The organism is Erwinia sp. L03-1 (genome assembly GCF_058686115.1).
In genome coordinates this window covers 3,215,773-3,329,435 of sequence record NZ_CM178762.1, presented here as the reverse complement: position 1 = coordinate 3,329,435, position 113,663 = coordinate 3,215,773, and the positions used below count along the sequence as shown (strand labels likewise).

Below are 113,663 nucleotides of genomic sequence, written 5' to 3'. Positions count from 1 at the left end.
TGAAAGGGCGTGACGTTGAAAAATATCTGGCGGTGGTGGCGAATATCAAACCGGATTCAGGCGGCTACGCGCAGTTTGCCAACGTTAGCCTGGTTGCCGACGGCACGGGCGTCAGCCAGATCACAATCAAAGGCCAGCCGCTGGAAGCCGACAAAACTTACCGTATGACCACCCTGAGTTTTAACGCGTCGGGCGGGGATGGCTACCCGGCCATAGACAAGTTACCGGGCTACGTGAATACCGGTTTTGTCGATGCCGAAGTGTTAAAAGAGTATATCCAGAGCCATTCACCGCTTGACGCCGCAGCGTATGAACCAAAAGGCGAGATTGTCCACAAGGCAGAAAATGCGCCCCCTGCACAGCCGTCAGATAAGCCGAAAAAGTGGCGACTGCCGACCTTTCTGACGGCGATGCTGGAGTAGGCCCGGTTTTAATAGCAGGCTCTGCGCCCGACCCAGCGCTTACGCAGCGTATCGTATAGCCAGTTATAGAAGAGGGTATAGGGCAGATAAAACAGGAAAAAGGCGATCTCAATCATAAAGGCCTGCTTCAGGCTTGTCTCCAGCATAAAGGCGGCAACCGGCAGGCCAATGGCGATAAACCCGCCTTCAAAGCCCACGGCCTGCACGATGCGCAGCGGCAGGCCCCTTTTAACGCTCTCTCGCGGGAACAGCCTGTCGAAAACGGCGTTATAAACCATGTTCCAGACCATCGCCAGGGTCGAAAGCACAATTGCCAGCGCGCCCATCTGAAACAGGGGTTTGTCCAGCGCCCACGCCGCCACCGGGGCGACCAGCATAAGTGCCAGACCTTCATAACCTACGGCATGGAAAAAACGTTCTTTCAACGTCCAGTGACGCATAGTTGCTCCTTATTTGATATGAGCGCCATTTTCCGTCGTCCATCTGATAAGATGAAATTAGAAAGCATCGATAAAAGCGATACATTAATGCGTTATTCACCGGAATCATTGGAAGCTTTTGTGCAGACCGTCGAGAGCGGCTCCTTTTCGGCCGCCGCGCGCGCCCTGCGTAAAAGCCAGTCAACCATTAGCACCGCCGTGGCGAATCTTGAGGCCGACTTAGGTTTTGCGTTATTCAGTCGGGAGGGACGTTCGCCGGTGCTTACCGACAACGGTAAGCGGGCGCTGGCACAGGTCCGGGAAATCCTCTCTGCCAGCGGGAAGCTGGATGAGCTGGCCGTCAGGCTGGCAGGAGAGGTAGAGCCCTGCCTCAGTATGGCTATTTCTGATTTCTGGCAGGCGGATTATCATGAGTCACTGCTAAAGCGCTTTGCCGCTCGCTACCCCAATATCGAATTTGAATGCATGATCGCTGAAGATGACGATGTGATAGATCTGCTGCAAACGGGCAGGGCACATATTGGCGTGATCCGCGTGCAGCCAGAGTACCCACCGGAGATCGCCACCTCCCGCCTGCAGGTAGAGGCAGAAATGGGCATCTTTCTGCATCAGGACAATCCGCTGGCACAACAGTCGTTGGTCAATGAAGAGGAATTGAGGGAGATGCGTCAGCTCAGCCTGAATACCTGGATTGAAAAGGAACATTATCAGCCTGGTAAAGTCTGGACCGCGCCATCTTACCTGCTGCTGCTGGAGATGGCCGAGCAGGGGTTTGGCTGGAGCGTTTTGCCGCGCTGGATGGTAGAGCAATTTGGTCATCAGCTCTTACTTGAGCTGCCGGTTAAAGGTTGGCCAAGGAAGATTTCGGTGGATGCCTGCTGGTCCCGACGAACGCCACCGGGACCGGCAGGACGCTGGATGCTCGACCAGCTCATGGCCCAGCAGGCGGGCTAAATATCTGCGCATAATACCCTGACATTTTGCCTGTCCCGGTTGTGCCCTGCATAACGCAGATGCCGCGGGGTTCCCTCCCTGGCACCTGGCTACTCATCGCGTCGGGAAATATCGGCGAAGCTGGCGTTCAGCTGCCCAGCCAGATCCGCCGGGGCAAGCTCAATGTCTAATCCGCGCTTGCCGCCGGACACAAAAATGGTGGCAAACTGCCGTGCGGGCGCATCAATAACGGTAGGCAGGCGCTTCTTCTGACCCAGCGGGCTGATCCCCCCGAGCAGATAACCGGTAGTGCGCTGCGCGATCTGAGGATCGGCCATCTCCACTTTTTTTGCACCTAATGCCCGGGCGACCAGCTTCAAGTCCAGCTTTCCCGCCACCGGCGTAACCGCTACCGCCAGCGTTTTGTTATCGCCATTCAGCGCAACCAGCAGCGTTTTATAAACCCGGTTAGCATCAAGATTGAGTTTACGTACCGCTTCATCACCAAAGTTCGATTCACCCGCATCATGCTCGTAAGCGTGCAGAGAAAAGGTGACCTTTTGTTTTTCGAGAAGTTTTATTGCAGGCGTCATTGATCCCGTCCTTAATGCGTGCCAGTCGCTACAGGTTGCGGCTAATTAATTAATTAACAATAATGGTGGCGAAAAACCAGGCTTTAAGCGACAATTCGCCCCTCACCGACAACCTGATTGTCAGTGAATAACTAAAATCATAAAAACTTCCTTATTGACGGGCCGATAATAATATTGGCCCTTTTTTTTATCTCTGATTCAATAAATCGGGCAGATTTCCCTCACCATAAAGATGCAGGGCCCCCACCGCAACGACATATTTCCCAGCAGGCAGCGCCCTGAGCGCGTCATTCCAGCGCTGATTACGCTGTAGCATCAGAACGTCATTCAGGGCGCTGTTAAACGTCCCGGGAAGCTGGGACTGACCGGTACGCGGCGGCGATTCAAGCCACCAGCCGATCATCGTCTGCAACAGACGTGCGTTAGTCTGCCAGTGTGTTAGCGTGTCCTGTAACAGGGACAGGCCATTATCGGGCAGCGCGCGCAGCAGGGCCAGCTGAGTTTCCGGACCTTCCAGCTCAATGACCCGCTTTTCCTGCTTTTTCGCCGCATTAAGTAGTTGAAAATCAATGCCGTAGTCGGCCCGCAGGCCGAGAATCTGCGCCTGCTGGGCCTGTAACATCAGCGCGACCTGCCAGGCAGGCAGAATATCCGCGGCCTCCGGGGAGATGGCGACCTCGTCACACAGGCGACAGAACCGGGCGTATTCCTCGCGGGTCAATCGTTCGCTCAGGGGTGAACAACGCTCACTTTCCGTAAACGGAGAGGCTCCGGCGGTAATATCGGCTTCCACGATTAACGCGTCTGCCTGCGCAAGCCGCGACTGCAACACGGCAGGCAGCGGCAGCATACCCTGCGTTCCCATATGGATACTGCCCACCAGGTGAAGCTGCCTGTCACCCAGAGTGATGTCCTGTGCCGGATAGGCATAGTGGCGCGGCGACAGCACCTGCCAGAATGCGCTTATCAGGTGCAATAATTTTCCCATGCTCTCTGTCTCCTGCCCGTTATCATTCTATGCTAACGGTTTAGCGTATCGGGCGACAGAGAAAAGGGTCACTTCCAGACTGGACTGAGGGAGATTACGCGGAGGGCAGACGATAGCGGATCAGGCGATTTGCGTTGCTGACTACGGTGATGGACGAGAGCGCCATGGCCACGCTGGCAACCACCGGGCTGAGCAGGGTGCCGGTTAGCGGATACAGGACGCCCGCCGCGATGGGAATACCAATAGCGTTGTAAACAAAGGCGCCCAGCAGATTCTGCTTCATATTTCTCAGCGTGGCTTTAGCGATCGCCAGCGCATCCGTTACGGCATTCAAATCCTGGCGCATCAGCGTGATGGCCGCTGTTTCAATCGCCACATCGCTGCCGCTGCCCATGGCAATCCCTACGTCAGCCTGGGCCAGCGCCGGGGCATCATTAATCCCATCGCCAATCATCGCCACCCGATGCCCCTGCTGCTGCAGGTGCTGAATAGCCTCCGCTTTTCCCTCGGGCAGTACGCCCGCTATCGCCCGATCGATACCCGCTTCACGCGCGACCGCCCGTGCGGTTTTCTCATTATCACCGGTCAGCATGACTAACTGATAGCCCTCCTGACGCAGGCGTTTCAGCACCGCGCTCGTCTCAGCACGCAGCGGATCGCGGATTGACAGCATTGCGGTCAGCCTGCCCTCTGCGGCCAGCAGTATCGGCGTGATGCCCTGGGCGGCCTGCGTGGAGATCAGATCGTCGACAGCCGAAATATCAATCTCCTGCTGCGCCATCAGTGCGCCATTGCCCAGCAGCATCGGCACGCCGTCGAGATTGCCGCTCACGCCGAAACCGGGCAGCGTACGGAACTGGGTGATGTCGGGCAGACGAATATCACCCGCGCGATCGAGGACCGCCCTCGCCAGGGGATGCTGCGATCCCTGTTCCAGCGCGGCCGCCCAGCTTAACGCCTGCTGCTGCGAAGCGCCGTTAAACAGCTGGATATCGACCACGCGCGGTGCGCCTTCGGTCAGCGTACCGGTTTTATCAAATACCAGCGTCGTTAGCGTACTGGCTCGCTGTAGCGCATCGGCGTCGCGTACCAGCACGCCAGACTCAGCAGCCCGGCCCACGCCCGCAATCACCGACATTGGCGTGGCCAGGCCCAGCGCGCAGGGGCAGGCGATAATCAGGACGGTGGTGGCAATCACCAGCGTATACACCAGCTGCGGCGCCGGTCCAACCGCGTACCACACCGCCGCGCTCAGCAGGGCGATAGCGACAACCACTGGCACAAAAATGGCGGAAATTTTATCGGCCATCTGACCAATTTCCGGCTTGCTGCTCTGGGCCTGGCGAACGCGATTAATGATGCGCGACAGGGTGGTATTTTTCCCGACCGCTTCGGCGGTAAAAAGCACGCTACCATCCTGCACCACCGTACCGGCATGCACGGCATCACCGCTGGCTTTCTGCTGCGGGATGGCTTCACCGGTCAGCATTGCCTCGTCCAGCCAGGCCTCGCCACGGGTAATGGTACCGTCGACCGGAACCCGATCGCCGGTGGTCAGGCGCAGGATCATTCCCGGCATGACATCACTGAGTGCAAGGGTCTGTTCGCCCTCATCGGTGACCACGCGGGCGGTGGGCGGGGTAAGGTCAAGCAGGCGTTCCAGCGCCTGGGAGGCACGCTGGCGTGCGCGCTGCTCCAGCATATGGCCGAGATTAATCAGACCAATAATGGTGGCGCTGGCTTCGTAGTAAAGATGTCTGGCCTGCGGGGGGAAAACGTCGGGCCAGAGGTTAACGCTGACGGAATAGAGCCAGGCGGCACCCGTACCCAGCGCCACCAGCGTATCCATGGTGGCAGTGCCCTTTAGCAGGCTTTTTACCGCGCTGCGGTAGAAGTGGCCGCCCGCCACGATCATCACCAGCAGCGTCAGTATACCGACCACCAGCCAGCCGCTGCGGTTGCTGGCGGTCAGCATCATATTATTGCCGATCATCCCCCAGATCATTAGCGGAATGCCCAGCGTCAGGGCCAGTATGGCCTGCCAGCGAAAGCGTCGCGTCGCCTGCTCCGCTTTCTGCTGCTGTTTTTCACGTCGCGCGCCGTCATCTTCGATGATTTCTGCGGCATAGCCCGCGTTTTTAACCGCGTCGATTAGCGTCTGTGGCGGCACGGAGCCCATCACCAGCGCACTGCGTTCGGCAAGGTTAACGCGGGCCTGACTGACGCCCTGTACCTGCGTCAGCGCGTTCTGCACGCGGCTGACGCAGCTGGCGCAGCTCATGCCATCAATCAGCAGATGAAAGCTGTCGATGTCCTGTGCCGGAAGCTTTGCAGGGGCCGCTGTCAGCGCTTCCGGCTGGGTCTCTGTTACTGTCAGCGGTTCAGGCTTTGGGCGCGCGTTGCCCTGGTTAAGGCTGGCGTGATAACCCGCCTGCTCAACGGTAGCGATCAGATCGTCGGCACGGGCGCTGCCGCTGATGCGGGCTTCGGTAATTGACACATCAGCCTGTTCAACATCATCGCGCTTTTCGAGCGACTCTTTCACGCGCTTCACGCAGTGGCCACAGGTCAGGCCGTCCAGCGTTAGCAGAGTGGTTTGTGACATAGTAAAGCCTCCTGATAGTTCGGTTTGACCGGAAAACGAATTTCCAGTAGATAAGAAGGGTAAACCTTCCATCAAGGGGAAGGTCAAGGAGCACACCATGAATATCAGCGATGTGGCTAAAAAGACCGGATTAACCAGCAAAACGATCCGTTTTTATGAAGAGAAGGGGCTGGTAACACCTCCGCTGCGTAGTGAAAATGGCTATCGCAGCTACAGCAGTAAGCACATTGAGGAGCTCACGCTGCTGCGACAGGCACGGCAGGTTGGATTTAATCTTGAGGAGTGTCGTGAAATGATCGGCCTGTTCAATAATCCTCAGCGGCACAGTGCGGATGTGAAAGCCCGTACGCTGGATAAAGTGGCGGAAATTGAGTCGCATATCCATGAGCTTAACCTGATGCGTACGCGCCTGCTGGCCCTGGCAGAGAGTTGTCCCGGCGATGATAGCGCCGATTGCCCGATTATTAACAACCTTGCGGGCTGCTGCCACCGTTAAGCCGCATCGGCCAAATCCAGCAGCACCGGCAGCATCGCAGCAAGGGTAGCATTATCAGTATTGGCAGCACTGTTAGCTTCAGCCGCATCGCCGTATCGCAGCAATGTAGCATTGGCAGCATCGCATCCCGGCAGGCCAGTTTAGCGTATAACCCGGGTGTCCGACCCTCCAGCATTGGCTGGGCGTCTGATTATGCGCAGGGTAATACCTTCTACGGCAACCACGGTAACGGGCGTACCGGCAGGAAAGTCTTCCCCAGCCTGAACGCGCCAGCTACTGTCCCCAATCCGCACGTGCCCAAAACCATCTGACAGCGCTTCGTCGAGCGTCAGCTGTCGGCCAATTAGCTGACTACCGCGCTGGTTGAGGGTGGAAATGGGCTTTTTGCGGTCCTGACCTTTCAGCCAGTGGTTCCACCACAGCGCCGACAGGATTGTTAGCAGAGCAAAACTGATCCCCTGCCACTCCCAGGGCAGTGGTACCAGCCACACCAGCAGGCTGACCAGCACGGCGGCAACGCCGCTCCACAGCAGGTAACCGCTGGCACCAAGCATTTCGGCCGCCAGCAGGACACCGCCCAGCGTCAGCCACATCACCCAGGGTGTTGCTAACAGATCGCTTATCATCAGATTTTCCGATCCTTCTTGCTCTCATTGAGTAGCTCAGAAATACCGGCGATGGAGCCCATCAGGCTGGTGGCTTCCAGCGGCATCAGCACCATCTTGCTGTTACTGGACGTGCCAATTTTTTGCAGCGCATCAGTGTATTTTTGCGCGACGAAATAGTTGATGGCCTGAATATCACCCGCGGCGATAGCCTCCGACACCATTTTAGTCGCCTGCGCCTCCGCTTCGGCGCTTCTTTCACGCGCTTCCGCCTGTAGAAATGCCGACTGCCTTTCGCCTTCAGCCTTCAGGATTTGCGACTGCTTTTCCCCTTCGGCGCGCAGGATCGCTGCCTGCCGAACCCCCTCAGCTTCCAGGATATCCGCGCGTTTGGTTCGTTCGGCTTTCATCTGGGCATTCATTGAGGCGATCAGCTCGGCAGGGGGACGAACATCGCGGATCTCAATACGGGTGATTTTGATGCCCCAGGGGTTGGTGGCCTCGTCGAGAATGCGTAACAGGCGGGTATTAATGTTGTCACGCTGTGACAGCATTTCATCCAGCTCCATTGAACCGAGCACGGTACGCATATTGGTCATGGTCAGATTGATGATTGCCAGTTCCAGATTACTCACTTCATAGGCGGCGCGAGGAGAATCGACCACCTGAATAAAGCACACCGCATCAATGGTGACGCTGGCGTTATCGCGGGAGATAATTTCCTGCGAAGGAATATCGAGGACCTGCTCCATCATATTGATTTTACGGCCTACTCTGTCCATAAAGGGCACAATCAGGTTAAGGCCGGGCTGGAGCGTATTGGTATAGCGGCCAAACCGCTCTACCGTCCACTGATAGCCCTGTGGAACGATTTTGATGCCTGACCAGACGACGATCAACGCCAGGATGATAATGACAGGAATAACAGTAAGCATAAATTAACCTCCGGATTGTTGCTGCCAGGGCCGAATCATTCGGCCCGTACCCGTCATTCTACAGCATGTCGGGCGGTTAGCTGCTTCTTAATGGTACAGAAGCAATCAGTAAAGCAGGGAGTAAAGCTGGCGGCGATACCTGGCTGCCAGCGCGTCGCCGGTGCCCAACGCCGCAAGGATGTCCTGCAATATTTTACGTACCTGGCCGTTAGCCGCGCCGAGATCTTTTTTCAGATGACCAAACAGCAGCTCAAGCGCTTCTTCATTGCGTCCTACCTGATGCAGCTGCAAAGCCAGCTGCGTTGCCAGCTCAGCGTTGTCCGGCTGGGAAGCAATCTGCTGCTGGAGCTGCTGAATTTCCGGCGTATCGGCGGCCTGTTTTAACAGATCGATTTGCGCAATAAGCCCCTGATAGCGCGTGTCCTTATCCTGGAGCGGCACGACTTTGAGCACCTCTTCCGCCTCTTCGCTGCGGTTGAGGGCTATTAGCGCTTCGGCCAGCAAAAAGCCCATTTCGCTGTTCTGATTACTCAGCTGCCAGGCTTCCTTAAGCAGGGGAAGGGCATCCAGCACTTTGCCTTCATCCATCAGGCGCATACCTTCCTGCGCTTTCAGCTCCTCTTCCTTAGGCAGCACCTTGTGCAACAGCGCGCGGATAGCTTCTTCCGGCTGTGGGCCCTGGAATCCATCCACCGGCTGACCATTCTGGAACAGATAAACGGTCGGGATGGAACGCAGGCCAAACTGCTGCGCAACGGCGGGTTGTGCATCGCAATCCAGCTCTGCCAGGACAAACTGCCCGGCATACTCCTGCGCGAGGCGCTCCAGCACCGGCGTTAATTCCTGACAGTGCTGACTGCGTGCAGACCAGAAATAGAACAGTACGGGTACCTGCATAGACTGCTCAAGCGTCTGCTGCAGGTTAGTTTCGTCAATCGTAATAATGCTAGCTTGTGGTGACATGAATTCGTCTCTTTTCAGTGTTTCTCATTGTATTGGGGCGACCGCGTGCGCTTCAAGGCCTGATATCACCGTAAGGCTACTTCCCGCGCAAAATGCGATCCAGTATCCAGCCCGGAAGTAAGCGCCGTAATACCGTCATGGCGTGCGCGACCAGCGTCACGGGATAGCGCAGCCGTGGATGTTTGCTCTCCAAAGCATGGCGCAACCTGGGTAATATTGCTTCCGGCGGCAGGGTAAAGCGTGCGGCAATACCGGGATTTTTTACCGGCTTATCGCGCTCGGCCTGGCTAACGTTGTCGGTAAAGCGGGTGCTGATTGGCCCGGGTTCAATCAGGCTGACGCGAATGCCGCTGCCGTGCAGCTCCATGCGCAGCGCATCAGTCCATGCCTCCAGCGCATACTTGCTGGCCGCATAGGCACCGCGTCCGGGCGTGGAAATCAGCCCCAGTACCGAGCTGGTATTAATGATGCGCGCATCGCCGCTGGCGCGCAGCGCGGGCAGCAGAAGCGTAGTGAGCTGATGTGTACCAAACAGATTGGTGGCAAACTGCTGCTCCAGCTGCTGGCGAGAGATGGAGGCCAGCGGCCCGTACACGCCATAGCCGCCGTTATTAAAGAGCCCATCCAGGCGGTTATCGCACAGCGCGATAATTTCCGCGGCAGCCCGCTCCACGCTGATACTGTCGTTGAGATCGAGCTGGATGCCGGTAAAACCCAGCGCGTTCATACGCTGTACATCCTCGGGTTTACGACAGGCCGCCAGAATTCGGTAGCCACGACGTAGCAGGTCGTTGGCAGCGATAAAGCCTATTCCACTGGAACAGCCGGTAATAACGATATTTTTTTGCATAGAGTTACCTGTGAGCGGTCATCACAACCGGTCATTATTGCTTAATCAGCGGAGCCAGCTCGCTGGCCATCAGCCCGGTAATAAAGGGCTGGGCATCAGGGTTAGGATGAATACCATCCTGCTGCATCCATTCCGGCTTCAGGTAGACCTGCTCCATAAAAAAAGGTACCAGCGGAATGGCGTTCGCTTTCGCCAGCCGGGGGTAAATGGCACCGAAGGATTCGGTATAGCGTCGGCCATAGTTGGCAGGCAGGCGAATTTGCATCAGCAGAGGCTGAGCATTGGCCGCTTTGACCTGGCTGATAATCGCGCTAAGATCCTTCTCGATAGCCTGTGGCGGGAAGCCGCGCAGTCCATCATTTCCACCCAGCTCAATCAATACCCACCGCGGCTGATGCTGTTTAAGCAGGGCTGGCAGGCGAGCCAGCCCCTGCGCCACGGTGTCGCCGCTTATGCTACCGTTAACGATAGCAGGCGAACTATGCCACTTATCATTGAGTTGCGCGGGCCATGCGGCGCTGGCGGACATGCGATAACCGGCGCTCAGGCTGTCACCGAGCACCAGCAGCGTATCTGCCGCCGCCGCGCGTAGCGATATCAAAGCCAGTAATAAAAGGACAGGGTAATGCCAGCGGAAAACATTCTTGAAGTTCATCGTCTTAGTAAGTCCGTCGGTCAGGGTGAGCATCAGCTCTCCATCCTTACCGGAGTTGAGCTGGTTGTCAAACCAGCTGAAACCCTCGCACTGATTGGCGAGTCAGGCTCCGGCAAGTCAACCCTGCTGGGTATTTTAGCCGGGCTTGATGATGGGACCGAGGGAGAGGTTACGCTGCTGGGTTCGCCGCTTCACCAGATGGATGAAGAGCAGCGAGCTGCGCTGCGGGCGAAGAGTATTGGCTTTGTTTTTCAGTCTTTTATGTTGGTTCCCACGCTCAACGCACTGGAGAACGTTCAGCTTCCGGCGCTGCTGCGCGGCGATAGCGACAGGCAGAGTCGTGCTCAGGCGCAGGAATTGCTAACCCAGCTTGGCCTGGCCGCGCGCATGACGCACCTGCCCGCACAGCTTTCAGGCGGTGAGCAACAGCGCGTAGCGCTGGCCCGCGCGTTCAGCGGACGTCCGGCGCTGCTGTTTGCCGACGAGCCTACCGGTAACCTCGATCGTAAAACCGGCGATCGCATTGCCGACCTGCTATTCGGACTCAACCGCGACTTTGCGACCACGCTGATTCTGGTCACGCATGATGAACAGCTGGCCGCCCGCTGCGATCGGCGGCTACGCGTGCGTGACGGTAAACTGTGGGAGGAGGCATGATCTGGCGCTGGTTTTGGCGAGAGTGGAAGTCCCCCTCGCTGCTGATTGTCTGGCTGGCGCTCACGCTGGCGGTGGCCTGCGTACTGGCGCTCGGATCGCTAAGCGACCGGATGGAAAAAGGGCTGACTCAGCAGAGTCGCGACTACATGGCAGGCGATCGCACGCTGCAAAGCGCCCGCGAGGTACCTCAGGCATGGCTTGATAACGCGCACCAGCTGGGGCTGAGGGTGGGGCGGCAGCTCACCTTTATGACCATGACCTTTGCCGGTGATACGCCCCAGCTGGCTTCGGTGAAGGCCGTAGACGACGGCTACCCGCTGGCAGGACAGCTGGCTACCGAACCTGCGGCACTTAAACCCACTGTGGGGACGGTGCTGGTGGCACCGCGCCTGCAGGCGCTGCTTAACCTGCCCGCAGGCGGTCATCTGGACGTCGGGGATGCGACGCTGCGCGTCGCGGGCGTGGTCGTTCAGGAGCCGGATGCGGGTTTCAATCCGTTCCAGACTGCGCCACGGCTGTTAATGAACCTGGCCGACGTGGAGAAGACCGGCGCAATTCAGCCTGGCAGCCGGGTGACCTGGCGCTATAAGTTCGCCGGTACGCCCGCCCAGCTCAGCCGGTATGACAGCTTCATTGCCGCGCATCTCCAACCCGACCAGCGCTGGATAAGCGTTGAAAACTCAGAGGATGCCCTGGGCAAATCGATGCAGCGTGCGCAGCAGTTCCTGCTGCTATCGGCGCTGTTAACGCTGATGCTGGCCATTGCGGCAGTCGCCGTTGCGATGAGCCACTACTGCCGCAACCGCTACGATCTGGTGGCGGTGCTTAAGACGCTGGGAGCGGGCCGCACCGCCCTCAGAAAGCTGATTGTCGGCCAGTGGCTGGCGGTACTGCTGCTGGCGGCAGCAGGCGGCAGCGCGCTGGGGCTGGCCTTTGAGGGCATTCTGCTGCATATGCTCGGGCCGGTTCTTCCGGCGCAGCTGCCGCCTGCGAGCGGCTGGCCGTGGCTCTGGGCGCTGGGTTCGCTGTTTATTATTTCACTGCTGGTGGGGCTGCGCCCCTATCGTCTGCTGCTGGCTACGCAGCCGCTGCGGGTTCTCCGGCAGGATGCTGTCGCCAACGTCTGGCCCCTGAAGTTCTATCTGCCCGTCATGGGGCTGGTGGTGGTGGCACTGCTGGCCATACTGGTTGGCGGCAGCGGCCTGCTCTGGGCGCTGGTTGCGGGTATTGCGCTGCTTTCACTACTGCTGGGTGCAGTCGGCTGGGCCGGGCTGATGGTTTTGCGTCGACTGACCGGACGGAGTCTGCCATTTCGTCTGGCGATAAACCGATTGCTGCGCCAGCCGTGGACGACCTTCAGCCAGCTGGCGGCCTTCTCACTTTCATTTATGCTGCTGGCGCTGCTGCTGATTATGCGCGGAGATCTGCTGGATCGCTGGCAACAGCAGATGCCGCCCGGCAGCCCTAACTATTTTCTGCTGAACCTGACGCAGGATCAGATCCCGCAGGTCAGGACATTCCTGGAACAGCATCAGGTCCAGCCACAGACCTTTTATCCTATCGCCCGGGTCAGGCTGACGGGGATCAACAACCAGCCTGCCGATCCGACGCGCGATAATGCTCTTAACCGCGAGCTTAACTTAACCTGGCAAACGCAGCTCCCCGATCACAACCCACTGGTCGCGGGTAGCTGGCCACCAAAAACGGGAGAGGTGTCAATGGAGGAGGCGCTTGCCGGTCGGCTGGGGATAGGGCTGGGTGACACGCTGACCTTCACCGGTGACACTCAGGCTTTCTCAGCCAAAATTACCAGCCTGCGCAAGGTGGACTGGGAGAGCCTGAAACCTAACTTTTTCTTTATTTTCCCGCCAGGCGCGCTGGATACCCAGCCGCAAACCTGGCTAACCAGTTTTCGGCTTGAGGGCAACACGGCGATGCTGGCCCAGTTAAACCGCGCGTTTCCTACTCTCAGCCTGCTGGATATCGGTACGCTATTGCGCCAGATTGGGCAGGTTCTTGCCCAGGTCAGCAGGGCGCTGGAAGTGATGGTTATTCTGGTGACCGCCTGTGGCATCCTGCTTCTACTGGCGCAGATTCAGGTTGGAATGCGCCAGCGCAGACAGGAGCTGGTGGTCTGTCGTACGCTGGGAGCCGGCAAAAAACTCCTGCGGCATACGCTGTGGTGTGAGTTTGCGCTACTGGGTGCCGTATCAGGACTGGCCGCCGCATCCGGTGCCGAAGCGGCCCTGTGGGGCCTGCAACGCTACGTATTTGACTTCCCGTGGCAGCCTGACCTGCTGATTTGGCTTGTACTGCCGCTTGCAGGGGCGCTACTGCTGTCATTGTGCGGAGGATGGCTGGGCGTGCGGCTGCTGAAAGGGAAAGCGCTGTTCAGAGGGTATAACGCAGCGTAGGTAATCAGGCTGGCTGGCGGGGGTCCGCTCGGTAGCCAGCCTGGTGGTTAAATGGCGTAGTGGGGTCGGATGATATCTAATTCTACACCCAGCCTGATGGCGTGTTTGGCGTTGCTCACCCCTAACTTTCTGACTACATTACCGATATGAAATTTCACTGTTGTCACTTTGATCCCGAGGATTAATGCTATTTCCTGATAAGACTTTCCAACACTTGCCCAGTAAAAAATTTCGTTCTCTCGTCTTGATAGAAGCTGACCCGTCGTCATCTTTTTAGCTGGCGCTTTACTTTGTTCCTGATAAAGCGTTATTAACTGCTCATGTGCTGTAACCAGGAGCATTTGAACCCGGTCTTTATTGCAGTGCAAAGCATTCTTAAGTTGACTGTCACTGTAGGGATTAAGGAAAAGAGACAGCACTACCAGGTTATTGTGCTGGTCATGGACAACGAAGGTACAGCCACTGGTGATATTATGATGACATGCCATATCAAACAGACGTGGTATCTGGACCCCTCGCTGCATAAGGCTTTTTTCATCCCAAAAAAAGGGGGTGAGCCTTTGCTGGGCACGACTCAGGACAGGATCGATATGGTGAAAGCTATTATCGATATAGACCTCGAACCATTCGCGCCTGTTTGAGATAATTGAAAAGTCGGCTGGATTATTTTTATTTCGGATTGCGTATGCGTAGTTAATATTTTTAAGCGTCTTCAGTTCCACTTCCAGATAGTCCTGGATGACGGTATTTATAGCTTCCTTATTGAACAAAGGCTGAATCATATCATTTCCTCGCAAAACCCTGCCTGATTTTATAAGAAAACCGACCGGGAACACCGTTACCTGTCTTTAACGCAGGTTTAAATTAATTCAGAAGACACCATCATTAAGTGAGTGGGTTTTATAACGTTATAAAAAAATATCCCTGTGTGTTGGCAATTAAAAATATCGGATCACTGATTTTGTTTGGCTCTAAGATAAATTTTCTTTAGCAAAAATGATAGCTCTACTTAAGTACAGTTAGTGGCGTTTTTTTAACCCTGTCACTCGTACGGTAAGATGCAGTCTGCGGATCAGCCCGCAGGCTGCATCTGATTCTTCTTGCCTGAACTTAACCCTCTAACCTCTCAATCGCCCAGGCTATCCCACTGGCGTACTCTTCCGGCAGCAGCGGCACCAGGTTATGCAGTGCCACCTGTAGCGATTTCACGCTGACATCGTTCAGATTGAGATGTCCAACCTTCCGGCCCGCGCGAACCTCTTTTTCGTACCAGTGCAGATGCACCAGCGGCAGATCTAACCACTGCACATTAACCCCGGTGCCGATCAAATTGATCATTACTGACGGCGTGCTGACCACCGGCTTCGGCAGAGGGAGGTTCAGGATTGCGCGCAGATGCAGCTCGAACTGGCTGATGGAGGCGCCGTTTTGCGTCCAGTGCCCGCTGTTATGCACGCGCGGGGCCAGTTCATTGATCAGCAGACCTTCCGGCACCACAAAGCACTCCATCGCCATCACGCCGACATAGTTCAGCTCATGCATAATGGCCGACAGCATCGTTTCTGCCTGCTGCTGCCGGGCCTTATCCGGCTCCGGCAACGCCACGCTGGTGCGCAGAATGCCGTCCTGATGAAGGTTATGCGTCAGCGGATAAAAAACCGTACTGCCATCAGATGCCCGGGCACCAACCAGCGACACTTCGCCGGAGAAGTTAATGCCCTGTTCCACAATGCATTCACCGTAGCCGTCAGCGGGCAGCGCATCGGTTTCGCCCTGGCGTAAACGCCACTGGCCCCGGCCATCGTAGCCGCCGGTGCGGCGCTTAACGATCGCCAGCTCGCCCAGAGTCGCAAAAATTTGCGGCCACTCGCTGGCTTCGGCCAGCAGCTGCCAGGGCGCAGTGGCCAGGCCCAGCCGATCGAGGAGCTGTTTTTGCGTCAGCCGATCTGCCAGCAGCGGAAAGATATCGCGGTTAACAAAAGCAGTATGGCTGGCCAGCTCGCGCGTCAGCGCCGTTTCCGGCCAGCGTTCAATCTCAGCGGTGATCACGCTCTGCTGAATGGGCAGCGCTTCTGGCTCGGCGTCAAGGCCAACAGGATAGACAGCAATGCCCAGCGGCTCCCCGGCCTGACGCAGCATGCGCCCCAGCTGTCCATTACCCAGTACGCAGACCGGCTTCATGGGTTCACCTGTGGGTCTGGATTATTTAGCACCTCGTCGGTCTGGCTTTTGCGCCAGTCGGCGAGGCGTGTAGCCAGGCCTGCATCATGCAGCGCCAGGATCTGCGCAGCCAGCAGCGCTGCGTTTGCCGCGCCCGCCTTGCCGATGGCCAGCGTACCGACCGGGATACCGCGCGGCATCTGCACAATGGAGTAAAGGCTGTCGACGCCGCTCAGGGCTGCACTTTGTACCGGAACGCCGAGGACCGGCACCAGCGTCTTCGCGGCCAGCATACCCGGAAGATGGGCCGCCCCGCCCGCACCGGCAATAATCACCTGAAAGCCATTTTCCTGCGCCTGTTCGGCAAAGCTAAAGAGCTTGTCCGGCGTGCGGTGGGCCGAAACGACTTCGCAGTGAAAAGGGACGGCCAGGCTGGTGAGAATTTCCGCAGCAAGCTGCATGGTTGCCCAGTCACTTTTGGAACCCATAACAATAGCAATGCGGGCCGATGCGGCGTTGGAAGACATGCGGGTCTGACTCCTGTGATTGTACATACGTCATCGGAAGGCCTGCACCTGCTTGAGCGGGCCGCCGGATGGGAAGGGCTGAGAGAATAACATGACTGGAGGGCAAGGAAAACGGTTGCGTATGCCCTTCATCCGCAAAAAAACTGCATTTAACCGCCTAAAAGGGGAAAGCGATCAATGCCGTTTCATCGGGGCTGACGCGGATCATCGAGCCTTCGGTGTGCCATGCGCCCAGCACCAGACGCTCGGCGGGCTGGCCGTTAACCTCGAGCTGATGAACGGCGGGTCGGTGGGTATGGCCATGTATCAGGCACTGCACCTGATGATGCGACATTGACTCGCTGACCGCAGCGGAATTGACGTCCATAATCGCGACATCTTTACTGCTGTTAGCCTGTTTACTGCCGGATCGCATACGCGCGGCAATCCGCTGGCGCAGAGAGAGGGGGAGGGCAAGGAACAGTTTTTGCAGCCAGCGCTGATGAACCCGGCGGCGAAACTGCTGGTAGCCTGCATCGTCAGTGCAGAGCGTGTCACCATGCATAATCAGAATGCGTTTACCGTACAGTTCCAGCACCGTCTCCTGGGGCAGGAGCGTCATGCCGCAGGCGGCGGCAAAGCGCTTACCCAGCAGGAAATCACGGTTGCCATGAATAAAGTAGCTGGGAATGTCACGCTGCTTTAGCGCGTTAAGGGCAAGGGCGATTTCTGCATGCAGCGGCTGAGGGTCGTCGTCGCCGATCCAGGCTTCAAACAGATCGCCGAGAATATATAACGCATCGGCGTGGAAAGCTTCACGGCGCAAAAAAGCAAGAAAACCGGCAGTGATTGCCGGTTCTTCAGTGCAGAGATGCAAATCTGCGATAAACAGCGTGCAGGACATTATTCGCTAACGATCACGTTCTGAATGATAACGTCTTCTTTTGGCACGTCCTGATGCATACCGCTGCGACCGGTGGCAACGGCTTTGATCTTCTCAACCACATCCATACCTTCAACCACTTCTGCAAATACGCAGTAACCCCAGCCCTGCAGGCTTTCGTCGCGGAAGTTCAGGAAGTCGTTATCCGCCACGTTGATAAAAAACTGCGCGGTCGCGGAGTGAGGAGCCTGAGTACGGGCCATGGCCAGCGTACCTTTGGTGTTCTTCAGACCGTTGCTGGCTTCGTTGCGGATCTCTTCTTTGGTATCTTTCTGCTTCATGCCCGGTTCGAAACCGCCGCCCTGAACCATAAAGCCGTTGATAACGCGGTGAAAGATGGTGTTGTTATAAAAACCTTCACGGCAGTATTCCAGGAAGTTTTTAACGGTAGCTGGCGCTTTGTCATCAAAGGTTTTGATAACGATATCGCCATGATTAGTCTGGAAAGTAACCATATTATCATCCTGTAGAAATTGAAGTATTTATCGGTAAGCAAGTGCCGGTGCCCTCAGGGCATTCGCACGCTTTTGGCAGACCGCTTTTATATCACAAATTGTCATGTCGAGTCAGCCCTGCTGCATAACGGGACCGCGCTAGCGCCTTGCTTTGCGTGGCGGTTACGTTAACAATACGGCAGAATACCAAACTGGTTTATCCCGCACACGTTAAAAACGGAATGTCTCAATGCTAAAGATTTACAACACCCTGAGTCGTCAAAAAGAGGAATTTAAACCCATTCATGCTGGTGCTGTTGGCATGTACGTGTGCGGCATTACCGTTTATGACCTCTGTCACATTGGACACGGACGCACGTTTGTTGCTTTTGACGTGGTGGCACGCTACCTGCGCTATCTGGGTTACTCGCTGAAATACGTGCGTAACATCACCGATGTTGACGACAAGATCATCAAACGTGCCAACGAGAACGGCGAGTCGATAGAAGTGCTGACCAACCGGATGATTAGCGAGATGCATGCAGATTTTGCTGCTCTCAACATCCTGCCGCCGGATTGTGAGCCACGCGCCACGCGCCATATCGTCGAAATTATTGAAATTGTCGAAAAGCTGCTCGCGCGCGATCACGCTTATGTTGCCAGCAACGGTGACGTGATGTTCTCGGTGGATAGCGATCCGAATTATGGCCAGCTCTCCCGTCAGGATCTGGATCAGCTCCAGGCCGGTGCCCGTGTGGACGTGGCGGAAGACGTCAAGCGCAATCCGATGGACTTTGTGCTGTGGAAGATGTCGAAAGCCAACGAGCCGGGCTGGGATTCACCCTGGGGCGAAGGCCGTCCGGGCTGGCACATTGAGTGCTCGGCGATGAACTGCAAGCAGCTGGGCGACCATTTTGATATCCACGGCGGCGGATCAGACCTGATGTTCCCACATCACGAGAACGAGATCGCCCAGTCCAGCTGTGCGCACGACGGTCCCTATGTGAACTACTGGATGCACTCCGGCATGGTGATGGTAGACCGTGAGAAAATGTCGAAGTCGCTGGGTAACTTCTTCACTATGCGCGACGTGCTGGCACATTATGATGCGGAAACGGTGCGTTACTTCCTGATGTCGGGCCACTATCGCAGCCAGCTAAACTACGGCGAAGATAACCTGAAACAGGCGCGATCGGCGCTGGAACGCCTCTATATTGCCCTGCGTAATACGGATGCGTCGGCGTTACCCGCGGGTGGTGAGGCATTCGAGGCCCGCTTCCGCGAGGCGATGGACGATGACTTCAACACGCCGGAAGCCTACTCGGTGCTGTTCGATCTGGCGCGCGAAGTGAACCGCATGAAGGCTGAGAATGTTGCCGCCGTTGACGGTCTGGCCGCAACGCTACGTTCGCTTGCTGGCGTACTGGGCCTGCTGGCGCAGGATCCGGAGCTATTTTTGCAGAGCGGAGCACAGGACGCGAATGATAACTCGGCGGAAATTGATGCGCTGGTGCAGATGCGAATTAACGCGCGTAAAGAGAAAAACTGGGCGCAGGCGGATGTTGCGCGCGACAAGCTGAATGAACTGGGCATTGTGCTGGAAGATGGCCCGCAGGGCACCAGCTGGCGTCGGAAGTAGTAAACAGCGTCAGGGGCGCTCGCTCCTGACGCTTCTCCCGGTGCTCAGCCCGCGGGCGGGGCACCGGGAAGAGGTAATCTTATTCGGTCACCGTAATGCTGTTACCGTCGAACTCCACCTTCTGGCCGGAGACGATTTTGCAGCGCTTACGGATTTCAACCTTGCCATCAACGGTGACATAGCCTTCGGCTATCAGCGATTTCGCCACCGCGCCGCTTTCTACCCAGCCTTCCAGCTTCAGCAGATCGCAGAGATCGACGTGCGGATGCTTACCTAAAGAGAACGTTGCCATTACTGTGCTGCTCCATCATTAAATTCTTCACATGCCTGAAGGGTATTCTGGATAAGCGTGGCGACCGTCATCGGGCCAACGCCGCCAGGAACCGGCGTAATATACGACGCGCGCGCGGAAGCGGCTTCAAAATCCACATCGCCCACGACCTTGCCACTCTCCAGGCGGTTAATGCCCACATCTATCACAATCGCACCGGGCTTAATCCAGTCGCCGGGGATAAAGCCGGGCTTGCCGACGGCAACGACCAGCAGATCCGCATGCTCGACGTGACGACGCAAATCTTTGGTAAAACGGTGAGTTACGGTTGTGGTGCAGCCCGCCAGCAGCAGCTCCATACTCATCGGACGGCCCACGATATTGGATGCACCAATCACCACCGCATTAAGCCCGAAAGTATCAATATTATAGCGCTCAAGCAGGGTAACGATGCCGCGAGGCGTACAGGGGCGAAGCTTAGGCGCACGCTGGCACAGGCGGCCAACGTTATAAGGGTGGAAGCCATCCACGTCCTTGGTTGGCGAAATATGCTCCAGCACCTTAACGTTATCAATGCCTGCCGGCAGCGGCAGCTGCACCAGGATGCCGTCGATTTCACCGTCGTTATTCAACTGCTCAATCAGCTCCAGCAGCTCTGCTTCGCTGGTGGTCGCGGGCAGGTCGTAAGAGCGGGAGATAAAGCCCACCTCTTCGCAGGCGCGACGCTTGCTGCTTACGTAAATCTGCGAAGCCGGGTTCTCACCCACCAGAACCACGGCCAGCCCAGGCGCCCGTTTTCCAGCGGCCAGACGCTGCTGCACTTTCTCAGCAACCTCCTGTCGTACCTGCTGCGCAATCGTTTTACCGTCAATAATCTTTGCTACCATCAGAGAGGGGATCCATCTGTGTTGAGTTAAAACGGGGAATGGCGCCTATTTTGTCAGAAGCGGCGGCCGCTGTCAGGCACAGTTTTGCCGGCTACTGTGCAATAGTGCAGCAACAGCGCGCCGCATCAGGTAAAATCGTTGACTCAGCAGCCCTGCTCCGTATAATTCGACGCAGTTCACTATGCGCCCTTAGCTCAGTTGGATAGAGCACCGGCCTTCTAAGCCGTAGGTCACAGGTTCGAATCCTGTAGGGCGTACCATTTTGAAGTAAATAGACGTCAACCGACGTCTTTTTTTATGCCTGAAATTCAGTGAGTTGGTTGATTTCAGCGCGTCGAAACTCTCTCAGTATCTACCTACATCTACCAGCATCAAGTAATATCTGTTGGTATATGTGATGGTACATCCCCGTTCAATGAAATCTTGTACCAACAGCCAGCAACGGAGAGCCCCAAATGGCATTAACCGATGTGAAGGTAAGAAGTGCAAAGCCTACCGACAAGCCTTATAAGCTTACCGATGGTGAAGGCATGCATTTAATGGTTCATCCCAATGGATCTAAATACTGGCGCTTACAGTACCGCTTTGACGGTAAGCAAAAGATGTTGGCACTGGGTATCTACCCTGAGATTTCGCTATCTGAAGCCAGGCAGCGGAGAGATGAAGCTAAGCGGCAAGTCGCTAACGCTATTGATCCCAGCGAACAGAAAAAGGTTGAGAAACAAGCTCGCAAAGCGACAGTGGAAAATACCTTCAAAGCTATCGCATTGGAATGGCATGAGTACAAACGCCCTAACTGGTCAAAGGGTTACGCTGAAGACATTATGGAAGCGTTTGAAAACGATATCTTCCCGGATATTGGTAAACGCCCGATTGCAGAAATCAAGCCTCTGGAGATCCTCAGCTCACTTCGTAAACTCGAAAAACGTGGTGTTCTCGACAAGCTGCGTAAAATCCGGCAGGCCTGCAACCAGGTGTTTCGTTACGCCATTGTTACGGGTCGCGCTGAATCTAACCCAGCATCCGAGCTGGCAAGTGCACTAACTCCGCCAAAATCTGTGCACTATCCGCACCTGTTAGCGGATGAACTTCCTGCTTTCTTAGAGGCTCTCGCCGCTTATTCCGGTAGCCCAATAACTCGACTGGCGACAAAGATTCTAATGTTAACAGGAGTTCGTACTGTTGAACTCCGTATGGCCGAATGGCAAGAGTTCGATTTTGATAAGCGAGTTTGGGAAGTTCCGGTAGAAAGGATGAAGATGCGCCGCCCACATCTGGTGCCATTGTCCGATCAGGTTGTGGCAGCACTACGTGAAATCCAGGATATAACAGGCCGTTATAATCTGGTATTTCCTGGGCGTAACGACATCACCAAGCCAATGAGCGAAGCGAGTATCAATCAGGTACTAAAAAGGATTGGGTATCACGGGAAGGCGACAGGTCATGGCTTCAGGCACACCATGAGTACTATCTTGCATGAACAAGGCTATAACACGGCTTGGATCGAGTTGCAGCTGGCTCATGTGGATAAGAATACCATTAGTGGCACGTATAACCATGCGCAGTATCTGGAGCAGCGTAGGGAGATGTTGCAGTGGTATGGGGATTATGTTTGTGAGTTGGATGGCCAGGGAACAGGGAGTGTGGTTGGGTTTCGTACGAAATAATGTTATAAAAAAGTAAAGTTAATACGAGCTTCAGTAATAATATTACGAAAATTAACGTTCACAGATGGAATGATGACGGTGTGTACAATGCACCGTTACCCAAACTCATTTGCCACAAGGTAATTTTTCCAAATCGGCTCGAGACCAGCAAGTATGTAAAAAATTGCAAGCTTGGCAGCAAATTCGTTCGTCTATTTCTAATAAATAGCATTTTGTTTTTTTTCTATCAAATACAGCTTGATGAGCGCAGTGATGATTTTCAGAGTCTATAAATATTATTCGTGGGTTAGTTGAGCGAGTATTAATAGCAGATATCCCATTAGCCTGATTTTCCGTTAGACACTCTGCCCATGCGTGAAAACGGCATGGTTCAATTAGTGGCTTATCGGAAAGATAATGTTTTTCTTTTCCTGTGACAACAAACCATTCATTATAAGAATTTTTTATTTGCTTAATAATCGCCGTGGAATTTAGAGGGTCGAATGATTTCGTTGGAAAACCCGGAAATTTATTTAGAGGGGATATTTCCAAGGTGAAACTTAATTCACCTCCACACCTTTGATAAAGTTCATCCAAACAAGAAGATACAGAGTCTAAATGTTCACTGAGATCATTTGTATTTCCGTTGCTATTTTTAATATAGTCCACTGGAAAGTTTTCGCCCGAGTTACTTACTATCGCAAATATCCCATCACTCCGTTGGAAAATTAGAATTGGATAAATTAGAATTTGTGGTTTTGGCCCATGAAATCGACTTCCTGTCACTTCATAATGTACGTGAACGCCATAATAAACTGAGTCAATTGAGTCAGCGCTAATATATTCATTTAGTTGGGTTGAGCGTAAAGGATATGGGATTTCTTTTGCAAGCCGTGAGCGATGTAGTAAATCAAATAATGAATCAGCATTAGTCTGGTATGTTTCTAGATCGAAAATGTGAATATCTCTAGAGCTTACTTTACCACTAGTAAATGTTAGAGTTGGGTTTGTAAACACAACAGTCCATTCGCCATTGGATAGAACTGCGCATGGAGTATCATGCGTATTCTTCTCTTTCATCGTTTGTACGTAGCCAATTATTTGCCTTATATAGTCATGCCATAAATTTATAACAGGAGAACTATCCTCTGTATTCCCATCGAGCACATGGCATACTGCCGCAGCAATTAGTTCCTCATTTATTCTTCTGTCGTCTGGTTTCCGTGCTGTAACAAAGGGTTTACCCCAAGCTTTAGCTTCAAAAATCATCAACGGCGCATTTGTATCTTCATTTAAACCAACATAATCCATGAAGCGTGTGGTTTCTGCTTTTATTCTGGCTTCTTCTGTAACATTTCCTTTAGGGCCAAGACTCCAACCTAGGATTGTTAATAGCCGATCGAGAAAAAACACTCGCGTATTGTGTTCATGCAGCACATCAGCACATTTTCGTGCATAAGGATTGGGATTTCCCTGCGTAATAACATATTCGATATCTATTAATAGTTCAGATAGCCCCTCTTTAAATCGATTTCGCAGCTGGTAGTCGTTCACTGAATAAACTCCGGCAAACGATAGAGTAGGCGCCTAGCTGCGGGCCAACCTGCTGCCATAAATATATCCAGACTGTCAATCAAGCGTTCACGCCTGCATTCCTTTTCAAAAATTATTTTATAATCAGCAAGGAAAATTCCCATCATTTTTACCAGTTGATCCATTCCCATTGATTCGTTTTGGAAACCGGTTTTAGTTCCATGACGCAATGCATGAGCCATAAGGTCAAAACATTTCTCAGGATTTACAGGAATGAGTGTTTCAAGTAATTCTAAAAGATAGTAGATGGTGTGTGGTGTACCACAATCGCCTATACGTCTCAGGTGTCTTTCTGTTTCATTTAGGAATATTTTTAATCCGCTATGATTTAATGACGATATACTCGCATTGAGTTTGCCTTCACATGCAAAACGAAGCTGAGAGCAAGCTGTGTCTATAATTTGAGCACATAACTTTGCATTTTCTTGATCCGTATCTGACATCTTACTAAGAGAATAATATTTTTCTAGATTTATTCCAGCTGAATCAATAATTTCAAATGCCATATCAGATATTCGTTGTCTAATAGCCGAGTCTTTAGGTGCTGCTTGGTCAGAGAGCCCAAGAACGAATCCTTCTCTTGAAGCTACTAATATGCTATTTAGCTCATTTTTATATATCGTTGGGTTGACAATCCAGTGTTGCAATATTTCATAGGCTTCATTGATATTATGTACACACCAGAGGATGGCCAGATCACTGCTGACTATATTTCGAATGCGTTTCTGATGTTCAGGGTTATCATCAAAACGATTCAGTAAATTACTGATCATCTCGAAAACACGTTGAGGGTTCGTATGCAATAGTCTTCCGATACCGTCTCTAACCATGTGTTCAATAATACCTGTGTTACTTTCTTGCTCTAGGCGTTTGCTCAGGTATTCCCATGCCGTTTCCTGATCAAACTCCCATAGGTGTAATAGGCGAGCTGATATCTGAAAACGCACTGCGGGGTGAGGATCATTTAGCATCTTTTTAATGTCAGGTTTAAGTCGAGCATAAAGATCTGGTCGCAGAGGCATTACATCGATAAGGATTTGTGCTGCATCAATTCTTGGTGCTGGAGAACGCCAACCAACACTTTGAGCAAAATTTTCCTCAGTATCCTCATCTACAGTAGGGTCTGTAGAGTTATAAATGATTTGTAGTAATTCTAAAAAATGCCAAGTTCGTTCCTCAGCCCTATCACTATGTTCAAGTGGCAGCATTTTTTTGGAAATAATCGCGGAGCACCCTTTGGCAATAACGTCTTCTGCTAATGTTCTGACATATGAATGAATATTTTCTAAGCTAAGTTTATCCCGCACGGTTTCGAGAGCACTAAAGATTTCATCTATTGATAAATTAGACGAAAGTTCCCTGTTAGAGTCTAAACCGAGCGTTGATTTGGCTGTTTCTATAGTTTTGATAAGATCTTTATTATCTGGCTCATCTATGTTCAAGCCATCAATATAGTGATATGGCATATCGCTACTAATAGTTGTATGTAATCTAAAAATCCTGTCATTGTGTAACGATTCGTTATCAGTAATGGTATTTTTTAGTAAAATTCTAGCTGCATCAGTACATAAATTATCTGAACCAATTGTATTGAATAGGCGACATAGTAGCCTATTCTTTGCTTCTTCTTGATAAGGATGTTCGGAAAAGTCATACATAAAAGCTGTTTTTTCCAAATTATATCGTTCAGATTTCGAACGACGTTCAATCCCTTTGCTTACTAGATCGATAGCATCTTTACGAGTATCACTGTTGCGGATGAAAATTTCTTGAGAAGCAATAGGCCAAATAATATCAATAAGACTATCATCTCTTTCATTTGCTGCAAGGAATAGCCTAGCCCAGAATATAGCCAGCGATGCTTTTTCACCGATAAGTTGCGCGAGAATAATAGCATCTGGCTCAGGGGCTTCTCTCAGGCACTGAAGTAGCTTTTTAATCAGTACTTCACCATCATGGCCGTAGTTACTATCAGGATCGTGTGCCCATATGTGGCTACGATCAGTTTGAAGATTAATATCATAACCAGAAACTGATAAATGTTCTCCAAGAGTATCCAGAGGGTGCTTTCTTGCTACGAAGCCATGCATTGCCCTAACTACAGCTTCAATTGCTTGCGTCGGATGTTGTTTGAGAAAATTGGGAAAATACTCACCGAGTGAATAACGAGCTGATTCATAATCCTGTCGTGTATTTGACCTCAGCGGTAGAATTCTGCTACTTCCCAGATTAGTTTCTCTTTCCTCCACGTCATCATGGCTATAAACAAAATCAAAAACCTTAATAACAAAATTTGGAGCTTTCTTCCCGATTTTCTCGATATTGTAACAAAGAGCAGGAATCTCCTCTGACCCAAAATGCTGTAACCTTTCAGGGTCGAGGATACTTTCGAGTAAACGAGAAGAATTAGAAATGTCGGTATCGATAGTGTCAGCAACGAAGGGAATTGAGCTTCTGACTAAGTACCCTGGTTCATCCAGTGTGAGGCTGTATGAAAGCAATACACGGCTCGATACACCAAGCATCTCACGTAGGGAATTGTTATCGGCAACTCTTTTAATCAGTTGGTACAATAAAAAACGTAAAGTCTCCGGTATATACTTTACTTCTGGCGTCAGGGCTGCTGCCAAATGTACCCATGGAAGAAGAGGAATCTTCGTCTCATCTTCAAAACGTATTGCTAATGCACCACAAATATGGCCTAGACTATCGATGGCTATCTTGTCATTAATAGCAACTCGTTTTGCGAGCCAAAGTAGGTCATTTTTTTCTGTTGGATACTCTGCCGCGATACGACCAGCATAGCTACGCATGATTGGATCACATTCTTTATTATTTAGCAGGTGACCTATAGCACGCCAAAAGTGATGGTGATCATCGCTGTACTCCCAAATTTCCTTAAGAATGAAGCCTAGGGCAGGAGACAAGATTAACCCCTGAGCTTGTTGTTTAGGAAAATGTTGCGTTCCATTAATTAGTGAGTCTGGATCAAATGCAGTTTGTGCAGCCGCGTAGTCAAATAAAAGATGGTGGCGAAACTGTACCCAACGATCATTGCCTTCTCGTGTTAATACCCCTTCTCGACACAGTATGTCGATCATTTCTGCATTAGTCTGAGAAAGAAGTGACGGTGCCTTGAGAGATCGAGAGGTGATCATTGCATCTACAAGTGCTTTAAGACACTGAATTGCGTTAAGGCCATGTGCTTCAACACGGTATTGCCAATATATTTTTAACAATTCAGTCTGGGATGAAACATTAAGCAAGCTAATGTGTGAGTTCTGAGAGATTAACTCTGCAAGAAGCCTCGTATTAAAAGGCACTTTAGCTAGATCGTACAGCCTTTCAGAGACACCGTTCAGTGATGTAGCTAACGCAGGAGACTGTTTTAATAGCTGCTTGAACTCGTTATCTGACCAACGAGGGATGACTATATGACGAACAGCTGAAAACATAGAGTCAGATAGTTCAGCAATGGGAGAGTGCCCTTTAAATAACTCACGAAGTTTAACACCCATCCTTAGATCAAAACTGCGGATTGAAGCAATCACACGCCATCGACCAGCACGTTCCATTATTTTTTCAATTAGAGGACGAAAAACTGCTTCACCTTTTCCTCCCCTAGTAGCATCTAGCGCATCAATAATCAGCCAACCTTGTGATGGGCCATCCCATGCTTCGATAACTTCAGTTAGACTATGTTCAAGCCTGAGCTCGCGGCTAAGTCCCTCTAATGATTCCACTGAGTATCGATCAACCGCTAGCTCCAACACATCATCGCCTCTTTGACGAAGATTGCGGGCGAGAGTATTAAGCACACCACTTTTACCGGCTCCAGGTTCACCGATAATCAGCAGAGAACCAGTTTGTACTGCCTCTTCAACGGCATTTTGGCACTCTCTGGTTATGCTTACCGGATGTCCAGACTCGCTTTCGATGATTTCGTATCGCTTAAGTGAGTTACCAATTTCCAAGGAGTGCTGACGAAGCCGGGCAATATCATTGAGGTATAGTGGGGGAGCTGCCAGTTTTATGCCTTTCCCCATAAGTTCATTACGCAGTAGTGCGCTATCTCCACCGCCACGGCGAGACATCATTTTGCCACAGATTTCTGCAAGCACACTTAGAGCTGTCGCTGGATCTGTATCCTGTTCAAGGCTCCGCGTAAGCTTGGAGGTGATCACCGAGTCCATGCTTTCAAAATCGACAACCAACACAGCTACGAGCCGAGAAAGTTGGGTTAGTAAATGAGGTGGTTGAGGGGCCGATGTTGAGCGTTTCCATGCGTTAAAAACGCAGCGTTCAAAAATATCGAATGCCTGTTGCTGACTCTTATTCATGGCTCCGCTACCATGATGAGAAAAAAGTTGCAGGGTAGTTGGAAGAGTTGTGCGAACAGTTACGGGGGCTTTAGCGCTAACAGCTAAAACGAGGCGATCTTTATCTGGGTCTAGAGGCCTATTCCATTCCAAAGAACCATTACCATTCTCGGATGTCAGCCAGTATCGAACAAATTGCTCCACCGTTCGGTAAAATGGGCTGTTTTCATCATCTGAAAGAGAAACTGTCGTTTTGGCTTGAATGGCTACAAAACCATCAGCGGAAGTTGCCACCAGTATATCGTCTACAGGCGCTTCAGTTTCAAAACGTAACCAGATAGGAACTGCACTCCCTAATCCAAGATGTGCATCCAGTCTGTCGCCATTGAGAATTTGTGCAGCAAAATAAGCGCCTAGCTTTTGCTCGAATAAAATACCGCTACTGGTTGCCGCACCACCACCGTTCGCTGGGCCATTCAGATTCGTATCAGACAAATTCCACCTTCACATTTCTTTTGGAGTGCCGGATGCACATTTGACCTTATTATAAGCATTATTATGTTAATAAAAGTCTTTTATAACAATGGATAATGTAGGCTCATTTATTGATTTCATACAAGGCATTTTCTCATCACTAGGTCGGGTTTGAGTCAAAGGTCACATAAGCCTGTTTTTCATAATTGGTACTAAACGTCATGTAGTTCTTGATGTGATAATTACTACTTTGTAGTGGTTTGGCATTGCTGACCTGCTCCCCTCTGGTTAATCCATCGCCAGGCTAGTAATGTTTATCATTGAACGATGAGGACATTACCCATGAAAAAGCGTTTCTCTGAAGAACAGATCATTGGCATCCTGCGCGAAGCTGAGGCCGGCATGACAGCTAAGCAGTTGTGCCGTAAGCATAATATTTCCGATGCGACATTTTATACGTGGCGAAAAAAATTTGGCGGTCTGGAAGTCTCCGAAGTCAAGCGTCTCAAAGCGCTTGAAGATGAAAACGCACGTTTGAAAAAATTGTTGGCTGAAACCATGCTGGACAAGGAGGCCCTGCAGGCAGCGCTTGGGGTAAAGTATTAACACTGTCTCACAAGCGCAATGCGGTTGCTCAGATGTGCCAGCAATCAGGTATTTCAGAACGTCGTGCCTGCCATCTTGCCGGGCTTTCCAGAGCAACTTGTCGTTATCGCTCTCTTCGGGCACAACGAGATGAAGCGCTGTCGGAACAGATAAAAGCGCTGGCGCATGAGCGCCGACGCTTTGGTTACCGTCGTATCTGGCAACTGCTGCGACGCGATGGCGTCGACGTAAACCATAAAAAAGTCTACCGTATTTATCATGAAAATGGATTGGCTGTTCACCGGAGAAAGCGTCGTAAAGGGCTGTCCGTGGAGCGTCAACCTCTTGTTCGGCCCAGTGCTCCAAACATGACCTGGTCGATGGATTTTGTCATGGACGCTCTCGCCGGTGGCAGAAGGATAAAATGCCTGACGTGCGTGGATGATTTCACCAAAGAGAGCCTCGATATCGCTGTTGCGCACGGGATCTCTGGCGAACAGGTGACGCGGATACTCGATAATGTGGCGTTATTCAGGGGTATCCCAAAGCGATACGCACCGATCAGGGGCCAGAATTTACCGGCCATGCGCTGGACCAATGGGCTCATTATCATGGCATTGAGTTAAAACTTATCCAGCCGGGAAAACCGACACAAAATGGTTTTATCGAAAGTTTTAACGGGCGGTTTAGGGATGAATGCCTGAATGAACACTGGTTCAAGGATCTTGATCAGGCACGCGAGATCATCAGCGACTGGCGACAGGACTATAACGAGCGAAGACCACATTTTGCGCTTAATTACCTGACGCCGTTGGAATTCGCTGCAAACTATCGCAGTGGCAAAAATGATACGGCTCAAAACGATGTTACTAGTTAAGTGTCGGCTTAATTATTGGGGGCAGGTCATGTGCTGATTCGTTCGTATCCATTCGGCTTCGTTTGACATCGCTGCATTTATAGTTATGATTGGGTCATAACATAAACGGATGACTCTATGGAAAGAGATGACGGTTTAGACTATTTACTTTCACTACATGGCTCGACAGTGTACCGGGATGATGGGTATTGGTGGAAAGTCGAGGTATGGGAAGTTAAGCCAACATCTTTCATTCCGCATGGTATACGTTACACCTTAACGCTACATGACAAATACAACACTCGTGTCTTTGGCATAGACAATGCTCACGGGATAAAATCGCCTAAAAAAGGCTGTTACTCAGGCAGGTTGGTTTATGACCATATGCATCGTACCCCCTATGATAAAGGGTACCCGTACGAGTTTGTGTCAGCAGCGCAGCTTATTGAAGATTTTTTCATAAAATCAGACGAAGTCATCGCGCAACGAGAAAACCGAGGTTAACAATATGAAAGCTCTCATTGGTATTATGCCTGAAGAGCACATCCGTCAAAGGATGCTTGCGATCGTTAAAGGCGAGTACAACCCTGAGCCGGGGGAACCAAGAGTCTGGTTTACATCAGTAAATGCACTGGCTCAGGTCCTTAGTAACGAGAACATTGAACTTCTAAGACTAATGGAAGAGCAAAAGCCAGAAACTATTACCGAACTGGCTGAGATGTCTTGCCGTCAGAAAAGCAATCTTTCCGTTACTTTAAAGACCCTTAGCTCTCGCGGTTTTGTTCGGCTTGAGAAGCAAGGGAGAGGCATTAAGCCTGTGGCGCTTTTTACTGAATTTGACATTCAGGTCAAACAAGGATTCATTACTAAGTTTGGGCCAAAGGCTGCTTGATTGTGATCGACTTAAAGCAACAATAAACTCACCACCCGGCAGGTTTTGCTATCTGTAATCAGCCCACTCAGGTGGGCCTTTTGTGTTCCAACAAAATCAATATGTCGATGACGCGATGAAGACATCACTTACATCGCGATGTATTAATCAACGGGTAGCAGGTCAGCCGGGCATTCTCACGCTGCCCTTTCTTTCTAAGTTTGTGAACCCCCTCACGTCCCCTGGATCTATATCTAAGAAATTCTATTGTGAAATGGAACTAATATAAACATAGTATTCCTGCGGATGAAGCCGCACTGGGAACACTATGGCATCGTAACAGAGCCAACTTAAAAAGGATAAACTGCTATGCCCAAGTCCGATCGTAAGTTTGTCAACACTGGCAAAGAGCAGCAGTATGAATTAAGGGACTGGCTGTACCGCAATAGTTTCTCAACGAAGCAAAGTAATATTGATGCGCTGAGAATCATCATTAACGTTGAGGTAAAGAAAGGCATCACGGCGGATAATATTACCTGGAGTGAGCTTGATGCCGCGCTAAGGGATAACCCGGCGTGGTTTAGTTCGCTGGATCCAGTCGGCAAGTAATATTACAGGGTTAACTTACCGCCACTGCCTGCGTGGCAGTGAAAATCGGTAAGGCTGGGGCTGCTTTGAAGCCCCAGTGTGACTGCTATTGACGGGGCAGGGTGAAGCTCACAAAACCTCTGTTTGCTGGCGCGACCGGGGTGTCCGTCTGGTAATAACCTAACGAGAGCGGTATAGCCTGAATAACTGTGTAATCCCGCTCCACACTGTCAGGTATCACGGTATCCAGTCCACTGCCGAAATGGCCCGTGAAAACACACGGCAGACATCAGCTCTCTGATAAAAGTGGTTCATTCTCTCTTGGTGCCCAGTCTTTCTCGGAAAAATCATCCGTTGGGCAGGTTCGTGCGCTCAGGCCACACTTTAAAATAAAATCGTTCGCGCCGGCTGGCAGGTTCTCTTCCCTGAAAAGTTCGGCCAGTACAAACAGGCTGTCGTTAAACGATAGCGATCTGATCTCGACGGGCAGCCAGCCGGTGCGTTTGAAAATCAGATGGTGCAGGGCATCCTCGCCTGAAAGGGGGAGATAGCGGGTTGAATAGGTTTTGCGGTGTTTGGCCAGCAGCACCTCAAGGATAAAAATCTGCGCAATACGCTGTTTTGCCGCGTTTCCCGCTGCACTGTTGCTGTCGCTGATCTCCGCAGGCGTTATACCGCTATTCTGGCAAACTCTGGCAGCGATAACGTCCCACAGAACATTGTAATGACTCATTGGATGGCCTTATCTGATATTCCTGTACGAATGAACATATCAGACCTCTGTCGGACCTGCCAGAGGCCTTCGGGCAATAATTTCTACCCTTGCCCGTCAGCGCGTACGGGGATTAATGGCGACTGGCGCAGCCGCATTTTGTCATTGTCCCATGGACCTCTTTTCCCAGATGTGAATGCCTGATTTGCAGCTCGCTTTTACGGCGTGCATCGCTCTGTATGGCACTGCCGCCCAGCAGCTGATCCAGTGCTTCGGCAATCTGCTGGTCGCAGGGCGGTGCCCAGCTGGTCAGGTGCCAGGTAGACGCGCGCGCTTCATCCACGTCGGCAAATCCCACCACGCCAATGTGCACTCCCTGGCCGAAATCACGAATCGCCTGCATGGCACCAAATGCCAGCAGATCGTTTTCACAAAACAGGGCATTAATGCGTTCGGATGCTCGCGTCTTTTTCAGGTAACCGAGCATCGCCTGATACGCCAGCTCACGGTCAGCGCCGCCTGCCGTCAGCACCTTGTTCAGCGTTTTATCCTGCTGGATTAAGGCATCGGCAAAGCCTGTCATTTTCTGGGCAGACGCGGGATTGCTCTCCCGTTCCTGCAGGTAGCCAAAGCGCTGGAATCCCTGCGACAGCAGCAGGCGTGCCGTCTCCGCACCTGCCGCAGCGTAGTCAGCGCCCGTCCAGGTTGTGCTGGCTTCGCTGATGCTGCCCGGGCAGACGACGGGAATATCCGACAGCGCTTTGAGGGTGCTGATTAGCGCGTCGCGGTGATCCGTCCCGATGATAATCAGCCCGTCGGGCAGTGAACGCTGTGCCGCCTTCAGCACCGATTGCCAGTGATTATCAGATTCAACGTTCAGCAACAGCGTCAAAGCGCCGCGGTTATTAAGTTGCCTGGTAACTTCACCCAGCATGTTCAGGGTACAGGGATGGGTCAGCCCGTTAATGACCACGCCGACAGTTCGGGTGTCAGGGGACTTCACCTGATGCTCATTTATGGCGTTATTCATTATGGTTTATCCGATTTCACGTTGGACAGAACGACATATCAACAGGTTACAAAGTAAAGGAATCAGTCCGCTTACGACAGTCTGGCGTCTGAAATTTGCGGTACATCTCGATTTTTAAATCCCGCTGCGGCCTAAACCAGGCTGTAGCCGCGAGAGCACATCGACTTTTTTGCAGAATTAAATGGCCGCTTTTAAGATTTTATAGCATTGTGACTGAGGCATTACTGAGTAGAATCCCCTTCACTGAAAGAGGGTAATTTATGAAAAATGTCATACTGAGCATGCTGGCAAAGATATCCCGACTGGATGCGGAAACCAAACGGCTAACCGCCAGAGTGGAAGCACAGTCTCTGCTTATCAGCGCGCTGGTGTTAGCCGTCGGAAAGAAGGGCGGGGTGACACGCATGATTGAGAGCGCGAATAAGGCCATAAATACGGTGATTGAAACGTCTCAGGCTGATGAACTCCTGCGCTCCGACGCGGCACTGCTGCTTGCAGAATTTCAGGATTTACTGTTGATCGCTAAACTGATCGAAACGGCTGATGCTGAAATTAACCACGACGATCTCTCTAAGCTCATCAACTCGCCCGGCGGCCAGCTGGATAATAAAGGCGAATCTGATAGTAAAATATAATGTTCAAATAACGTTGTTGTTGATTCAAACAGCCGTGGTCAATAAACGTCATGTCTGATTATTCACAGACCCGCCCGTAATCTCCCGCTAAAGGGCGGTGCGCTTGCCCCTTGCTACCTTCCCTCTGCCCATACGGTAATAATGGTATCAATCAGCCGGTCTGAGATGCCCATACAAAAAACAATCAGGTGCCCGAAGGGGCCACCGCACGCTGTCGCGACGGCTCTTACAGTTTTAGTCGCCATCATCGGGGAACCTGTTCGCACCATGGCGGCGTAGCGGAGTGGCTGGACCAGGAGTAAAGATGACATCACCCTTGTCGCTGGTATGATGATAGTTTGATACCGAACTCTGCGGCACTTTATGCACTCACTTGACGATCTCTTTCATCGGCTTTCGCACTCCCCCTTTCGCCGGCGCTTTAAGCTCGGTAGCGCAGAGTACCAATACTGCCTCAGTAAAGGGGAAGAGGCGATCGGACAGCATGCGACGGACTTTATCAGCGCGCGGCTGGCACCGGCAGAGCCGCCAAATGATGGCCGTCAGACACCGATGCGTGGCCACCCGGTATTTATTGCTCAGCATGCGACAGCAACCTGCTGTCGCAGCTGTCTGCATAAATGGCACGGGGTTAATCAGCACCAGGAGATGACCGCTGAACAGCAGGCCAGGGCAATAGCGGCTATTTTGCGCTGGATCGGGCAGGAAATGCAGCGTCCCGCTCCCCTGACCAAACCCCGAAAGTCTCAAAAATCCCGCCCGAAAAAAGAGGGATCCCTTCAGTCGCAACAGCTCGATCTGCTCTGAGTGATTATTAATGCTAAAGATTTCCAGTTTACAGCGGGTATAAAGCCCCGACATTTTTCCTGCAGGAAGGCCTGAATTCAACTTATTTGCCCACCTGTAAAGATTTAACCACCACGACAGCAGGTTTTTTTTGGTAAAAATTCTGAATGTAATAGGAAAGTGTATGTTTCGTTATATCCTCCCTATTTGAAAGTGTATTATCCCGTCGTTGTATAACGTGACAGCTATAGGATCATGATGGGCGATTATTACTATCTGGAGCAAAAACCGCACCAGCAGACTCTTAATGTAGTTCACCGCAACGGATGCCAGAAGCTAGGGATCCTCAGACGGCAGAGAGAGTTTTTAGGTACTTTCTACACCTCAGCAGATGCGTTGTTAATAGCGAAAAAGCGTTATGGTCGCAGTGGGCTTTGTCCTCTCTGCTGCCAGGAAAAGCGCTAAATTGCGGCCGCAGGCAGCGCGTTCTCCTTATTGCCTGCCTGCGGTACCGCTGATACTCTGTCGCCGAAAGTCTTACCCTCTACAGGACAATGAATGATCTGGCTGATGCTTGTAACGCTGGTGGTGGTGTTTATTATTGGATTTCGCGTCCTTAACTCAAAGGTGCGCCGTGCCACTAAGGCATTAAACCGACGGCTGAATCTCGATCCTGTCTATGTGGAATCACTGATAAGTCAGATGGGTAAAACCGCAGGGGGGGAGTTTGTCGACTACCTTTCCGCTGACGATGAGGTCCATAGCGTCAACGCAGCCAGCGTGCTGCTTATCTATCAGGTATTTATTCTTGATGAATCGGATGAAAGCCTCACTTTCTGGCACGGTGTGCTGCGTAAAGCAAACATTCCGGTTGAAATAACGCATGAGCAGGTCAGGCTTGCGCTCGAATATCTTCGTGAGACAGAGCCTGATGCGCAGGAAATGCAGGCCTTTCGTCTGCGGTATAACGCCCGATTCGCGCCGGAAGCGATAGTCATAGAGGGTGAGTACAATAATGTCTACTTTCTCAATAGTCGCTCAGGACGCCACTGATCGGCCCCCCCCCCCGTTGAAAAAAAGGGTATTTTTTAGACGAATTTTTCCCATTTATTTACTGGGGGTATGATTTCATTTCCATATTAATTTCCGGTACTGTCTGCCGTAATTTTGGGGTTTTGGGCACAAATAACGCAGGAAGCGGAGCTTTTCCACATATTTGATGCGGAATACCTGTTACTGCCTCCTGCAATAACATGAGCAACGCTTAACAAATATATATTTCCTCTTCAAATATTACATTCTGTAACTCTTGTTTCCATAACATTACGAATAGATCCGTCGATAACTATTTTAATTAACTCAAATTACATTTCATTAGCATGTGAGAGTCGTAATGTTATGCTTCTTCAAAAAGAAACTACCCGTCGTAAGTTTTTACTAGGGTCGCTATTGGCCTTGCCATTAAGTGACATGGTATTTAAAGGATTAACCGCAGCGCAGGCTGCAGAAATGGCCGCACCCGAGCTGGTCGACTATAAGCCGATTTTCTTTTCCGCAGATGAGTGGCAGTTCATTATGGCCGCCTGCGATCGTCTGATCCCGGCGGGCGGCCAGGGTAAAGCCCCAGGCGCGCTGGAAACCAATGTGCCGATTTTCATCGATCAACAGATGCATGGCGATATCGGCGACGAAATCTATATGCAGGGGCCATTCGATGTTCACGCACCCGCAACAATGGGCTATCAGATCCCTTTCCGTCCCCAGCAGATCTATAAAACGGGCATCCGGCTGATTGACGGCTGGTGTCAGCAGCATCATCAGCAGCCTTTCCATGCGCTGTCGACGGCCGATAAAGACGCGGTCCTGACCCAGGTGCAGAAAAACGATATTAACTTCGCCGAACTGGGCGAAGACTCACTGAAGGGATCGCAGTTCTTTAGCGAACTGCTTTCGGATACCAAACACGGCTACCTTTCCGACCCGATGTACGGCGGCAATAAGGGGATGAAGGCGTGGATCGCCATCGGCTTCCCCGGCGCGCGCGCCAGTTACACCGAGTGGGTCAAGCAGCATAACGTGCCCTATCCGCTGGGCCCGGTCAGTCTTCTTGGCCAGCGTGCCTGAATTCACTGAGTACTTTCCCGTTTTCTGATACTGGCAGGATTTAAGATGGCATTGGTAAATAAAGAAGAAGTCGACGTCGTTGTCGTCGGCCTGGGCTGGGCTGGCTCGCTGATGAGTATTGAACTGGCGATGGCCGGGCTGAAGGTGCGTGCGCTGGAACGCGGCGGCGATCGCGATTATGCTGATTTCGCCTACCCGAAACCGGCAGACGAATACGCCTATGCGGTGCGTAATAAGGTGTTTGCCACACCTGCAGAGGCGGCAGTAACCGTACGCTATAATATGAGTCAGACAGCACTTCCGACCCGCAAATGGGGCGCATTCTGCCCGGGTAATGGCGTCGGGGGATCGGGTCTGCACTGGACGGCGGTATTGATCCGTCCAACGCCAACCGATCTGAAGCTGAAAACCTATGCGGACCAGGCTTATAAGCCGGGTATTCTGCAGGACGATATGACTATCGGCGACTTCCCGTTCACCTGGGAAGAGATTGAGCCGTACTATGAGAAATTTGAACATATCTGCGGGCAGTCTGGCCTGACGGGTAACCTTCGCGGCCAGATTATGCCCGGCGGCGATCCTTTTGAAGGCCCGCGCGCGAATCCTTATCCGCTGCCCCCGCTGGAGGATACGCTCAACAACACGATGTTTGTTGATGCGGCAAAAAAGCTGGGATACCACCCGTTCCCGAACCCATCCGCCTGTGTGTCTCGCGCATGGACCAACCCTTACGGCAACCAGATTGCACCCTGCAACTACTGTGGCTACTGCAGTAAATATCCCTGCCTGAACTACTCCAAGGCGTCGCCGCAAACCGCCGTCATGGACTCGCTAAAACGTATGGATAACTTCTCATATGAAGTTCATGCCAACGTGATGAAAGTTGTGCTGCACGACGATAAGAAAACCGCCAAAGGCGTTATCTATATTGATGCCCAGGGCAATGAGTGCTTCCAGCCGGCAAAAATCGTGGTGCTGAGCAGCTTCCAGTTCTGCAACGTGCGCCTGATGCTGCTATCCGGTATTGGCCAGCCGTATAACCCGATTACCAACGAAGGGGTGATCGGGCGCAACTATGCGTTCCTGAGCAACGGCGGTGCCACGCTGTTCTTTAAGGATAAAAACTTCAACCCGTTTGCTACCGCAGGCGCCACCGGCCAGATGTTTAATGATATCTCCCCGGGCAACTTCGACGGTCCTTCACTGGGCTTTATCGGCGGGGCAAAAATTCACAGCTCGCAGGCGACCGGTACGCCAATCAGCACCGCGCTGCCAAAAGGCACGCCGACCTGGGGTGCGGGCTGGAAAGAGGGGATGGAGGAGTGGTACGGCCACTCAATGAAAATCAGCATCACCACCACCTGTATGTCATATCGCGATATCTATCTTGACCTTGATCCAAACTATAAGGATGAGCACGGCTACCCGCTGCTGCGCATGACCTTTAACTGGAAAGAGAACGAACTGAAGCTGCAACAGCACCTGAAAGGGATCGTGGGTAACATTACCAAAGAGCTGAACCCTGATAGCTACAGTGAAAGTTTCCTGCCAATGGATGCCAACTTCGACCTGACCAAATATGTCTCCACCCACAACGTGGGCGGCGCAATCATGGGCGACAACCCGAAAACGTCTGCGCTGAACCGCTACCTGCAAAGCTGGGATGTCCACAACGTCTTTGTGCCGGGCGGCAATGCTTTCCCACAGAATTTCCAGGCGAACCCGACCGATACTATCGGCGCGCTGACGCTGATGGCTGCGCAGGCCATTAAGGATATGTATCTGAAGAACCCCGGCCCACTGGTACAGGCATAGGCGATATGAAAAAAATGACACTGAAGGGATTGTTACTCGCTAATGCTTTGCTGATAAGCGGGGGATATGCGCAGCTGGCGCAGGCCGATGATGCCGCCCTGATCAAGCAGGGGGAGTATATCTCCCGCCTGGGTGACTGCGGCGCCTGCCACTCACTGCCTGGCAAACCGGCGTTTTCGGGAGGGCTGGCGATTGAATCCAATCTGGGCACCATCTATTCAACCAATATCACCCCGGACAAAGAGCACGGAATCGGGCGCTATAGCGAGCAGCAGTTCTCTGATGCGGTACGTAAAGGCGTGTTACCCGACGGTAAGCGTCTTTACCCGGCTATGCCTTACCCGGATTATGCGAAGATCAGCGATGCTGATATGCATGCCCTTTACGCCTACTTTATGCAGGGCGTGAAGCCCAGCGCTGAGCAGCCGCCAGAAACCGATCTGAGCTTCCCGTTCAGCCAGCGCTGGGGAATGCGCTTCTGGAACTGGGCGTTTACCTCTGATAAGCCCTTCAAGCCATTAGACGGGGCGTCTGACGAGGTTAACCGTGGGGCTTATCTGGTTGAAAGCCTGGGCCACTGCGGCAGCTGCCACACGCCGCGCGGGCTGGGAATGAACGAGAAAGCCATGGACAGCAGCGATGCGAAATTCCTTTCTGGCGGTAGCCTCAACGGATGGGAGGTGCCTTCGCTGCGCGGATTGCCACGCTGGACCGCGCAGGAAACCGTGGATTACCTCCAGACCGGGCGTAATGATAAAGCGGCTACTGGCGGGGAGATGACCTCCGTGGTGGAGCACAGCACCTCATGGATGACGCCAGCGGATCTGCAGGCGATTAGCGCTTATCTTAAATTCCTCGGCGGTAATCCTGCCGTCCCGGCTACGGACGACAAAGCCGCCAGCGCGACGGAAGCGAAGCTGACCACAGCGAAAAACCTGTCGGAAGGCGAACGTCTTTATCTGGATAACTGTGGTGCCTGCCACTTTGTCACCGGTAAAGGCGCGCCGGGCGTTTTTCCACAGCTTGATGGTGCCACCATTGTTAACGCGTCGGATCCAACGGGTTTGATCCACACGATTCTGGCTGGCGCACAGCAGCCCTCAACGGCGAAAGCGCCTTCTACGCTGGCGATGCCGGGTTTTGCTCACCGTCTTAGCGATGATGAGGTCGCCCAGCTCGCGACCTTTATTCGTCAGGGCTGGAGCAACAAGGCCGATGCCGTCACGGCCAGCCAGGTGGAGAAGGTAAGAAAAACCCTCCAACACTAAGAGGACACAGAAAGGGGGGGAAACCCCCTTTCTGACCTTTCCAGCCGTTATGACTCTCCTCATCCCTTTCATCCTCTCTGTCGCGTCCGCTGTACCGGCGGACCCACCGGCTTACCCTAAATTATTGTTCTTAATCGATGGCGGGGAAATAAATCCCCCCTGGCTGGGAACATCGACGGATCCAGGACCACGTAATAACTAAGCTTTGATGTGAACCTTTTTAGGAGAAAAGCCCATGTCTTCGGTAACCCAAAAACTTGCCTCGGCTTTCAGCCTGCACAACACCCAGCGATCGGCAGCCGTACAACGTCCTCAGCAGAGTCGTCCTGCCCTGGCTCAGCGTCCGGCAGCAGCCAGAATTACCGGCAGCGATACGCTTCAGAGCGTCGCGCAGGAGCAGGGGGAACCGACGCTGGACCTGGTCCAGGGAGAAGCCCGGCCAACGTCATCGAACAGTCGCTTCAGGGCATTCAGCGGGTTGCCGTTATTTAGCCGCAATGCTGCATCTTCCCGTAAATCGCCGGGGCAGGGTGCAGCGTCCTCCCGTATATTGCCGGGGCCGGGAGCAGCGTCCTCCCGCATATCGCCGGGGCAGGCGGCAGAGTCAATCGAAATGGTCGGGTTAAGCGGCCAGCGCAATGCACCGCAGATCGTGCTGGAGCACGAGATCCCGCATACCTCACCCGGCTCTCTGGAGCAGGACATTAATCAGGCGCTTGCGGCCGGGCAGGCTCACCCACCGCGCGCGGAAGCGGAAAGAGAAAAGGTCAGCGGGGCGGTGGTGCACAGGCTACGGGAGAGCCAGGGGGAAGCCGGCGTTACGCTAAGTCTGGACGCGCACGGGAAGCCGCAAATCACGGCACCCGCGCTGCGCCACACGCTGCTGAAACTAACGCTCGGACAGGCTACACAGCACTATCAGAGCGCGGTGTCCAGTGCCAGCGGAGAGCAGCATGCCCTGCTGGAAGAGAGCGGTCGCCTGCTGGCGCTGCACTCGTCGCCTGAAAGCCTGGTGGGCGTGTCGGGCAGCGCCGCTAAGCCTGAGTGGAAACACACTCAAGCCGTGAAGGAGAGTCGCTGGTCAGGCACCAGTGGTAAGGCGGCTCTCCCGCACAGGCTTACGCTGGATGCGGCAGAAAATGAAGTCAGCGTCAGTCGAACCGACACCCCGGCAATGGCAGTGGGCAGAATGAAATTACCCGATGCAACCCTACTCGGGCAGATTTCGGGCATATACCCTGAACAGACCGACGCGGGTAAGCAGTCATGGCGAGTACATGAAGGTAAACTCTATCGGCTGAACGATCATCAGACCGGCTGGCAGCCAGCCTTGCTGCCCGGTAGCAGGCAACATGCAGCACAGCAGGGCGAATCCAACGAGGAGAAGTCGTACGGGCAGCTCTCCAGACAGGGTGATAATCAGCTTTACTGTGTTTATGACGACAGGCAGCTGCACAATGTGTCCACGTCGGGTCATAGCGAGCCGCTGGAGGATAAAATCAGTAAGGTCTCGGTCGCCGAAGAGGGGCAGACGCTGCTGTTGCTTAAAAATGAAAAAACGCACCAGCAAAGCATCAAACTCCTGCCGCAGCCCGATGCAGCCGTCGACAGCCACAGAACCCTCAGCGTTTCCCCTCCTGACATCCGGCTGGCTGCCCTGGCGCAAACGGCGCAGCACGTTATTGCCGCCGATTATCAGGGGGAAATTCGGGTTGCCAGCCGCCCTGGCCCTGAGCAGAGCGATCTGGATTTTGCTGCGGTAGAGAATCGCAGCCTGCAACAGCATCTGCACGACCAGATAAAAGCGGTAGTGGGCGATCGCTTTCACCTGGAGGATATTCTGAATGGTGAAAATGGCCAGCTGCACGCGGTGGTAAAAGACGGGGCGGACCGCCAGCATGCCATTGCGCTTAATACCTCGGGCAGCGCCCGGCAGGCTCCTTCGCACTGGAACCTGAGTGACAGCATGGTAATGAACTATCAGAAAGGATTGCCGGTGGTGACGCCCTCGCGCCACGAAATTGTCGATCTGGGTACGGGCGGTCATCTGGCGCTGAAAGAGGGAAAGGTTCACTTTTTCAACGGGACGACGCAGAGCTGGGAGGCCTCTGACGTTAAGGCCGACCAGCTCCGGCTCGGGCAGGACCGGCAGGCCTGGGTATTAAAGGATAATGAACTCAAGCGATTGAAGATAAACGTCTCCAGCAACAAGATTAACGCCGATCGCAATGTCTTCGCCCTGCCGCAGGTTAAGAAAAGCGTCAGCGACGACCTGGCCCTGCCGGGGATCAACAAAGACAACACGCTCACCTCGGCCGCCGTGCTCGATAACGGTCGATTTATCACCCTGGATGAAGGGGGCGATCTGCGTCTTCACCATGTCAACGGCGAAACCCGGCGCGATATCAGGCTGCCTGTCACGCTCAGTCGCGCGTCGCTTAACCAGGCTATCCAGCAGGCTATCAGGTCACATTCTCCCGCAGTTGGCACATCGGAGGAGCAAAAAGTCATGGACGTGGCCATTGGGCCGGGGCGCAATCTCTTTTTACTGACCGACCGGGGCGAAATGTACCGCGTACCGGAGCAGAGCTGGATGAAGGGAAACATGGCTCAGATGCGCCAGGTCCAGCTGTCCGCAAAACCCGCAAAGCTGTATAACGACCGTAATAATCATCTGATGCTGGAACTGGATAACGGCAAGCTTTTGTCGCTCAGGGATGATCTCTGGCACCCGGTGGCGGCGGTGCCAACTTCGCCTGCAAACGAGGTCACCCCGCCCGGCGGCAAAGAGAAGAAAAATATGGCCGATAAGCACTACGGTCGGCTGATGAGCGCCACCCGAGACTCCCGCCTTGGCCGCACCGGCATGACCTATAAGCGGGAGGTGAACACGTTCGGGCAAACGGGCCACGACGGTCACAAAGTGCATACGCCGTTTCGCACCCGCCTGAGCACCTTTGTCTTTCGCCCCACGCTGCAAACGCCAAGGCCATTGAAAAACCTTAGCTACCTCGTTCAGCATGGTCATCGCGGGCGAAACGGGCTGGCGCATATTTATGAACTTCAGAGCGATCAGCTCACTCAGCTCAATCAACATCTGGAGAAGCCCGCTGCCGGTCAGGGCCCGGCCGAGCCACTTAGCCTTAAGCTAAAAACCCTTGCCGGTCAGGGGGACCTGCCTGCCTGGTTTGAGGATATGCAGAAATTTAGCGTTCGCCTGGCCGACAGTAGCGGACACAAAGCGGATCAGCTTAACCAGCACTATTCACAGCAGGGAGAAGTAAAAAAACAGCTTAATAATCTGACCGGAAGCCTCAACCCGGCCATGACGCGCGACGGCGATTTGACGGCGAAGCTGAAACAGATTTTTTCACGCTACCCCACCGGTAAGGGAAATACCGCGCTGCTGGCGCTTGCGTCGCTGGAAGAAAACGGCGTGAAGCTCTCGCATCAGAAGGCGAGTGAAGCGATCCCGCTGGGTAACCGCCGTGATAAACACGATGAGATGGGGCTGGCGAAATCACGTCTTATTATTGATGGCTTAGCCCACGTAAAAATGCATGACCTTATCGATCGGTTAACCGCAGCGACGGCACTCCCGGAGGATGAAAAGCGCCAGGCGCTGGCAGCCATTGAAACCGACTTTCATACGCTTTATCAGGATTGGGATGACAACCCGCTTCGCCAGGTGACCAGTTTTGGCTACAACAGCATTAGTGCCCTTGAGGCGTCCTATGATGCGGTGAAATCGCTAACAAAAGCCTTCGCTAAGGAAAACCACAGTATCAACGTCACGGCGCGGACGGTGATGCATGCGAAGGATCGGTCGGTACTGGCGCAAAAGCTGGAGGACACGGTCAGGTCGATGGAGAAGGGGGAAAGTCTCTCTTTCAGCCGCTCTTATGGTGCGGCAACCACGGTGTCAGGCATTCCGGGAACCCAGGTGATTGCGGGCGTCGGGGGACGAGGCAGTCTGGATCGCACCTATAATCTGAGTTTCACCCGGGGAGAGGGCGGCGTTAACGTTAGCTTTGGCCGCGACGGGGGCGGAACCTTCACACCCTTTGTGGGGATGGGTTATAACCTGCTTACCGACTATTTAGAAACGCATAAAACTCATCTGGACGATCGGCGCGATCTTGCGCCTGCCGCGCGCCTCGGCGCGGTGGTTTCCGTCACCCCGCTCGATATTAAAAAACAAAACGGCGTCAGCTTTGATATTACCGATGCCGAACTGCCGCACTTTATTGCCGGGCTGACCGAGGGGACACTTGACCCGCTGGCGCTGATTAACCGCGGGAATCAACACAGCGTCAAACAGGGCAACGTGATGAACGTGAGCCTGGACGTCAACGCTGCCGCGCTGGCCTCGGTGGGGTTTCCGCTCACCGACAAAAATGCCGGACAGGCGTCAGCCAGTTCGCGGATAGGCGGTGGCGCTTACGTGGGGGTTAACCTGATATCTGGTACCCGCGAGCGCGGCAGGGCTACCACCGAAGAGAGCACGACCCTCAGCCAGAGTAACAACCGCCTGCGAGGGCTAAATAAAGCCTCCGTCGGCGCAAACCTGGCGCTACCGATAGGGACGATAACCAAAAGCGATGAGGGGCGTTTTGCGCTATTCGCCGGCCCTGCGGCCACTTTCCAGCTCTCGATTGATGATCGAACTCGCCAGAGCCTGTCGCTGCAAACCAAAAGGGCACAGCTGCTGGAACCCGCGCATATGGCAAAGCTGATGGAGTCACTGGGCAAGAGCTTCAGCGATCCTGAAACCAGCGCGCTGCTGGCGTCGCTGAAAAACGAAGAAGAGAGCGAGCCTCAGCAGGCGTCAGCCGCTGAAGAGGGGCAGAGCACAGCCCGCCCGGCCCGTCAGAAACTCAATGCGCTTGACGCGCATTTTGAAAGTCGACGGGGGGAAGAGGGGACTAACGGGCAGAAGGCCGCTCTGCGCGAGCTGGATAAGCATCTGCGCCAGCAATATGCCGCTGAGCGGGGGCTAACGCTGCTGCAAAATGGTGAATATCAGACGACCTATGCGAATACCTCTAAAGTGGATAACAACGGGCTCTGGCATCAGTTTTCTCACTGGTTAGATGGTGAACTCAACGCCAGTAATGCCACCCGAATTCGCCAGCTGATGACGGACGATCACCGGCTGCAAACGCTGATTGCCCGGTTGAAAGATAATGTCAGCACCGATGCTACGGTTACGCTCGAGCTAAAAAATGATGTTCGTGAACGGCTGGAGCAGCGCTGGCTGAAAGAGGGGATCGGGGCTGATGAATTAACGGCTGAGCTAACGGATCGTAATAATCTCAGGCTTAAAGCGATTGGTTTTAGCAAGGGCCAGTCAAAAAGCGATGGTTTTTCAACCCCGGCGTTCCTTCTGGGCGGCGGAAACAGCGCAGCGGTGGCGATGAAGCGAAATCTGGGGAAAATCAATTTTAGCTACGGTGAAGATGAGGACAAACCGACCGGATATACCCTGGATGGCCGCATCGCGAAGATAAACGATGAGCTGGCTGCTGCGCTTTTGCATGGGCAGCAGGCACACTATCAGTTGAAAAGTTAAGGGGTCACGATGTCAGCAACCGAACAGCTTAATCACCTGCTTGAGCACTATGGCCGGCAGCATAATAGTACACTCACGCTTAAAGATGGCGTATGCGCCCTGGTTGACCGCGATAACCGCGAGGCGGCAGTTATCGAGCTGCCGCCGGGCAGCGACAGCCTGATCTTTCACTGCAAAATAGAGGATCTTCACGAGCCGTGCAGCGAGCGTTACCTGCGAACACTGCTGTCCCTGAACTTTGAAATGAACGCCATGCGCGGTTGCTGGCTGGCACTGGACAACGAGGAGAGCCTGAGACTCTGTAGTCAGCTCTCCGTCAGCGGGCTGGATGCTGCGGGATTTCGGATGGCGCTGAGCGGCTTTATGACCCAGGCGCGGGAGGTCAATGAATTTATCACCTCACTGCGCGAAGCGGCCTGAGGCACAGCGGGATGCTCTTTAACACAAATTTTGCGCAGGCGGAAGATGCTTAATTCCTTCACACTGTTAAGAAAGCGAAAGTCTTGGTTAAGCTACCGCAAAATAAGGGGTTTTAGGATAGTTAGAGATTTGTTTACCGTCGGGTTTCGTCGATAGTGTCCTTTAGCGGCGGATGATAAGCCGTGCGCAAATGAGAGGATGTACCGATGAAAAAAACGACTCTGGCACTTTTAATGACCGTCTTCACAGCAAGCACCCTGTTTTCCACCGTCTCGCAGGCAGATGGCCCGCCGGATCAGCAGTGGCACCAGCAGGGTGGGCATGGCGACCACGGTGATGGGCCGGGGCGTGGTCCGGATCGTGGGCCTGGCGACCACGGTGATGGGCCGGGGCGTGGTCCGAATCGTGGGCCTGGCGATCGCGGCCCTGGCCATCAGGATTTTCACGATCGTGGCGATTATCACGACGGTCATGGTCCCGATCGCCACTTTGAAGAGCGCGATCGCTTTGCCTGGCAGGGGCACGACTTCCGCAGGGGACGCCCGTTGCCGCCGGATTTCCGCGGTGACGACTACCGGGTTAACGACTGGAATGACCGCGGCCTGCGCGAGCCACCGCGTGGTCAACACTGGGCTTATATTGACGGTAACTATGTGCTGATTGCAGCCGCTACTGGCGTCATCACCTCAATCCTGTTGAACAACGCTTTCCACTAATCCCTGTTCTGCTGCGGGTCCGTCAGGGCCCGCATCTTTTCCAGCAATTATCTCTGTTAGCTCCGATTAGACCGGGCACAACCCCGATACAGGGCCAAACCTAATCTGACAGATTGGTATGTGCCAGTTGCAGGTGTGGCTAACATTAGTTCGTGCTGAACAATGGGTAGCACATCAACACAATGCCTTTGCGAAACAGACTGCCTCTTCTCTGCCTATGTATGGGCCATAATTCTCAATACGGGCATACCCATTTTTCTCGTAAAAATATACGGCCCGATTGTTGATATATCGGGTTTCTAACCTCAGCTCGAGATATCCCATTTCTTTGGCGGAGTTTTCCAGAAAAGTGAGTAAAGCGCGTCCAACTCCGGGCACACTTCGGTCTGAATACATTCTTTTAAGCTCGGCTACATTTTGCGTTAATGGCCGAATAGCGCCGCATCCTATCGGATCACCATGGGCATTTTTGCCAATACCCATAACGCTTTATCACTATTCAATGCATCAACAGTGAAATTGCTTTTGCCGTCATCACCAGTAACAGCGGCAAGTTCTACTGACAGCATTTCGATTAAGCGATGGGATTCTAAAGAAAATGGATCTGATTTCTCTACTGTTATCATGGTCATATTCTACAAAGAGATTATGGCCAGTATAAAGTATACTGCCTGTAAAAGCTCAATACTGTAACGGGTGATGGGACACCTCTGATTCCTGTCTGTCCTGAGGATGTGATGTTCGCTGTTCGCTCACTGCGGCCCGCTGGATCTGTCTGATGTCCGCCGTGCCAAAAGCGGTGTCTATCCATATTGATAATGTCACCCTGACTTTTTGTCCCATTCGGCGTGGGTCAGTGTAAACAGCATGCTGGCGGGCGCATTTTTCACATCATGAATGTCCCGTATATATCTGAGTCCGGCATTCGTCAGGACTTTCTGTGATGCCTGGTGATTTGCTCTTACTACTGCAGATATCTCAGGCAATTTGAGCTCACCAAATCCATAGCTGACCGCATGTTTAGCAAACTCTGTCGCCAGGCCTTTTCCCCATGACTCAGCAGAGAAGCGATATCCCAGGTTATTGATGGAGGCATCGGCATAACTGCGGATACTTAGCCCACCAAAACCGATGATCCTTTCGGGATTATCACTCAATGAGATAGCCCAGTTTCCAAAACTGTAATCTTCCCAGTGTTTAAGCCAGCGAGCCAAAACATCGCGGGCATAATCAGTATCAGGATACGGGCCTGCAGGATTAAACGTATTCGTGGCAGGATCGCCATAAATTCTGAAATGGTCATCTGCTTCTGAGTTGATTACAGGCCGAAGATGCAGTCGAGAGGTAATTAGCTGCAAAGTGTCTCCTGAGTTTTTGATTCATTCTATGAGTTATCTTTCTGTTTTATAGCCAAAAACCTCCAGGTTTACAACAGCACTTTTATGTAAAAAGCGTGATGACTAAATAACTGCGCTTAATAGTAGATCACTGAAGGGAACTCAATCCGGTTTGAGCGATCTGATCAATCGCCAAACATCACAAATCATCACAACCGGACTGAGTTATGCCGATCATAGCACCGATACCCAATAATGAAAGACGCCAGATGGAAAAAATTGTCCATAAAACAACAGATAAAAACCATTCCAGACGCCTTATGGCCATGCTGATGTTGCATCGTGGTGAATCGCTCAGTTATGTCGCTAAAACCCTGTGTGCAGCGCGTTCCTCTGTCGGTCGCTGGATTAACTGGTTCACATTATTTGGTATCGAAGGTCTAAAAAGTCTTCCGGCCGGACGTCAAAAAAAGTGGCCAGTGGAAGCGATGTTGCGCATGCTTGATTTACTGATTCAGCGCTCTCCTCAGGACTTCGGGTATCTGCGGTCACGGTGGAGCACCGAGATGTTAACGATTGAACTTAATAAGTTATTTAACTCAACGTTGCATCCTGGCTCAGTTCGCCGTTGGTTACCCGGGGCGGGAATTGTCTGGCGAAGAGCGGCTCCGACACTGCATATTCGCGATCCTCACAAAGAGGAAAAACTGGCAGCGATTGATGAAGCATTAGAAAAAAACTGCGCTGACCATCCGGTCTTTTACGAGGATGAAGTGGATATCGATTTGAATCCCAAAATCGGCGCTGACTGGCAGAAAAAAGGGCAGCAAAAACGTATACCTACGCCGGGAAAAAATGAAAAGCATTACCTTGCAGGAGCCCTTCATGCGGGAACAGGCCGGGTGGACTACGTCAGCGGGACAAGTAAGAACTCAGGTTTATTTATCAATATGTTACGTAAGTTGAAAAGCACATACCGCAGTGCAAAAACAATTACGCTAATCGTTGATAATTACATCATTCACAAGAGCAAAAAAACGTTGAAATGGTTGAAGGATAATCCGAAATTTATTGTTATTTATCAGCCAATTTACTCTCCGTGGATAAACAAAATAGAGCTCTTATGGTTGGCCTTGCACGAAACCGTCACGCGCAATCATCGCTGCAAAACAATGTGGCAATTATTGAATAATGTCAGACAATTTATGGAAGTCGCTTCACCTTTCCCTGGCAACAAACACGGGCTAACGAAAGTGAAGCGGTATTAAGCGCAGTTATTTAGCTCACAACTAAAAAAACCCTGATGGGGACGTCTGGTATAGCGTATTACATCCAATTCTTGTTGCTGAATCAGATAGTCAGCCACTTTTTTGCCAATAAAACCGGTGGCGCCTACGATCAGGATCTTTTTCATTTTTCCCAAATCTCCGCAGTAAAACAGCCCTGTTTAAACCTGTCTTTGACGTGGTAGCGATTTTTTTTCAAATGCTTTTTCAGGTAGTGCAATAGATAACTGTGTGAAACAATTGCCACATCGTCATGCTGTTCAAGAAAAGGAAGCAGTGCTTCAGAGCGTTGTAACGCATGCCCTATTTTTTCCTGTGCATGGTTCATTCTAAACAGCCAGGCTAATCGAGACAGTAAAAACCACGTCCTGATTTTCATTTTTAATAGCGGTAGTGGAGTGATTTCAAGCCCAACTTCCCGCAGTTCAGAATGAATTGTATAGCCATCAATGTGTCCAAAAACCAATTGAGAGGTACGCTCTGCTCTACCCACTGGTGAACTGTAAACCACCGGACGTCTTACCTTGATCTGTTGGAAAAGTGCAGATGAAAGAAACGTTTCTATTTCCTGCTCTTCCACATCTTGTGTTTGATTATATTCCCTCAGCCGTTGCTGAGCAGTTTGGTAATTACATGATGAATAATCAATTTTAGGTGTTGCATGCCGGATTAATACAATCATATTAAATACGCATAAGTAATAATTAAATTGCCGACAAAGAACAGGAATGGCGTATCCCAAGTGTGTGGGGATTTCGCTTCTGTCAACGTCATCGCAAGTGGAAAAAGGAGCACCATTAACGCCGTCCCGATACTGTGAAAATTGTGCAAAAATATCAGCGATAAAATTAGTGCAGTCAAAAAAACGACCAGGCTACCTTCATAGCTACGATAGAATGTTTTATCTATAAATAAACCTTTAACCGCATATTTATGTTTACCAAAGCGTACGCCCACCGGCTCCGCCAAGCCATCACCCAGCGTAGTGGTTAAAATGGTCATATACATCAGTTCCTGAGGAATATGCCATTGGTTCCATACCAGGCTGTATCCAGCAAGGATCAGGAAACCGACAAAGGTTTGTGAAAATATCCATAGTAGCGTATAAGGGCGATCCTCTGGACGGTCAATGGCATGAAAAGATAATGATAAATATCTTAATTTATTCCGAAAAAAACCCAGCAAGCTTAAGAAAAAGAACACGCTGGATACGGATGCAATAACGATTTTCTCGGTTGGGTTACTGATGTTAAATAAAAGATAAATTATCCCAGGAAATATAAACATTGAGAAATGGCCAATTTTCCGGGTGTAATTTATTTTTACATTATAAATGCTTGCCAGCATACCCAGTCCGGAGCAAAGAAACCAATAACTACAGACCAATACTATAATGGGTAAAACGACATCCATAGACATTTTAAATCACGCTCTCAGATAATATTGGTGATTGCTTTCTCTAATGCCTCAACAAGTAAATCAATATCTTCACAGGTATTATTACTGGTGAGCGTAATGCGCAGTCTGGATTTGTTTTTTTCAACATAAGGCGGAACAAAAAACGAGGCCATAATGTTTTTTTGCCGAAGGTAATCGTTGACTGCTGCGGCCTGTTCTGCTTTTTCAAAAATTACTGGGATAACCGCCGATACTGAGTACTGTTTATTGACTTTTGTTTGTTCAAGACGACGATGAGCGTAGTTAATCAGTTCGGCCAGCAGTGCCCGACGCGCTTTACCTTCTTGCTTATTGATCTCCAGAGCCATGCAGGAAGCGGCTGCTACGCCTGGAGAAACAGCGCGTGATGCATTATAGGTGGCACTCTTGAATTTCACTTTTTGCGCCAATGTGTCATCTTTTATGATGCAGAAACCGCCCGTAGAGCCAAAAGATTTGCTCATCGTACCGATAATTACATCCACTTTTCCCAGACAACCGCTAGCTTCAACTAGGCCACAGCCCGTCTCGCCCAGAGCGCCTACGCCGTGCGCATCGTCAATATATAAAATAATGCCTGGCCAACGTGCTTTCAGATCGCACAGTGCAGCCACATCACAAAAGTCGCCATCGGCAGAAAAAACGCCGTCGGAAACAATCAGAATTCTTTTTCCCAGATTATTTTTTACAATATCCGCAAGTTTTAAAATGTTATTATGCTGATAAACCCGGAATGGCTTTCCACTTAATTTAACTGCATCATAAAGTGAAATATGACAAAGTTTATCCATCACGATCAGATCAACCTCTTCGCCGATAACCGGTAGCGTACCAATATTGGCTTGATAGGAGGTCGTATACATCAAGGCATGATTAACACTATACATTTCAGAATAGCGTCTTTCGAGTTCTTCATGATGTTCAGTATAACCACAAAATATCATCGGACCACTTATGTTAGTGCCGTATTTTTTGATAGCCTCAATAGCCGCGTCTTTCATTCGCGAATTATCGGCCATGCCTAAATAATCACAAGAGGAGAAGTTGATATTTTTATCGCCATTGGCCAGATCTAAATGCCGTCCACAGGCAGAACGTACACGTGGGAAGTAGTGCAAGTTGACGTTGTCATTTTCGGCATTGACCAGTTCATACAAACTCATTGCATTTTCCTTAGATAATTTTCTGAATAGAAAAAATTCTATAGCGCCTGAGCTGGCTTTCACCATGGCGAGTGAGTTTTTGCATTGTTCTGACAATCATTTTATTATCTTCAAGCATCCAGGATATACTAAAATTACTAATATCTTGTTGGATTGCTATCGAAGAAAGCTTTGAGGTCAGTACCACGGAAAGTCCGCGTTGACGATATTCTGGCAGTACACCAGAAAAAAAAGCGCGTCCTACTTTATTTTCCGAAAATTGCATCATGGTGAAACCAATAATCCGACCATCTTTACGTGCAATCATCCCCATGATGTTTTTTACATTCTCAGTTGCAATTGCTATCTCTTCGGAAGTGGTCGGACTAAAACCCCAGTTATCCTGCCAGGCGATATTATAAACCTCTGCAATCTCCTGCTGGTTTGCCGCTATCTCATCTTTTTTTACGTAGTCGAAATCAATACCAGATAGACGATTCAGTAAACGCTCGTCCGTGTGTGTTAATAATATATCTTGTGGGTCGTATTGATAAACGATCTCCAGAAGGTCTTTTTCTTTCACACATCCTGCCTCCATTAACCAATCGCAAAGCACGGGATCGTTATCCGGCATTTGCCAAGTGAAAGGTGCACCTGAAAATGTTCGGTAGCCCCGGTTAACCAAGATGGAATTATGCACGGGGCCATAAATCACCGGATCGTTTGATTGCAGGTAGTCACGTTTCTTAGCCTCGATAATAATGGCGGAAAAAATATTTTTAAGTGCTAACACATCACCGTTTGAAATTAGTATTGAAAAGATGAGAGTTCCAATAAACCGTATTTTTTCCTGTCTGAAAAAATGAACCAGACAAAGGCTGCTATCTCATCATACCGATAAACGACCAGCGGAAAACTGATGTCTGCATTTGAAAAATCAATAGCATTATTAATCTGTTCATTCAGGCGGAGTGGATCCATCACAACATTATGTTGCGAATTATAAATATTTAACAATGCATCTTTCTGACTTTCCTGAAGGGTACAGCTGTAGCGATACATTTCCTTTCTCTCGCCCAAAAGTAGATAATATAAATTTATCTTTCCACGCATTGCAATCTTTTGTCAATAGTAAAAGATCGATAATCCAATGAGTTGATATGTTAATTTTTAATGAAAAAAACACAACACTATTATTTTGATGATTTTTTTTACATTGTTTGTTTCAATGTTGGGGGGCTCTCTAAATGATAAATGAAGTGTATCTTTCGGTGAGATTGATTGATTTGGGTTTCTAATTGTTTCCTGTGGGGTTGGGGCGGTGCAATTCAAAATGGTAATTATCGGCTTATTAATAGATAGCTATCTAGTTACTGCGATATTTTCTCGTTATATTTTTTAATTTATGGCTCGTCATGCTATTCGAGCGCACCTTCCCCCCAAGCTTTATCTGTTTTTTTTGAGCACAGCTTAATTCTCTTTGGTAATTAATAACTATAGCTGCCATTTTCGTAAGGAGGAGTGCACTAACACACACCGCCTGTTGTTGCCTGTTGTCACCATTGTCGCGAGCAGCTGCTCCTGCGCAGCCGCCAGCTGCTCGCGGTCGATAAACTCCGTCGTCTGCTGCGAATGCAGGCCGATGCCGCCGAAGGCGGGGGTGAGAAAATCCGGCTGTCTGCCGCGTTCGCCGCTGAATACCCCGTCGGCGGCAATGGCGATATACACCGGCTTGTCCTGAGTGAGGATGAATGATGCAAGAAACTATTCCATTGAATATTACGTCGGCAAGTCCTATTACTAAGGCACTGCCTTATTTTTCTCGGTATGTAGTGACACACTGAATTTGGCCACCTGAACAGAGGTGATATGCTCACCTCAGAACAACACAGGTGTTCCAATGAAAAGAAGAAATTTTAGTCCTGAATTCAAACGCGAATCTGCTCAGCTGGTTGTCGACCAAAATTACACCGTTTCTGACGCCGCTAAGGCTATGGATGTGGGTCTTTCCACGATGACTATTATCCTGTGGCCACACTCTGCCATGTGTTCGGGGTTCATCGCAGCAGCTACAAATACTGGAAAAACCGTCCTGAAAAGCCTGACGCCAGACGGGCTGTATTACGCAGTCAGGTTCGGCCGGAGCAAGAAGCATCGCCACAATGGCAACCGAGAGGGAGCCTGTAATTTAAATTGTGTATCTGCCTGTTTTTGATATCTTCACTCCAACAACGGAGACAGGCAAATTATGGACGAAAAGAAACTCAGGGCCCTTGCGACTGAACTGGCTAAAGGCCTTAAAACCGAAGCCGATCTCAATCAGTTTTCCCGTCTGCTGACAAAGCTTACCGTTGAAACAGCGCTCAATGCTGAGCTGACTGATCACATCGGCCACGAGAAGAACGCCCCCAAAACAGGCTCCAATACCCGTAATGGCTACTCGTCAAAAACCTTGCTTTGTGATGATGGTGAGATTGAAATCAGTACGCCACGCGATCGTGAAAGCACCTTCGAACCGCAACTGATAAAAAAAACCAGACGCGTATCACCCGGATGGACAGCCAGATTTTGTCCCTGTACGCCAAAGGCATGACCACGCGAGAAATCGTCGCCACCTTCAAAGAGATGTACGACGCGGATGTTTCACCCACGCTGATTTCTAAAGTCACCGATGCGGTTAAAGAGCAGGTCACAGAGTGGCAGAATCGCCCCCTGGATGCACTTTATCCCATTGTTTATCTTGACTGTATTGTTGTAAAAGTTCGCCACGGTGGTAGCGTGATTAATAAAGCCGTCTTCCCCGCACTGGGCATTAATACCGAAGGCCAGAAAGAGCTCCTGGGCATGTGGCTGGCAGAAAACGAAGACGCAAAGTTCTGGCTCAGCGTGCTGACAGAGCTTAAAAACCGGGGCCTTCAGGATATCCTGATTGCCTGCGTGGACGGTCTGAAGGGCTTCCCGGATGTGATAAACAGCGTTTATCCCCAAACGCATATCCAGCTGTGCATTATTCACATGGTGCGTAACAGCCTGAAATACGTGTCGTGGAAGGACTACAAAGCCGTGACTGGCGGGCTGAAAGCGGTATATCAGGCTCCAACAGAAGAGGCGGCGTTAATGGCTCTGGAGCAGTTCGCAGGGGGCTGGGACGATAAATACCCGCAAATCAGTAAAAGCTGGTATGCACACTGGGAAAATCTCAATACGTTTTACAATTACCCACCGGATATCCGTAAAGCTATTTACACTACGAACGCCATCGAATCGATGAACAGCGTGATCCGTCAGGCAATAAAGAAACGCAGGGTGTTCCCGACGGATGACCCGGTGCGGAAAGTCATTTATCTGGCGATCAGGGATGCTTCAAAAAAATGGAATATGCCGATCCGAAACTGGCGGCTGGCGATGAGTCGCTTTATTATCGAGTTCGGTGACCGCCTGAGCGATCACCTTTAATGTGGTGGCAGTTACACAGAATTATTTACAGGGTCTCTTAAGGCTTCTCACGGCGACCTCTCAATTCCTGTGTTGTATGACGTCGATATTGGTCACATTCCACCACAGATTTCAATTGTTAACGGCGCTAAAGCGACAATAACCTTTACTGAGGGTTCAGGATCTATCACTCAGCAACTGTAGTCATATCGTATTACTCCCCCCGGATGCGCCATGCATAATTCATTATCAGACCAGGTTGCATATTTTTCATGCAATTTCTGGAGGTGGCCTCGCAGGAAATCGTCGCCTTTTAGCTGACTCGTATTTGTTGATCGGGTATCGTTTAGTTGAGAATTTGAACATGTCGTTAAAAGGAGAAAACGATGATTGAACGCGTTACGCTGCTGGAAAGTAAGGTGGAAAAGCTGTTGATTGACGTTGCCGTTATCAAGGCCAACTACGCCACCCGGGAAGATGTCGAAAGCGTCAGAATAGCGCTCCACTCTTCGCTCTCTACGCTGACTAAATGGCTGGTAGGGGTATTACTGGTTGTACCGGGTGTCTGGCTGGGTCTGGCCCGGTGGCTGAACTGAGGGTACCCGTGGCTGAATAATGTCAGTGGGTACATTGTCGTATGAAGCACCTGGCGAAAAGAGGCTTTCACCAGGTGAGTGACTTTAGTGGTGGGTGATTACGGAGGTGATAACGCCCGTTGCGACGGCTATCAGCACGTAGTTACCGTCAATATTCTGCCAGCGGTGACCGGCAGGAGGTGCCTTCAGACCGCGCTGATGCCAGTCATTGACCTGGTAGCCTTCACCCCGGTATTTTTCCGGTAGCGGTCGACCCTGACGGAAGTCGGGCTGTGCATGACGGGGTTGCTGGTGGTGACGCTGCCCCGGTGCGCGGTCTGCCTGAGCCATATGCTGCGGCTGCTGGCGTTCGCCACGCTGAGGCTGAGAGTGCTGTGCCTGCCCACTGCGCACGGGCTGTGAGTTCTGCTGTACCCGATCACCCTGTCCGGGCTGTGAGTTCTGCTGTGCCCGATCACCGCGCCCGGGCTGTGAATTTTGCTGCGCCTGCCCGCCGTGCTGCGCCTGTGCATTGTGTTCACCGCCACCCTGCTGGCGTGCGTTGCCATTCTGTTCGCCCTGAGGCGGACGCTTTAGCGGTGACTGCTGCGTGTTACCCTGTCCCGGCTGGGGGCCATCGGCAAATGCGCCGGTACTGGCTGTCGCAAACAGCAGTGCGCTGAGGGCAATAATGCCTGATTTTTTCATCATGGTTCCCTTCTGGTGTGATTCATTTGCTGACGGACAGGCACAATCTGCGGGCGAAGCTGGCGTATAACAATGTCAATAATCCTAAGCCGGGCGACCTTAACGTAAAATTTACGCTTCGCTTGCGAAAATCGCCCACTATCCCTGTACAGCCAAAGGGTTACGCCATCAGTATTCACACCAGGGTAAATGCCGCCTCGAGCATCTGCCGCTGCTGCTCCGTGCTGTAATTCACCAGCGAGTTTTTGCTACCCGAACGGGCCAGGATCCACTGCATCTCATCCTCCGTCAGCGTCGGTGGCTCCTGCCAGAAGGGCATAATGGCATTGTCCTTCAACCACTGGGCCAGCTGCCGTGCAGGCGGGAGCGTAAATCCGGGGAACAGCGCGTCGCCCAGCGCGCTCATCAGTTCCTGCTGCTGGGTGTTTTCACTCCGTTCCAGTATGGTCAGAAAGGGTAGCAGCAGACGGCCACAGACTTCACCGTGGTGGTAGTCTTTGATCGCGCCCAGCTCGCCGGCAAGGCCGTGGATAACGCCCAGGCCCGACATGCTGAGACTTAATCCTCCCTGCCATGACGCAAACAGGATCTGCTCACGCGCGCTATCGCCCAGCGCATCAGTGCGGTTGAGATGGGGCCAGGCGCTAATAAATGCACGCATGCCGTTCAGCGCCGTCAGGCGGGTAAGCATGTTCCCCTTGTTGGAGAAGTAAGCCTCAAACAGATGGGTAAATGCATCAATGCCGCAGCAGGCAAGCACGTGGTCGGGTGCACCGCGCAGCAGGTCAGCATCGAGGATGGCTATTTGTGGCACAAAATTAGCGTGGCGCAGCGAGGCCTTTACCTTAATCTCCGCCTTATCCGTGACGACGGCATTCTGCGTCACTTCGCTACCGGTTCCCGCCGTGGTAGGAATGGCGATCAGCGGCAGCGTGTCACCGCTCACCGGCGTATCGCCCACCTTCTCCAGATAGCGCAGCGTATTAAGCGGATGCTGGCTCAGCGCAGCAAAGGCTTTTGCCGCATCCAGTACGCTTCCTCCGCCTATCGCCACCACGCGCCGGGCATCGCCGCGCCAGCGGCTTACCCAGGCGTCAATCTCATCCGGAGATGCCTCATGGCTGACAATTTCATGTCCGATAAGGAGCGGTTCCAGCTCAGATTTCAGTGTCTGCCACGCTGTACCATTCAGAAAAGAGCGTCCGCAGAAGAGTAGCGTGGGCATCGGTGCCGCGCGCAGTATCGGCAGCAGCTGCTGCAGGCTGCCGCGACCAAAAAAGGTTTGTCGGTTATTGATCATCTGGCTGGCGAACATGAGCATTATCCTCAAAGGAAGAGTTAAAAGGGTAAAGGTCAGAGCGCGCGGGCAGGGCAGGACAAAATTATCATCCTGTCCTGTGGCGCGCCGATAACGCTAAAGCGGGTGTCGGAAAGCCTCTGCGCCAGCCAGCCCTCTTTGGTTACCGCCGAGGGAATATACTGGCGTGGATCGCTGCTCTTAAGCGGCCCGCTTTCCAGCGCGAGTTCAGGCTGCGACAGGGTGAGTTTGAACGAGGTGAAGCGATCGGTGACCCTTCCTTCAACGTTGCCTAACGGCGCACCGGCCAGCGTTTCCATTTTCCCGTGGCAGGCCATGCTGTGGTTATCTGAAGAGCAGCCGCTCAGCAGCATCAGCGCAAGGAGAATCCCCCCGCCAATGATACGGGCGGGTGAGCATAACTGCATAAGCCTGTTGGTGGCATTCCTGCGCATAGCCGGTCCTTTTTTGTAGGTGTAAGTTGATTATAGTCGCTACTCCTGTACGGATGAGTCTGAAAAAAACCGCTTATAAATCATGGTTAAACACACCTTATATATTCTATTTCACACCCTTTTTACCATTTTGTGGCTTTTAGTAAATCAAATGGGCGAAAATCATAACAACGATTCGCAAAGTCATTATTGAGTGCTACACTTTTGCCGCCTTTAATACCCCCGTCTCTTATTCGGTGGCCTGATATGCACGCCGCTGCCCCACACTTTGGTGGCCTGAAATGCGTACCGCATGGCCCACTGGACAGGCGCTTTTTTGCTCTTTTTTTATCAGCAAAGCGGGGCAGGCGGGCAAGTTTTCAAACTGCTTGTATACTTTCGCTGCAATGATGCGCACGGGCTTTTCGCGCTGGCGACCGGGCAGGAGAAGGATTTCTGCTGCCGGGCTTCAGGCTGAAATGGCTAAATGACGGATGACTCTTTAGATATTGAATCGACCCAGTGAAAAACAAAACCTCTGCTTTTCTGCTAACGCCGCTACTCTGCCTGCCCGCTTTTGCAGCCAGCTCTGCGCCGAACTCATCCGCTCAGGCACAGGCTGCGGCGGAGGGATCCCTTATTGTCATTCGGCAGCGCAGTGGGGTATCCGAACTGGATACGCCGGCTGCGGTCAGCGTGTTGAACGGCCAGGATCTGCGTAGCAATAATGCCCAGGTCAACCTTTCCGAAGGTCTGGGGAGCGTACCCGGTCTGCAAATCCAGAACCGCCAGAATTATGCGCAGGATTTACAACTGTCGATACGTGGCTTTGGCAGCCGCTCCATGTATGGCGTGCGGGGCGTGCGGGTTTACGTCGATGGTATTCCAGCCACGATGCCCGATGGGCAGGGGCAAACCTCGAATATTGATATCAATTCAATTGAGCGTGTAGAAGTGCTGCGAGGCCCCTGGTCAGCGCTCTATGGCAACGCTTCCGGAGGCGTGGTCAACATCGATACCGAAACCGGCAGCCAGCCAGCCACCCTTACCGCCGGGACATACTTTGGCAGCTACGGCAGCTGGCGAAACAGCGTCAAAGCCAGCGGCGCAACGGGGGATGGCACGCACGTCGGCGACGTGAACTACACCCTTTCAGCTTCGCGCTTTACTACTCACGGCTATCGCGATCATAGCGGAACGCAAAAAAGTCTCGGTAACGGTAAATTTGGCGTGCGCCTGGATGAAGCCAGCACGCTGACGCTGATGTTTAACACCGTCTCCGTGGATGCCAACGATCCCGGTGGACTGACGAAAGCGGAATGGCAAAATAATCCCCGTCAGTCTCCTCGCGGCGATAGTTTTAATACGCGCAAAAGTCTCGATCAGACCCAGGTGGGCCTGCGCTACCAGCGTGAACTGACGGATAATGACCAGTTAACCCTGACCACCTGGCACGGTGAGCGGCACACCACCCAGTATCAATCTATCCCGCGGGCACCTCAGTTAAAGCCCGCCTATCCCGGCGGCGTGATTGTGCTGGAGCGGAAATATTCCGGCATTGATACCCGTATCAGGCATGACGACCAGATAGGTACCGTGCCGTTCTCGCTTACTGGCGGTCTGGACTATGAAACCATGACCGAACGCCGCCAGGGTTTTGAAAACTATCAGCTTGTTAACGGCGTGCCGGCGTTTGGCGAGAAGGGCCGCCAGCGGCGCAATGAAAGGAACCAGATGTGGAATCTGGACCCCTATCTGCAAACGCACTGGGCGCTAACGCAGAAGTGGGCACTGGACGCGGGCGTGCGCTACAGTACGGTGAGCTTTGACTCACAAGATTATTACGTGACCACCGGTAACGGCGATGACAGCGGCAGCAAACGCTACCATAAATTGTTGCCGATGGGATCGCTGAACTATGCGCTGACCGATGCGTGGAACCTCTACTTCTCCGCCGGACGCGGCTTTGAAACGCCCACCATTAATGAGCTCTCCTACCGCTCCGTTGATGGCAGTCAAACCGGACTTAATCTGGGACTAAAACCTGCGACCAGCGACACGTTCGAGCTGGGAAGCAAAACCCGCCTCGGCTATGGACTCCTGACCGCCGCGATTTTCCAGACCAACACCGACAATGAGCTGGTGGTGGCGGACAGCAGCAACGGGCGATCGGTCTATAAAAACGCCGGTAAAACACGTCGCCGGGGTATTGAAACCTCGTTTGATCAGCAGTTCGCTGAAAACTGGCAGATGAAAGCGGCCTGGACGTATCTTGATGCCACCTACCGCAATGAGTCCTGCGACGACAGTGGTAACTGCACACCCGCTGGTAATCGCCTGCCGGGTATTGCGCGTAATATGGGATACGCCTCGCTGGCCTGGGCACCGGAGCAGGGCTGGCACGCGGGCGCGGATATCCGCTATCTCAGCAGCATTCAGGCCGATGATGAAAATGATGCTAAGGCGCCCTCCTGGACGGTGGTCAGCCTGAATACCGGCTATCGCTTCAACTGGGACAAGTGGTCGCTCGATCTGTTCAGCCGCGTCGATAACCTCTTCGACAGGGCGTACGTGGGCTCGGTTATTGTCAATGAGGGCAATGGCCGCTTTTACGAACCCGCACCGGGCCGAAATTATGGTGGAGGAGCAACCCTCACCTATGCTTTTTAATCAGATATCCACAACAGTCTGCCGCTCTGGCGTAGGCCAGCGGGCAGGGTAAAAACACCGGCATGGATAAGCAGTAAGAAACCGGGTGTTTTAAGCGGTTAAGATCCCGATCTAAATCGAAGACGTTAAATATTGGTAAGGTTCATACTATGCAAACTAAAGCACCGTTATCACGGAACCTCGTGATCCTCACGGCTGTGTTTGCCGCCCTCAGCGGGTTATACCTGCTGATTGGCGGTATCTGGCTGGCTAAGCTGGGTGGTTCAGTCTATTACATCATCGCTGGTGTGGTAGAGCTGGCTGTCGCCTGGCTGCTGTTCCGTCGCCGCTCATCAGCACTGTTGCTGTATGCGGTGTTCCTGCTCGCGACCCTTGTCTGGTCGCTCTGGGAAGTCGGGACCGACTTCTGGGCCCTGACGCCACGTCTGGACGTCACCTTCTTCCTCGGCCTGTGGATGGTTCTGCCATTCATTTACCGCGACCTGAGCACGGGGCGGTTTGCACGCGGTGCGCTGGGCGTGGTGCTGTTGGTCACGGTGATTGCCCTGGGCTGGTCGGTCTTTAACGACCCGCAGGAAATTAACGGTTCGCTTAGCCCGGCACAGGCGGCGAACGTGGAGAAATCCGCTGACGGCGTTGCAGCCGGTGACTGGCCAGCCTATGGCCGTACCCAGGCGGGAACGCGCTACTCACCGTTAACGCAGATTAACGATAAGAACGTGGGTCAGCTCAAAGAAGCCTGGACTTTCCGTACCGGTGATATGAAGCGCCCAACCGATCCGGGTGAGCTGACGGATGAAGTGACGCCAATCAAAATTGGTGATTCGCTCTATCTCTGTACCCCGCACCAGATCCTGTTTGCACTGGATGCGGCTACCGGTAAAGAGAAATGGAAATTTGATCCACAGCTGAAAACCGATCCCTCTTTCCAGCACGTGACCTGCCGTGGTGTCTCTTATCATGAGACGCCTGACGCCGCTGCAACGCCTGCGGGCGGTAAGCCTGCGCTGTGCTCACGCCGCATTATCCTGCCGGTGAACGATGGACATCTGTATGCGCTGGATGCTGAAACCGGTGCGCTCTGCCCGGGATTCGGCGATAACGGTAAACTGAACCTGCAGCAGAATATGCCTTTTGCACGCGCAGGGGCCTATGAGCCGACTTCACCTCCCGTCATTACCGATAAAACTATCGTTATTGCCGGTGCGGTAACCGATAACTACTCGACCAAAGAGCCATCCGGGGTCATCCGTGGTTTTGATGTGAACAGCGGTAAGCTACTGTGGGCATTTGATACCGGTGCGAAAGACCCTAACATCCTGCCGCAGGGCGAGCAGAACTACGTTGCCAACTCGCCTAACTCCTGGGCACCTGCCGCCTATGACGCGAAGCTGGATCTGGTGTATCTGCCTATCGGCGTTGCTACGCCAGATATCTGGGGCGGCAACCGTACGCCAGAAATGGAACGCTTTGCCAGCGGCCTGCTGGCACTGAACGCCACCACCGGCAAACTGGCCTGGTTCTACCAGACCGTTCACCACGATCTGTGGGATATGGATGTACCGGCACAGCCAACTCTGGCCGATATCAATGACAAAGACGGCAACAAAGTTCCTGTCGTTTATGTTCCGGCCAAAACCGGGAATATCTTCGTGCTGGATCGCCGTAACGGTAAGCTGGTTGTGCCTGCGCCAGAAACGCCGGTTCCACAGGGCGCCGCTAAAGGTGACCATGTTTCCCCAACTCAGCCTTATTCAGAGCTGACCTACCGTCCGAAGAAAAATCTGACCGGTGCGGATATGTGGGGGGCAACAATTTATGACCAGCTGATCTGTCGCGTGATGTTCCATCAGCTGCGTTATGACGGCCCGTTCACTCCGCCATCCGAGCAGGGCACCCTGGTATTCCCGGGTAACCTGGGCATGTTTGAATGGGGCGGTATTTCTGTTGATACCGACCGTCAGATCGCCGTGACTAACCCAATGGCGCTGCCGTTTGTTTCCCGTCTGATCCCGCGTGGTCCAAATAACCCACTGTGGCCAGGTGAGAAAGATAAAGGCGGTAGCGGCACTGAAACGGGCGTACAGCCTCAGTACGGCGTACCGTTTGGCGTGACGCTGAATCCGTTCCTGTCACCGCTTGGCTTCCCCTGCAAGCAGCCGGCATGGGGCTATATCTCCGCCGTTGATCTGAAAACAAATGATATCGTGTGGAAAAAACGCATCGGTACCGTGCGTGACAGCTCGCCGGTTCCTCTGCCGTTCAAGATGGGTATGCCAATGCTGGGTGCGCCAATCTCGACTGCCGGTAACGTGATGTTTATCGGGGCAACGGCAGATAACTACCTGCGTGCGTTTAACGTCACCAACGGTAAGCCGCTGTGGGAAGCTCGCCTGCCAGCGGGTGGTCAGGCCACGCCAATGACTTATGAAGTGAATGGCAAACAGTATGTGCTGATCGCTGCCGGTGGCCATGGCTCATTCGGCACTAAGCTGGGCGACTATATTGTGGCTTATGCACTGCCGGACGACGCTAAGAAGTAACGCCTGGCGCCGGCTCCTGCCCGGCGTCAAACGATAAAAAAAAGGGCAGCCCATGGGCTGTCCTTTTTGTTTTTTTATCCGGTATTAAGACCCCATTCCATATACAGCCGCTCGATCTCTTTGACCGATCCCGCCCGTACCCTGGGTAACCGCACTTTCGGGCGATGGCCGTTGCAAGTGTGGATTTCCCGCTATTTGAAGGACCGAGAATGCAAATCCGCGGGCCCAATGCGTTCAGATTCATATTCTTCCCGGAAGAGAGAGTGCAGCGGGCCACTATAGCCTGGCGATCAGCCGCCCGGGAATCGGGCACTACTGTCCATGGAACCGTTGGTGGACAAAATGTGATCTGGATCGCACAAATGGTTAAGATGCTAATAGTTAGCAGGCTTATTATAAGTGCATCCAAGGCGAGCTGCCTTGTCCCAAACATCTCAAAGAAGGAATTTGACCATGAAAACCATCAAAACACTGAGTATTGCCGCCGTTGCCGCGCTCTCTATGATCTCTTTCGGTAGCTTTGCTGCCCAGAGCATTTCGGCTCACGGCAGTACGCTGGACAGCGCTCAGGCGCACATCGCCGCCCAGGCTAAAGCGGCCGGTGCCTCCAGTTATAAAATCACCAGCGCCCGTGCCGAAGATGGCGTCTATATGACCGCCGAAATCTATAAATAAACCCGGGACGTACCGTAGCAAATCAGAACAGGCTGCCATCAGGCAGCCTTTTTTATTGGGTTCTTGTCCCGGGCAGGGCAAAGCGCCGCGCTGAGCGCGCCTGAGTCGTTTCGGGTCCTGTCACAAATATGAAACATTTCTTAAGTTTCAGTGTTCCCCTCCATTTTCCAGTCCCATCCCCTCTCAAACATCCTCTAAGAGTAAACCGATTCTAAATCATCTTTAGATAATTTCCGATTCGACCGCATTTATCGGGAGTTCTTAATTTTCAACTAAGAATTGTTGTTTATCGTTCATTAAGCATTGAAATTTGGCCTTTTTGCTCATGCGATAATGCCGCCGCTGAAAAGTTAGCCATTTATGGCCTGCGCGGAGAAAGAGCGCCACCGATGAGAAAATTCACAGCACATCATATGTGATGGCTGTTTTTCAGCGCATAACAGTTGCCAGTGGACTGGAAATAGCACACTCTGCTAAAGTTTATTTTGGTTACAATTAAGGAAATTTTAATGATGTCGGATTTTCTTCCTTTTTCGCGCCCCGCCATGGGGGAAGCTGAGCTGGCAGCGGTCAGGGACGTGATGAATTCCGGCTGGATCACTACCGGACCTAAAAATCAGCTACTCGAACAGGCTTTTTGCCAGTTAACGGGCAACCAGCATGCAATTGCCGTCAGTTCGGCAACGGCAGGCATGCATGTGACGCTGATGGCGCTGGGCATCGGTCCCGGGGACGAAGTTATCACCCCTTCACTGACCTGGGTGTCCACCCTGAATATGATTGCGCTACTTGGCGCAGAGCCGGTCATGATTGATGTCGATCGTGACACGCTGATGGTGACCCCTGAGCTTATAGAAGCCGCGATTACGCCGCGTACCAAAGCCATCGTGCCCGTACACTATGCAGGCGCTCCGGCGGATATTGATGCCATTCACGCCCTGGGTAAGCGCTACGGCATTCCGGTCATTGACGACGCCGCGCATGCGGCCGGAACCGGATACAAAGGCCGCCAGGTGGGGGCATCCGGCACGGCTATTTTCTCCTTCCACGCCATTAAAAACATGAGCTGTGCGGAAGGTGGCCTGGTGGTAACCGATGATGAAATCCTGGCGAGCCGTATCCGCAGCCTGAAGTTCCACGGTCTGGGTGTCGATGCCTTTGATCGTCAGACCCACGGCCGCGCCCCCCAGGCCGAAGTTATTACCCCCGGCTATAAATATAATCTGCCCGACATCAGCGCCGCTATTGCGCTGGTACAGCTGGATAAACTTCCCGAACTGAACGCCCGGCGTGCGGAGATTGCCGCCCGCTATCTGAAGGCGCTGGCGGATACGCCGTTTTTACCGCTGTCCGTACCTGAGTGGGCGCATCAGCACGCCTGGCACCTGTTTATTATCCGCGTTGATCCTGAGCGCTGCGGGCTGTCCCGTGACGAACTGATGCAGGCGCTGAAGGATCGAAATATTGGCAGCGGCCTGCACTTCCGAGCGGCGCACACCCAGAAATATTACCGTGAACGTTTTCCAGACTTAACCCTGCCTGAAACCGAATGGAACTCCGATCGCATCTGTTCGATACCCCTGTTTCCAGGTATGACCGACGGCGATGTCAGCCGCGTCATTTCCGCCCTGCGCGACATTGCCGAGAGATAACATGACACCCGAACAACCTATCAATAAAGTTTCTATTGTCATTCCCGTTTACAACGAGCAGGAGAGTCTGCCCGAACTGCTCCGCCGCACGACAGCGGCCTGCGACGAGCTGCCGATGGACTATGAAATCCTGCTGGTCGATGATGGCAGCAGCGATAACTCTGCCGGGATGCTGGCGAGTGCCGCATCCGAAGAGGGCAGTCATATCGTTGCGGTATTGCTTAATCGTAATTATGGCCAGCATTCGGCCATTATGGCTGGCTTCAGCCACGTCAGCGGCGACCTTATCATCACCCTTGATGCGGATTTACAGAACCCACCTGAAGAGATCCCGCGACTGGTTGCGGTGGCTGCCGAGGGGTATGACGTGGTGGGGACCGTGCGGCAAAATCGCCAGGATAGCTGGTTCCGCAAGCGCGCCTCGCGTCTGATCAATCATCTGATCCAGCGCACCACCGGTAAAGCGATGGGTGATTATGGTTGTATGCTGCGCGCCTATCGCCGCCATATTATTGACGCCATGCTGCACTGCCATGAGCGCAGCACCTTTATTCCCATTCTGGCCAATACCTTTGCCCGCCGGGCCATTGAGATCCCGGTTCATCACGCCGAGCGCGAATTTGGTGATTCCAAATACAGCCTGATGCGCCTGATCAATCTGATGTATGACCTGGTGACCTGCCTGACGACCACGCCGCTGCGTATGCTCAGCGTGGTCGGTAGCCTGATTGCCCTGGCCGGATTCGCCTTCTCACTGTTTTTGATCGTCGCGCGGCTGTTTTTCGGTTCGCACTGGGCTGGCGACGGCATGTTTGTCCTGTTCGCCGTGCTGTTTATTTTCATCGGTGCACAGTTTGTCGGAATGGGTCTGCTCGGAGAGTATATTGGCCGCATTTATAACGACGTCCGTGCCCGCCCGCGCTACTTCATCCAGCGCGTTGTCAACTCATCCGTTTCTGTTTCCGAATCCTCAGAGGATAACAAAGAATGAAAGCTGTTGTTTTTGCCTACCACGATATGGGATGCGTCGGCATCAATGCGCTGGTTGAGGCCGGCTATCAGATTGAAGCCATCTTTACCCATCCTGATTCCGCCAATGAAAACCACTTTTTCGGTTCGGTCGCGCGTGCGGCAGCGGAGCTGGGTATCCCGGTTTTTGCGCCGGAAGACGTTAATCACCCATTATGGGTCGATCGCATTCAACTGATGGCACCGGACGCTATCTTTTCGTTCTATTACCGTAATCTGCTGAGTGACAAGATTCTGGACTGTGCTCAGCATGGCGCATTTAACCTGCACGGTTCTCTGCTGCCGAAGTATCGTGGCCGCGCGCCGCTGAACTGGGCGCTGGTCAATGGCGAAACCGAAACCGGCGTTACCCTGCATCGTATGGTCGCCCGCGCGGATGCCGGTGAGATTATGGCGCAGCAGAAATTGGCGATCGCGCCAGAAGATAACGCGTTAACCCTGCACCGTAAGCTGACCAGCGCGGCTACTCAACTTCTTGCCGACGCGCTGCCCGCGCTTAAACTGGGTAAACTTCAGGGACGGGCGCAGGATGAGAGTCAGGCGACAACGGTTGGACGCCGGTCGCCGGAGGATGGCTGTATCGACTGGTCGCTGCCCGCAGAGAAGGTTAACAACCTGGTGCGTGCGGTTACCGATCCCTGGCCCGGCGCGTATGGCTACGTTGGCTCGGCAAAATTCATCGTCTGGAAAGGGAAGGTTCATCATGACCTGCCTGCGGCCAGAGCCGGTATGGTACTGTCGGTCGCGCCATTAATCATTGCCTGCGGTGAGGGTGCGCTGGAAGTGATGACGGGGCAGAGCGAAAACGGCGTGTATATGCAGGGTTCACAGCTCGCGCAAACGCTGGGCCTGGTTAGCGGTGCGCTACTGCACAACCAGCCGGTATCGGCAGTTAAGCGCCGTACCCGGGTACTGATCCTGGGCGTTAACGGATTTATCGGTAACCACCTGACCGAGCGGCTGCTACAGGATGATAACTTCGATATCTTCGGTCTGGATATCGGTTCAGATGCTATCAGCCGCTTTGTTGGTCATCCGCGCTTTCAGTTTGTTGAAGGGGATATCAGCATTCACTCGGAGTGGATTGAATATCACATTAAAAAATGTGACGTCATTCTGCCGCTGGTGGCCATTGCCACGCCAATTGAGTACACGCGCAATCCACTGCGGGTGTTTGAGCTGGACTTTGAAGAAAACCTGAAAATTATCCGCGACTGCGTGAAATATAAAAAGCGCATTATTTTCCCGTCGACTTCCGAAGTGTACGGCATGTGTACCGATCCTAATTTCGATGAAGATAGCTCAAATCTGGTGGTCGGTCCGATCAACAAACAGCGCTGGATTTACTCGGTCTCCAAACAGCTGCTTGACCGGGTGATCTGGGCTTACGGCGATAAAGAAGGACTGCGGTTTACGCTGTTCCGCCCGTTCAACTGGATGGGGCCGCGTCTTGATAACCTTAACGCCGCGCGTATTGGCAGCTCCCGCGCGATTACCCAGCTAATCCTGAATCTGGTTGAAGGGTCGCCCATTAAACTGATGGACGGCGGGCGGCAGAAGCGCTGCTTTACCGATATCAGCGACGGGGTAGAGGCGCTGTTCCGCATTATTGAAAACAAAAACAATAACTGCGACGGCCAGATTATTAATATCGGTAATCCCGACAACGAGGCGAGCATCAAAGAGCTGGCACAGCAGCTGCTGGAGAGCTTTGATCGCCATCCGCTCCGCAGCCATTTCCCTCCTTTTGCCGGCTTCCGCGACGTTGAAAGCAGCAGCTATTACGGCAAGGGCTATCAGGACGTGGTGCATCGTAAGCCCGCCATCCGCAACGCCCGCCGCCTGATCAACTGGACGCCGGAAGTGAAGATGGAAAAAACCATCGATGCTACGCTCGATTTCTTCCTGCGCACGGTTGACGGCGTGGATACGGAAAAATGAAAAAAGTCGGCCTCCGTATAGATGTCGATACCTGGCGGGGGACGCGTGACGGCGTCCCCCGGCTGCTGGAAACGCTCAGTTTACATCGCACTCAGGCCACCTTTTTCTTTAGCGTAGGGCCGGATAACATGGGGCGCCACCTGTGGCGCCTGATGAAGCCGAAATTTCTGTGGAAGATGCTGCGCTCGGGCGCGGCCTCGCTGTATGGCTGGGATATTTTGCTGGCCGGTACGGCCTGGCCCGGGCGCAACATTGCTAAGGGCCTGTCAGAAACGATCGCCGCCGCAACCGAACATCATGAAGTCGGTCTGCATGCATGGGATCACTTCGCCTGGCAGACCTGGGCAGGCGTATGGCCTGAGGAGACGCTAAAAGAGCAGATCCGCCGGGGGCGCGATGCGCTGCAAAACGTGACCGGGCAGCCGGTGACCTGCTCAGCGGCCGCGGGCTGGCGGGCAGATGGTCGGGTGATTCACGCAAAGGAGTCTTTCGGCTTTCACTATAACAGCGACTGCCGGGGGACGACGCCTTTCCTGCCCCTATTGCCGAATGGCGCGCTAGGTACGGTGCAGATCCCCGTTACGCTGCCCACCTGGGATGAGGTCGTCGGTTCGGTGGTCAGTAAAGAGGCGTACAACGCCTTTATCCTGGAGAAAATTCACCAGGATAAAGGTACGCCCGTTTACACCATCCACGCTGAAGTTGAAGGTATCGCCATGAGCAGCCAGTTTGATGAACTGCTGCGGCTGGCCGCAGAGCAGGGCATTCAGTTCTGCCCGCTTGGTGACCTGCTGCCTGAGGACCTGTCTGGCCTGCCGACGGGAAAAGTTGTCCGGGGAACCCTTCCCGGGCGTGAGGGATGGCTGGGATACCAGCAACTATCTGAGTAAGCCAGTATGAAAATAATGAGAAACGGTGCCCTGCTGCTGGCACTGTTTGCCCTGTACTACCTCGTTCCTCTTGAGTTCCGCGACCTGTGGCAACCGGATGAAACCCGCTATGCCGAAGTCAGCCGGGAGATGCTCGCCAATGGCGACTGGGTGGTGCCACACTTTTTTAACCTGCGCTATTTTGAAAAACCCATCGCCGGTTACTGGATAAACAACCTCAGCCAGCTACTGCTGGGCCATAACAACTTTGCCGTGCGCTTTGGCTCCGTTTTTTCCGTCACGCTGACCGCGCTGATGGTCTACTGGCTGGCGCTACGCATCTGGCGCGAACGCTACACGGCGATAATGGCCAGCGTTATTTTCCTGACCAGCCTGCTGGTGTTTAGCATTGGCACCTATGCAGTGCTCGACCCGATGATTACCCTGTGGCTGGTGGCGGCCATGTGTAGCTACTGGCTGACCATCGCCGCGTCCACCAGTAAAGAAAAGGTGCTGGCCTGGCTGGTGATGGGGCTGGCCTGCGGTATGGGCTTTATGACCAAAGGCTTCCTCGCGCTTGCCGTACCGGTGATCGCCATTGTGCCCTGGGCGATTCATCAACGGCGCTTCAAAGAGCTGCTGCTCTTCGGCCCGCTGGCGGTGATCGGTGCAGCGGCAATTAGCGCGCCCTGGGCGATAGCGATTGCCCAACGCGAACCCGACTTCTGGCACTACTTTTTCTGGGTGGAACATATTCAGCGCTTCGCCGATGAGAGTGCACAGCATAAAGCGCCTTTCTGGTATTACCTGCCGATTATGGCAATCGGCTGCCTGCCCTGGCTGGGACTGTTACCCGGCGCACTGAGCACCGGCTGGCAAAAGCGCAAAGAGAACGGTGGAAGCCTCTACCTGCTAAGCTGGACGGTAATCCCCCTGGTGTTTTTCAGCATTGCTAAAGGCAAATTACCGACCTACATCCTTCCCTGCTTTGCCCCGCTGGCTATTTTAATGGCGAAACGGGCCACCGATCTGATGTTGGTCAGCGGCAAAGCCCTTAAAGTGAATGGCTGGATAAACTTTGCTTTTGGGCTGCTGTGTACCCTGGCGATTATTGGATTTCTGGCCCCCTGGGGGCTGGCACGACATCCTGTATACGGCCATAGCGAGCTGCTCAAGGTCATATTGAGTGGGGCCGCCTTTCTGCTGTGGGGCATTACAGGCTGGCTGACGCTGGCATCACCCGCGAAGCGCTGGAGCTGGGCAGCCTGCTGTCCGCTGGCACTGGCTCTGGTGGTCGGAATGGTTGTCCCCAATCGGGTCATTGACTCCAAGCAGCCGCAGCAGTTTATCCGTGCCATTAAAAGTGACATCGCGCCGAGCCGGTTTGTACTGGCAAATAACCCGGGGATCGCCTCCGGGCTGGCCTGGGAGCTTAAGCGCAGCGATATCAAGCTTTATGACCAGCCGGGTGAGGTGCAGTACGGATTAAGCTATCCCGACGCAAAAGGGACATTTATTTCCGGGGCTGAGTTCGCCGGCTGGCTGGCTGCGCATCGCCATGAAGGGGAGGTTTCACTGATAATGCTGCTGTCGCACGATGAGAAGTTTACTCCAGGCGATCTGCCCGAAGCGGACCGGGTACTCCGTCGGGGACGGCTGGTGATGTTCCAGTACAGACAGCTGCCATGAACATCCTGTTTATCGCCTTTGCCAGCCTGTTAAGCTGCGCCGGCCAGCTCTGCCAGAAGCAGGCCGCACAGCATGGCCTGCTGAAGGGGCGATGGCATTTACTGTTCTGGCTGGGACTTAGCACCATACTGCTTGGCTGCGCCATGCTGGTATGGCTGATGGTGCTGCAAAAGGTGCCGGTAGGCGTGGCGTATCCCATGCTCAGCCTGAACTTTATTTTTATCGTGCTGGCGGCCCGCTGGCTATGGAAAGAGCCGGTTACCCTCCGTCACTGGCTGGGCATTGTGCTGATTGTGGCTGGCGTGATGGTCATGGGTGTGCGGGTATAATGGCCAGGTATGGGCGTGCGGGTATAATGGCTATGTACCGATGTTTACAGGCAGCAAAATGACCAGAGGTAGCGTCTGATGGGTATTGTACTGGCACTTTGTAGCGTCCTGCTGGTCAGCGGCGCACAGCTGCTGATGCGCTGGGCGATGATGAACCTGCCGTCGGCCAGCGATCCGGCCCGGCTGTCTAACGCGCTGCTCAGCCTGCCGCCGGCTGCTCTGGCGCTGCTCGGCGGCCTGTTTGCCTATGCGTTATCAATGCTGTGCTGGTTTCTGGCGCTGCGGAAAATACCGCTGAGCAAGGCGTATCCGCTGTTAAGCCTGAGCTATGTGCTGGTGTGGGGGGCAGCGCTCTGCCTGCCCGCGCTTGATGAAATCTTCGTCTGGAGTAAGCTGGCCGGGGTAGTACTGATTTTTGGCGGCCTGTTGCTGATCTGCTGGCCCTCGCGGGTAAAAGGCTGAACGCCTCCTTCTTCTTCGCCTTCTTTATTCCTTTCTGAGCCGTTATCGGTCCAGCCTAATGTAATGCTAAGTTTCCCCCGGCAAACTGAGTTCATCTCTGTTTTCCTGGAGGGGAACGATGCATTACGCCATTGGGCTAGCGGCGGCAAGCCGCAAAAACGTCAGGTTCACGCAGTTAACACCTGTTAACCGGAGGGGGGATGAGAATTCTGCTGACTGAAGAGAATTGCCTGCAAAGTGAAGCAATTCTCCCCCCGCTCAGAGAGGCAGGCTACGCCCTGGAGTGCATAAAACACCCGACGGGGGGGCTGCTGGCGGATGGCCATTTTGATATTGTCATTCTCAGTGCCGGACTGCCGCCAGGTGAGAGGGACAGCCTGAAGGATCTGCTGCGCGTGACGGGCCGTGAGTTACCCCTGCTGATTATGATGACCTGTTCGGAGACGACAGGCGAACGTTCAGGCTGCACAGATACCGACATTGACGGCTACATTGCCACGCCCTTCGATGCCGAATCGCTGCTTGCCTGCCTGCATAATGCCCGGCGACGGCGGGAGGGGCAGGGCGCACCGCTGGTAAGCAATGGCGAAATGGTGCTGGATCCTGCCAGCTATCAGGCTATAAATCTGCTTAACGGCGAAGTGCACCGCCTGTCTATCCGCGAATTTACATTAATGCAGGCACTGATGTCCCAGCCGGGCACGCCGCTTTCACGACGTGAGCTTGAGTCAAAACTCTACGGCTGGGGAGAGGGGATTGAGAGCAATGCGGTTGAATTTTTTATCTATTCGCTGCGAAAAAAAATGGGCAGTGGCGCCATTAAGAACATTCGGGGCGTGGGATGGATGGTATCATCATAAATGATTCTTGCTCTGATTCTTATTCTCATGGAGACAATTAGTGAAAACTCGTTCGTGGCTGTTATTGGGAACCATGCTGGCCAGCGCAGGCTGTGCCGCCACCACCTATCCGGTGCAGATCACCGATATGGACAATCAAAAAATCACCCTGAGTAAGGAGCCACAGCATGTGATCCTGCAGGATGGACGGGATGTGCTTTCTCTGGCCCTGCTGGACAGGGAAGATCCCTTTCGGCGGGTGGTCGCATGGAATAACCTGCCGAAAAAACAGGATACCCAGACCTGGGATTTGCTAAAGAAAACCTGGCCGGAAGCGACGAAAATTATCGATATGGGCTTTAGCGACCGCGGAGAGGTCAATCTTGAAAGCGTCATTGCTGAAAAGCCCGACCTGATGATTGCGCAACTGCGCGCAAAGCCTGCTCTTAAGCAGACGGGCGTGCTGGACCAGCTGCAAAAGCTGCATATCCCGGTGGTGTTCATCGACTATGAACTGCACCCGGCGCAGAACACGGCAAACAGCATCACCCTGCTGGGAACCGTTCTGAATCAGGAATCCAGGGCAAAAGCGTATACCGACTTCTACCAGGCACATTGGAACAATCTACAGCAGAAAATTGAACCGATTAAGCCTAAGCCCACGGTGTTTATCGAACCTATTGCCGGGAATTCAGATGGCTGCTGCTTTACCCACGGACACAACGGCTGGGGCGGTCTGGTCGAGGCGGTGGGCGGGAAGAATATTGGCTCCAGCCTGCTGCCCGGTGCTTCAGGGTTTGTTGCGCTTGAGAAGATCATTGCGATGAAGCCTGACGTCTATATTATGACCGGATCAAAACGCCCGGATAAAAACGTACTGCCGTTTGGCTTCGGCGTGGCACCGCAGGAGGTGACGGCCCCCTTTAAGAAACTGATCGAACGCAATGGTCTCCAGCAGATAGCGCCGGTCAAAGCGGGGCGTGTCTACGGGGTTTATCACCACTTTTACAACCATCCGTACAATATTATCGGCATGGAAATCCTGGCGAAGGACCTCTACCCGGCGCAGTTTAGCGATCTGAATCCAACGGCAGACTTCCATCAAATCCTCACCCGCTTCACTAAAATCCCGGATGGACCTGTCACCATGAGCTATCCCTCAGACAAGCCGTAAACTAAAGCCATACCAAATTCATTTCATCCTTGAAAAGGCGACATTTTGTTGCCTTTTCGCGTTATGATCGGCGGCATAAATAATTTGCAGGACGCCACTATGTCGACCCATCCTCCCCTGCTGGACGTACAGGGTGTGAGCTATGCACTGGCCGGAAACACGCTGCTGGCTCCCGTATCGCTTACGCTTAACGCCGGTGATTTTCTCCTTCTGACCGGACCGTCCGGCTGTGGGAAAAGCACGCTATTAAAAATTATCGCTTCGCTACTCGATCCCACGCACGGCAGCGTGCTGTTCAAAGGTCAGCCCGTCAGTGAACTGAGGCCCGAAACCTACCGTCAGCAGGTCTCCTGGTGCTGTCAGACGCCCGCACTGTTTGGCAAAACGGTATGGGATAACCTGGCGCTGCCGTGGGAAATCCGCCACAAAAAAGCTGAAAGAGAGGGACTGCAACGCTGGCTGCAACGGGTTAATCTTCCGGCAGAGATGCTGGACAAAGAGATTGAGACGCTTTCCGGCGGGGAAAAGCAGCGGGTGGGGCTACTGCGTAATCTGCAATTCTTACCTGACGTGCTGCTGCTGGACGAAGTCACCAGCGCGCTGGATGATGAAAACAAGCAGGCCATCAATGGGCTGATCAACGAACTGATGGCTGAAAAGGGCATGGCCGCCATATGGATCAGTCACGATAGCGCCGAAATTCATCGGGCGCAGCGGGTATTGACGCTCAGCCCATCCTCAGCCGGGAGTGCAGATGAACCAGCATAACATTACAAACGAATCCCTGGGGCTGGCGCTGATGCTGGTGCTTATTGCCCTGCTGGTCAGCAGGAAAGAGAAGCTGGGGCTGGAAAAAGATATTATCTGGAGCGTATCGCGGGCCGTCGTCCAGCTGATTATCGTCGGCTACGTGCTGAAGTATATCTTTATGCTCAACAACGGCTGGCTGACCGTGCTGATGGTGCTGTTTATCTGTACCAATGCGGCGCTGAATGCCCGTAAGCGTAGCCGCAATATCGACAGGGCGCTGGCTATCTCTTTTGTCGCCATCACCCTGAGTACCACCCTGACGCTGACAATTCTGGTGCTGTCCGGCTCCATTGAGTTCCTGCCGATGCAGGTGATTCCGATATCAGGCATGATCGCGGGCAATGCGATGGTGGCCGTGGGGCTGTGCTACAGCAACCTGAATCAGCGTTTTGCCGACAACCGCCAAAAAATTCTCGAAAGGCTCAGCCTCGGCGCGTCAATTAAAGTGGCTTCCGGCTCGCTAATCCGCGACAGCATTCGCGCCGCGATGATCCCCACCGTCGATGCAGCGAAAACCGTGGGCCTGGTGAGTCTGCCGGGCATGATGTCCGGGCTGATTTTTGCCGGGATCGATCCGGTTAAGGCGATTAAATACCAGATTATGGTGACGTTTATGCTGCTCGGTACCGCCAGCCTCTCGACTATTATTGCCGGATACCTCGCCTATCGGCGTTTTTATAACGCGCGGGCGCAGTTAAAAGCGGGAATTTGAACAGGGCCGGGCCGCATTGCGGCCCGGACTGTGGGTCAGAAGTTGATGTTGGCGCTAATACCGCCGATAAAGGCATCTTTCACTTCGCCTACCGCACCTGGAGAAGCAATGTACTGCAGGTTCGGACGCAGGTTCAGCCAGCTGGTAAGATGGGCATTATAGTAAATTTCATAGTCATACTCCGATCCGCTCTGGATCGGCAGATAAGTCGGGTTATTGTAGTCATTTACCCCATTATCCCGGTTAGTCTGACGCAGCATATTGCCGTAGTCATCGTTGACGTGAATGCGCGCCGCGCCGATGCCAATCTCATCTTTAGCACGGGAAACAAACGGGCCTTTCCAGACGAAAGAGACCGACTGATAGTTGTCCGTTTTAGAGGTTTTGTGATCGTTCATCACCGCCTGTACGATAACGCCCAGACCCCGCTGATTGTCGCCGTCCATTGAGGTCAGCTGTTGTTGCAGCAGCAGATAACCACCGTAGGCGTGATTCTGTTCGCCGTACTGTCCGTCACGGTATGAGCTGTAGTTATCGCCTTTCACCGACGAGTAGTACATCCCTACGCGGTAGTTACCCGGCAGTTTGTCGGCGCCAAAGGCTGGCTGCCAGCCCAATTCAACCGGAACCATATTCCCTTCGGTGTGGCTGGTATCCAGGCGAAAGCCGTTACCGGTATCGTAGTTCGAGGCAGTTTGGTTATAGAAGCCAACCTGTAAGAACACTTCAGGCGTGAAGCTGAATTTTACCCTGCCGCCCCACTGAGATACCGGCCAGTTATACCAGCGATCGCCCCGCCAGTTACCCGCCTGCCCGCTACCGAACGCGAGGTTCTGGAAGTTACTCTGAAACGCGTCGAAGTCTTCGCCAACGGTAACCCGTCCTGCCTTCACTTCAACCGCATGGTCAAAAAAGCCTTTATTCAGCCAGAACTGAGTCAAACGCCAGGTTTGTCCGCGTCCCCAGACTTCCTGCACGGATGAGAGCCCACCGGATCGCGGGTCATTAATATAATCCGACAGGTTTTGCCCATTACGGCTGGTGATGGTGGTCTGGAACTGCGTGTCATTCCAGTTGAGGAGTTTTTCCAAATCCAGCGTGGTGCCGAATGCCCACTGGTCCGTGTAGCGGGCGGTAGTTGAATGGTTATATCCACCGGAGAAGTTGCTGGCGGATTCCATGGTGTAGTTGACCTGGAAATCCACACCGTCATTTTTTAACTGGGTTCGAGAGCCACCCCAGTCGCCAAAAGCATAGGGGGAATCAATGCTGAGCGGGGCATAATCTGCCAGTGCAGATCCTGATGCCAGCATTAATCCCAAACCACAGAACGCCACCGATCTTTTTAATGTGGTTTTAGGGAGCTTGCTTTTCATTTTGGAACACCTTCTTGTTATTGGAATAATTTTTTTCTGTTGCCTGTCAGGCAGGAGGGTCTGGGCCGTTGCGCCTGAGGTCAGTTTTTTCTCCGGCTTATCAGGCGCGGAAAAGGGAAAATGCCTGACATGAGCGGGTTTTACGGTCCGTACGGACGGCATGAAACCACCATTAGCGGAGATAGTTGTTATAAATAGTGCTGAAATGATTTGGCTGCTAATTGAAATTGCTGGATTTGAAATGTCGATCACATATTTAAGCGCGCAGGCACAGGAGGGGGCGTCAATTAATTCGGTTTATTTCAAATACGAGGTGTGTCGGGAGCAGGGCGGGTCGAATTAAGGGTATTAACCGGGGCACGGAAGCCGAAGTGAGTAAGGGGGTGCAGCAGACAGAGATTTAGCAAAAAAAGAGGGGAATGGCGAGGTAACCGATCGGTACTAATGCGACGATAAAGGCGATAAAGGCGATAAAAAAGGCCGACGATGTCGGCCTTTCAGGGGGGGGCGCTTGCAATTAACTTAGCGCCTCGGGCTTAGCGACGGCCGAAAATCTTCGCCGCCAGGAAGCCAACGCCAGCGGCAATCGCCAGCGAAACAAATGGGGCATCCTGCGTTTTGGTTTTCACACAGTCCAGCGCATCATCAACAGCGTAAGATGCTTTGGCCGCGCCCTGACGCACTTTACCTTTTAACTCATGCTCGGGAGAATCAGTCGCTTTACCGAGCTGCTCCTGGCCTTTACCCAGTGCTTCGTCAGCTTTGTCACTCGCTTTATCTAACAGACTCATAATATCTCCTTCTTAGTGGCATGATTTCCTCATAGGGAACATTAAGAGTAGACCATCCCGTACGAGTTGCCGCTGCGGTTGTGTGAAAAAATATGACGAAGGTAAAGAATTTGGCAGTTGGGGTGTTTTTTTAGCCTCGGAATGTCTACCTCGTGAATTGATGGGTGTTTGGTACTGCACAGGCCTGGGGTGTCGGCTACGGGTGGGGCCCGGTGCTGCACAGGCCTGGAGTGGTCGCCAACGGGTGGGGCCCGGTGCCTGGCGGTCCTCACGCCGCGCGTGGCGCGGTGCCTTCGCTCCGCTCGTCGACCTTTCGGACCGGGCATGACGTGACATCCCTGTCCCGGCATGCCCTTGTGCCAGCATCCCTGCTGGCCCATCCGGGTCTTCCTCTCTGCGCTCAGCGCTGCGGAATGCCTGTCACCGGGCCCCACCCGTCTGCTTATTGCATTGTGCTGGCTGCGGGTAAGAGCGGTTCCGGGGGTTTCAGGAAACTCTGTGGCCGGGTTTATTGAAGAAAGAACTCTACAAATAAGAAAACTGCTCTGCTAAAGACTCAGTGCCGTCGTCAGCTGATCGTATCTGGTATGCGGGAGACCTGGCGAATGTCGCCTGCGTATTGAGCCCATTGCTGTAAGGGCAGGGGTGGTCGCCTACCGTTGGGGCCCGGTGCTGCACAGGCCTGGGGTGTCGCCAACGAGTGGGGCCCGGTGCCTGGCGGTCCTCACGCCGCGCTTCGCACGGTGCCTTCGCTCCGCTCGTCGACCTTTCGGACCGGGCATGACGTGACATCCCTGTCCCGACATGCCCTTGTGCCAGCCTCCCTGCTGGCCCATCCGGGTCTTCCTCCCTGCGCTCAGCGCTGCGGATTGCCTGTCACCGGGCCCCACCCGTCTGCTTATTGCATTGTGCTGGTGCGGGTAAGGGCGGTTCCGGGGGGTTACATAAACTCTTTTGGCAGGTTTGGAAGAGGAAGAACTCTGCAATTAAGAAAACCTTTGTGCTAAGACTCAGAGCCATCGGCTGGGCAGGCGCTGTCAAATGCACATTACCGAATTACCTGCTAATGGGCCGGGCGGGCTACAAAGCCTGAGTGTTATTAGGGCTAAACTTGAAGTCGTGCTGATGATGCCTGCGGATAGACAAACGGTTTTACTGGAAGCAGCTCAGCAGCCCGCGGACAGACAAACGGTTTTACTCAAAGCGGCTCAGAAGCCTGAGAGGTGGATAATCCCAGCGGGTGACGGGCAATCCGCAGCGCTGCGGCGCAGACGGAGGGCCAGGCGAGGGCAGCAGGGATGCTGCACTCAGGGAGCGGCGGGCAGGGATGCCCGCTCGCGACCGGGCCGTCCGGCCCGGAGTCGGAGCCAAAGGCACCAGGCAAAGCCTGGCGCGAGGACGCCCGGCAAACGCTGGGATTATCCACCGGCAAGCCGGCATTGCAGCCGACACAACCAACCGGCACACATCGGAACTGTCCACCGGCAAGCCGGCATTGCAGCCGACACAACCGACCGGCACACGTCGGAACTGTCCACCGGCAAAGCCGGCATTGCAGCCGACACAACCAACCGGCAAGCGTTGGTTTTTTCCACCATACACAGTCATTTTCGCAGCCAGGTGACCACATCCCGGGGCCTTGAGTGTGCAGGAAAGAGCGGTTTGATTAGCTTAATACAGCTCAAAAGCCTGCGAGTTTACAGGGCTTAATTTGAAGCGGCTCAGAAGCCTGAGAGGTGGATAATCCCAGCGGGTGACGGGTAATCCGCAGCGCTGCGGCGCAGACGGAGGGCCAGGCGAGTGCAGCAGGGATGCTGCACTCAGGGAGCGGCGGGCAGGGATGCCCGCTCGCGACCGGGCCGTCCGGCCCGGAGTCGGAGCCAAAGGCACCAGGCAAAGCCTGTAGCTGCGACGCCCGGCAAACGCTGGGATTATCCACCGGCAAGCCGGCATTGCAGCCGACACAACCAACCGGCACACATCGGAACTGTCCACCGGCAAAGCCGATATTGCAGCCGGCACTACCAACGGGCAATCGTTGGTTTTTTCCACCATACACAGTCATTTTCGCAGCCAGGTGACCACATCCCGGGGCCTTGAGTGTGCAGGAAAGAGCGGTTTGATTAGCTTAATACAGCTCAAAAGCCTGCGAGTTTACAGGGCTTAATTTGAAGCGGCTCAGAAGCCTGAGAGGTGGATAATCCCAGCGGGTGACGGGTAATCCGCAGCGCTGCGGCGCAGACGGAGGGCCAGGCGAGGGCAGCAGGGATGCTGCACTCAGGGAGCGGCGGGCAGGGATGCCCGCTCGCGACCGGGCCGTCCGGCCCGGAGTCGGAGCCAAAGGCACCAGGCAAAGCCTGGCGCGAGGACGCCCGGCAAACGCTGGGATTATCCACCGGCAAAGCCGACATTGCAGCCGACACAACCATCCGGCACACGTCGGAACTGTCCACCGGCAAAGCCGATATTGCAGCCGGCACAACCAACCGGCACACGTCGGAACTGTCCACCGGCAAAGCCGACATTGCAGCCGACACAACCAACCGGCATACGTCGGAACTGTCCACCTGCACCGAAGATATCGCAGCCTGCGCAACAAACCTGCGCTGTGGGCCAACCGCCACCCGCAGGGATTATCCACCAACCCACAACGAAAAAAGCCCGGCAGACACTTATGTCTACCGGGCTTCGATGTAAATTTATTAGCGCCAGAACCTGTCCAGCGGGCGGCATATTGACAGCCTTTTAACGACCGGGCAGCCCTCCGGACAACGTGCGATTAGTGTGATTTCATACCGGCCGCGGTCATCATCATACGGAACAGCGTTGCCACCACGCCCAGCGCCATAACGCTGCCTGCATAAATGACCGCCATCCACAAAATGCGTTTCCACACCGGTGAAGGTGTCGCCTGCTGTGTTTCAATCATACTCATCTCCCGTTCACTCAATCAGTGGTAGCCTTCATCCGGATTGATTTTCCCTCGGAACACGTAGTAGCTCCAGAAGGTATAAACCAGGATAACCGGAATAATCAACAGCCCGCCGACCAGCATAAAGCCCTGACTCTGCGGCGGTGAGGCAGCCTGCCAGATAGTGATGGACGGTGGAATAATATTCGGCCAAATGCTGATCCCAAGGCCGGTAAAGCCCAGGAAAACCAGCGCCAGCGTCAGCAGGAACGGGGAGTAATTCGCATGGCGCTTGAGGGCGCGCAGCAAACTCCATGCAGCCAGCAGAACCAGCACCGGTACTGGCAGGAACCAGAACAGATTTGGCAGGGTAAACCAGCGATGCATAATGTCCGCGTGGGCCAGCGGCGTCCAGACGCTGACGATGGCAATAAACACCAGCAGCACCAGCAGCAGAGGCTTCGCCAGCGCGGTCATTTTGCGATGCAGCTCGTTCTCGGTTTTCATAATCAGCCAGGTACTACCCAGCAGCGCATATGCCACCACCAGACCCAGACCACAAAACATCGAAAACGGCGTCAGCCACAGCAGTTCCGGGCCACTATAGGCACGATTCGTTACCTGGAAACCGTTGATAAAGGCGCCCAGCACTACACCCTGGCTAAACGTCGCCAGAATAGAGCCCACGATAAAAGACTTATCCCAGAACGGACGATGCTCCTCGGTCGCCTTAAAGCGAAACTCAAAGGCGACGCCGCGGAAAATCAGGCCAATGAGCATCAGCGTCAACGGCACCGACAGGGCGTCGAGGATCACCGCATAGGCCAGCGGGAAAGCGCCGTACAGCGCCGCACCGCCCAGCACCAGCCAGGTTTCATTACCGTCCCACACCGGCGCAACGGTATTCACCATCATATCGCGCTCGGCTGCATCTTTATTAAATGGAAACAGCAGACCAATACCCAGGTCGAAGCCGTCCATCACGATATACATCAGCGTTGAAAAAACAATGATGCCAAACCAGATGACAGAAGTATCAATGACCACGTTATTTCTCCCCCTTCTGCGCGTTTAACTTTTCCTGCACGGCAGACAGCGGACGTGAAGGGGTATGTTTGGTGCCAGGGCCACCATCCGGATCGTCATTACCTTCACCCTGTTTCGGACCCTTCTTGATCAGGTTAAACAGATAGATGTAGCCGACGCCGAACACTGACGTGTAAACCAGAATAAAGGCGATCAGGCTCAGGCTCATGTGCAAATCGCCGTGAGCGGATACCGCATCCTTCGTTCGCAGCAGGCCATACACCACCCAGGGTTGACGCCCTATTTCAGTGGTAAACCAACCGGCCAGAATGGCAATCAGACCCGACGGACCCATCAGCAGTGCGAACCACAGGAAGGGACGACAGGTATAAAGGCGATTGCGTATGCGCAGCCACAGGCTGACCACGCCCAGCAGCACCATCAGCATGCCCAGGCCTGCCATTACGCGGAACGACCAGAATACGATAGTGGAATCGGGACGATCTTCTTTTGGAAAGGTTTTCAGCGCCGGAACCTGCTTATGCAGACTATGGGTCAGGATCAGGCTGCCCAGATATGGGATCTCCACCGCGTAGCGGGTTTTTTCCTGTTCCATATCCGGCAGACCAAAGAGAATAAGCGGCGTGGCTTCGCCCGGCTTATTCTCCCAGTGGCCTTCAATTGCCGCGATTTTGGCAGGCTGGTGTTCCAGCGTATTCAGACCGTGTGCATCGCCCAGTCCCGCCTGAATCGGCGATACGATCAGCGCCATCCACAGTGCCATCGACAGCATTTTGCGAATCGCTGGGGTGTCATTGCCGCGCAGCAGATGCCAGGCCGCAGAAGCGCCAACAAAGAAGGCGCTCGCCAGGAAAGCGGCGGTGGACATGTGCAGCAGTCGGAATGGGAAAGAGGGGTTGAAAACAATCTTAAACCAGTCAACCGGGACCACCAGGCCATTCTGAATCGCGTAGCCCTGTGGGGTCTGCATCCAGCTGTTAGAGGCGAGGATCCAGAAGGTTGAAATGATGGTGCCCAGCGCAACCATGCAGGTCGCAAAGAAGTGCAGGCCACGGCCCACACGATGCCAGCCAAACAACATAACGCCAAGGAAGCCAGCCTCAAGAAAGAAGGCGGTAAGCACTTCATAGGTCAGCAGCGGGCCCGTTATACTGCCGGCGAACTGGGAGAAGCCGCTCCAGTTGGTGCCGAACTGATAGGCCATCACCAGGCCTGATACCACGCCCATGCCGAAGTTAACGGCAAAAATTTTCGACCAGAAATGGTAGAGGTCGCGATAGTCCTCATTTCTGGTTTTCAGCCACATCCCTTCCAGCACTGCCAGAAAACTGGCAAGCCCGATGGTGATAGCCGGGAAAATGATATGGAAGGAGACGGTAAAGCCGAACTGTATCCTTGCCAGGTGGAATGCATCTAATCCGAACATTGCTTACCTCGATCTAACATAGACTGCCTTTTCTTATTAATTAACTCGCACCTGACAACAAGGCCACATTTGATGTGATGGGGCGATCGTCAGGCGAGTATTTCATCGAAGGATTGATCCAGAGACCAAATCATTAGAAGGAGTGACAACAGTAATAGCGATTACGGCAATAATAACGGGGTTCTTTGCGATGAATTGTTTCACCGCTGCGTTAAATCGGTTGTCCATACTGTTAAAATGGGATCTGGGAATGATGCTGTTATGTAAAAATAATGTATCCGCATAGCCCTAAAGGTTTTTTTCGCGCCGTGGGCGTCTCCTTCCGTCATACCGATCCCCATTATCCGATGTAAGAATTATTTATATCGCGGCGGGCGGCTATAACTATTTGGTTGTTTTAGCTGTCGATTAAGGCACAAATTGGAAATTATTAGGCGTAATGGTGTCATGGGCAGGTGTGTTGTTGTTTAATTGTTGCATTAAGGGTCGCAAGCGTTTAATTAAAATTAGATTTAATGTTATCAATGATTTCGTTACCCCGGCGGATAACCCAGCCGCAGTAAGCGCATGTAAATGTTAAACCATAATGACACATTTTGCTTCTTATAGAATTACTTGGTTACATTTACGCTCCTAATTTGTCGCGATTTTATGTCGAAGGTCAAAGCTAATGTCACTTTACTGTGAGTGCATCGTCAATTGCCTGTATCCCGGCGGGAACGAGATGACCTGAGGCAAATGCGTGACAGTAATGGTCGCGCCGACGGGCGTTATTCTTTGGCGCACCCGACTTAGGGATAATTTTTTAAGCGGCTAAAATCCGAATTTTAGCGGCAGGGTAATCCTGCGGCGTCGCCCCGATGAAGGAGATTTAACGCTTAAATTTAAACGAATTAATACGGTCGGCCAGGGCAAAAAACAGCGAACCAGAGGCAGGGAGAAGTGCGTCGTCAGGCAGGAAAAGCGCAGACGCTATTGCACTGAATAACACTTCATAAGTATACTATCACCTTGAAAAGCTTTGATTTTTTTGACTAAAGTCAAATTCACTACCGTTTGAAATCACTGTCTTCTATTGAATACTTGCCACATTTAGGCGTACGCCATCCAACACCCTGTTACTTATTTATCGCTGTATTACCTTAGCGGTATAACCCTTTGTCGCTTAAATCTTGTTTGGGCCGTTGCCTTTGGGGATACGCAGTATGGAACATGAAGAAAATAACGCAGCGCCGGTACCGGAACTGGCGCTGGACGGTATTCCGCAGGCCATCCTCCGGTTGGGTAAACGCCTGGCTGATACTAAATATCAGATAGATACGTTGGGTAAAAACGGCTGGGGGGATTTGACCGGGAATCTGCACGGTCTTGAGGCGAGCGGCGAATGGAACGGGCCGGATGATGCGCTGACCTTTTTTAGCAAAATATTCCCCTTTGCGCGCCTGCCTGCGGAAACAGAATCCCTTGGGATATTCCAGGTGCCAACCGAGCGCGTTATCGGCCGCAGCTGGCGCTGGTGGCCTGAACATCTTAGCGCCAACAGCGAAGCGCGTCTGAAAGAGCATCTGGAGAGCCCTTTTGCCGCCAGCGGTACCTCGTTCTACTTTTTACCTGCGTTAGGCATCCTGCTGGCGGCGCAGGGGCAGGGACGGGTAAACTACTGTCGCCAGCATAATATTCCCTTTATCACCGCCCACGTCAGTCACCTGAACTACCCCCCGGCCGACCGGTTCCGCCTGTACCACGTCACGCGGGGGGAAACGCGCCAAAGCTGGATCGTGCTAAACGATCGCTATTTGCAGCCCGTAACATGGCCGCGGATAACGCTCCCTGCGCTGACCGCCTATGGTGTGCATACCGGCAGCTGGTCGCTGCTATTCCCGCCGGTCAGCAGAGTGTTTGACGAGCTGTACACGCCGGTGGCGGCTGAGGATTTTATTGCGCCCTGTGTTGATCTGCTTGCCGTAAAAGAGCGGATGCGCGCCGAGCAGGAAGCCGCAAGACAGGCGATTAAACCGGTAAAAATGGCGCTGAGCGATATGGATATCACCAATATCTGGCCGGTCAGCCTGACGCTCTCCTTCTGCTTTATTTTGTCGCTGGTTGTGGCTGGCGTCACGGCTGGCAAGGGCTGGACGGGCAGTATCAGCCTGCTGGTCTGCGGGATGGCCGGTAGCCTTTTACTGTTTATGGCAACGCCGGTATTCCTGGTCAGTAAGCGGATGCGCCGCCGCTATGATGCAATAGCCCCGATCGCGCCAGCCAGCACCACCGATGAAAAGCGAGAGCAGGACGACAGGCTACCGCCATCCTGAGGATCACGCACGGGGCAAGGGAGAGTATGCATTGCGGCAGCGAGCCGCCAGACTGAATTTACTGCACAAGATGATGGCTTATCGCGTACTTCACAATATCGGCGTTGCTGCTGAACTGCATTTTGTCCATCATGCGTGACTTATAGGTACTTACGGTTTTATTGCTGATTGAAAGCGTCTGTGCGATGGCGTTGATCGTCTCACCGTGTGCCAGCAGCATCAGAATTTGCCGTTCGCGGGTGGTCAGCGTCTCGTGTAGCGCCCGGTTACCGTTCTGGTATTCAGCAAAAACGATCTCCTGTGCGAGGTCGTGATCGATATAACGCGATCCTCCCGCCACGCTGCGGATCGCGGTCAGCAGCGCATCGGGATTTTTATCCTTAGTGATATAGCCCAGTGCGCCACAGTTCAAAACCCGGCGGGCGATCTGCGGCTCATTAAACATACTGAGCACCAGGATCGGCAGGTTCTTGTATTGCAGGTGAATGCGTTTGATCAGTTCCTCACCGCTGATGCCGGGCATAGAAATATCCAGCAGCAGCAGATCCAGCCCGCCGAGGCGCAGCCGCTCAAGTACCTGACCGCCATCTCCCGCTTCACCCACCACGGAAAGGCGTTTATCCAGAGCAAAAATTTGCTTTAATCCTTCACGCATCAGCGCGTGGTCATCGGCAATGACCAGTCGTATCACGTCATTCATTCGGTTTCCCTCGTCGATACTGCCTTATTAAGCCCGGCGCAGCCGGCGATCATGGCTTTTTTGCCGGCAGAGGGAGGGTCAATTCCAGCTGGGTGCCTTCACCGGGCTGGCTATTGATAGTGACCTGACCATCAAGCATATCCATCCGTTCCTGAATGCCCAGCAGGCCAAAAGCATCGCTACGCACGGATTGCATCTGGAAACCCCGACCATTATCGCGGATCTGAATCAGCAGCGCGTCACGCGAAGCCTGCACAATAATGGATACCTTACTGGCCTGGGCATGTCGGGATATATTGGTTAGCGACTCCTGGACGACGCGAAATATTGTCGTTACCGCGCGATCGCACAGCGTGACCGGTTTCGTTTCCGGAACGAGCAGCATGCAGCTACAGCCGCTGGTTTTTACAAACTCGTCGCGCAGCCACTCCAGCGCGGGCACCAGCCCCATATTCAGCATATTTGGCCGCAGGCGGGTGGAAACGTCGCGTACCACCTGAATGGTGCTGTCGATGAGCGTCATCAGGTAGTCTACCTGCTGCGTCACCTGTGATGGGCTGCTGGCCTGCATGCCAATCAGCGACAGGCCGGCCCGCAGGCTGGTCAGGTGCTGACCCAGCTCGTCATGGATTTCGCGTGCCAGATGTTTACGCTCATCCTCGGACTGCTGCTGCTGCTTACTGGCCAGCAGTCGCAGCTGATAGTGCGCCGCCCGCACTTCATTTTCGACTTCGCGCAGACGGCTGATGTCGCGACCCACAGCTAAAACTGACACGATATCGCCCTTAAGATCGTATTCCGGCACGCAGCGAACGTGAAGGACCATCGAGCGTTTACCGTAGTGGGCTTCCAGCTCGACCTCGCTCTTTTCTCCGCTGGCCAGCGTGTTCGATACCAGACGGAACAGGCGCATCCCCACCTCATCAAAGGGAATGGAATCTGTCAGGCGCCACCCGCGCGCACGCTCTTCGCTACAGCCAGTCAGTTCAAGCACCAGCGGGTTAGCATACTGACAGCGCATCTGGGTATCAAAACGCGCAATCAGGTCCGGTGAGTTTTCCACCAGCGAGCGAAACTGCTGCTCCTGTTGCAGATAGCGCTCGGTCCGCTGCCTGAGTTCGCGAACATCGCGTACCACGCAGAGTACCAGGTTTTGCCCCTGATGCTCATACACGCTGGAGCTGACCTCGACCGGGATAATCTCACCGTTTTTCATCCGGTGTTGAGAGGTGAAGCGGATACCTTCAGGACGCAAACTCAGTTTCCACCATAGCGCGGCGACATCGGGATCCTGGAGTTCGCCCTCAACGTCGGAATAGCTTAAACGTATCAGCTCCTGATATTTATAACCTAACATCTCGCAGGCTTTATTATTGATATATACCAGCCTGGAGTCCTGACCGACTAAATAAATAGCGTCATTCACTTTGTCAAGTGCAAACTCGGGCAGGATAGCCCGCGCATCAAGCGAATTTTTACTCACATTGAGACTGAATATTTCAGATGAAAGCATGGCTCTCTCTGTATGACAAATAGAAAAGAAAATTCAGGCATAACTATTACCACTCAGTTACATTAACTAAGATTCTACACCTGAGAGACTAATTACAACAAATATTTACTACAGTGACTACCTGAAATGATCTGAATGTTGACCCAGCGCCAAATATAAAATTTTCCTCCCATGTTTCCGCTAAAAAGTTAGCTTTAGTCAGCTTATTGTGCTTTTAAGCGTCTCACGAACGCGTGACAGACGCGATTTCACCGTGCCGAGCGGGATATCGAGCGACGTGGCGACATCCTGGTAGCTGCCATTGCGCTCGACCAGGATCGTGAGCATTTCACGGGTATCCGCAGGGAGTTTATCAATGGAGGCCGCCATCACGCTAAGTAGCTGATCGTTGGCAATAATATCGCTTGGATCGCACTCCTGGACCAGCTCAATCACATTATCTTCATTCAGGCTGTCGAACAAAAAACGATTCTGATGCGTTTTATAGTAGTTGCGGATGAGGTTGGCGGCAATACCAAACAACCACGTCTCAGGGCGCGATGCGCCGAGAAACTTATGGCTGTTACGCAGCACTTCCACGCAGGTCATCTGGGCAATATCCTCAACGTCTTCGCGGTTGGATACGCGCTTGCGAATAAAGTTAATCAGCTTGCGATTCTGCTGGCAAAGAATATCCTGCCATAAAACGGGCATGGGTGCTTCAGACGTATATGACACTTCGGCTATTGAGGTCGCTAACATTGCATCACTCCTGAAATAATGAATAGGGGTTTCCGTAGACATTGCAAGGAGTGTGCCAGACCGGTATTTTTTGCTCAGGCCTTATTATTGCTACGCAGGGATCTTTGCTTAAGAATTATCTGAGACAAAAGTCTTACTTTTGGGGGAAATACCTGTGCCATAATTTTCACTAATAACGCGCGGGTAAAGTTTCCCCCGAAAAGACTTATTTTTTTTGCAGGGAAGGGGTAACGCGGTTGGGAACTTATGGTCATTTTCGACCACGTAATGGCATCGTGTTCACCACATTGAGTTTGCCATGATCAAAATCCAGTCCACTTTTCATTCTCAGCAGGCACTGTCTAGAATGCTGCTGAAACAGGATACCCCGTCCGCGGCTAAGAGTGCCGTGGCCGGGGCGAATACGCAGACGCGAGCGGTGAATACCCGCTCGGCAGCGGATTCCCTGTCAGACTCGCTGGAAGAGATTGGTATGTTGTTCAGCGAGAAGATGGAGAAAAGGAGCAAAGGACTGGCGCGCCGTCAGATTAATACGGCGCACCTGCGCAGTAATCGCGGTGCCGTAGAGCGCATTGAGCGGCTGGGTGAGCTTTATCAAATGCTCGATGGCCAGCAGCAGGATCGGCTGGAGACGCGCCTCAGCGCGCTGAGCAGCGTATTACGCGGCGAAGGGGAGCCGGAAGCGAGTGCGCTGGTCGAAGCAGCGGAAGGGGATCCGGCCCGCTGTGACCTGCTGCTGCGGATGACCCTGCGCGAAGCCGACCGGGCCGGTGACCATCAAACCGCCGCCGCCGCCAGCAGCAGCCTGGATAAGCTGCATGCCCGCTACGGCGATGAGATCAGAGCCGGTCTGAATACCGCGTCCGCCATCGCCAGCTTTACTACCGACCCCACCGAAAAGCAGTCGATGCGGAACCTCTATTATCGCGGCATTGTGAAACACCAGTCGGCGTCGGTGATCCTCGACAGCCTGCTGGAACGTTTTGGCCACGAGCAGTTTATGCCGGGGCTCCGTACGCTTCAGCGGGCGCTGTCCGAGGATATCGCCTCGCTGACGCCCTCACTTTCCTCCCAGTCGTTGCACAAAATCCACACGGGCCTCAGCGAGGCCGGACAGATAAGCCATGTCCTCGCGGGCAGCGGCAAGCTCCTCGAACGGCTGCGCACGGGGGGGAAAATCCCCTTCGCGTCGCTGGGTGCCATTGATTTGACCCGCAGCCTGCTCGGCTTTGCTCATAACGGACTGACGGGGCGGGATATCCAAAAAATAGGTAAGGACTATGCAGGCACGCATCCGGCGGCCCAGATGCTGTTCTTCAACGGCCTGCTGCCGCTGGTGCACGAGATGCCCGTCATGCTGTGGCAGGACCGTAAACAACGCTCGCCCGCGATGGATATGCTGCGCGATACGATCAGGGTTCTGGTGAACAACGAGAATAACGCAGCGGCTAAAGGCTAGCAGGGGAAAGCGATGAACGGCATCTTTTTGATATTAAATCGCATTGCCCTGGCAGCGATGCAGCGTTCTGAAATCATTGGCGCCATGTTTGCGATGGCCATTGTTTTCATGCTGATCATTCCGCTGCCGCTGGGGCTGATTGATACCCTGATTGCCGTTAATATCTGTATTTCTTCTCTGCTGGTGGTGCTGGCGATGTACCTGCCACGACCGCTGGCCTTTTCAAGTTTCCCGGCTGTGCTGCTGCTGACCACCATGTTCCGCCTGGCGCTGTCGATCTCCACCACCCGTCAGATCCTGGTACAGCAGGATGCGGGTCATATCGTGGCGGCGTTCGGGACCTTTGTGGTCGGCGGTAACCTGGCCGTGGGCATGGTGATGTTTTTAATCCTCACCGTAGTGAACTTTCTGGTTATCACCAAGGGGTCAGAGAGGGTGGCCGAGGTTGCCGCGCGATTCACCCTGGATGCGATGCCGGGCAAGCAGATGTCAATCGACAGCGATCTGCGTGCCGGCCTGATTGACGTCGGTACCGCTAAACGCCGCAGGGTGGATCTGGCCAAGGAGAGCCAGCTGTTTGGCGCAATGGACGGGGCAATGAAGTTTGTTAAAGGGGATGCGATTGCCGGGCTGGTTATTCTGTTTATCAACCTGATTGGTGGCTTTAGCATTGGCGTAATGCAGCTGGGAATGCCAGCGGGCGATGCCATGCAGACCTACTCGGTACTGACCGTGGGTGACGGCCTGATCGCGCAGATCCCGGCGCTGCTTATCTCGCTGACCGCCGGAATGATTATCACGCGTGTCTCATCGGACAGTGATAACAGCGTTGATAACAATATTGGCCGTGAGATAGCCGAGCAGATCACCAGTCAGCCGAAAGCCTGGATCCTCTCCTCCATCGGCATGTTCGGCTTTGCGCTGCTGCCGGGTATGCCCACCGGCGTATTCGTGGTGCTGTCGGTACTGACGCTGGCGACCGGCAGCTTTCAGGTATGGCGGGCGCGGCGCGAGCTGGTATCAAACCAGCCGCAGATGGAGAACGAGGTGGTACCGCCCGAACTTAACGGCACCGAGGATCTGCGCCAGTTTAATCCCACCCGGCCTTATCTTCTGCAATTTCCCAGCGACGCGCGCGGGACGGCAGAGACGCTGGAGCTGGTCCAGGCCATTCGCCGGATGCGCAACAGCATTGTTTATAACTACGGCTTTACCCTGCCCGCGTTTGATATTGAGTTTCAGGATCAGCTGCCTGCCGATGAATTCCGCTATTCCGTGTATGAAATTCCCCGGGTGATCGGCACGTTTCGGGTGCCCCTGCTGGCGGTGAGCCGTAAAGAGCACGAGAGGCTGGCAGAGGAGGAGGGGGTGATCCCCGGCAGCGATGCCCGGCGGGAGGGCGACCTGCTGTGGCTGCCGCCCGACCATCCCCTGTTGCAGAGCGATGAACCGGCCCGTTGGGGCTTTCACGATCTGCTGATGAAGCGGATGGAGAATGCCATCCACGCCAGCGCACCGCATTTTATTGGACTCCAGGAGACGCGGGCGCTGATGGGCTGGCTGGAGACGGAGCAGCCAGAGCTGGCACAGGAGCTACAGCGCGTAATGCCCATCGCCCGTTTCTCTAACGTGCTGCAAAATCTGGTTTCTGAACGCATTCCGCTGCGCTCGGTGCGGGCGATTGCGGAGGCGCTGATCGAGCATGGTCAGCATGAGCGTGATATCAGCCTGCTTACCGACCTGGTTCGTATCTCATTGAAAGAGCACATCTGCTATCAGTACAGCCAGGAGGATGGCCTGCACGTCTGGCTCCTTACGCCGGAAATGGAGGAGCAGCTGCGTGACGCGCTGCGCCAGACCCAGAGCGAAGTCTTTTTCGCCCTGACGCAGGAGCAGAATATGGCCATTCTCGCCCAGATGCATAACGCTTTTGCGCCTGGAAATGCCGCCTCCGCCGTGCTGCTGGTCGCACAGGATTTGCGCAGTCCGCTACGCGGTCTGATTCAGGATGAATTTCATCAGGTACCGGTGCTGTCTTTCGCCGAACTGCAATCAAATCTGTCGATTAATGTGGTGGGTCGCCTGGACCTGGACGATTCAGCCGAGTCCTTTGATGCTTAGGAGCTGAAAAATGTTTGAGCTACGCGTGTTAACAGGCCGTCACCAGGGGGCGGCACTTCCCGTCACCGGGGGAGAATGGACCCTGGGACAGAGTGAGGACGCCGGTCTGCAACTGACGGATGCGGGGGTGGCCGCACGACATGCGACGCTGATTTTTGCGGAGGATCGCTGGCTGCTGCAGGCAGTGGAAGGCAAGGTGCGTACCGCAGCCGGAGAGAATATCGACCTGCTGGATCCTCTTCCTGCCGACCAGCCGTTCGCACTGGGGGAGGTCTGGCTCAGCCTCTCACCCGCAGACAGCCCGTGGGAAGCCATGACCGCGGCGCCTCAGCCGGTAGCACAATCGGTCGCACAACCTGCCTCCTCAGAGGCGACACCCGTACCGTCACCGACCTTCTCGCGCGGGGTTCAGGTGCTCTCCATCAGCCTGATCCTGCTGCTGAGCTTTACCATTATTAGCTGGATCCTACAGCCCACCGTGGCGCAAACCTCTACCGGCGGCTCTAACCGTAAGGTGCTGGAGACGTTACAGGAAGTTCGCCCGCCACTGGTGGCGATGCTGCGCGATCGTGGACTGACGCCCGGCGTTAAAATTGATATGGGCAAAGGCACGCTGATTCTGAAAGGAGAGTTAAACAAAGAGCAATTGCAGATCCTGGAAAGAATGCTGGTGCGCTTTGAAGCGCAGTACAACGTGGTGCCAAAACTGGTCAATACCACCCGCCTGCGCAGCGCCAAACTGCCGTTCCGTATTGTGCAGATAACCACCGGCAAACGGGCGAACGTGGTGACCGACGCGGGACAGCGCCTGTTTATTGGCGATCAGGTCAAGGATCTGCGGCTGGTGGCCATTACTTCCAGTGAAGTTGAATTCGCCGGCAGTGAACATATCAAGGTGAACTGGTGAGGCTGGACGTCAATGGGATCATCCGCGACTGGACGCAGCGACACCAGCAGCGGCTGGCAAACTTTGCGCCGGTTAGCGTCTTTGGTCGCATTACGGGCATCAGCGGCATTCTGCTTGAAAGCAGCCTGCCCGGCGCACGGATTGGCGACCTGTGCCGCATTGAGGGCAAAAATAACCGCCGCGTACTGGCCGAGGTGGTCGGCTTTAACCCGCAGCACACCTTGCTTTCCGCGCTGGGTCAGCTGGATGGCATCGCCCAGGGCGCGCGAGTGACGCCGCTCTATCAGCCCCACAGTATTCGCGTTTCAACGCAGCTGTTAGGCAGCGTGCTGGATGGTTTTGGTCGTGCCGTTGAGACGGGCGGCATCAGCGCCTTTGCCGAGCCGGAAGAGGGCTACCGTGACGGGATCAAACCCGTACTGGGGGATGCGCCTCCGCCCACCGAACGCCCCCGCATTGATACGCCGCTGCCGACCGGTATGCGGGCCATTGATGGCCTGCTGACGCTGGGGGTCGGGCAGCGCGTGGGGATTTTCGCCGGCGCAGGCTGTGGTAAAACCACATTGCTGGCTGAGCTGGCGCGCAATACGCCCTGTGATGTGATTGTTTTTGGCCTGATTGGTGAACGCGGTCGTGAACTGCGCGAGTTTCTTGACCACGAGCTGGACAGCGAACTGCGCAGCCGCACCGTGCTGCTGTGCGCCACCTCAGACCGCAGCAGCATGGAGCGCGCACGGGCGGCCTTTACCGCCACCGCCATTGCGGAAGCCTTTCGTGACGAGGGGAAAAGTGTGTTGCTGATCCTCGATTCCCTGACGCGTTTTGCCCGCGCCCAGCGAGAAATCGGTCTGGCCCTGGGCGAGCCGCCCGGTCGCGGTGGCCTGCCGCCTTCGGTCTATACCCTGCTGCCAACGCTGCTTGAGCGCGCCGGGCAGACCGCCACCGGCGCAATTACGGCCCTTTATTCGGTGCTGATAGAACAGGACTCCATGAACGATCCGGTGGCCGACGAGGTGCGATCGCTGATTGACGGGCATATCGTGCTCACCCGTAAGCTGGCGGAGCGCGGCCACTATCCTGCGATTGACGTGCTGGCCAGCCTGAGTCGAACCATGAGCAGCGTGGTGGCGCGGCAGCAGGTGAGCGAGGCGACCGACGTGCGTCGTCTGATGGCCGCCTGGCAGCAGGTAGAAATGCTGATCCGCCTCGGCGAATACCAGCCGGGTAATGACAGCCTGACCGATGCGGCAGTGCAGGCTCAGGATGCGATAAACGGTTATCTCCAGCAGCCGATGCGCGATCCCTCCAGCTTCGATCTCACCTGTTCTCAACTTGCCGAGGTAAGCCGCCATGCGCCGCCACGCTAATCCCGAACCCGAACTGACCGCCGACCCCTCGGCGGTCGAGCTACAGCATACCCTTAACCTGCTGCTGCCCATCCGGCGGCAGCGCCTGAGCCGCAGCGAGCGTCAGCAGCGTGAGCAGGAGAGGGCGCTTCGTACCCTGATCGATAAAAAGGCCGAGGCCGACGAGCGGCTGGCCGGGCGGCAGCAGGATTACCAGCAGGTGCGTCGGGCGTTTGACGGGCAGAACTGCGGTGTACGCCAGGAAAAATTTCGGCTGGAACGTGCGCTACAGCAGGAGCAGCAGGCGGCAGAGCGGGTGGATAAGGCGCGGATGAATATTAACCAGCTGGCGCAGCAGCACGGCGAGCAGCAGGTAAAGGTGGAGCAGGCACAGCAGGAGACGCGGCGTCGCCTGCGGGAAGTAGAAAAGCTGGAATATTTGCTACAGCAGGAGAGGTTGGCATGATCCGTACTCTTTCACAATCGGCCATTGCGCATCAGCTTCGTCAGGCCTCTGAGCGCCAGGCGCAACAGCAGCGTGAAAATCAGCGGCGGGCGCAGGCGCATCCGGCCCCGGCGGGAAGAACCGCGCGGCCCGATGCGCGAGCCGCGCGACTGCCGGAGCCTGCCGCTGGGCAGAAGCGTGGCGCCCCCTCGGCTGCCAGCCGTAGTCAGGAGCGTGCCGCATCCGGTCGGCCTGCTTCGCACAGCGAGGTCAGGCGGCCTTCAGAGGAGGAAGACGATCTGTTTAGCGCCCTGCTGGAAAAGGGTGACGATGTGATGATGCCTTTACTGACGCTCAACGGGGGCGGTTCGGATCCGCAGCAGAATTTTACCCCGATGGCGGAGACGGCGACGCCGTCTGCTCCGCCTGCGATGGCCCTGTGGCAGGAGATTGAACCGGCGCTGGCTTCGTCGCTGACCGGGATCCCACCGGGTGAGATGATGCTGACCCTGATGCTGCCGAAGCTTGGCAACGTTGACGCGCAGATGGCCGCGCTGCCCGGTGGCGGCTGGGATATCGCGCTGCGCCTCGAGTCCGGGGCCTGGCAGGCGCTGCTGCCTCATCAGGAACGGTGTCGCCTCTCACTTCGCCAGCGCATGGCCTGCCGGGTGCGATTGCGCGTTGAGCGTCGTCAGCCCGATGACTATCAGGCGATTGAAGCATGACGGCCCTGTCATTGCGGCAGGTCCCTGCCCAACATGCCCGTCTGCGGCAGCGCATCGGTGCGGGCTGTTCATGGCCTTTTACGCTGGCAGGCCAGTCCGGCGTAATGCGGCTGACGCTGGCGAATGAGCCTTGTCCCGAAGGGATGAGCCACTGGGTCTGTGACGCGGGTTCGCTACAGTTTTCTGACGCGGAGGCGGTCTGTTCGCTGATGTCCACCTGTCCGCTATTTGCCCTTGAGCCGGAAGCGCCCGAGCAGGCCTGGTACTGGCCGTGGTGGCAACAGCAACTTTCTGCCGAACTTCTTGCGCTGTTCGGCCACTTATCTCTTACGCAGTCTGTTGCCGAACCCGCTGACATGCTGCTGACGTTAACGCTGGTGCGGGGGGAACAGCAGGCTGAAAGCCTGCTGGCGCTCAGCACCGCGAGCCTGGAACACCTTATTAATAAAACCGGATGGCAGCAGGACGCGCAACCTTTACCGGATAGCATGATGCTTAGCCTGCCGATTACCGTCGGCGAATTAGTGCTGTCGCCTGCCGGGCTACAGTCCCTGCGCTGCGGGGATGTATTGCTGCCTGAGACGCTCCACTTCACCCCAGAGGGGCGGGGAACGATTCGCAGCGCTGGCTGGCAGCTGCAGGGCGAATTGCAGCTGCAGCCCGGCACGATGGCCCATTTTTATCTTACCGAGATGGAGAGAAGTAACGTGACCCTTACCCATGACGAGTATGAGCAAGAGAATCTTACCCCACCGGATCCCAGCCGGGACGCCGAACCGACCAGCGGGGCAACAGACTTTGCCCCTCTGCCACTCGCTCTGTCGGTTCGCTGCGGCCAGCTGAAACTGACGCTGGGTGAACTGACTCGTCTCAGCCCCGGCGCGATGGTGATGATTGATAACGTGAAGCCCGGCGAGGCGCTGCTCTGCCACGGCGACTATCCGCTGGCCAGGGGGGAGCTGGTCGACGTAGAGGGCAGGCTGGGCCTGCAAATCACCCACCTGCTGCCCGCCAGCAAAGACCCTCTGTGCGGGAGCGTTTGATAATCAATGGATTCACTTTCGCTCAACCCGATGACGCTTGCCCTGTTTCTTGGGGCACTGTCGCTGATACCGATTCTGATGATTGTCTGCACCTGTTTTTTAAAAATATCCATGGTGCTGATGCTCACCCGCAACGCGATGGGGGTTCAGCAGGTGCCGCCAAATATGGCTATCTATGGCATTGCGCTGGCGGCCTCGCTCTTTGTCATGGCACCGGTATTTAATGAGATGAGTCAGCGGGTTAAGGCACTGCCGATCGATACGCAGTCGACCGAACGGCTGGATTATACGGTGAGCAACGGCGTGGAGCCGTTGAAGCGATTTATGGTGAAGAACACCGATGCCGACATTCTGACGCATCTGCAGGAAAATGCGCAGCGCATGTGGCCAAAAGAGATGGCACAAAGCGTGCAGCACGACAGCCCGCTATTGTTAATTCCCTCCTTTGTGCTTTCGGAGCTACAGAACGGCTTCAAGATTGGCTTTCTGATCTATATCCCCTTTATCGTCGTCGATCTGATTGTCTCCAACGTCCTGCTGGCACTGGGGATGCAGATGGTGTCACCCATGACCATCTCCCTGCCGCTGAAGATCCTGTTGTTCGTGCTGGTCAGTGGCTGGACACGGCTGCTTGACGGCCTGTTCTACAGCTATATGTGAGGAACAGATGGATATTCTAACGCTGTTTCGCCAGGCGATGCTGCTGGTGGTGGTGCTCTCCGCGCCGCCGCTGATTGTGGCAGTCATTGTTGGCGTGATCGTCTCGCTGCTCCAGGCCGTGATGCAGCTTCAGGATCAGACCCTACCCTTCGCCATCAAACTGGTGGCGGTGGGGCTGGCGCTGGCGCTGAGCGGGCGATGGATTGGTATTCAGCTGATTGAGCTGACGCAGAACGCGTTCGCCATGATGCCCTACGTGAAGTACTGATATGTGGAACAGTGTCCTCTACGATGGCTACCACTTTATTCTTGCGATCACGCTCGCCATGGCCCGCATTTTCCCCTGCCTGCTGCTGTCGCCGGTTTTCTCGTTTAATGTCATCAAGGGTGGCCTGCGATCGGCCATCGTGCTGGCACTGGCGCTGTTCCCTTCGCCGATGATCCAACAGCAGCTGGCGCTGGAGGATCCTTCCCTGTTCCTGCTGGCCGCGCTGGTGCTGAAAGAGATAGCGATCGGCGTGGTGATCGGCCTGCTGATGGCAATGCCGTTCTGGCTGTTTGAATCGGTCGGCGCGCTGTTTGATAACCAGCGCGGCGCGTTAATGGGCGGACAGCTTAATCCGCAGCTTGGCCCGGATGCCACCCCGCTGGGGGTACTGATGCAGCAGTCGGTTATCCTGCTGCTGGTACTGGGTTTAGGGCTGTCAACGCTGACGCAAATTATCTGGGACAGCTACCGCCTGTGGCCGGCGATGCAGTGGCTCCCCTTTCCCGGCGAAGCGGGTTTCAAGGTGTATCAGACGCTGCTGGCGGGCGTGTTTACGCACATCGTTCTCTACGCGGGTCCGCTGGTGGCCCTGCTGCTGCTGCTGGTTGATTTTAGCATTGGCATCCTCAGTATCTACAGCCCTCAGCTCCAGGCGACGGTGCTGGCCATGCCGGCAAAATGCCTGCTGGGGATGCTGTTTTTCGTACTTTATCTGCCGATCCTCAACTACGTTGCAGGCGAACGCCTGTTTGAACTCAAAGACCTTATTCCACAGATGAGCCAGATTTTGCGCGGGGTGACGCGGTAATGGCCGAAAAAACCGAAAATGCAACGCCGCAAAAGCTAAAGGAGTCGCGTAAAAAAGGCCAGGTCGGTCAGACGCCGGATATCCCTAAACTGCTGATCTGCATCGGCGTTATGGAGACGATTTTTGCGCTGGTACAGGGCGGTATGGCGCGGCTGGAGTCGATGATTATGCTGCCTCTTGCCCGACTGAACGATCCTTTTGGCCATGCGATGGAGGAGGTGGCTACCGACGGGTTAATGGTGCTGCTCTATTTCTGCGGCATTGTCTGCGCGCTGATTTTCCTGCTGCGTATTATTGGCGGCTGGATCCAGTTTGGCCCGCTGTTCGCGACCGAGGCCATCAAACCTAAGTTTGACGCCATCAATCCGGTGGGCCAGCTGAAGAACATGTTTTCTGCCAAAAAATTCACCTCGCTGCTGACCAGCGTGTTGAAGTCAGTGGCTATCGGCGTGGTGTTCTATCTGGCAATCGAACCCGATCTCGGCCCGCTGGCACAGCTTGCTTACAGTGACGATCTCAACGGCTTCTGGCAGTCCATTTTGGCGCTGTTTATGAAAATTGTCCGGGAAACGCTGGCCCTGCTGCTGGTGATGAGCTCGCTGGATTTCGGCCTGCAAAAGTACTTCTTTCTTAAGCAGCAGCGCATGAGTCATGAGGATATCCGCAACGAGTTTAAGCAGAGCGAAGGCGACCCGCATATGAAGGGGCACCGTAAATCCATGTCGCAGCAGATCCTTAATGAAGCGCCGAAACCAGCACGGCGGGAAGTGGCGGTCGAGGAGGCGGATATGGTGTTAATCAATCCGACGCATTTCGCGGTAGGACTCTATTATCGCCCCGGTGAAACCCCCTTGCCGAGACTGCTCTATAAAGCAGAGGGCTACGAGGCGCAGGATATTATCGCCTATGCACAGCGGCAAAATATGCCGGTTATCCGTTTTGTCTGGCTGACCCGTACGCTGTTCCGCACGGTGAAAGAGGGCGAATACATTCCTCGCGAAACGCTGAAGGCCGTGGCGCAGGTTTACCGGCTGCTCAGGGAGCTGGAGGATCAGGAGCTTGATGAGGTGCTGGAGATGGATGACGTTTAATTTTCTTACTGCCTAGCGTAAATCCCCCAGCGAACAGAGTGTGGTAATGAGATCGTGCGGGTCATCATCGTCAGTGGGAAAACAGATCAGGCTAAGGGCGCCCCCGGCATCCATACTGATATAGCACCCTTCGTAGCGGTCGGAATGCTGGAAGCGCCAGGTTAACACCTGGCGCACGAGGTCGTCACGGCGTGAACCCGGCAGAATGCGTAGCGTCAGCACGGGAGCGGGCAGGGGGGCAAAGATTAACGCGTTTCCGGGCTGTAAGGCCCAGCAGCAGGCCTCACCCTGCTGCCAGGCATACATAAAGGCCGCTATGCTATCAACCTGCGTCATTCATTCACCGATGCCCGGGAGTAATCGAATGGCCCGTTGCGCATATCCGGCTGCCACCAGATGGTCATGGCATGATCGTCAGAGACCGGCCTGCAGGACACATCGTTACAGCCAGCAAATTTCGGGTGGGCGCAGGCCGATAATAAGGTGACCAGCGCCAGAATCCCCAGCGGCTTTTTCATACTTTTCTCTCCCTCTCTTTTACCGCGACAGTAAGCGATCCGATGAACGGACAGGTGCGGAGACGGCAGGCATATAGCCGTCGCTGGATTTGAGCAGTGATACCCGGGCCGGACGGGCGGGTATCTGTGTATCGTAAGCGACATACACCTCGGTCGACTCGCCAGGTTTCAGCTTACTGTGTGGCCATGCCGACACGGCAAGCGTGCGATCGCTGCGGCAGGACGACTCATCGAAACGTGCTTCCGCGCCGCTGGTATTGGTTATTACGCCGACGGCAATCTGCATTGAGCTATTGCCGTACCACTGATGACGCGCGCTGCTGCGAAAGGTCAGCGGAATATTACACAGCGTACCCAGCGGCAGGCCGGTTTGATTAGCCTGTAAACCGCCGGGCAGCCGGTCTTCAGCCAGATCCTGCATCGCGCTCTCAATGGTGTGTTTCATATCGCCAAACTGATGACGGCGATTGATATCCCGCAGCGTATCGTTCACCTGATCGCGGTTTTCCGCGTCCACATAGCGTGAAGGATCCACCTGGTCACCAATCAGATGCGGCGTAATAATAAACAGTCGCTCGCGCTGGGAGGTGGTGTGATTATTTGAGGTAAACAGTTTGCCGATAAAGGGTATCCGGCCCAAAATCGGTATCCGCTGCTCATCATCCCCGCTCTGCCGGGTATGAAAGCCGCCCATCACCAGCGAACGTTTTTCCTGTACCAGCGCCTGCGTGCTGATGATGCCATTTTCCGTCCCCTGGGCGCTGCCGTCCTGATTTTTGTCCAGCCGGCCATCCTCAACGTCCACCACAAGCTGTACCGCCGCTTTACCGGGGTTATCGCCAATCGAGCGAGGCGTAACGCGCAGGCTGGTCCCGGCGGTGACTTCGCGGATATCCGCTACCCGCTCACCAATTGCGGTGATATAAGCGGTGTTGCTAAAATCAATAACCGCAGGCTGATTTTCCAGCGTCAGCACCGAGGGGTTAGCAATGATAGAGGCGGTGCCTTCCCCTTCCAGCGCCTGAATATCAGCATAAAAACGACTGAAATCGGTAACAAACAGGGTGCTCGAACCATTAAGCATGTTTGACCCACCGGTCACGTTGCCAGCCTGTCCTCCCCAGCTTGAGGAGAGACGCGCCAGCTCGTTACGATCGATATCGACAATGACCGCGTCAATCTCAACCAGCTTTTGTGGCACGTCAATCATCTTCACCAGGGCGGCATACTCGCTGTGAAGCTTTTTATTGTCGCGCACCAGCAGGGTGTTATTCCGCACGTCGGCGGAGACTTTGCCCTGTAGATCTTTACCCTGGCTTTGGTCCTGGGCGTTGCTGCGGCCCAGGCGGGTATTGCGGCCAATCATCTGCTCCATAATCCCACGGCTTTGCTCCTGCATGGCCTGATAAGGATCGCTCCCGCCGCGTCCATCCTGCGAGGTGGTGGTGCCACTGGCCGTTCCGCCGCGGTTTTGCCCAAGGAGTTCATTCAGCATGGTGGCCACGCCGGGCACCACCAGCGTCTGATCGCGAAATTTAATGGTGCGGTCTGCCACGTCGGCATACTTCAGCGGGAATGCCATCATCTGTTTATCTTCGCTGGTTTCCGGCTCGGATTTTTTACTGAACTCGGCAATCATATCGACATATTTCGGCGGACCGGTGACCAGCACCACGCCCTCGTCGGGCAGCTCGCCCCAGCCAAAGCGGGATTCAAGCAGGCCTACGCCCTCCAGCGCCTGTTTCAGGTCTGGCGCGGCATCGGGGCTGATTTTAAGACGGCGTGAGGTTTGCTCAGACTGCGGGCTGACGTAGAGCGTGTTGTTATAGACAAACCACTGGAAGCGATACTCGAGCGCCAGCCGGTTCAGAAAGGCCTCGGCATTATCGGAACGCAGGCGTGCGGTAACAAAGGTATCCGGCAGGCCGGTCACGTTGGCATCCACGCCATGACTGCTGGCGAAATCCTGGAGTATCACGCTGAGCGGCGTATTGTCGGCAGAGTAGGCGTAGGCCCCCTCTTTCCATTCGTCGGGCGTACTGGCATAGCTGTGTGTTACGGATAAACCGAGCGCCAGCGTTAACAGTAACGGGCGAAACGGCAAAAAAGTCGTCAGCGGTCGGGGCACGCTTCTCTCCTTATTATACGGGCATTGCAATGCGCTGCCGCGTTAACAGACTCAGCAGGGTTTCCTGCCAGACTTCACACTGGTTACAAAGGCTTTCCAGCAGGATGACGGCATCTTCGGTCCGATCGTTTTTAAGACGGACAAGTAAATTCAGTGACTCATTTTGTGGGTTAAGGCACAAGGCTGCCGTGCGTTCGCCAAAATGCTCGAGCGCGGGGCGGGTAAGCCGAAGTGCCATGTCAAGGACCTGCTGATTAATCTCCAGAGCCAGGGGGATCTCTGCAAGATAAAACCAGCCACCGGGACGGCGCTGTAGCCTGACTGACATATCATCAATCCACAGCGCCAGTTCACCGTTCGTCTGTTCAAAACGGTGTTCAATCAGTGCCGCAACATCAGTTGATGGCATCAATAATTGCCTTACGGATGCCGTGCTTGTACTGGGTATATTGTGAACTGGCCCAGTTAGCATTGGAGAGATCCTGCATTTCATTCTGGAAGGCATACATATCGGCGGCATTATAGGGCTGGTCCTGACTCTCCTTTGCAGACTGGTACATATCCTTTTGCGCATGAACCACCTGACTGGTTAAGCGGCGCTGGATCGGGTCATTACTGCTCATGATAGGGGTCTCCTGTAAGGGTGCCTGGATTATGTGGCGCGCAACGGCTTAGGGTTCCGCTGAGGCGAAAAAATAGTGGCAGGATACCAGGGTCAGGAGAGGATGCCCGATTATCGGTGTCAGGAGTCAGGTATCAGGAATCAGGAATCAGGTATCAGGAATCAGGAATCAGGAATCAGGAATCAGGTATCTGGTATCGAGAATCAGGTATCTGGTATCGAGAATCAGGTATCAGGGCCGAGCAGATCTGCGCCCAGCTCAGGTGGAGTTCGCCCTGCGGCGTGGTGAGGATCATGCTGTCCGCTGCCAGCGAGCCGTCGCTGCTAACCTGCCATTCAAGCTGGGGACGGGCCGCCAGCCAGCGTTCAACCGCCGGGTGTTGTTCACTGGCGCACAGCAGGGTGGCGGGAGCGGGACGCCCCTGCGCTTTCAGTAGCTGCTGCAACAGGGCCTGGACGTGCTCTGATGGGGGAAGTTCGGCGATCAGCTGCGCCAGCGCCTGACTGAGCAGGGCTTCCGCATTGGGCAACAGGTTTGCCTGCCACTGCTCCTGCTGCTGCTGCCATTCAGCGAAAAATTGTTCAGCCTGATGCAGAAAATCCTGCTGCTGCTGAGCGAGTTGTTCAGCCAGCACTTGTTCGTGCTGCTCACGCATCTGTCTCTTGAGCCGATCCGCCTGATGACTGGCGTCGTTAAGCCGCTGCTGCGCCTGTTGCTCAGCGGCCTCAAGGATCGACAGCGCCTGCTGATGTTCAGCAATAGCCTCTCGGGTGATGATGCCACCCGATAACAGCCGTGGGTCACTCAGTAAGGGGATTTTCTTGCGGATCCACATGTATCATCTTCTCCGGTTGCTGGCTTTGCCAGATTACGGCATCCCACAGGGCGGCCAGCCGGGATTCAGGCAGGTCAGGCACAGGATACTCACTGACCTGTTTGACCCATTCCCGCGGAAACCGCAGTCGCAGCCGGGGCCAGCAGGCGGGCGACAGCGTATGCAGTAACAGCAGGCTACCGGTGGTATAAGGGTAAAAACAGTCCTCACCCAGCCAGCTTTCACAGCGCAGGGCCTTAGTCAGGCGTCTGCACCAGATACGGTTGGCGGGGCTCAGTTCATCAGGGGCCAGGTGCGGTGCGCAAACGCCCGCCAGCAGCGTCAGGAGACGCGCCCAGCAGGCATCGGGCAGACTTACCAGCGCGAGTAACCGCTCCTGAGGGGCCGGGGGCAGGGCAGGGCGAATATCAAATCCGGCGGCGACCGCGAGGGGATGCTGCCATGCCAGTGCCTGCTGCTGCGCGGCAGGCAGCGCAAAGAAGCCGTTAATATGCCAGCTCTCATCCGCCTGCTGCCAGTATCCCTGATGCCACCACTGTAGCCAGCGCTCAGCCTGCTGTTCGCTCACCTCCATCGGCTATTTCCCCGCTGCGGCAGCAGCATTTTTCGCTTTACCGAGCCTGAGCTTTTTGCCAGGTCTGAACAGCGTCAGGCAAACGGCTGCCAGCACCACAATGGCCAGCAGTGAAAAAATCCACTTGACGGTCGAATAGCTTCCCGGTGAGAGCTGGAAAGGCCCCATCTGCACCACCTCAACGCGATCTTCATAGGTTTGTGCCGGGACAAAGACAATCGCGAGGTCTTTATCGCTTTTTCCGGCCAGCCCCGGAATACTGGTGGCGACCATCTGACGAATTCGTGGCTCAATGCTGTCGGGATCAAGATTGTTGTGATACTTAATAAATACCGAGGCGGAAGCCGGCTGGACAGGCTCGCCGGGTGCGAGACGCTCTGGCAGAACGACGTGTACGCGGGCAACAACAACGCCATCAATCTGCGCCAGGGTGGATTCCACTTCCTGAGAAAGCGCATAAATATAACGGGCGCGTTCTTCCATCGGGCTGGAAATCACCCCGCTTTTCTGAAATACCTCACCCAGGTTGGTTCGCGCCTTACGCGGCAGCCCGGCAGAGTCCAGGATCTTTACGCTGCGTTCAATATTCTCTGCATCCACCGCGACGGAAATACCTGATTTCTCAATCAGCTTTTGCGCGGCAATCTGATGCTGATTCAGCTCGGCAATAATGTCATTTGCGTCATTTTCTGCCAGCCCGCTAAACAGCACGGTTTTATCGCCGCAGCCCGCAAGCAGCAGCGCCAGCGCCAGGCACGCCAGCCATTTCAGCAAAAGTGTTTTCATTACGTCGCTACTGTAGGTTGGTCAGTTTATCGATGCTTTGCACGCCCTTGGCGACAATTTTCGCATTCATCAAATTTTCAATATAATAGTTCGATAAAGCCGAATTAGCCTGGCTAAATTCCAGTAAATTGGATGAGCGTGATGCTTTCTGTAAATCCTGAAAGGTCTCTTTTCTTTGCCGCTCGCTATTACTAAAGGAGCTGGCAAGGCCATTCATAAAGTGACTCACGCCATTAGGTGCGGAAACTTTTTCAACCTGTGGGTCTTCTTTTAGCTGGGCAGAAAAAAAATCAACGTCATTTTGTTCAGGCTGTGGCAGCAGGGACTTGTCATTAAGCTCGGTATGGCCTGGCCCTGATGGCAATTGTGATATTTTCATGGCTGTTGGCTCATCGTTGAAGGGTAAAATAGTGCGGTGAAGGTAGCACAGGCATCAAAGATGCCCATGCCCTAGCGTATCACTAATACTGGATTTTAACCTGGGAAGCCGCAGAGCCGGCCTGGGCTGCACTGTCCGCAATACCTTTGGTCTTACTATTCTGTCTATCCAGTTCGGCTTTTTCTACGGAGTCCTGCTGCATCTGTCCCTGGATCGCCTGCATCTGGGACATAAAATCGTTGCCATCAGCTGAGCTTTGGAGTTTGGTTGCTGACGAACCCAGTTCAGTATTTAACTGGCCGCCATCACTTGAAACTTTGCCTAATAAGTCTGAGATCAGGCTAGTAGCGCCACCACCAACTTTGAGACCTGCCATAATTTAACTCCTGATTTAAATGGATAGGGATAATTAACATCAGCGTCTTCATTTGTTAAGTGGGAGCGCGACGTAAAGGGTTCCAAATTAATTTTAATTTTTTCTGCAGAGAGTTAATCCCAAAATAACTGAATGAAAAATGTTCTCAGGCAACGATATTCAGGGACTTGATGCGATGATAAAGCGTACGACGGGGAATACCCAGTTCATGCACCACATCATCAATTTTATGGCCGTGTCGGTTCAGACAGTCTTTAATCAGGCTGCGTTCGATGCGGCGCAGACGATCTTTTAACAGGGTCGCCTCGCCATCGCCCGCTGAAATATTGCACAGCGGCGGCAGGCGTAATACGTGACGCTCGGCGGCCGCTTTCAGTTCACGGATATTTCCCGGCCAGCTATGCAGAAGCAGCGCTTCGTCCAGCGTTAACGATGAGGGAGGCACGGACTGCTTCAACCGCATGGCCGCCTCCAGCGTAAAGCGGCGAAACAGCGGAATAATCAGCTCGGCGTGAGAACGCACCGTTGGCGTCTCAATTTTGATGGTCGAAAGGCGAAAGTAAAGATCCCGTCGAAAACGCCCCTGCTCAACCAGCTCCGCCAGCGGCGTCTGCGAAGCGGCGATCACCCGCAGGTCGAGGGGCACGGGCTGAGTCGACCCCAGCCGCTGAATTGAACGGGTTTCCAGTACCCTCAGCAGCTTCGCCTGCAGAGTCAGCGGCATGCTGTCTATTTCATCCAGAAACAGGATGCCCTTATCCGACACCTCAATATAACCTGCGCGCGAATGGCTGGCCCCGGTATAGGCGCCGGCCATCACGCCAAACAGTTCGCTTTCTGCCAGATTTTCAGGGATAGCCGCGCAGTTTACCGGCACCAGCGGCCCCGTCACGCCAGAGAGCTGATAGATGCGGCGGGTTAACGTGTCTTTGCCTGTGCCGGTCTCACCTTCCAGCAGCAGATCGACCTTCAGCGGAGCGAGCGTGTTAACCATGGGATACAAATTGGCATGAATATCCGCCATCGTGGGTCCAATAACGCCGGTTGACGCTGTCACATCCCCCGTTATGGGAAACATTTCCTTACACCGTCCGGCAACATCGTGACAGATAATCCTTTTAATTGGCTGCTTATCACTATCTGTAATCATAATTTCTCCTGGATTCCCTCAGACGAATTTGAAAAATTCTGTTAGCACCCTGATACGAAATAAGAGATGGAACGGCATCTGCTGCGAGGCACGCTTTCAGCATCAGATTGTTCCGTAATGATCCTTAACTTTCGTTCACTATTTACCAGCCCGATGCAGGCGGCTATCAGTTTCCTCTGAACTTGTTGTGGGGATCTCCGTGCCATAAAGTAAGGAAATCCCTACATGACGGGTCGTTTCTGATGATAAGTTCATGTAAGTAATTGCATTATTATTGTTATTAATCGTTAGGATTTCGTAATTATAATTGCGAGATTTGTGTCTTAAATTTCTTTCGCTGGAACCTTTCTGGCTAGTTTCCCACCAAAAAAACGCGAAGAAGCCGGAAAGTTTCCAGGCTATTAGGGTGCGCTGTTTCACAGTGGCACTTATCTCATTCACTGGAGGTACTCATGAATCCCATGAATAGCGTAAATATGGGTGGTCAGTTAGGCGGTAGCAGCACAGCAAATAACAGCCCTTTTTTAAGTCAGATGGAGGCGATTAATCAGGCTAAATCTGAGCGCGCAGGGCAGGGCGTTAACTTTGGCACGCAGGGGGGCAACGGTACGGCGAACAGTGCGCTGGCCATACCGCTAAAAAATAGCCAGAGCGGTCAGGAAGTGAGTGAGGATCAGGATAGCACCAACGCGATTACTCAGCTGCTAAACGCGATTATTCAACTGCTACAGGGGCAGGGAAAAACGGGTGATAGCGGTAAAATCGCCAGTGAAGCCAGCGACGGTAGTAACGCCAGCGCTAACGGACCAACGGCTACCCAGAATGAGCAGGGCAGTAGCGACATGCTGACTCAGCTAATGGACATGATTAAGAAGATGCTGGGCCAGTCCTCTGAAGGCAGCGATAGCGCAGGCCAGTCAGCGAATGGCGACAGCGCTGCCGCACCCGCCTCGGCACAGAGCAGCAATGGCACTCAGGATAGCGGCTCGGAGAGTAACGGTATTGCCGGTAAACTGGGCGCCGCCCTGCAGATGTTGGGTCTGGGGGCTATCCTTTCGGCTCTTCAGGGCAGCGGAGCCAGTGCGCAGGGCAGTGGTGATGTCAGCAAGTGAATATGTGCTTTAACTGAGAAAAAGGGGGGCCGCTCCCTTATTTCAGATGGGGGAATAAGCCGCGTAACGCTTATTCCCCGGCTTATTCAGCTACCTGATGTATCGGACAGGCGCGAAGTCAACCGCGCTTCAATTTGTCTGGCGCCCCAGTCAACGGCTTTTGGCAGTGCTTTCTGCAGCGCTTTGCTGGCACGTTCTGCCGCGAGGGGGGCAAGAATTTCAGCGGCCGGCACCGAGGCAAAAACGGGCATCGAAAGAGCCAGGTTGGTCAGGTGATTCATCGCTGCCGTAGAAGCCGCATTGAATCCTTTGCTCGACATTGCCTGACTGACGGCCGTACGCGCCGAAAGCGTAGCCGCAAATCCGCCTGCCAGCAGGGCATTTTTGGTCATCCCGCTGGCCGTTAATACTTCACGACCCGCGCGAAGCGATTCCGTTGCCACATCAGCGGGGAATTTAGCCAGGCGTTTACCCGCGCCCTGTAATGGCGCAGTCAGGCCGTGGCTATTTTTCAGTGCGCGGTAGCGTTGCTTCCAGTCCACCCGGCCAAAAAGGTATTCAGCGCCCTCGCGGCTATATTTGCTGTTGACCGCATGGGTCACGGCGGACATCGCTCCACCGGCCGCCAGGCCGCCTCCCGCAGTAAGCCAGCTGTCTACCGCAGCTGCCGTCTTAGACCCTGCGGTTGCCGTTACGGCGGCAGCGGTTCCCAGACGCACCACATTTCGCACGCTGTAGGCCTGGATAGCGGCGGCATATTCCGCTGCCAGTCGCCCGGTTGTGGGTTTTTTGGCCTCAGCCGCCTGCTGCATTACCGGTTCAAGCTCGTCGTGTTCAGCGGCCAGCCACTGCGTATCTGCCGTGGCTTTATCAAGTAACGCGCAGCCGAAGGTGTCGGCAATCCCCGACTGTAATCCCGCATGCATACCAAGCTGAGCAGCGCCATGGGCAAAGGCGCTGAGCTGAGGGATCCGGTCAAAGGCGACCGATGCCACAGCAAACGGGATGGCGCGAACAGCGCCTCGGGTAACCTGTGCCACGCGGTCAAGCCGGCTACCTTTTGTGAGTACCGCTTCAATTGATTCGGGTGTTTCATTCATTGCATGAAGCTGGCGGGTGCGATCTTCGATCAGCTGGTGAAAATCAGCCTGATTATCGCCGTCAGTGTGATGCTCAAATAGCGCTGCCAGCTTGTAATGAATGGCCGCTTCGTTAGCAGAGTGATACTCAGTGCCCTGAATATGATAGACGCCGCGCTGGGTTGCGGCTTGGGTCTGGCTGGCATCGCTGTGTGTTGACGGTGAGGATGCCTGGGGATGTTCCGGAAGGGCATCATGAATGTCAGGTATCATGCTGTTGCGGGATGACGGGAGAGCAGGTGTGACCATGGGTTTACCTTATCGATACAGACGAATAAGGCTAAGTGGTAAAGAGCAGGCCAGGGTTCCCTCAGGCAATAAAGCGAGACGGCAAAAGCACATCCTGAAATCTTCATCTATACTCAAGCCACTACATCGTAGTGACTTTTTAATTTTGTTTGAGGGAAATGGAATGAAGATTATTCTCTGGATTATTGCCATCATTTTTATCGTGGGTCTGCTAACGCTTACTGGCGTGTTTAAAATACTGTTCTGATGGTAAAGGGACGACGGCTGCGCAAACGCGGCTGTCATCCTTTTCGCTTCGACTCAATGAATCGCTCCCCGGATGACGTCCAGCACTCATTATTTACCTGATGAAGTGAGGTTAAGCGTCCCTCCTGCGTTACGTCTCCACCTGCTAAAGTCTTATAGTAAGGGGTATCTGACAGCGTAAGAGGCCTGATGCAGTCCGCGCAAACCGCACCATAATGCCCCCCGTAACGCTTCTGCCCACTGGTAAAGATAAACTTCCCGCAGCCACATTTCGCGCATTTTAATACCATCATGCTTCTCTCGAATTTCAGGACTTATCCTATTTACTTGAGGTGATATTATCAAAGATTACCAGGATATCCATAAGATATGTTAATTTATTCTTGCTGAGCATTGTTTTTTAATGAAATTAATTTTCAGGAAACTTAAGATGTAGGTTACTGAAAATGCTTTAATAGAGTCTGAAAGGCGTAAAATAATTTTAAATTGATTGAGATCAAATTTTAGTTAAGACGCAGGAAATAAAGACAATATCGGTGTGCTGTGCTTATCATTTTTCTGACTCGCCCCGGAAGGGGCATGACGGGGAGTTTCAGGCATGTGCCTGGATCTGAAACAGCGGCGTGAATAATAATGTGTCAGCAAAAAAGGCGATATTTATCACTTTTTCGCGTTTCGCTACTGGACAAAAGGCTCGGCAATTGCTGTACTAACCGTCGACACAGTTTTGTGTCCATTTTTCATGTAAAGGTAATATAGATGTCTAAGATCAAAGGTAGCGTTAAGTGGTTTAATGAGTCCAAAGGATTCGGTTTCATTACTCCTGAAGATGGTAGCAAAGACGTGTTCGTTCACTTCTCTGCCATCCAGAGCAATGGTTTCAAAACTCTCGCTGAAGGTCAGCGCGTAGAGTTCGAAATCACCAACGGTGCCAAAGGCCCATCTGCTGCTAACGTTGCCGCTATTTAAGTTATCAGACAGAATTTTTAAAACCCGCCGATCGGCGGGTTTTTTTTTGTCCCATTCACCCTTAATTAAGACGCGTTGCGATAACCGCGATGGCTTATCGGGCAAAGAACTGCTGAAGCCACAGTACGGCAATCAGGACGCTTATCATTACAGCAACGGCTTCACTTACAGATTTAGGTAATGCGCTCATTCTGCTTCCTTCTGTCTTTATTCTTAAGTAAGAGTGTGACCAGGGATTATGAAGGAAACATTAAAACGCCCCGATTGACATCCCACCCAGTATTGCAGGCTTAACGTGGAGCAAAAGTATGATAATTCGACTCGCCGCAGAAAAAGACAGTTTTGCCCTTAGCGCCCTGTTAACCGAATTAGGTTATGAAGGTACCCATCGCTTTATTGAGCGGCGGCTGGCGCAGTTAATTAACGATGATACCGAACGCCTTCTGGTGGCTGAACAGGATAACAGCGTGCTGGGCTTTCTTTCGCTGCATTTTATTCCTCAGCTGGCACTGGAAGGTGATTTTGCCCGGGTCAGTTACTTTTGCATCGCCGATGGCGAACGCAGTAAAGGCGCCGGTCAGCAGCTGCTGCAATATGCTGAAAATCTGGCTCAGGCGCGCGGCTGCGATCGGATGGAAGTGCACTGCCATGAACACCGTATTAAAGCCAATGCGTTTTATGCCCGCGAAGGCTACACCGAATCACCCTGCTATATGGTTAAACCTCTGCTGATAGCGGGCTGAGATCCGCAGGGTTAAACCTCTGCTGATAGCGTGCTGAGATCCGCAGGGTTAAACCTCCGCTGATAAGGGGCTGAGATCCGTACCACTGGCCAGGATCAAGGCATCAGCGATGGGAGCAATATCTTCATTGGCTAGCCTGGACGTGGCGACGCGAATAAACTGTACGCCGCCGCTGCGGCAGCGTTCGCCTGGCAGGACGGCAATCCCCCGTGCCGCGAGGGTAATCATCGCAAACTGCTCTGACTGCACCGGCACAAAAAGGCTTAAGCCATCTCTGTCCGGCAGCGACAGCCCGCGTTTTTCCAGCGCCTTCAGCAGCAGACGCCGCCGCGTGGCGTAGACGACTTTCGCCTGCTGGATCAGCTGCTGGGTATTGCGGTCATCGAGCATCCAGGCGACAGCATGCTGGAGGATCCTGCTGGTCCAGCTGGCACCAAAATTACGCCACGAGTGGATGCGTTTAATCAGCGGTTCTGGCCCTGATAGCACTGCAAGCCTCAGGTCCGGGCCATAGGCTTTAGAAAATGAGCGTACGTGCAGCGTCCTCTCCGGATAGTAGCTCCCCAGGCTCCATACCGGATGGGCAGAGAGTTCCCCAATCCCATCATCTTCAATAATCAGCGTCCGCGTTCCCAGCAGCACTTTTGCCAGCGCCTCGTTGCGGGCTTCACTGACTCTGATACCGGTGGCGGAATGCGTTCCCGGCTGATAAATCATCGCCGTCGCACCCTTAGTCAGCAGCTTTGCCAGTGCCCCCGGCAGCGGTCCATGCTCATCACAGGCAAGCGGCAAGACATCGGCACCGACATTGTCCAGCATATCCAGCAGCCGGGCCGCACTGGGATCTTCTATGATCACTTTCTCTCCTGGGGTGAGAAGCGTCTGCATAATGCAGTTCATGGCATCAAAGCCGCCATCCGTCGCCAGCCATGCCTGGGCAGGGAAGGGCCAGCGGGGTTTTACCGCAGCCAGCAGCGCAGGTGCGATAGGTTCGCGCTGGTAGCTATTGAGCTGCGGGCATGCAATACCCTGCATCATCGCTTCCTGCAGATTGGGTAGCAGAGCGGGATCGGGCGAGGCCATGGCGAGATCGGCGCGGATGGCATCGCCATAGTTGCCGATCTTCTCAAAACGCACCGGACGCGGCGAGATGTTGTCGCCACATACCCAGACGCCGCTTCGTCCTTTTCCCGCAATGACCTTTTGCTTCCGAAGCTGCCCCCAGGCGGCAGAAACGGTAGCCGGGCTGACTGCCAACGCTTCGGCCAGCCCGCGTACCGAAGGCAGGTGGGTACCCATCGGGATCTCCCCATCGCGGATCAGCGCTGACGTCACTGCCGCAATGCCCTTTACGCTGGCGTCGGTAATCCGTTCTGCCAGCCAGTTTACGTCAAGCGATCCGGTCATAAGAATTCCCTTTGTTCAGTAACAAAGTAAAGATTGTACAGCTATTATTCTCGATCTAGTATCGAATTCAAGCAAAAAGTGAACGCTTTTTACACGGTTTAGCGGCCGATCCCTGATACAGAGAGAATGTCATGATTACCATCAGACTGGCAGTACGCGACTGGGACTACTTTACCCCGCTGGCCCTGGGCGATATTAAGCCGCAGGGCTTTAGGCTGGAAGTTCACCGCGTGGGAACGCTGGTGGGCGATCTGGCGAACAGCCGCGACTATGATGCGGCTGAGATATCCTTCAGCCGCTATGCTCAGAGCAGGGCCAGGGGAGAAGACCCGGTGCTGGCGCTACCCCATTTTCTGATGCGCGGCTTTCGTCAGCGCTGCATCATTACGACCGAACACAGCCCGCTGGTATCACTGGATCAGCTCAAGGGGAAAAAAATAGGCGTTACCGGCTGGCAGGATTCAGGCAATACCTGGACCCGGGCGCTGCTGCGTGAGGCCGGCGTTGATATCGGGAGGGCTTACTGGTTTGCCGGCCGCTTAACGGCGGACCATCCTGTAGAGGATCGGCTCGCCGGGTTTGGTCGTCCGGGATGCATTGAAGCCGCTCCGGGAGAGCGCCCGCTGATTGAGCTGCTGAGGGCAGGTGAACTGGATGCGGTATTTACCCCTTTTATGCCGCAGGGCTTCTTCCTGAAAGGGTCGGGCCTGCGGCAGTTGCAGACTGATTTTCGTCAGGCCGAACGCGAATATTTTGATCGGGTGGGTTATATCCCCGGTCATCACCTGCTGGCCTACAAACACGAGATCGCTAATGCCCACCCTGACATCGTGAAGGAGCTGAGTGAGCTGATCGATCAATCGGCCAGACTGTGGCAGGCAAAACGTGAGAAATATGCGGATACCACCCCCTGGCTGCTCGATGATTTGCGACGCACCGCGCAGGATTTGCCGGCCAGCTGGAATGATAACGGTTTTGACGCTAACAAAGAGATGATTGCTGCGTTTGGCAAAGAACTTTTCGAACAGGGCATTATCCCCACCTGCCTGACGCCCGCCATGCTATTTCCGGCAGTAACCTGAGGAGCACTGAAATGAAAGTTGCATTAGGACAGTTTGCGGTCAGCCGCGAATGGCAGGAAAACGCCACGATTTGCACCGATCTGATGACGAAGGCTGAAGCTGGAGGTGCTGATTTGTTGGTGCTGCCCGAGGGCGTACTGGCGCGGGATATTGCTGACCCGGATCTGGTGCTAAAGGCCGCCCAGCCGTTGGATGGTCCCTTC

General features: G+C 53.7%; 109 protein-coding genes, 1 tRNA gene and 5 pseudogenes (2 of these 115 only partly in view). 59 read left to right on the top strand and 56 right to left on the bottom strand.

What is annotated here, in order from left to right; all coding sequences use genetic code 11:
- Positions 1–422 carry the 3' end of a bifunctional UDP-sugar hydrolase/5'-nucleotidase UshA gene (ushA, locus tag AC4PCC_RS15410; protein ID WP_492127540.1) on the top strand. The gene continues 1,294 nt to the left of window position 1, outside the view, so 422 of the gene's 1,716 nt are visible here — the last part of the coding sequence; the start codon falls outside the window, past its left edge; it ends in the stop codon at positions 420–422.
- 8 nt (positions 423–430) lie between these two features.
- Here the strand turns inward: ushA and AC4PCC_RS15405 are convergent, their stop codons facing one another.
- Positions 431–862: a multidrug/biocide efflux PACE transporter gene (locus AC4PCC_RS15405; RefSeq protein WP_492125093.1), complete on the bottom strand. Its 432-nt coding sequence runs from the start codon at positions 860–862 to the stop codon at positions 431–433.
- Positions 863–949: 87 nt separating this feature from the next.
- On the opposite strand from AC4PCC_RS15405, the gene AC4PCC_RS15400 reads away from it, so the two are divergent.
- A complete protein-coding gene (locus AC4PCC_RS15400) occupies positions 950–1,816 on the top strand; it encodes a LysR family transcriptional regulator (protein ID WP_492125092.1) in 867 nt (288 codons plus the stop codon).
- Between the two features lie 89 nt (positions 1,817–1,905).
- Here the strand turns inward: AC4PCC_RS15400 and ybaK are convergent, their stop codons facing one another.
- From ybaK to copA, 3 genes are all read right to left on the bottom strand, one after another.
- On the bottom strand, positions 1,906–2,388 hold the full coding sequence (ybaK, locus tag AC4PCC_RS15395) for a Cys-tRNA(Pro)/Cys-tRNA(Cys) deacylase YbaK (RefSeq protein WP_067705330.1): 483 nt from the start codon (positions 2,386–2,388) through the stop codon (positions 1,906–1,908).
- 187 nt (positions 2,389–2,575) lie between these two features.
- The gene (locus tag AC4PCC_RS15390; protein WP_492125091.1) at positions 2,576–3,376 is read right to left on the bottom strand and encodes a TraB/GumN family protein; all 801 of its coding nucleotides are present in this window, start codon (positions 3,374–3,376) and stop codon (positions 2,576–2,578) included.
- Positions 3,377–3,470: 94 nt separating this feature from the next.
- Positions 3,471–5,981, bottom strand: a complete 2,511-nt coding sequence (copA, locus tag AC4PCC_RS15385; RefSeq protein ID WP_492125090.1) for a copper-exporting P-type ATPase CopA — start codon at positions 5,979–5,981, stop codon at positions 3,471–3,473.
- 97 nt (positions 5,982–6,078) lie between these two features.
- Here copA and cueR point away from each other — a divergent pair, with 97 nt between their 5' ends.
- Positions 6,079–6,477 (top strand): Cu(I)-responsive transcriptional regulator, encoded by a 399-nt coding sequence (gene cueR, locus AC4PCC_RS15380; protein ID WP_345830979.1) that lies wholly within the window; start codon positions 6,079–6,081, stop codon positions 6,475–6,477.
- A gap of 140 nt (positions 6,478–6,617) precedes the next feature.
- Here the strand turns inward: cueR and AC4PCC_RS15375 are convergent, their stop codons facing one another.
- The 5 genes from AC4PCC_RS15375 to tesA all read right to left on the bottom strand — a co-directional run bounded on the left by AC4PCC_RS15375 (position 6,618) and on the right by tesA (position 10,485).
- Positions 6,618–7,103 carry an NfeD family protein gene (locus AC4PCC_RS15375; protein ID WP_345830983.1) on the bottom strand — a complete coding sequence of 162 codons (486 nt, stop codon included), beginning with the start codon at positions 7,101–7,103 and terminating at the stop codon, positions 6,618–6,620.
- Positions 7,103–8,017 carry an SPFH domain-containing protein gene (locus AC4PCC_RS15370; protein WP_067705339.1) on the bottom strand — a complete coding sequence of 305 codons (915 nt, stop codon included), beginning with the start codon at positions 8,015–8,017 and terminating at the stop codon, positions 7,103–7,105. Before AC4PCC_RS15370 ends, AC4PCC_RS15375 begins: the two co-directional genes overlap by 1 nt.
- A gap of 105 nt (positions 8,018–8,122) precedes the next feature.
- Positions 8,123–8,980, bottom strand: a complete 858-nt coding sequence (locus tag AC4PCC_RS15365; protein ID WP_345830985.1) for a co-chaperone YbbN — start codon at positions 8,978–8,980, stop codon at positions 8,123–8,125.
- 76 nt (positions 8,981–9,056) lie between these two features.
- The gene (locus tag AC4PCC_RS15360; RefSeq protein WP_492125089.1) at positions 9,057–9,830 is read right to left on the bottom strand and encodes an SDR family oxidoreductase; all 774 of its coding nucleotides are present in this window, start codon (positions 9,828–9,830) and stop codon (positions 9,057–9,059) included.
- A gap of 34 nt (positions 9,831–9,864) precedes the next feature.
- Positions 9,865–10,485 carry a multifunctional acyl-CoA thioesterase I/protease I/lysophospholipase L1 gene (gene tesA / locus AC4PCC_RS15355; RefSeq protein WP_345830987.1) on the bottom strand — a complete coding sequence of 207 codons (621 nt, stop codon included), beginning with the start codon at positions 10,483–10,485 and terminating at the stop codon, positions 9,865–9,867.
- On the opposite strand from tesA, the gene ybbA reads away from it, so the two are divergent.
- On the top strand, positions 10,456–11,142 hold the full coding sequence (gene ybbA, locus AC4PCC_RS15350) for a putative ABC transporter ATP-binding protein YbbA (RefSeq protein WP_067705344.1): 687 nt from the start codon (positions 10,456–10,458) through the stop codon (positions 11,140–11,142). The genes tesA and ybbA overlap by 30 nt on opposite strands.
- A complete protein-coding gene (gene ybbP / locus AC4PCC_RS15345) occupies positions 11,139–13,556 on the top strand; it encodes a putative ABC transporter permease subunit YbbP (protein WP_492125088.1) in 2,418 nt (805 codons plus the stop codon). The genes ybbA and ybbP overlap by 4 nt, the downstream gene beginning before the upstream one ends.
- 47 nt (positions 13,557–13,603) lie before the next feature.
- On the opposite strand, the gene AC4PCC_RS15340 is transcribed toward ybbP, so the two are convergent.
- From AC4PCC_RS15340 to ppiB, 5 genes are all read right to left on the bottom strand, one after another.
- Positions 13,604–14,338 (bottom strand): LuxR family transcriptional regulator, encoded by a 735-nt coding sequence (locus AC4PCC_RS15340; RefSeq protein WP_345830991.1) that lies wholly within the window; start codon positions 14,336–14,338, stop codon positions 13,604–13,606.
- Positions 14,339–14,666: 328 nt separating this feature from the next.
- Positions 14,667–15,737, bottom strand: a complete 1,071-nt coding sequence (purK, locus tag AC4PCC_RS15335) for a 5-(carboxyamino)imidazole ribonucleotide synthase (protein WP_492125087.1) — start codon at positions 15,735–15,737, stop codon at positions 14,667–14,669.
- On the bottom strand, positions 15,734–16,243 hold the full coding sequence (gene purE / locus AC4PCC_RS15330) for a 5-(carboxyamino)imidazole ribonucleotide mutase (protein ID WP_492125086.1): 510 nt from the start codon (positions 16,241–16,243) through the stop codon (positions 15,734–15,736). Before purE ends, purK begins: the two co-directional genes overlap by 4 nt.
- A 157-nt stretch (positions 16,244–16,400) precedes the next feature.
- Complete coding sequence (gene lpxH / locus AC4PCC_RS15325; protein ID WP_492125085.1) at positions 16,401–17,126, bottom strand: UDP-2,3-diacylglucosamine diphosphatase; 726 nt, start codon at positions 17,124–17,126, stop codon at positions 16,401–16,403.
- Positions 17,126–17,620: a peptidylprolyl isomerase B gene (ppiB, locus tag AC4PCC_RS15320; RefSeq protein ID WP_345830997.1), complete on the bottom strand. Its 495-nt coding sequence runs from the start codon at positions 17,618–17,620 to the stop codon at positions 17,126–17,128. Before ppiB ends, lpxH begins: the two co-directional genes overlap by 1 nt.
- Before the next feature lie 229 nt (positions 17,621–17,849).
- Here ppiB and cysS point away from each other — a divergent pair, with 229 nt between their 5' ends.
- A complete protein-coding gene (gene cysS, locus AC4PCC_RS15315; RefSeq protein WP_492125084.1) occupies positions 17,850–19,238 on the top strand; it encodes a cysteine--tRNA ligase in 1,389 nt (462 codons plus the stop codon).
- Between the two features lie 79 nt (positions 19,239–19,317).
- On the opposite strand, the gene ybcJ is transcribed toward cysS, so the two are convergent.
- Together ybcJ and folD are read right to left on the bottom strand one after the other, a co-directional pair.
- Positions 19,318–19,530: a ribosome-associated protein YbcJ gene (gene ybcJ / locus AC4PCC_RS15310; protein ID WP_492125083.1), complete on the bottom strand. Its 213-nt coding sequence runs from the start codon at positions 19,528–19,530 to the stop codon at positions 19,318–19,320.
- Positions 19,530–20,396, bottom strand: coding sequence for a bifunctional methylenetetrahydrofolate dehydrogenase/methenyltetrahydrofolate cyclohydrolase FolD (gene folD, locus AC4PCC_RS15305; RefSeq protein ID WP_492125082.1), 867 nt, complete (start codon positions 20,394–20,396; stop codon positions 19,530–19,532). Before folD ends, ybcJ begins: the two co-directional genes overlap by 1 nt.
- Positions 20,397–20,579: 183 nt before the next feature.
- On the opposite strand from folD, the gene AC4PCC_RS15300 reads away from it, so the two are divergent.
- Together AC4PCC_RS15300 and AC4PCC_RS15295 are read left to right on the top strand one after the other, a co-directional pair.
- Positions 20,580–20,656 (top strand) — tRNA-Arg (locus AC4PCC_RS15300).
- Between the two features lie 195 nt (positions 20,657–20,851).
- Positions 20,852–22,063 carry a tyrosine-type recombinase/integrase gene (locus AC4PCC_RS15295; protein WP_492125081.1) on the top strand — a complete coding sequence of 404 codons (1,212 nt, stop codon included), beginning with the start codon at positions 20,852–20,854 and terminating at the stop codon, positions 22,061–22,063.
- A 105-nt stretch (positions 22,064–22,168) separates the two neighbouring features.
- On the opposite strand, the gene AC4PCC_RS15290 is transcribed toward AC4PCC_RS15295, so the two are convergent.
- Both AC4PCC_RS15290 and AC4PCC_RS15285 read right to left on the bottom strand, forming a co-directional pair.
- The gene (locus AC4PCC_RS15290) at positions 22,169–23,596 is read right to left on the bottom strand and encodes a hypothetical protein (RefSeq protein WP_492125080.1); all 1,428 of its coding nucleotides are present in this window, start codon (positions 23,594–23,596) and stop codon (positions 22,169–22,171) included.
- Entirely contained in the window at positions 23,593–28,449 is a 4,857-nt protein-coding gene (locus tag AC4PCC_RS15285) for an NACHT domain-containing protein (RefSeq protein WP_492125079.1), read from the bottom strand. The genes AC4PCC_RS15290 and AC4PCC_RS15285 overlap by 4 nt, the downstream gene beginning before the upstream one ends.
- Before the next feature lie 321 nt (positions 28,450–28,770).
- Between AC4PCC_RS15285 and AC4PCC_RS15280 the strand changes: the two are divergent.
- From AC4PCC_RS15280 to AC4PCC_RS15265, 4 genes and pseudogenes are all read left to right on the top strand, one after another.
- Positions 28,771–29,890, top strand: a pseudogene (locus AC4PCC_RS15280) (IS3 family transposase).
- 117 nt (positions 29,891–30,007) lie between these two features.
- A complete protein-coding gene (locus AC4PCC_RS15275) occupies positions 30,008–30,373 on the top strand; it encodes a toxin-antitoxin system TumE family protein (protein WP_067705363.1) in 366 nt (121 codons plus the stop codon).
- A gap of 4 nt (positions 30,374–30,377) precedes the next feature.
- Positions 30,378–30,761 carry an HVO_A0114 family putative DNA-binding protein gene (locus tag AC4PCC_RS15270; protein WP_492125078.1) on the top strand — a complete coding sequence of 128 codons (384 nt, stop codon included), beginning with the start codon at positions 30,378–30,380 and terminating at the stop codon, positions 30,759–30,761.
- A 348-nt stretch (positions 30,762–31,109) separates the two neighbouring features.
- Positions 31,110–31,349, top strand: a complete 240-nt coding sequence (locus AC4PCC_RS15265) for a hypothetical protein (protein WP_067705367.1) — start codon at positions 31,110–31,112, stop codon at positions 31,347–31,349.
- Positions 31,350–31,617: 268 nt separating this feature from the next.
- Here AC4PCC_RS15265 and AC4PCC_RS15260 read toward each other — a convergent pair whose 3' ends face one another.
- Both AC4PCC_RS15260 and AC4PCC_RS15255 read right to left on the bottom strand, forming a co-directional pair.
- Positions 31,618–32,061, bottom strand: coding sequence for an ECs1072 family phage-associated protein (locus AC4PCC_RS15260; RefSeq protein ID WP_492125077.1), 444 nt, complete (start codon positions 32,059–32,061; stop codon positions 31,618–31,620).
- Positions 32,062–32,173: 112 nt separating this feature from the next.
- Positions 32,174–33,070 (bottom strand): LacI family DNA-binding transcriptional regulator, encoded by an 897-nt coding sequence (locus AC4PCC_RS15255; RefSeq protein ID WP_492125076.1) that lies wholly within the window; start codon positions 33,068–33,070, stop codon positions 32,174–32,176.
- Positions 33,071–33,330: 260 nt separating this feature from the next.
- Here AC4PCC_RS15255 and iraP point away from each other — a divergent pair, with 260 nt between their 5' ends.
- The 10 genes from iraP to AC4PCC_RS15205 all read left to right on the top strand — a co-directional run bounded on the left by iraP (position 33,331) and on the right by AC4PCC_RS15205 (position 46,406).
- Positions 33,331–33,705: an anti-adapter protein IraP gene (gene iraP, locus AC4PCC_RS15250; RefSeq protein WP_067705375.1), complete on the top strand. Its 375-nt coding sequence runs from the start codon at positions 33,331–33,333 to the stop codon at positions 33,703–33,705.
- A 188-nt stretch (positions 33,706–33,893) separates the two neighbouring features.
- Positions 33,894–34,007, top strand: a complete 114-nt coding sequence (locus AC4PCC_RS15245) for a DUF3761 domain-containing protein (protein WP_492125075.1) — start codon at positions 33,894–33,896, stop codon at positions 34,005–34,007.
- A gap of 61 nt (positions 34,008–34,068) precedes the next feature.
- Positions 34,069–34,512 (top strand): DUF4186 domain-containing protein, encoded by a 444-nt coding sequence (locus AC4PCC_RS15240; protein WP_492125074.1) that lies wholly within the window; start codon positions 34,069–34,071, stop codon positions 34,510–34,512.
- 537 nt (positions 34,513–35,049) lie between these two features.
- A complete protein-coding gene (locus AC4PCC_RS15235; protein WP_492125073.1) occupies positions 35,050–35,544 on the top strand; it encodes a DUF1198 family protein in 495 nt (164 codons plus the stop codon).
- Positions 35,545–35,889: 345 nt separating this feature from the next.
- Complete coding sequence (locus AC4PCC_RS15230) at positions 35,890–36,615, top strand: gluconate 2-dehydrogenase subunit 3 family protein (RefSeq protein ID WP_492125072.1); 726 nt, start codon at positions 35,890–35,892, stop codon at positions 36,613–36,615.
- Positions 36,616–36,660: 45 nt separating this feature from the next.
- On the top strand, positions 36,661–38,430 hold the full coding sequence (locus AC4PCC_RS15225; RefSeq protein ID WP_345831053.1) for a GMC family oxidoreductase: 1,770 nt from the start codon (positions 36,661–36,663) through the stop codon (positions 38,428–38,430).
- 14 nt (positions 38,431–38,444) lie between these two features.
- On the top strand, positions 38,445–39,698 hold the full coding sequence (locus AC4PCC_RS15220; RefSeq protein ID WP_492127539.1) for a c-type cytochrome: 1,254 nt from the start codon (positions 38,445–38,447) through the stop codon (positions 39,696–39,698).
- Positions 39,699–39,933: 235 nt separating this feature from the next.
- Complete coding sequence (locus AC4PCC_RS15215) at positions 39,934–45,270, top strand: AvrE-family type 3 secretion system effector (protein ID WP_492125071.1); 5,337 nt, start codon at positions 39,934–39,936, stop codon at positions 45,268–45,270.
- A 9-nt stretch (positions 45,271–45,279) separates the two neighbouring features.
- Positions 45,280–45,690: a type III secretion system chaperone gene (locus tag AC4PCC_RS15210; protein ID WP_492125070.1), complete on the top strand. Its 411-nt coding sequence runs from the start codon at positions 45,280–45,282 to the stop codon at positions 45,688–45,690.
- A 206-nt stretch (positions 45,691–45,896) separates the two neighbouring features.
- Positions 45,897–46,406 (top strand): RcnB family protein, encoded by a 510-nt coding sequence (locus tag AC4PCC_RS15205; RefSeq protein ID WP_492125069.1) that lies wholly within the window; start codon positions 45,897–45,899, stop codon positions 46,404–46,406.
- A 174-nt stretch (positions 46,407–46,580) separates the two neighbouring features.
- On the opposite strand, the pseudogene AC4PCC_RS15200 reads toward AC4PCC_RS15205, so the two are convergent.
- A pseudogene (locus AC4PCC_RS15200) lies at positions 46,581–47,032 on the bottom strand (GNAT family N-acetyltransferase).
- A 195-nt stretch (positions 47,033–47,227) separates the two neighbouring features.
- On the bottom strand, positions 47,228–47,764 hold the full coding sequence (locus tag AC4PCC_RS15195; RefSeq protein ID WP_492125068.1) for a GNAT family N-acetyltransferase: 537 nt from the start codon (positions 47,762–47,764) through the stop codon (positions 47,228–47,230).
- A 206-nt stretch (positions 47,765–47,970) separates the two neighbouring features.
- Between AC4PCC_RS15195 and AC4PCC_RS15190 the strand changes: the two genes are divergently transcribed.
- Entirely contained in the window at positions 47,971–49,011 is a 1,041-nt protein-coding gene (locus AC4PCC_RS15190; RefSeq protein ID WP_492125067.1) for an IS630 family transposase, read from the top strand.
- Here AC4PCC_RS15190 and AC4PCC_RS15185 read toward each other — a convergent pair.
- The 7 genes from AC4PCC_RS15185 to AC4PCC_RS15155 form a co-directional block, all read right to left on the bottom strand.
- Entirely contained in the window at positions 49,008–49,157 is a 150-nt protein-coding gene (locus AC4PCC_RS15185; protein WP_492125066.1) for an NAD-dependent epimerase/dehydratase family protein, read from the bottom strand. The genes AC4PCC_RS15190 and AC4PCC_RS15185 overlap by 4 nt on opposite strands.
- Positions 49,154–49,711, bottom strand: a complete 558-nt coding sequence (locus tag AC4PCC_RS15180; RefSeq protein WP_492125065.1) for a phosphoglycerate mutase family protein — start codon at positions 49,709–49,711, stop codon at positions 49,154–49,156. Before AC4PCC_RS15180 ends, AC4PCC_RS15185 begins: the two co-directional genes overlap by 4 nt.
- Entirely contained in the window at positions 49,708–50,376 is a 669-nt protein-coding gene (locus AC4PCC_RS15175) for a hypothetical protein (RefSeq protein ID WP_492125064.1), read from the bottom strand. The genes AC4PCC_RS15180 and AC4PCC_RS15175 overlap by 4 nt, the downstream gene beginning before the upstream one ends.
- Positions 50,377–50,462: 86 nt before the next feature.
- The gene (locus AC4PCC_RS15170) at positions 50,463–51,629 is read right to left on the bottom strand and encodes an aminotransferase class I/II-fold pyridoxal phosphate-dependent enzyme (protein ID WP_492125063.1); all 1,167 of its coding nucleotides are present in this window, start codon (positions 51,627–51,629) and stop codon (positions 50,463–50,465) included.
- A gap of 10 nt (positions 51,630–51,639) precedes the next feature.
- The gene (locus AC4PCC_RS15165; protein WP_492125062.1) at positions 51,640–52,401 is read right to left on the bottom strand and encodes a GNAT family N-acetyltransferase; all 762 of its coding nucleotides are present in this window, start codon (positions 52,399–52,401) and stop codon (positions 51,640–51,642) included.
- A 14-nt stretch (positions 52,402–52,415) separates the two neighbouring features.
- The gene (locus AC4PCC_RS15160; RefSeq protein WP_492125061.1) at positions 52,416–52,721 is read right to left on the bottom strand and encodes a hypothetical protein; all 306 of its coding nucleotides are present in this window, start codon (positions 52,719–52,721) and stop codon (positions 52,416–52,418) included.
- Between the two features lie 381 nt (positions 52,722–53,102).
- Positions 53,103–53,336 (bottom strand): hypothetical protein, encoded by a 234-nt coding sequence (locus AC4PCC_RS15155; RefSeq protein ID WP_492125060.1) that lies wholly within the window; start codon positions 53,334–53,336, stop codon positions 53,103–53,105.
- Between the two features lie 172 nt (positions 53,337–53,508).
- Between AC4PCC_RS15155 and AC4PCC_RS15150 the strand changes: the two are divergent.
- The 4 genes and pseudogenes from AC4PCC_RS15150 to AC4PCC_RS15135 form a co-directional block, all read left to right on the top strand.
- Positions 53,509–53,785: pseudogene (locus AC4PCC_RS15150) on the top strand (transposase); the annotation flags it as partial.
- Positions 53,786–53,856: 71 nt separating this feature from the next.
- Positions 53,857–55,064, top strand: a pseudogene (locus tag AC4PCC_RS15145) (IS256 family transposase).
- A gap of 69 nt (positions 55,065–55,133) precedes the next feature.
- Complete coding sequence (locus AC4PCC_RS15140) at positions 55,134–55,247, top strand: hypothetical protein (RefSeq protein WP_492125059.1); 114 nt, start codon at positions 55,134–55,136, stop codon at positions 55,245–55,247.
- A gap of 182 nt (positions 55,248–55,429) precedes the next feature.
- Positions 55,430–55,639: a hemolysin XhlA gene (locus AC4PCC_RS15135; RefSeq protein WP_492125058.1), complete on the top strand. Its 210-nt coding sequence runs from the start codon at positions 55,430–55,432 to the stop codon at positions 55,637–55,639.
- Between the two features lie 84 nt (positions 55,640–55,723).
- On the opposite strand, the gene AC4PCC_RS15130 is transcribed toward AC4PCC_RS15135, so the two are convergent.
- The 3 genes from AC4PCC_RS15130 to AC4PCC_RS15120 form a co-directional block, all read right to left on the bottom strand.
- On the bottom strand, positions 55,724–56,329 hold the full coding sequence (locus AC4PCC_RS15130; RefSeq protein ID WP_492125057.1) for an RcnB family protein: 606 nt from the start codon (positions 56,327–56,329) through the stop codon (positions 55,724–55,726).
- Positions 56,330–56,501: 172 nt separating this feature from the next.
- Entirely contained in the window at positions 56,502–57,641 is a 1,140-nt protein-coding gene (locus AC4PCC_RS15125; RefSeq protein ID WP_492125056.1) for an iron-containing alcohol dehydrogenase, read from the bottom strand.
- A gap of 38 nt (positions 57,642–57,679) precedes the next feature.
- The gene (locus AC4PCC_RS15120) at positions 57,680–58,078 is read right to left on the bottom strand and encodes a hypothetical protein (protein ID WP_492125055.1); all 399 of its coding nucleotides are present in this window, start codon (positions 58,076–58,078) and stop codon (positions 57,680–57,682) included.
- Between the two features lie 492 nt (positions 58,079–58,570).
- On the opposite strand from AC4PCC_RS15120, the gene pqqU reads away from it, so the two are divergent.
- On the top strand, positions 58,571–60,727 hold the full coding sequence (gene pqqU / locus AC4PCC_RS15115; protein WP_492127538.1) for a TonB-dependent receptor PqqU: 2,157 nt from the start codon (positions 58,571–58,573) through the stop codon (positions 60,725–60,727).
- Positions 60,728–60,876: 149 nt separating this feature from the next.
- On the top strand, positions 60,877–63,270 hold the full coding sequence (locus AC4PCC_RS15110; protein ID WP_492125054.1) for a glucose/quinate/shikimate family membrane-bound PQQ-dependent dehydrogenase: 2,394 nt from the start codon (positions 60,877–60,879) through the stop codon (positions 63,268–63,270).
- A gap of 142 nt (positions 63,271–63,412) precedes the next feature.
- On the opposite strand, the pseudogene AC4PCC_RS15105 reads toward AC4PCC_RS15110, so the two are convergent.
- Positions 63,413–63,514 (bottom strand): annotated as a pseudogene (locus AC4PCC_RS15105) (P-loop NTPase family protein); the annotation flags it as partial.
- A 209-nt stretch (positions 63,515–63,723) separates the two neighbouring features.
- On the opposite strand from AC4PCC_RS15105, the gene AC4PCC_RS15100 reads away from it, so the two are divergent.
- From AC4PCC_RS15100 to fetB, 12 genes are all read left to right on the top strand, one after another.
- Entirely contained in the window at positions 63,724–63,945 is a 222-nt protein-coding gene (locus AC4PCC_RS15100; RefSeq protein WP_067705417.1) for a YdgH/BhsA/McbA-like domain containing protein, read from the top strand.
- 512 nt (positions 63,946–64,457) lie between these two features.
- Positions 64,458–65,597 (top strand): UDP-4-amino-4-deoxy-L-arabinose aminotransferase, encoded by a 1,140-nt coding sequence (gene arnB, locus AC4PCC_RS15095; RefSeq protein WP_492127537.1) that lies wholly within the window; start codon positions 64,458–64,460, stop codon positions 65,595–65,597.
- 1 nt (position 65,598) lies between these two features.
- Positions 65,599–66,588 carry an undecaprenyl-phosphate 4-deoxy-4-formamido-L-arabinose transferase gene (arnC, locus tag AC4PCC_RS15090; protein ID WP_492125053.1) on the top strand — a complete coding sequence of 330 codons (990 nt, stop codon included), beginning with the start codon at positions 65,599–65,601 and terminating at the stop codon, positions 66,586–66,588.
- Positions 66,585–68,567 carry a bifunctional UDP-4-amino-4-deoxy-L-arabinose formyltransferase/UDP-glucuronic acid oxidase ArnA gene (gene arnA / locus AC4PCC_RS15085; RefSeq protein ID WP_492125052.1) on the top strand — a complete coding sequence of 661 codons (1,983 nt, stop codon included), beginning with the start codon at positions 66,585–66,587 and terminating at the stop codon, positions 68,565–68,567. Before arnC ends, arnA begins: the two co-directional genes overlap by 4 nt.
- The gene (gene arnD, locus AC4PCC_RS15080; protein ID WP_492125051.1) at positions 68,564–69,457 is read left to right on the top strand and encodes a 4-deoxy-4-formamido-L-arabinose-phosphoundecaprenol deformylase; all 894 of its coding nucleotides are present in this window, start codon (positions 68,564–68,566) and stop codon (positions 69,455–69,457) included. Before arnA ends, arnD begins: the two co-directional genes overlap by 4 nt.
- 6 nt (positions 69,458–69,463) lie before the next feature.
- Positions 69,464–71,125, top strand: coding sequence for a lipid IV(A) 4-amino-4-deoxy-L-arabinosyltransferase (gene arnT, locus AC4PCC_RS15075; protein WP_492125050.1), 1,662 nt, complete (start codon positions 69,464–69,466; stop codon positions 71,123–71,125).
- Complete coding sequence (gene arnE, locus AC4PCC_RS15070; RefSeq protein ID WP_492125049.1) at positions 71,122–71,454, top strand: 4-amino-4-deoxy-L-arabinose-phosphoundecaprenol flippase subunit ArnE; 333 nt, start codon at positions 71,122–71,124, stop codon at positions 71,452–71,454. Before arnT ends, arnE begins: the two co-directional genes overlap by 4 nt.
- A 78-nt stretch (positions 71,455–71,532) precedes the next feature.
- Positions 71,533–71,916 (top strand): 4-amino-4-deoxy-L-arabinose-phosphoundecaprenol flippase subunit ArnF, encoded by a 384-nt coding sequence (gene arnF, locus AC4PCC_RS15065; protein ID WP_492125048.1) that lies wholly within the window; start codon positions 71,533–71,535, stop codon positions 71,914–71,916.
- A gap of 200 nt (positions 71,917–72,116) precedes the next feature.
- The gene (locus tag AC4PCC_RS15060; protein ID WP_492125047.1) at positions 72,117–72,776 is read left to right on the top strand and encodes a winged helix-turn-helix domain-containing protein; all 660 of its coding nucleotides are present in this window, start codon (positions 72,117–72,119) and stop codon (positions 72,774–72,776) included.
- 73 nt (positions 72,777–72,849) lie between these two features.
- A complete protein-coding gene (locus AC4PCC_RS15055) occupies positions 72,850–73,929 on the top strand; it encodes an ABC transporter substrate-binding protein (protein WP_492127536.1) in 1,080 nt (359 codons plus the stop codon).
- A 99-nt stretch (positions 73,930–74,028) separates the two neighbouring features.
- Entirely contained in the window at positions 74,029–74,697 is a 669-nt protein-coding gene (fetA, locus tag AC4PCC_RS15050) for an iron efflux ABC transporter ATP-binding subunit FetA (protein ID WP_492125046.1), read from the top strand.
- A complete protein-coding gene (fetB, locus tag AC4PCC_RS15045) occupies positions 74,684–75,451 on the top strand; it encodes an iron efflux ABC transporter permease subunit FetB (protein ID WP_492125045.1) in 768 nt (255 codons plus the stop codon). Before fetA ends, fetB begins: the two co-directional genes overlap by 14 nt.
- 35 nt (positions 75,452–75,486) lie before the next feature.
- On the opposite strand, the gene AC4PCC_RS15040 is transcribed toward fetB, so the two are convergent.
- The 4 genes from AC4PCC_RS15040 to AC4PCC_RS15025 all read right to left on the bottom strand — a co-directional run bounded on the left by AC4PCC_RS15040 (position 75,487) and on the right by AC4PCC_RS15025 (position 79,683).
- On the bottom strand, positions 75,487–76,827 hold the full coding sequence (locus AC4PCC_RS15040) for a carbohydrate porin (RefSeq protein ID WP_492125044.1): 1,341 nt from the start codon (positions 76,825–76,827) through the stop codon (positions 75,487–75,489).
- 536 nt (positions 76,828–77,363) lie between these two features.
- Positions 77,364–77,618: a CsbD family protein gene (locus AC4PCC_RS15035; RefSeq protein ID WP_067705439.1), complete on the bottom strand. Its 255-nt coding sequence runs from the start codon at positions 77,616–77,618 to the stop codon at positions 77,364–77,366.
- A gap of 1,198 nt (positions 77,619–78,816) precedes the next feature.
- Positions 78,817–79,044, bottom strand: a complete 228-nt coding sequence (locus AC4PCC_RS15030) for a hypothetical protein (RefSeq protein WP_492125043.1) — start codon at positions 79,042–79,044, stop codon at positions 78,817–78,819.
- A gap of 255 nt (positions 79,045–79,299) precedes the next feature.
- Entirely contained in the window at positions 79,300–79,683 is a 384-nt protein-coding gene (locus AC4PCC_RS15025) for a hypothetical protein (protein ID WP_492125042.1), read from the bottom strand.
- 203 nt (positions 79,684–79,886) lie between these two features.
- Here AC4PCC_RS15025 and AC4PCC_RS15020 point away from each other — a divergent pair, with 203 nt between their 5' ends.
- Positions 79,887–80,315, top strand: coding sequence for a hypothetical protein (locus AC4PCC_RS15020; RefSeq protein ID WP_492125041.1), 429 nt, complete (start codon positions 79,887–79,889; stop codon positions 80,313–80,315).
- 82 nt (positions 80,316–80,397) lie between these two features.
- On the opposite strand, the gene AC4PCC_RS15015 is transcribed toward AC4PCC_RS15020, so the two are convergent.
- Genes AC4PCC_RS15015 through AC4PCC_RS15005 form a run of 3 tightly spaced genes read right to left on the bottom strand, consistent with a single transcriptional unit; the run spans position 80,398 to position 83,002 of the window.
- Positions 80,398–80,547, bottom strand: a complete 150-nt coding sequence (locus tag AC4PCC_RS15015; protein WP_082804139.1) for a DUF2474 domain-containing protein — start codon at positions 80,545–80,547, stop codon at positions 80,398–80,400.
- A 21-nt stretch (positions 80,548–80,568) separates the two neighbouring features.
- The gene (gene cydB, locus AC4PCC_RS15010) at positions 80,569–81,576 is read right to left on the bottom strand and encodes a cytochrome d ubiquinol oxidase subunit II (RefSeq protein WP_067705440.1); all 1,008 of its coding nucleotides are present in this window, start codon (positions 81,574–81,576) and stop codon (positions 80,569–80,571) included.
- A gap of 1 nt (position 81,577) precedes the next feature.
- The gene (locus tag AC4PCC_RS15005) at positions 81,578–83,002 is read right to left on the bottom strand and encodes a cytochrome ubiquinol oxidase subunit I (RefSeq protein WP_067705442.1); all 1,425 of its coding nucleotides are present in this window, start codon (positions 83,000–83,002) and stop codon (positions 81,578–81,580) included.
- A gap of 1,205 nt (positions 83,003–84,207) precedes the next feature.
- On the opposite strand from AC4PCC_RS15005, the gene AC4PCC_RS15000 reads away from it, so the two are divergent.
- Positions 84,208–85,317 (top strand): hypothetical protein, encoded by a 1,110-nt coding sequence (locus AC4PCC_RS15000; protein WP_492125040.1) that lies wholly within the window; start codon positions 84,208–84,210, stop codon positions 85,315–85,317.
- A 58-nt stretch (positions 85,318–85,375) separates the two neighbouring features.
- On the opposite strand, the gene AC4PCC_RS14995 is transcribed toward AC4PCC_RS15000, so the two are convergent.
- The 3 genes from AC4PCC_RS14995 to AC4PCC_RS14985 form a co-directional block, all read right to left on the bottom strand.
- Positions 85,376–86,017 (bottom strand): response regulator, encoded by a 642-nt coding sequence (locus tag AC4PCC_RS14995; RefSeq protein WP_492125039.1) that lies wholly within the window; start codon positions 86,015–86,017, stop codon positions 85,376–85,378.
- 49 nt (positions 86,018–86,066) lie between these two features.
- Positions 86,067–87,530 (bottom strand): PAS domain-containing sensor histidine kinase, encoded by a 1,464-nt coding sequence (locus AC4PCC_RS14990; RefSeq protein WP_492125038.1) that lies wholly within the window; start codon positions 87,528–87,530, stop codon positions 86,067–86,069.
- A 198-nt stretch (positions 87,531–87,728) separates the two neighbouring features.
- Positions 87,729–88,271 carry an RNA polymerase sigma factor gene (locus tag AC4PCC_RS14985; RefSeq protein WP_492125037.1) on the bottom strand — a complete coding sequence of 181 codons (543 nt, stop codon included), beginning with the start codon at positions 88,269–88,271 and terminating at the stop codon, positions 87,729–87,731.
- 346 nt (positions 88,272–88,617) lie between these two features.
- Here AC4PCC_RS14985 and sctW point away from each other — a divergent pair, with 346 nt between their 5' ends.
- The 11 genes from sctW to sctU are packed head-to-tail and all read left to right on the top strand — an operon-like array spanning position 88,618 to position 99,144.
- Entirely contained in the window at positions 88,618–89,730 is a 1,113-nt protein-coding gene (gene sctW, locus AC4PCC_RS14980) for a type III secretion system gatekeeper subunit SctW (RefSeq protein WP_492125036.1), read from the top strand.
- Between the two features lie 12 nt (positions 89,731–89,742).
- A complete protein-coding gene (gene sctV, locus AC4PCC_RS14975) occupies positions 89,743–91,851 on the top strand; it encodes a type III secretion system export apparatus subunit SctV (protein WP_492125035.1) in 2,109 nt (702 codons plus the stop codon).
- Positions 91,852–91,861: 10 nt separating this feature from the next.
- The gene (locus tag AC4PCC_RS14970; protein WP_492125034.1) at positions 91,862–92,758 is read left to right on the top strand and encodes an FHA domain-containing protein; all 897 of its coding nucleotides are present in this window, start codon (positions 91,862–91,864) and stop codon (positions 92,756–92,758) included.
- 17 nt (positions 92,759–92,775) lie between these two features.
- Complete coding sequence (gene sctN / locus AC4PCC_RS14965) at positions 92,776–94,125, top strand: type III secretion system ATPase SctN (RefSeq protein WP_492127535.1); 1,350 nt, start codon at positions 92,776–92,778, stop codon at positions 94,123–94,125.
- Entirely contained in the window at positions 94,109–94,570 is a 462-nt protein-coding gene (locus tag AC4PCC_RS14960) for a type III secretion protein (RefSeq protein ID WP_492125033.1), read from the top strand. The genes sctN and AC4PCC_RS14960 overlap by 17 nt, the downstream gene beginning before the upstream one ends.
- Entirely contained in the window at positions 94,567–95,274 is a 708-nt protein-coding gene (locus AC4PCC_RS14955; RefSeq protein ID WP_492125032.1) for a type III secretion system HrpP C-terminal domain-containing protein, read from the top strand. The genes AC4PCC_RS14960 and AC4PCC_RS14955 overlap by 4 nt, the downstream gene beginning before the upstream one ends.
- Positions 95,271–96,317, top strand: a complete 1,047-nt coding sequence (locus AC4PCC_RS14950; RefSeq protein WP_492125031.1) for a FliM/FliN family flagellar motor switch protein — start codon at positions 95,271–95,273, stop codon at positions 96,315–96,317. The genes AC4PCC_RS14955 and AC4PCC_RS14950 overlap by 4 nt, the downstream gene beginning before the upstream one ends.
- Positions 96,318–96,323: 6 nt before the next feature.
- Positions 96,324–96,977, top strand: coding sequence for a type III secretion system export apparatus subunit SctR (sctR, locus tag AC4PCC_RS14945; protein ID WP_345831122.1), 654 nt, complete (start codon positions 96,324–96,326; stop codon positions 96,975–96,977).
- A 7-nt stretch (positions 96,978–96,984) separates the two neighbouring features.
- A complete protein-coding gene (gene sctS, locus AC4PCC_RS14940) occupies positions 96,985–97,245 on the top strand; it encodes a type III secretion system export apparatus subunit SctS (RefSeq protein WP_067705464.1) in 261 nt (86 codons plus the stop codon).
- 1 nt (position 97,246) lies between these two features.
- The gene (gene sctT / locus AC4PCC_RS14935) at positions 97,247–98,053 is read left to right on the top strand and encodes a type III secretion system export apparatus subunit SctT (protein ID WP_492125030.1); all 807 of its coding nucleotides are present in this window, start codon (positions 97,247–97,249) and stop codon (positions 98,051–98,053) included.
- Positions 98,053–99,144, top strand: a complete 1,092-nt coding sequence (sctU, locus tag AC4PCC_RS14930) for a type III secretion system export apparatus subunit SctU (RefSeq protein WP_492125029.1) — start codon at positions 98,053–98,055, stop codon at positions 99,142–99,144. The genes sctT and sctU overlap by 1 nt, the downstream gene beginning before the upstream one ends.
- Positions 99,145–99,156: 12 nt before the next feature.
- Here the strand turns inward: sctU and AC4PCC_RS14925 are convergent, their stop codons facing one another.
- From AC4PCC_RS14925 to AC4PCC_RS14875, 11 genes are all read right to left on the bottom strand, one after another.
- Positions 99,157–99,480: a hypothetical protein gene (locus tag AC4PCC_RS14925; RefSeq protein WP_492125028.1), complete on the bottom strand. Its 324-nt coding sequence runs from the start codon at positions 99,478–99,480 to the stop codon at positions 99,157–99,159.
- A complete protein-coding gene (gene hrpT / locus AC4PCC_RS14920) occupies positions 99,477–99,662 on the bottom strand; it encodes an HrpT family type III secretion system protein (protein WP_067705472.1) in 186 nt (61 codons plus the stop codon). The genes AC4PCC_RS14925 and hrpT overlap by 4 nt, the downstream gene beginning before the upstream one ends.
- 19 nt (positions 99,663–99,681) lie before the next feature.
- Positions 99,682–101,790 (bottom strand): type III secretion system outer membrane ring subunit SctC, encoded by a 2,109-nt coding sequence (gene sctC, locus AC4PCC_RS14915; RefSeq protein WP_492125027.1) that lies wholly within the window; start codon positions 101,788–101,790, stop codon positions 99,682–99,684.
- Between the two features lie 13 nt (positions 101,791–101,803).
- Complete coding sequence (locus tag AC4PCC_RS14910) at positions 101,804–102,199, bottom strand: type III secretion system chaperone family protein (protein WP_492125026.1); 396 nt, start codon at positions 102,197–102,199, stop codon at positions 101,804–101,806.
- Positions 102,186–102,413, bottom strand: a complete 228-nt coding sequence (locus AC4PCC_RS14905) for an HrpF protein (protein ID WP_492125025.1) — start codon at positions 102,411–102,413, stop codon at positions 102,186–102,188. The genes AC4PCC_RS14910 and AC4PCC_RS14905 overlap by 14 nt, the downstream gene beginning before the upstream one ends.
- Positions 102,414–102,588: 175 nt before the next feature.
- Complete coding sequence (gene sctL / locus AC4PCC_RS14900; RefSeq protein WP_492125024.1) at positions 102,589–103,248, bottom strand: type III secretion system stator protein SctL; 660 nt, start codon at positions 103,246–103,248, stop codon at positions 102,589–102,591.
- Positions 103,214–103,822: a type III secretion protein HrpD gene (locus AC4PCC_RS14895; RefSeq protein WP_345831129.1), complete on the bottom strand. Its 609-nt coding sequence runs from the start codon at positions 103,820–103,822 to the stop codon at positions 103,214–103,216. Before AC4PCC_RS14895 ends, sctL begins: the two co-directional genes overlap by 35 nt.
- A 3-nt stretch (positions 103,823–103,825) precedes the next feature.
- Positions 103,826–104,608 carry a type III secretion system inner membrane ring lipoprotein SctJ gene (gene sctJ, locus AC4PCC_RS14890; protein ID WP_492125023.1) on the bottom strand — a complete coding sequence of 261 codons (783 nt, stop codon included), beginning with the start codon at positions 104,606–104,608 and terminating at the stop codon, positions 103,826–103,828.
- 7 nt (positions 104,609–104,615) lie between these two features.
- On the bottom strand, positions 104,616–104,987 hold the full coding sequence (locus AC4PCC_RS14885) for an EscF/YscF/HrpA family type III secretion system needle major subunit (protein WP_492125022.1): 372 nt from the start codon (positions 104,985–104,987) through the stop codon (positions 104,616–104,618).
- A gap of 82 nt (positions 104,988–105,069) precedes the next feature.
- Positions 105,070–105,363: a hypothetical protein gene (locus AC4PCC_RS14880; protein WP_492125021.1), complete on the bottom strand. Its 294-nt coding sequence runs from the start codon at positions 105,361–105,363 to the stop codon at positions 105,070–105,072.
- A gap of 145 nt (positions 105,364–105,508) precedes the next feature.
- Complete coding sequence (locus AC4PCC_RS14875; protein WP_492127534.1) at positions 105,509–106,441, bottom strand: sigma 54-interacting transcriptional regulator; 933 nt, start codon at positions 106,439–106,441, stop codon at positions 105,509–105,511.
- 524 nt (positions 106,442–106,965) lie between these two features.
- Between AC4PCC_RS14875 and AC4PCC_RS14870 the strand changes: the two genes are divergently transcribed.
- Positions 106,966–107,625, top strand: a complete 660-nt coding sequence (locus AC4PCC_RS14870; protein WP_492125020.1) for a hypothetical protein — start codon at positions 106,966–106,968, stop codon at positions 107,623–107,625.
- Positions 107,626–107,711: 86 nt separating this feature from the next.
- On the opposite strand, the gene AC4PCC_RS14865 is transcribed toward AC4PCC_RS14870, so the two are convergent.
- Positions 107,712–109,013 carry a hypothetical protein gene (locus AC4PCC_RS14865; protein WP_492125019.1) on the bottom strand — a complete coding sequence of 434 codons (1,302 nt, stop codon included), beginning with the start codon at positions 109,011–109,013 and terminating at the stop codon, positions 107,712–107,714.
- Positions 109,014–110,018: 1,005 nt separating this feature from the next.
- Between AC4PCC_RS14865 and cspE the strand changes: the two genes are divergently transcribed.
- Together cspE and AC4PCC_RS14855 are read left to right on the top strand one after the other, a co-directional pair.
- The gene (cspE, locus tag AC4PCC_RS14860; protein ID WP_004156612.1) at positions 110,019–110,228 is read left to right on the top strand and encodes a transcription antiterminator/RNA stability regulator CspE; all 210 of its coding nucleotides are present in this window, start codon (positions 110,019–110,021) and stop codon (positions 110,226–110,228) included.
- 308 nt (positions 110,229–110,536) lie between these two features.
- A complete protein-coding gene (locus AC4PCC_RS14855) occupies positions 110,537–110,971 on the top strand; it encodes a GNAT family N-acetyltransferase (protein WP_492125018.1) in 435 nt (144 codons plus the stop codon).
- Positions 110,972–111,019: 48 nt separating this feature from the next.
- On the opposite strand, the gene AC4PCC_RS14850 is transcribed toward AC4PCC_RS14855, so the two are convergent.
- A complete protein-coding gene (locus AC4PCC_RS14850; RefSeq protein WP_492125017.1) occupies positions 111,020–112,378 on the bottom strand; it encodes an aminotransferase-like domain-containing protein in 1,359 nt (452 codons plus the stop codon).
- Positions 112,379–112,509: 131 nt separating this feature from the next.
- Here AC4PCC_RS14850 and AC4PCC_RS14845 point away from each other — a divergent pair, with 131 nt between their 5' ends.
- Both AC4PCC_RS14845 and AC4PCC_RS14840 read left to right on the top strand, forming a co-directional pair.
- Complete coding sequence (locus AC4PCC_RS14845; protein ID WP_492125016.1) at positions 112,510–113,460, top strand: ABC transporter substrate-binding protein; 951 nt, start codon at positions 112,510–112,512, stop codon at positions 113,458–113,460.
- An 11-nt stretch (positions 113,461–113,471) separates the two neighbouring features.
- A protein-coding gene (locus tag AC4PCC_RS14840; protein WP_492125015.1) for a deaminated glutathione amidase crosses the window boundary here: on the top strand, positions 113,472–113,663 show its 5' portion. Its footprint extends 603 nt past the window's final position; the window shows 192 of its 795 coding nt (coding positions 1–192); its start codon is at positions 113,472–113,474; its stop codon lies beyond the right edge, outside the window.

Bases quoted from the DNA above. Each gene is read 5' to 3' on its own strand.
- AC4PCC_RS15370 (WP_067705339.1), bottom strand. From the start codon at position 8,017: ATGCTTACTGTTATTCCTGTCATTATCATCCTGGCGTTGATCGTCGTC.
- AC4PCC_RS14870 (WP_492125020.1), top strand. From the start codon at position 106,966: ATGAATCCCATGAATAGCGTAAATATGGGTGGTCAGTTAGGCGGTAGC.
- AC4PCC_RS15365 (WP_345830985.1), bottom strand. From the start codon at position 8,980: ATGTCACCACAAGCTAGCATTATTACGATTGACGAAACTAACCTGCAG.
- AC4PCC_RS15025 (WP_492125042.1), bottom strand. From the start codon at position 79,683: ATGACTGTGTATGGTGGAAAAAACCAACGATTGCCCGTTGGTAGTGCC.
- arnT (WP_492125050.1), top strand. From the start codon at position 69,464: ATGAAAATAATGAGAAACGGTGCCCTGCTGCTGGCACTGTTTGCCCTG.
- AC4PCC_RS15110 (WP_492125054.1), top strand. From the start codon at position 60,877: ATGCAAACTAAAGCACCGTTATCACGGAACCTCGTGATCCTCACGGCT.
- AC4PCC_RS15295 (WP_492125081.1), top strand. From the start codon at position 20,852: ATGGCATTAACCGATGTGAAGGTAAGAAGTGCAAAGCCTACCGACAAG.
- arnA (WP_492125052.1), top strand. From the start codon at position 66,585: ATGAAAGCTGTTGTTTTTGCCTACCACGATATGGGATGCGTCGGCATC.
- AC4PCC_RS15205 (WP_492125069.1), top strand. From the start codon at position 45,897: ATGAAAAAAACGACTCTGGCACTTTTAATGACCGTCTTCACAGCAAGC.
- cspE (WP_004156612.1), top strand. From the start codon at position 110,019: ATGTCTAAGATCAAAGGTAGCGTTAAGTGGTTTAATGAGTCCAAAGGA.
- AC4PCC_RS15340 (WP_345830991.1), bottom strand. From the start codon at position 14,338: ATGATTCAGCCTTTGTTCAATAAGGAAGCTATAAATACCGTCATCCAG.
- folD (WP_492125082.1), bottom strand. From the start codon at position 20,396: ATGGTAGCAAAGATTATTGACGGTAAAACGATTGCGCAGCAGGTACGA.
- AC4PCC_RS14905 (WP_492125025.1), bottom strand. From the start codon at position 102,413: ATGAGCAGTAATGACCCGATCCAGCGCCGCTTAACCAGTCAGGTGGTT.
- AC4PCC_RS15000 (WP_492125040.1), top strand. From the start codon at position 84,208: ATGGAACATGAAGAAAATAACGCAGCGCCGGTACCGGAACTGGCGCTG.
- AC4PCC_RS15020 (WP_492125041.1), top strand. From the start codon at position 79,887: ATGCTGCACTCAGGGAGCGGCGGGCAGGGATGCCCGCTCGCGACCGGG.
- arnE (WP_492125049.1), top strand. From the start codon at position 71,122: ATGAACATCCTGTTTATCGCCTTTGCCAGCCTGTTAAGCTGCGCCGGC.
- AC4PCC_RS14990 (WP_492125038.1), bottom strand. From the start codon at position 87,530: ATGCTTTCATCTGAAATATTCAGTCTCAATGTGAGTAAAAATTCGCTT.
- ybaK (WP_067705330.1), bottom strand. From the start codon at position 2,388: ATGACGCCTGCAATAAAACTTCTCGAAAAACAAAAGGTCACCTTTTCT.
- sctS (WP_067705464.1), top strand. From the start codon at position 96,985: ATGGATATTCTAACGCTGTTTCGCCAGGCGATGCTGCTGGTGGTGGTG.
- AC4PCC_RS15360 (WP_492125089.1), bottom strand. From the start codon at position 9,830: ATGCAAAAAAATATCGTTATTACCGGCTGTTCCAGTGGAATAGGCTTT.
- AC4PCC_RS15185 (WP_492125066.1), bottom strand. From the start codon at position 49,157: ATGAAAAAGATCCTGATCGTAGGCGCCACCGGTTTTATTGGCAAAAAA.
- ybbA (WP_067705344.1), top strand. From the start codon at position 10,456: ATGCCAGCGGAAAACATTCTTGAAGTTCATCGTCTTAGTAAGTCCGTC.
- lpxH (WP_492125085.1), bottom strand. From the start codon at position 17,126: ATGTCCTGCACGCTGTTTATCGCAGATTTGCATCTCTGCACTGAAGAA.
- AC4PCC_RS15260 (WP_492125077.1), bottom strand. From the start codon at position 32,061: ATGAGTCATTACAATGTTCTGTGGGACGTTATCGCTGCCAGAGTTTGC.
- AC4PCC_RS14970 (WP_492125034.1), top strand. From the start codon at position 91,862: ATGTTTGAGCTACGCGTGTTAACAGGCCGTCACCAGGGGGCGGCACTT.
- sctR (WP_345831122.1), top strand. From the start codon at position 96,324: ATGGATTCACTTTCGCTCAACCCGATGACGCTTGCCCTGTTTCTTGGG.
- AC4PCC_RS15390 (WP_492125091.1), bottom strand. From the start codon at position 3,376: ATGGGAAAATTATTGCACCTGATAAGCGCATTCTGGCAGGTGCTGTCG.
- ybbP (WP_492125088.1), top strand. From the start codon at position 11,139: ATGATCTGGCGCTGGTTTTGGCGAGAGTGGAAGTCCCCCTCGCTGCTG.
- iraP (WP_067705375.1), top strand. From the start codon at position 33,331: ATGAAAAATGTCATACTGAGCATGCTGGCAAAGATATCCCGACTGGAT.
- AC4PCC_RS15220 (WP_492127539.1), top strand. From the start codon at position 38,445: ATGACACTGAAGGGATTGTTACTCGCTAATGCTTTGCTGATAAGCGGG.
- arnC (WP_492125053.1), top strand. From the start codon at position 65,599: ATGACACCCGAACAACCTATCAATAAAGTTTCTATTGTCATTCCCGTT.
- AC4PCC_RS15120 (WP_492125055.1), bottom strand. From the start codon at position 58,078: ATGCGCAGGAATGCCACCAACAGGCTTATGCAGTTATGCTCACCCGCC.
- AC4PCC_RS15265 (WP_067705367.1), top strand. From the start codon at position 31,110: ATGCCCAAGTCCGATCGTAAGTTTGTCAACACTGGCAAAGAGCAGCAG.
- AC4PCC_RS15130 (WP_492125057.1), bottom strand. From the start codon at position 56,329: ATGATGAAAAAATCAGGCATTATTGCCCTCAGCGCACTGCTGTTTGCG.
- copA (WP_492125090.1), bottom strand. From the start codon at position 5,981: ATGTCACAAACCACTCTGCTAACGCTGGACGGCCTGACCTGTGGCCAC.
- AC4PCC_RS14925 (WP_492125028.1), bottom strand. From the start codon at position 99,480: ATGACGCAGGTTGATAGCATAGCGGCCTTTATGTATGCCTGGCAGCAG.
- AC4PCC_RS15135 (WP_492125058.1), top strand. From the start codon at position 55,430: ATGATTGAACGCGTTACGCTGCTGGAAAGTAAGGTGGAAAAGCTGTTG.
- AC4PCC_RS14985 (WP_492125037.1), bottom strand. From the start codon at position 88,271: ATGTTAGCGACCTCAATAGCCGAAGTGTCATATACGTCTGAAGCACCC.
- ybcJ (WP_492125083.1), bottom strand. From the start codon at position 19,530: ATGGCAACGTTCTCTTTAGGTAAGCATCCGCACGTCGATCTCTGCGAT.
- AC4PCC_RS15210 (WP_492125070.1), top strand. From the start codon at position 45,280: ATGTCAGCAACCGAACAGCTTAATCACCTGCTTGAGCACTATGGCCGG.
- AC4PCC_RS14880 (WP_492125021.1), bottom strand. From the start codon at position 105,363: ATGGCAGGTCTCAAAGTTGGTGGTGGCGCTACTAGCCTGATCTCAGAC.
- arnB (WP_492127537.1), top strand. From the start codon at position 64,458: ATGTCGGATTTTCTTCCTTTTTCGCGCCCCGCCATGGGGGAAGCTGAG.
- AC4PCC_RS15100 (WP_067705417.1), top strand. From the start codon at position 63,724: ATGAAAACCATCAAAACACTGAGTATTGCCGCCGTTGCCGCGCTCTCT.
- sctW (WP_492125036.1), top strand. From the start codon at position 88,618: ATGCTGCTGAAACAGGATACCCCGTCCGCGGCTAAGAGTGCCGTGGCC.
- AC4PCC_RS15005 (WP_067705442.1), bottom strand. From the start codon at position 83,002: ATGTTCGGATTAGATGCATTCCACCTGGCAAGGATACAGTTCGGCTTT.
- cysS (WP_492125084.1), top strand. From the start codon at position 17,850: ATGCTAAAGATTTACAACACCCTGAGTCGTCAAAAAGAGGAATTTAAA.
- AC4PCC_RS15225 (WP_345831053.1), top strand. From the start codon at position 36,661: ATGGCATTGGTAAATAAAGAAGAAGTCGACGTCGTTGTCGTCGGCCTG.
- AC4PCC_RS15060 (WP_492125047.1), top strand. From the start codon at position 72,117: ATGAGAATTCTGCTGACTGAAGAGAATTGCCTGCAAAGTGAAGCAATT.
- AC4PCC_RS14885 (WP_492125022.1), bottom strand. From the start codon at position 104,987: ATGAAAATATCACAATTGCCATCAGGGCCAGGCCATACCGAGCTTAAT.
- AC4PCC_RS15405 (WP_492125093.1), bottom strand. From the start codon at position 862: ATGCGTCACTGGACGTTGAAAGAACGTTTTTTCCATGCCGTAGGTTAT.
- AC4PCC_RS15175 (WP_492125064.1), bottom strand. From the start codon at position 50,376: ATGCTGGCAAGCATTTATAATGTAAAAATAAATTACACCCGGAAAATT.
- AC4PCC_RS15235 (WP_492125073.1), top strand. From the start codon at position 35,050: ATGATCTGGCTGATGCTTGTAACGCTGGTGGTGGTGTTTATTATTGGA.
- AC4PCC_RS15055 (WP_492127536.1), top strand. From the start codon at position 72,850: ATGCTGGCCAGCGCAGGCTGTGCCGCCACCACCTATCCGGTGCAGATC.
- AC4PCC_RS15190 (WP_492125067.1), top strand. From the start codon at position 47,971: ATGCCGATCATAGCACCGATACCCAATAATGAAAGACGCCAGATGGAA.
- AC4PCC_RS14995 (WP_492125039.1), bottom strand. From the start codon at position 86,017: ATGAATGACGTGATACGACTGGTCATTGCCGATGACCACGCGCTGATG.
- AC4PCC_RS15400 (WP_492125092.1), top strand. From the start codon at position 950: ATGCGTTATTCACCGGAATCATTGGAAGCTTTTGTGCAGACCGTCGAG.
- AC4PCC_RS15035 (WP_067705439.1), bottom strand. From the start codon at position 77,618: ATGAGTCTGTTAGATAAAGCGAGTGACAAAGCTGACGAAGCACTGGGT.
- AC4PCC_RS15375 (WP_345830983.1), bottom strand. From the start codon at position 7,103: ATGATAAGCGATCTGTTAGCAACACCCTGGGTGATGTGGCTGACGCTG.
- AC4PCC_RS14960 (WP_492125033.1), top strand. From the start codon at position 94,109: ATGCGCCGCCACGCTAATCCCGAACCCGAACTGACCGCCGACCCCTCG.
- AC4PCC_RS15170 (WP_492125063.1), bottom strand. From the start codon at position 51,629: ATGAGTTTGTATGAACTGGTCAATGCCGAAAATGACAACGTCAACTTG.
- AC4PCC_RS14895 (WP_345831129.1), bottom strand. From the start codon at position 103,822: ATGGAGGTGAGCGAACAGCAGGCTGAGCGCTGGCTACAGTGGTGGCAT.
- AC4PCC_RS15255 (WP_492125076.1), bottom strand. From the start codon at position 33,070: ATGAATAACGCCATAAATGAGCATCAGGTGAAGTCCCCTGACACCCGA.
- purE (WP_492125086.1), bottom strand. From the start codon at position 16,243: ATGTCTTCCAACGCCGCATCGGCCCGCATTGCTATTGTTATGGGTTCC.
- AC4PCC_RS14875 (WP_492127534.1), bottom strand. From the start codon at position 106,441: ATGTTTCCCATAACGGGGGATGTGACAGCGTCAACCGGCGTTATTGGA.
- fetB (WP_492125045.1), top strand. From the start codon at position 74,684: ATGAACCAGCATAACATTACAAACGAATCCCTGGGGCTGGCGCTGATG.
- AC4PCC_RS14845 (WP_492125016.1), top strand. From the start codon at position 112,510: ATGATTACCATCAGACTGGCAGTACGCGACTGGGACTACTTTACCCCG.
- arnD (WP_492125051.1), top strand. From the start codon at position 68,564: ATGAAAAAAGTCGGCCTCCGTATAGATGTCGATACCTGGCGGGGGACG.
- AC4PCC_RS15275 (WP_067705363.1), top strand. From the start codon at position 30,008: ATGGAAAGAGATGACGGTTTAGACTATTTACTTTCACTACATGGCTCG.
- AC4PCC_RS15125 (WP_492125056.1), bottom strand. From the start codon at position 57,641: ATGTTCGCCAGCCAGATGATCAATAACCGACAAACCTTTTTTGGTCGC.
- sctJ (WP_492125023.1), bottom strand. From the start codon at position 104,608: ATGAAAACACTTTTGCTGAAATGGCTGGCGTGCCTGGCGCTGGCGCTG.
- sctU (WP_492125029.1), top strand. From the start codon at position 98,053: ATGGCCGAAAAAACCGAAAATGCAACGCCGCAAAAGCTAAAGGAGTCG.
- cueR (WP_345830979.1), top strand. From the start codon at position 6,079: ATGAATATCAGCGATGTGGCTAAAAAGACCGGATTAACCAGCAAAACG.
- sctL (WP_492125024.1), bottom strand. From the start codon at position 103,248: ATGTGGATCCGCAAGAAAATCCCCTTACTGAGTGACCCACGGCTGTTA.
- tesA (WP_345830987.1), bottom strand. From the start codon at position 10,485: ATGAACTTCAAGAATGTTTTCCGCTGGCATTACCCTGTCCTTTTATTA.
- fetA (WP_492125046.1), top strand. From the start codon at position 74,029: ATGTCGACCCATCCTCCCCTGCTGGACGTACAGGGTGTGAGCTATGCA.
- AC4PCC_RS14855 (WP_492125018.1), top strand. From the start codon at position 110,537: ATGATAATTCGACTCGCCGCAGAAAAAGACAGTTTTGCCCTTAGCGCC.
- AC4PCC_RS14850 (WP_492125017.1), bottom strand. From the start codon at position 112,378: ATGACCGGATCGCTTGACGTAAACTGGCTGGCAGAACGGATTACCGAC.
- sctT (WP_492125030.1), top strand. From the start codon at position 97,247: ATGTGGAACAGTGTCCTCTACGATGGCTACCACTTTATTCTTGCGATC.
- AC4PCC_RS14910 (WP_492125026.1), bottom strand. From the start codon at position 102,199: ATGCCATCAACTGATGTTGCGGCACTGATTGAACACCGTTTTGAACAG.
- AC4PCC_RS14865 (WP_492125019.1), bottom strand. From the start codon at position 109,013: ATGGTCACACCTGCTCTCCCGTCATCCCGCAACAGCATGATACCTGAC.
- ppiB (WP_345830997.1), bottom strand. From the start codon at position 17,620: ATGGTTACTTTCCAGACTAATCATGGCGATATCGTTATCAAAACCTTT.
- arnF (WP_492125048.1), top strand. From the start codon at position 71,533: ATGGGTATTGTACTGGCACTTTGTAGCGTCCTGCTGGTCAGCGGCGCA.
- AC4PCC_RS14955 (WP_492125032.1), top strand. From the start codon at position 94,567: ATGATCCGTACTCTTTCACAATCGGCCATTGCGCATCAGCTTCGTCAG.
- AC4PCC_RS15215 (WP_492125071.1), top strand. From the start codon at position 39,934: ATGTCTTCGGTAACCCAAAAACTTGCCTCGGCTTTCAGCCTGCACAAC.
- hrpT (WP_067705472.1), bottom strand. From the start codon at position 99,662: ATGAAAAAGCCGCTGGGGATTCTGGCGCTGGTCACCTTATTATCGGCC.
- AC4PCC_RS15270 (WP_492125078.1), top strand. From the start codon at position 30,378: ATGAAAGCTCTCATTGGTATTATGCCTGAAGAGCACATCCGTCAAAGG.
- AC4PCC_RS15180 (WP_492125065.1), bottom strand. From the start codon at position 49,711: ATGATTGTATTAATCCGGCATGCAACACCTAAAATTGATTATTCATCA.
- AC4PCC_RS15160 (WP_492125061.1), bottom strand. From the start codon at position 52,721: ATGCGTGGAAAGATAAATTTATATTATCTACTTTTGGGCGAGAGAAAG.
- AC4PCC_RS15240 (WP_492125074.1), top strand. From the start codon at position 34,069: ATGCACTCACTTGACGATCTCTTTCATCGGCTTTCGCACTCCCCCTTT.
- AC4PCC_RS15015 (WP_082804139.1), bottom strand. From the start codon at position 80,547: ATGATTGAAACACAGCAGGCGACACCTTCACCGGTGTGGAAACGCATT.
- AC4PCC_RS15230 (WP_492125072.1), top strand. From the start codon at position 35,890: ATGCTTCTTCAAAAAGAAACTACCCGTCGTAAGTTTTTACTAGGGTCG.
- AC4PCC_RS15040 (WP_492125044.1), bottom strand. From the start codon at position 76,827: ATGAAAAGCAAGCTCCCTAAAACCACATTAAAAAGATCGGTGGCGTTC.
- purK (WP_492125087.1), bottom strand. From the start codon at position 15,737: ATGAAGCCGGTCTGCGTACTGGGTAATGGACAGCTGGGGCGCATGCTG.
- AC4PCC_RS14950 (WP_492125031.1), top strand. From the start codon at position 95,271: ATGACGGCCCTGTCATTGCGGCAGGTCCCTGCCCAACATGCCCGTCTG.
- sctV (WP_492125035.1), top strand. From the start codon at position 89,743: ATGAACGGCATCTTTTTGATATTAAATCGCATTGCCCTGGCAGCGATG.